Origin of the sequence: Paralimibaculum aggregatum (assembly GCF_030270585.1) — a bacterium.
Lineage (GTDB): Bacteria > Pseudomonadota > Alphaproteobacteria > Rhodobacterales > Rhodobacteraceae > Thermohalobaculum > Thermohalobaculum aggregatum.
Window position 1 is genome coordinate 1 of the sequence record NZ_BSYI01000009.1, and the last position, 114,953, is coordinate 114,953.

The 114,953-nt window shown below is 71.9% G+C and carries 87 protein-coding genes; 55 read left to right on the forward strand and 32 right to left on the reverse strand.

The annotated features are described in order from the left end of the window. The first annotated feature begins 115 nt into the window (after positions 1-115). The gene (locus QSJ97_RS07125; protein WP_285670994.1) at positions 116-2,506 is read left to right on the forward strand and encodes a trimethylamine N-oxide demethylase; all 2,391 of its coding nucleotides are present in this window, start codon (positions 116-118) and stop codon (positions 2,504-2,506) included. A 61-nt stretch (positions 2,507-2,567) separates the two neighbouring features. On the opposite strand, the gene QSJ97_RS07130 is transcribed toward QSJ97_RS07125, so the two are convergent. Continuing rightward, complete coding sequence (locus QSJ97_RS07130) at positions 2,568-3,986, reverse strand: bifunctional enoyl-CoA hydratase/phosphate acetyltransferase (protein ID WP_285670995.1); 1,419 nt, start codon at positions 3,984-3,986, stop codon at positions 2,568-2,570. 349 nt (positions 3,987-4,335) lie between these two features. On the opposite strand from QSJ97_RS07130, the gene QSJ97_RS07135 reads away from it, so the two are divergent. From QSJ97_RS07135 to QSJ97_RS07155, 5 genes are all read left to right on the forward strand, one after another. Beyond that, positions 4,336-5,799: an NAD(P)/FAD-dependent oxidoreductase gene (locus QSJ97_RS07135; RefSeq protein ID WP_285670996.1), complete on the forward strand. Its 1,464-nt coding sequence runs from the start codon at positions 4,336-4,338 to the stop codon at positions 5,797-5,799. Beyond that, positions 5,799-7,205 (forward strand): hypothetical protein, encoded by a 1,407-nt coding sequence (locus QSJ97_RS07140; RefSeq protein ID WP_285670997.1) that lies wholly within the window; start codon positions 5,799-5,801, stop codon positions 7,203-7,205. Before QSJ97_RS07135 ends, QSJ97_RS07140 begins: the two co-directional genes overlap by 1 nt. 160 nt (positions 7,206-7,365) lie before the next feature. Then, on the forward strand, positions 7,366-9,000 hold the full coding sequence (locus QSJ97_RS07145; RefSeq protein ID WP_285670998.1) for a hypothetical protein: 1,635 nt from the start codon (positions 7,366-7,368) through the stop codon (positions 8,998-9,000). Positions 9,001-9,047: 47 nt separating this feature from the next. Further along, positions 9,048-12,773 (forward strand): hypothetical protein, encoded by a 3,726-nt coding sequence (locus QSJ97_RS07150; RefSeq protein ID WP_285670999.1) that lies wholly within the window; start codon positions 9,048-9,050, stop codon positions 12,771-12,773. Between the two features lie 24 nt (positions 12,774-12,797). Continuing rightward, entirely contained in the window at positions 12,798-15,902 is a 3,105-nt protein-coding gene (locus QSJ97_RS07155) for a hypothetical protein (RefSeq protein ID WP_285671000.1), read from the forward strand. A 48-nt stretch (positions 15,903-15,950) separates the two neighbouring features. Here the strand turns inward: QSJ97_RS07155 and QSJ97_RS07160 are convergent, their stop codons facing one another. Together QSJ97_RS07160 and QSJ97_RS07165 are read right to left on the reverse strand one after the other, a co-directional pair. After that, the gene (locus tag QSJ97_RS07160) at positions 15,951-19,070 is read right to left on the reverse strand and encodes an efflux RND transporter permease subunit (protein ID WP_285671001.1); all 3,120 of its coding nucleotides are present in this window, start codon (positions 19,068-19,070) and stop codon (positions 15,951-15,953) included. Between the two features lie 3 nt (positions 19,071-19,073). After that, positions 19,074-20,165 (reverse strand): efflux RND transporter periplasmic adaptor subunit, encoded by a 1,092-nt coding sequence (locus tag QSJ97_RS07165; RefSeq protein WP_285671002.1) that lies wholly within the window; start codon positions 20,163-20,165, stop codon positions 19,074-19,076. A 342-nt stretch (positions 20,166-20,507) separates the two neighbouring features. Here QSJ97_RS07165 and QSJ97_RS07170 point away from each other — a divergent pair, with 342 nt between their 5' ends. From QSJ97_RS07170 to QSJ97_RS07190, 5 genes are all read left to right on the forward strand, one after another. Beyond that, a complete protein-coding gene (locus tag QSJ97_RS07170) occupies positions 20,508-21,656 on the forward strand; it encodes an ABC transporter ATP-binding protein (protein WP_285671003.1) in 1,149 nt (382 codons plus the stop codon). A gap of 137 nt (positions 21,657-21,793) precedes the next feature. Next, the gene (gene tatA, locus QSJ97_RS07175) at positions 21,794-22,042 is read left to right on the forward strand and encodes a twin-arginine translocase TatA/TatE family subunit (RefSeq protein WP_285671004.1); all 249 of its coding nucleotides are present in this window, start codon (positions 21,794-21,796) and stop codon (positions 22,040-22,042) included. 22 nt (positions 22,043-22,064) lie between these two features. Then, positions 22,065-22,565, forward strand: coding sequence for a Sec-independent protein translocase protein TatB (gene tatB, locus QSJ97_RS07180; protein WP_285671005.1), 501 nt, complete (start codon positions 22,065-22,067; stop codon positions 22,563-22,565). Continuing rightward, positions 22,558-23,373 (forward strand): twin-arginine translocase subunit TatC, encoded by an 816-nt coding sequence (gene tatC, locus QSJ97_RS07185; RefSeq protein WP_285671006.1) that lies wholly within the window; start codon positions 22,558-22,560, stop codon positions 23,371-23,373. Before tatB ends, tatC begins: the two co-directional genes overlap by 8 nt. Before the next feature lie 41 nt (positions 23,374-23,414). Further along, positions 23,415-24,281, forward strand: a complete 867-nt coding sequence (locus QSJ97_RS07190; protein ID WP_285671127.1) for an ATP-binding protein — start codon at positions 23,415-23,417, stop codon at positions 24,279-24,281. 1,977 nt (positions 24,282-26,258) lie between these two features. Here the strand turns inward: QSJ97_RS07190 and QSJ97_RS07195 are convergent. The 8 genes from QSJ97_RS07195 to QSJ97_RS07230 form a co-directional block, all read right to left on the reverse strand. Then, entirely contained in the window at positions 26,259-27,497 is a 1,239-nt protein-coding gene (locus QSJ97_RS07195) for a LysM peptidoglycan-binding domain-containing M23 family metallopeptidase (protein WP_285671007.1), read from the reverse strand. A 74-nt stretch (positions 27,498-27,571) separates the two neighbouring features. Next, entirely contained in the window at positions 27,572-28,228 is a 657-nt protein-coding gene (locus QSJ97_RS07200; RefSeq protein WP_285671008.1) for a protein-L-isoaspartate(D-aspartate) O-methyltransferase, read from the reverse strand. A 134-nt stretch (positions 28,229-28,362) separates the two neighbouring features. Next, positions 28,363-29,319 carry an IS481 family transposase gene (locus tag QSJ97_RS07205; RefSeq protein ID WP_285671010.1) on the reverse strand — a complete coding sequence of 319 codons (957 nt, stop codon included), beginning with the start codon at positions 29,317-29,319 and terminating at the stop codon, positions 28,363-28,365. Between the two features lie 181 nt (positions 29,320-29,500). Continuing rightward, positions 29,501-29,827, reverse strand: a complete 327-nt coding sequence (locus QSJ97_RS07210; protein WP_285671011.1) for a transposase — start codon at positions 29,825-29,827, stop codon at positions 29,501-29,503. 398 nt (positions 29,828-30,225) lie between these two features. Beyond that, entirely contained in the window at positions 30,226-30,999 is a 774-nt protein-coding gene (gene surE, locus QSJ97_RS07215; RefSeq protein WP_285671012.1) for a 5'/3'-nucleotidase SurE, read from the reverse strand. Between the two features lie 430 nt (positions 31,000-31,429). Next, the gene (locus tag QSJ97_RS07220; protein WP_285671013.1) at positions 31,430-31,963 is read right to left on the reverse strand and encodes a GNAT family N-acetyltransferase; all 534 of its coding nucleotides are present in this window, start codon (positions 31,961-31,963) and stop codon (positions 31,430-31,432) included. Positions 31,964-35,092: 3,129 nt separating this feature from the next. Beyond that, on the reverse strand, positions 35,093-36,385 hold the full coding sequence (serS, locus tag QSJ97_RS07225; protein ID WP_285671014.1) for a serine--tRNA ligase: 1,293 nt from the start codon (positions 36,383-36,385) through the stop codon (positions 35,093-35,095). A gap of 34 nt (positions 36,386-36,419) precedes the next feature. After that, positions 36,420-38,153 carry a pentapeptide repeat-containing protein gene (locus tag QSJ97_RS07230; RefSeq protein ID WP_285671015.1) on the reverse strand — a complete coding sequence of 578 codons (1,734 nt, stop codon included), beginning with the start codon at positions 38,151-38,153 and terminating at the stop codon, positions 36,420-36,422. Between the two features lie 592 nt (positions 38,154-38,745). Between QSJ97_RS07230 and yajC the strand changes: the two genes are divergently transcribed. The 6 genes from yajC to rarD all read left to right on the forward strand — a co-directional run bounded on the left by yajC (position 38,746) and on the right by rarD (position 45,006). Beyond that, complete coding sequence (gene yajC, locus QSJ97_RS07235) at positions 38,746-39,075, forward strand: preprotein translocase subunit YajC (RefSeq protein ID WP_285671016.1); 330 nt, start codon at positions 38,746-38,748, stop codon at positions 39,073-39,075. Positions 39,076-39,183: 108 nt separating this feature from the next. Continuing rightward, positions 39,184-41,832 carry a protein translocase subunit SecD gene (secD, locus tag QSJ97_RS07240; protein WP_285671017.1) on the forward strand — a complete coding sequence of 883 codons (2,649 nt, stop codon included), beginning with the start codon at positions 39,184-39,186 and terminating at the stop codon, positions 41,830-41,832. Positions 41,833-42,129: 297 nt separating this feature from the next. Further along, the gene (locus tag QSJ97_RS07245) at positions 42,130-42,495 is read left to right on the forward strand and encodes an Mth938-like domain-containing protein (protein WP_285671019.1); all 366 of its coding nucleotides are present in this window, start codon (positions 42,130-42,132) and stop codon (positions 42,493-42,495) included. Between the two features lie 198 nt (positions 42,496-42,693). Then, on the forward strand, positions 42,694-43,110 hold the full coding sequence (locus QSJ97_RS07250) for a hypothetical protein (RefSeq protein WP_285671020.1): 417 nt from the start codon (positions 42,694-42,696) through the stop codon (positions 43,108-43,110). A gap of 150 nt (positions 43,111-43,260) precedes the next feature. Beyond that, positions 43,261-43,869, forward strand: coding sequence for a superoxide dismutase (locus tag QSJ97_RS07255; protein ID WP_285671021.1), 609 nt, complete (start codon positions 43,261-43,263; stop codon positions 43,867-43,869). Positions 43,870-44,022: 153 nt separating this feature from the next. Next, positions 44,023-45,006 carry an EamA family transporter RarD gene (gene rarD, locus QSJ97_RS07260; protein WP_285671022.1) on the forward strand — a complete coding sequence of 328 codons (984 nt, stop codon included), beginning with the start codon at positions 44,023-44,025 and terminating at the stop codon, positions 45,004-45,006. Positions 45,007-45,013: 7 nt separating this feature from the next. On the opposite strand, the gene QSJ97_RS07265 is transcribed toward rarD, so the two are convergent. Then, on the reverse strand, positions 45,014-45,577 hold the full coding sequence (locus QSJ97_RS07265; RefSeq protein WP_285671023.1) for an LOG family protein: 564 nt from the start codon (positions 45,575-45,577) through the stop codon (positions 45,014-45,016). Positions 45,578-45,789: 212 nt separating this feature from the next. On the opposite strand from QSJ97_RS07265, the gene QSJ97_RS07270 reads away from it, so the two are divergent. Together QSJ97_RS07270 and QSJ97_RS07275 are read left to right on the forward strand one after the other, a co-directional pair. Further along, a complete protein-coding gene (locus QSJ97_RS07270; protein WP_285671024.1) occupies positions 45,790-47,628 on the forward strand; it encodes an ABCB family ABC transporter ATP-binding protein/permease in 1,839 nt (612 codons plus the stop codon). A gap of 1,493 nt (positions 47,629-49,121) precedes the next feature. Continuing rightward, positions 49,122-49,790, forward strand: coding sequence for a CmcI family methyltransferase (locus tag QSJ97_RS07275; protein WP_285671026.1), 669 nt, complete (start codon positions 49,122-49,124; stop codon positions 49,788-49,790). A 429-nt stretch (positions 49,791-50,219) separates the two neighbouring features. Here the strand turns inward: QSJ97_RS07275 and QSJ97_RS07280 are convergent, their stop codons facing one another. Continuing rightward, a complete protein-coding gene (locus QSJ97_RS07280; protein ID WP_285671028.1) occupies positions 50,220-53,567 on the reverse strand; it encodes an efflux RND transporter permease subunit in 3,348 nt (1,115 codons plus the stop codon). Next, complete coding sequence (locus tag QSJ97_RS07285) at positions 53,564-54,676, reverse strand: efflux RND transporter periplasmic adaptor subunit (RefSeq protein ID WP_285671029.1); 1,113 nt, start codon at positions 54,674-54,676, stop codon at positions 53,564-53,566. The genes QSJ97_RS07280 and QSJ97_RS07285 overlap by 4 nt, the downstream gene beginning before the upstream one ends. A gap of 278 nt (positions 54,677-54,954) precedes the next feature. On the opposite strand from QSJ97_RS07285, the gene panB reads away from it, so the two are divergent. Continuing rightward, positions 54,955-55,812 carry a 3-methyl-2-oxobutanoate hydroxymethyltransferase gene (gene panB, locus QSJ97_RS07290; RefSeq protein WP_434220896.1) on the forward strand — a complete coding sequence of 286 codons (858 nt, stop codon included), beginning with the start codon at positions 54,955-54,957 and terminating at the stop codon, positions 55,810-55,812. A 13-nt stretch (positions 55,813-55,825) separates the two neighbouring features. Continuing rightward, the gene (locus QSJ97_RS07295; protein WP_285671129.1) at positions 55,826-56,785 is read left to right on the forward strand and encodes a DUF2332 domain-containing protein; all 960 of its coding nucleotides are present in this window, start codon (positions 55,826-55,828) and stop codon (positions 56,783-56,785) included. A gap of 492 nt (positions 56,786-57,277) precedes the next feature. On the opposite strand, the gene dddP is transcribed toward QSJ97_RS07295, so the two are convergent. Further along, on the reverse strand, positions 57,278-58,630 hold the full coding sequence (dddP, locus tag QSJ97_RS07300) for a dimethylsulfonioproprionate lyase DddP (RefSeq protein ID WP_285671030.1): 1,353 nt from the start codon (positions 58,628-58,630) through the stop codon (positions 57,278-57,280). Between the two features lie 154 nt (positions 58,631-58,784). Here dddP and QSJ97_RS07305 point away from each other — a divergent pair, with 154 nt between their 5' ends. From QSJ97_RS07305 to QSJ97_RS07330, 6 genes are all read left to right on the forward strand, one after another. Continuing rightward, positions 58,785-60,002 (forward strand): class I SAM-dependent methyltransferase, encoded by a 1,218-nt coding sequence (locus QSJ97_RS07305; RefSeq protein WP_285671031.1) that lies wholly within the window; start codon positions 58,785-58,787, stop codon positions 60,000-60,002. Then, positions 59,999-60,820, forward strand: coding sequence for a heme-dependent oxidative N-demethylase family protein (locus tag QSJ97_RS07310; RefSeq protein ID WP_285671032.1), 822 nt, complete (start codon positions 59,999-60,001; stop codon positions 60,818-60,820). The genes QSJ97_RS07305 and QSJ97_RS07310 overlap by 4 nt, the downstream gene beginning before the upstream one ends. Before the next feature lies 1 nt (position 60,821). Beyond that, entirely contained in the window at positions 60,822-61,295 is a 474-nt protein-coding gene (locus tag QSJ97_RS07315) for a GFA family protein (protein WP_285671033.1), read from the forward strand. Positions 61,296-61,412: 117 nt separating this feature from the next. Beyond that, a complete protein-coding gene (locus QSJ97_RS07320) occupies positions 61,413-62,603 on the forward strand; it encodes an acetyl-CoA C-acyltransferase (protein ID WP_285671034.1) in 1,191 nt (396 codons plus the stop codon). Between the two features lie 102 nt (positions 62,604-62,705). After that, complete coding sequence (locus QSJ97_RS07325) at positions 62,706-63,299, forward strand: YceI family protein (protein ID WP_285671036.1); 594 nt, start codon at positions 62,706-62,708, stop codon at positions 63,297-63,299. Positions 63,300-63,425: 126 nt separating this feature from the next. Further along, positions 63,426-63,821, forward strand: a complete 396-nt coding sequence (locus QSJ97_RS07330) for a rhodanese-like domain-containing protein (RefSeq protein WP_285671037.1) — start codon at positions 63,426-63,428, stop codon at positions 63,819-63,821. Between the two features lie 60 nt (positions 63,822-63,881). Here QSJ97_RS07330 and QSJ97_RS07335 read toward each other — a convergent pair whose 3' ends face one another. Next, complete coding sequence (locus tag QSJ97_RS07335; RefSeq protein WP_285671039.1) at positions 63,882-64,115, reverse strand: hypothetical protein; 234 nt, start codon at positions 64,113-64,115, stop codon at positions 63,882-63,884. A gap of 95 nt (positions 64,116-64,210) precedes the next feature. On the opposite strand from QSJ97_RS07335, the gene QSJ97_RS07340 reads away from it, so the two are divergent. Together QSJ97_RS07340 and QSJ97_RS07345 are read left to right on the forward strand one after the other, a co-directional pair. After that, complete coding sequence (locus tag QSJ97_RS07340; protein WP_285671040.1) at positions 64,211-65,341, forward strand: acyl-CoA dehydrogenase family protein; 1,131 nt, start codon at positions 64,211-64,213, stop codon at positions 65,339-65,341. Further along, positions 65,338-65,835 carry a cell wall hydrolase gene (locus QSJ97_RS07345; RefSeq protein WP_285671042.1) on the forward strand — a complete coding sequence of 166 codons (498 nt, stop codon included), beginning with the start codon at positions 65,338-65,340 and terminating at the stop codon, positions 65,833-65,835. The genes QSJ97_RS07340 and QSJ97_RS07345 overlap by 4 nt, the downstream gene beginning before the upstream one ends. Positions 65,836-65,871: 36 nt before the next feature. Here QSJ97_RS07345 and QSJ97_RS07350 read toward each other — a convergent pair whose 3' ends face one another. From QSJ97_RS07350 to QSJ97_RS07375, 6 genes are all read right to left on the reverse strand, one after another. Beyond that, positions 65,872-66,120, reverse strand: coding sequence for a DUF1127 domain-containing protein (locus QSJ97_RS07350; protein ID WP_285671043.1), 249 nt, complete (start codon positions 66,118-66,120; stop codon positions 65,872-65,874). Positions 66,121-67,529: 1,409 nt separating this feature from the next. Continuing rightward, entirely contained in the window at positions 67,530-68,138 is a 609-nt protein-coding gene (locus tag QSJ97_RS07355; RefSeq protein WP_285671044.1) for a DUF922 domain-containing protein, read from the reverse strand. A 95-nt stretch (positions 68,139-68,233) separates the two neighbouring features. Beyond that, on the reverse strand, positions 68,234-68,662 hold the full coding sequence (locus tag QSJ97_RS07360) for a nuclear transport factor 2 family protein (RefSeq protein ID WP_285671045.1): 429 nt from the start codon (positions 68,660-68,662) through the stop codon (positions 68,234-68,236). Between the two features lie 79 nt (positions 68,663-68,741). Then, entirely contained in the window at positions 68,742-69,344 is a 603-nt protein-coding gene (locus QSJ97_RS07365; RefSeq protein ID WP_285671046.1) for a DUF922 domain-containing protein, read from the reverse strand. Between the two features lie 104 nt (positions 69,345-69,448). Next, the gene (locus QSJ97_RS07370; protein ID WP_285671047.1) at positions 69,449-70,156 is read right to left on the reverse strand and encodes a hypothetical protein; all 708 of its coding nucleotides are present in this window, start codon (positions 70,154-70,156) and stop codon (positions 69,449-69,451) included. Positions 70,157-70,226: 70 nt separating this feature from the next. Further along, the gene (locus tag QSJ97_RS07375) at positions 70,227-71,006 is read right to left on the reverse strand and encodes a hypothetical protein (protein WP_285671048.1); all 780 of its coding nucleotides are present in this window, start codon (positions 71,004-71,006) and stop codon (positions 70,227-70,229) included. Positions 71,007-71,165: 159 nt separating this feature from the next. Here QSJ97_RS07375 and QSJ97_RS07380 point away from each other — a divergent pair, with 159 nt between their 5' ends. From QSJ97_RS07380 to hpnH, 5 genes are all read left to right on the forward strand, one after another. Beyond that, a complete protein-coding gene (locus tag QSJ97_RS07380; protein ID WP_285671049.1) occupies positions 71,166-72,716 on the forward strand; it encodes a trimethylamine methyltransferase family protein in 1,551 nt (516 codons plus the stop codon). An 88-nt stretch (positions 72,717-72,804) separates the two neighbouring features. Beyond that, positions 72,805-73,857, forward strand: a complete 1,053-nt coding sequence (locus tag QSJ97_RS07385; protein ID WP_285671050.1) for an AI-2E family transporter — start codon at positions 72,805-72,807, stop codon at positions 73,855-73,857. A gap of 81 nt (positions 73,858-73,938) precedes the next feature. Next, a complete protein-coding gene (locus QSJ97_RS07390) occupies positions 73,939-74,895 on the forward strand; it encodes an NAD(P)-dependent oxidoreductase (protein ID WP_285671051.1) in 957 nt (318 codons plus the stop codon). A 254-nt stretch (positions 74,896-75,149) separates the two neighbouring features. Continuing rightward, entirely contained in the window at positions 75,150-75,935 is a 786-nt protein-coding gene (locus QSJ97_RS07395; protein ID WP_285671052.1) for an alpha/beta fold hydrolase, read from the forward strand. A 246-nt stretch (positions 75,936-76,181) separates the two neighbouring features. Further along, on the forward strand, positions 76,182-77,315 hold the full coding sequence (gene hpnH / locus QSJ97_RS07400) for an adenosyl-hopene transferase HpnH (protein WP_285671053.1): 1,134 nt from the start codon (positions 76,182-76,184) through the stop codon (positions 77,313-77,315). Positions 77,316-77,958: 643 nt separating this feature from the next. Here hpnH and QSJ97_RS07405 read toward each other — a convergent pair. Then, positions 77,959-78,201, reverse strand: coding sequence for a hypothetical protein (locus QSJ97_RS07405; RefSeq protein ID WP_285671055.1), 243 nt, complete (start codon positions 78,199-78,201; stop codon positions 77,959-77,961). Positions 78,202-78,487: 286 nt separating this feature from the next. On the opposite strand from QSJ97_RS07405, the gene QSJ97_RS07410 reads away from it, so the two are divergent. Further along, positions 78,488-78,955 (forward strand): MaoC family dehydratase, encoded by a 468-nt coding sequence (locus QSJ97_RS07410; protein WP_285671057.1) that lies wholly within the window; start codon positions 78,488-78,490, stop codon positions 78,953-78,955. Positions 78,956-78,961: 6 nt separating this feature from the next. On the opposite strand, the gene QSJ97_RS07415 is transcribed toward QSJ97_RS07410, so the two are convergent. Next, a complete protein-coding gene (locus tag QSJ97_RS07415; protein ID WP_285671058.1) occupies positions 78,962-79,624 on the reverse strand; it encodes a DUF4214 domain-containing protein in 663 nt (220 codons plus the stop codon). Between the two features lie 103 nt (positions 79,625-79,727). On the opposite strand from QSJ97_RS07415, the gene QSJ97_RS07420 reads away from it, so the two are divergent. The 4 genes from QSJ97_RS07420 to QSJ97_RS07435 all read left to right on the forward strand — a co-directional run bounded on the left by QSJ97_RS07420 (position 79,728) and on the right by QSJ97_RS07435 (position 83,261). Beyond that, on the forward strand, positions 79,728-81,617 hold the full coding sequence (locus QSJ97_RS07420; protein WP_285671060.1) for an ABC-F family ATP-binding cassette domain-containing protein: 1,890 nt from the start codon (positions 79,728-79,730) through the stop codon (positions 81,615-81,617). Between the two features lie 154 nt (positions 81,618-81,771). Beyond that, positions 81,772-81,981 (forward strand): hypothetical protein, encoded by a 210-nt coding sequence (locus QSJ97_RS07425; protein WP_285671062.1) that lies wholly within the window; start codon positions 81,772-81,774, stop codon positions 81,979-81,981. Positions 81,982-82,003: 22 nt separating this feature from the next. Beyond that, positions 82,004-82,660, forward strand: coding sequence for a MarC family protein (locus tag QSJ97_RS07430; protein ID WP_285671064.1), 657 nt, complete (start codon positions 82,004-82,006; stop codon positions 82,658-82,660). A 13-nt stretch (positions 82,661-82,673) separates the two neighbouring features. Then, positions 82,674-83,261: a retropepsin-like aspartic protease family protein gene (locus tag QSJ97_RS07435; RefSeq protein WP_285671065.1), complete on the forward strand. Its 588-nt coding sequence runs from the start codon at positions 82,674-82,676 to the stop codon at positions 83,259-83,261. Between the two features lie 66 nt (positions 83,262-83,327). Here QSJ97_RS07435 and QSJ97_RS07440 read toward each other — a convergent pair whose 3' ends face one another. The 4 genes from QSJ97_RS07440 to QSJ97_RS07455 all read right to left on the reverse strand — a co-directional run bounded on the left by QSJ97_RS07440 (position 83,328) and on the right by QSJ97_RS07455 (position 88,102). Further along, positions 83,328-84,134 carry a DUF2182 domain-containing protein gene (locus QSJ97_RS07440; protein ID WP_285671066.1) on the reverse strand — a complete coding sequence of 269 codons (807 nt, stop codon included), beginning with the start codon at positions 84,132-84,134 and terminating at the stop codon, positions 83,328-83,330. A gap of 4 nt (positions 84,135-84,138) precedes the next feature. Continuing rightward, positions 84,139-84,777, reverse strand: coding sequence for a DUF1326 domain-containing protein (locus QSJ97_RS07445; protein ID WP_285671067.1), 639 nt, complete (start codon positions 84,775-84,777; stop codon positions 84,139-84,141). Between the two features lie 1,180 nt (positions 84,778-85,957). Further along, positions 85,958-86,443 carry a DNA polymerase III subunit chi gene (locus QSJ97_RS07450; RefSeq protein WP_285671068.1) on the reverse strand — a complete coding sequence of 162 codons (486 nt, stop codon included), beginning with the start codon at positions 86,441-86,443 and terminating at the stop codon, positions 85,958-85,960. 168 nt (positions 86,444-86,611) lie between these two features. Next, positions 86,612-88,102 (reverse strand): leucyl aminopeptidase, encoded by a 1,491-nt coding sequence (locus QSJ97_RS07455; RefSeq protein ID WP_285671070.1) that lies wholly within the window; start codon positions 88,100-88,102, stop codon positions 86,612-86,614. Between the two features lie 221 nt (positions 88,103-88,323). On the opposite strand from QSJ97_RS07455, the gene lptF reads away from it, so the two are divergent. Genes lptF through rsmA form a run of 6 tightly spaced genes read left to right on the forward strand, consistent with a single transcriptional unit; the run spans position 88,324 to position 95,660 of the window. Beyond that, complete coding sequence (gene lptF / locus QSJ97_RS07460) at positions 88,324-89,496, forward strand: LPS export ABC transporter permease LptF (protein WP_285671072.1); 1,173 nt, start codon at positions 88,324-88,326, stop codon at positions 89,494-89,496. After that, positions 89,493-90,617, forward strand: coding sequence for an LPS export ABC transporter permease LptG (lptG, locus tag QSJ97_RS07465; RefSeq protein ID WP_285671074.1), 1,125 nt, complete (start codon positions 89,493-89,495; stop codon positions 90,615-90,617). Before lptF ends, lptG begins: the two co-directional genes overlap by 4 nt. A 49-nt stretch (positions 90,618-90,666) precedes the next feature. Beyond that, positions 90,667-92,844, forward strand: a complete 2,178-nt coding sequence (locus QSJ97_RS07470) for an LPS-assembly protein LptD (RefSeq protein WP_285671076.1) — start codon at positions 90,667-90,669, stop codon at positions 92,842-92,844. Positions 92,845-92,858: 14 nt separating this feature from the next. After that, positions 92,859-93,788, forward strand: coding sequence for a peptidylprolyl isomerase (locus QSJ97_RS07475; protein WP_285671077.1), 930 nt, complete (start codon positions 92,859-92,861; stop codon positions 93,786-93,788). Beyond that, positions 93,785-94,783, forward strand: coding sequence for a 4-hydroxythreonine-4-phosphate dehydrogenase PdxA (gene pdxA, locus QSJ97_RS07480; protein ID WP_285671078.1), 999 nt, complete (start codon positions 93,785-93,787; stop codon positions 94,781-94,783). Before QSJ97_RS07475 ends, pdxA begins: the two co-directional genes overlap by 4 nt. A 7-nt stretch (positions 94,784-94,790) precedes the next feature. Continuing rightward, complete coding sequence (rsmA, locus tag QSJ97_RS07485; protein WP_285671079.1) at positions 94,791-95,660, forward strand: 16S rRNA (adenine(1518)-N(6)/adenine(1519)-N(6))-dimethyltransferase RsmA; 870 nt, start codon at positions 94,791-94,793, stop codon at positions 95,658-95,660. Between the two features lie 46 nt (positions 95,661-95,706). Here the strand turns inward: rsmA and QSJ97_RS07490 are convergent, their stop codons facing one another. The 3 genes from QSJ97_RS07490 to prfA form a co-directional block, all read right to left on the reverse strand. Continuing rightward, entirely contained in the window at positions 95,707-96,384 is a 678-nt protein-coding gene (locus tag QSJ97_RS07490) for a DUF4167 domain-containing protein (RefSeq protein WP_285671080.1), read from the reverse strand. A gap of 190 nt (positions 96,385-96,574) precedes the next feature. Continuing rightward, positions 96,575-97,474 carry a peptide chain release factor N(5)-glutamine methyltransferase gene (gene prmC / locus QSJ97_RS07495; RefSeq protein ID WP_285671081.1) on the reverse strand — a complete coding sequence of 300 codons (900 nt, stop codon included), beginning with the start codon at positions 97,472-97,474 and terminating at the stop codon, positions 96,575-96,577. A 331-nt stretch (positions 97,475-97,805) separates the two neighbouring features. Continuing rightward, entirely contained in the window at positions 97,806-98,858 is a 1,053-nt protein-coding gene (gene prfA, locus QSJ97_RS07500; RefSeq protein WP_285671082.1) for a peptide chain release factor 1, read from the reverse strand. A gap of 257 nt (positions 98,859-99,115) precedes the next feature. Here prfA and QSJ97_RS07505 point away from each other — a divergent pair, with 257 nt between their 5' ends. Next, positions 99,116-100,321, forward strand: coding sequence for an efflux RND transporter periplasmic adaptor subunit (locus QSJ97_RS07505; RefSeq protein WP_285671083.1), 1,206 nt, complete (start codon positions 99,116-99,118; stop codon positions 100,319-100,321). A 5-nt stretch (positions 100,322-100,326) separates the two neighbouring features. Then, positions 100,327-103,566: an efflux RND transporter permease subunit gene (locus QSJ97_RS07510; protein WP_285671085.1), complete on the forward strand. Its 3,240-nt coding sequence runs from the start codon at positions 100,327-100,329 to the stop codon at positions 103,564-103,566. A 67-nt stretch (positions 103,567-103,633) separates the two neighbouring features. Here QSJ97_RS07510 and QSJ97_RS07515 read toward each other — a convergent pair whose 3' ends face one another. After that, positions 103,634-105,034, reverse strand: coding sequence for a mechanosensitive ion channel family protein (locus tag QSJ97_RS07515; RefSeq protein WP_285671086.1), 1,401 nt, complete (start codon positions 105,032-105,034; stop codon positions 103,634-103,636). A gap of 259 nt (positions 105,035-105,293) precedes the next feature. Here QSJ97_RS07515 and QSJ97_RS07520 point away from each other — a divergent pair, with 259 nt between their 5' ends. The 8 genes from QSJ97_RS07520 (at position 105,294) to QSJ97_RS07555 (ending at position 114,950) form a co-directional block, all read left to right on the forward strand. Next, positions 105,294-105,884: a helix-turn-helix domain-containing protein gene (locus tag QSJ97_RS07520; RefSeq protein WP_285671087.1), complete on the forward strand. Its 591-nt coding sequence runs from the start codon at positions 105,294-105,296 to the stop codon at positions 105,882-105,884. Positions 105,885-105,906: 22 nt separating this feature from the next. Next, on the forward strand, positions 105,907-108,357 hold the full coding sequence (locus QSJ97_RS07525; RefSeq protein ID WP_285671088.1) for a GcvT family protein: 2,451 nt from the start codon (positions 105,907-105,909) through the stop codon (positions 108,355-108,357). After that, positions 108,354-108,989 (forward strand): LysE family translocator, encoded by a 636-nt coding sequence (locus tag QSJ97_RS07530; RefSeq protein WP_285671090.1) that lies wholly within the window; start codon positions 108,354-108,356, stop codon positions 108,987-108,989. Before QSJ97_RS07525 ends, QSJ97_RS07530 begins: the two co-directional genes overlap by 4 nt. Continuing rightward, the gene (locus QSJ97_RS07535; protein ID WP_285671091.1) at positions 108,986-109,894 is read left to right on the forward strand and encodes a homocysteine S-methyltransferase family protein; all 909 of its coding nucleotides are present in this window, start codon (positions 108,986-108,988) and stop codon (positions 109,892-109,894) included. The genes QSJ97_RS07530 and QSJ97_RS07535 overlap by 4 nt, the downstream gene beginning before the upstream one ends. Before the next feature lie 29 nt (positions 109,895-109,923). Beyond that, positions 109,924-110,988, forward strand: coding sequence for a zinc-binding dehydrogenase (locus QSJ97_RS07540; RefSeq protein ID WP_434220898.1), 1,065 nt, complete (start codon positions 109,924-109,926; stop codon positions 110,986-110,988). Continuing rightward, positions 110,985-113,450, forward strand: coding sequence for a GcvT family protein (locus tag QSJ97_RS07545; RefSeq protein WP_285671092.1), 2,466 nt, complete (start codon positions 110,985-110,987; stop codon positions 113,448-113,450). The genes QSJ97_RS07540 and QSJ97_RS07545 overlap by 4 nt, the downstream gene beginning before the upstream one ends. A gap of 112 nt (positions 113,451-113,562) precedes the next feature. Further along, a complete protein-coding gene (gene gpt / locus QSJ97_RS07550; protein WP_285671093.1) occupies positions 113,563-114,069 on the forward strand; it encodes a xanthine phosphoribosyltransferase in 507 nt (168 codons plus the stop codon). Then, positions 114,066-114,950 carry an isocitrate lyase/phosphoenolpyruvate mutase family protein gene (locus tag QSJ97_RS07555; protein ID WP_285671094.1) on the forward strand — a complete coding sequence of 295 codons (885 nt, stop codon included), beginning with the start codon at positions 114,066-114,068 and terminating at the stop codon, positions 114,948-114,950. Before gpt ends, QSJ97_RS07555 begins: the two co-directional genes overlap by 4 nt. Positions 114,951-114,953: the final 3 nt, after the last annotated feature.

Below are 114,953 nucleotides of genomic sequence, written 5' to 3' on the forward strand. Positions count from 1 at the left end.
CTGGCCGAGAAGTGAGGCCATCGGCGGGGCGGCCATCGGCTGCCCCGCCTCCGCCCGGGCGGCGCACCGCCCGGGCAGGGCCCGCAGCGGCGGATCCGCGCCAAGGGAGGGCAAGATGACCGAGACTGCAATTCATGAGGTTCGCCCCGTCTTCGAGACGCCCTACGAGCGGCGCGGGGTGATCTCGCCGGGCCTGCCGATCCTGCCGCACGGGGTCGAGCGCCACCCGGTGCCCGGCGGCGGCAGCCGCGCGGTGCAGATCGACGCGGGCGACGAGATCACGGTGATGGACCGCGAGGGCCTGCAGCCGGTGGAACTGGTGTTCTTCGCGCCGGACGGGCGCTCCGATGCCGGGCTGATCGGCGCCCGCGGCGGCCATGCGCCGGAGGGGCTGCGCGCCGCGCTCACCGGCGATCCCTCGGGCCGGCGGGTCGCCCGCGCGCTGGACGCGGCGGGCTTCGACATCGGCCGGGCGGACGCGGTGCGGGTCTTTGCCGAGGGCTCGCGGGCCGGCGACATGGCAAGCTTCCATGCCGCCGCCGACGGGCTGCTGATCGTCTGCGCGCCCGGCGAGCCGATGTCGCCCGAGGCGCAGGACACGCCGACCGAGGTGGTGCTCTACATCCGCCGCGCCAGTCCCGGCCCGGGCAAGGGCGGGCGCGCCGCGCCGGCGCCGCTGGCCGACCCGCTGCAGGATTTCAACATCCAGCCCGGCGAGGCGCGCGGCTACGAGGTGCGCAAGGGCCAGTACATCCAGGTGCTCGACGTGCAGGGGCGCGAGTGCTCGGATTTCCAGGCGTTCTCGCTCCGCGCCCTCGACCGCGGCATCGAGCGCGAGATCGACCCCACCGCGACGCGCTCGCTGATGGGCTCGCTCTACCCCGCGCCGGGGATCTACGCGAAATACTACAACGTCGATTTCGAGCCGCTGGTCGAGATCGTGCAGGACACCTGCGGCCGGCACGACACCTTCGGGCTGGCCTGCACCGCGCGCTATTACGAGGATCTCGGCTATCCCGGCCATGTGAACTGCTCGGACAACATCAATGCCGACCTCGCCCGCTGGCGGGTGCGGCCGCGCGGCGGCTGGCCGGCGATCAACTTCTTCTTCAACACCATGCTCGACGACGCCAACGCCATCGGCATGGACGAGCCGTGGTCGCGGCCGGGGGACTATGTGCTGCTGCGCGCGCTGACCGACCTGGTCTGCGTCTCCAGCGCCTGCCCCTGCGATGTCGACCCCGCCAATGGCTGGAACCCGACCGACATCCAGGTCCGCACCTATGCCGCGGACGAGGATTTCCGTCGCTCGATCGGATGGCGCCCAACCCCGGAGGCCGATGTGCAAGAGACCAAACAGACGGGCTTCCACGAATGCTTCGCCCGGCACACCCGCGATTTCGTGGAGTACAACGGCTACTGGCTGGCCAACCAGATGCACGGCCACGGCGCCATCGCGGAATACTGGGCCTGCCGCGAGAAGGCCGCGATCATGGACCTCTCGCCGCTGCGCAAATACGAGGTGACCGGGCCGGATGCCGAGCAGCTTCTGGATCTCTGCGTCACCCGCAACATGGCCAGGCTCTCGACCGGGCAGGTGGTCTATACCGCGATGTGCTACGAGCATGGCGGGATGATCGACGACGGCACGGTGTTCCGCCTCGGCGACACCAATTTCCGCTGGATCGGCGGCTGCGACAGCTCCGGCCTCTGGCTGCGCGAGCAGGCCGAGAAGCGCGGGCTCAACGCCTGGGTGCGCAGCTCCACCGACCAGCTCTGCAACGTCGCCGTGCAGGGGCCGAGATCGCGCGACATCCTGGCCGGCGTGTTCTGGACCCCGCCGACCCAGCCGAGCATCGAGGAGCTGGGCTGGTTCCGCTTCGCGATCGGCCGGCTCGGGGATTTCCACGGGCCCGCGGTGGTGATCTCGCGCACCGGCTATTCCGGCGAGCTCGGCTACGAGGTGTTCTGCCACCCGAAGGACGCGGCGGCGGTGTTCGACGCGATCTGGGCCGCCGGCGAGCCGGTGGGGATGGTGCCGCTCGGCCTCGCGGCGCTCGACATGCTGCGCATCGAGGCCGGGCTGATCTTCGCGGGCTACGAGTTCTCCGACCAGACCGACCCGTTCGAGGCGGGCATCGGCTTCACCGTGCCGCTGAAGTCGAAACAGGTGGACTTCATCGGCCGCAAGGCGCTGGAGGAGCGCAAGGCGCATCCGCAGAAGGCGCTGGTCGGGCTCGATCTCGAGGGCGGGGTGGTGCCCTCGAACGGCGACTGCATCCGCCTCGGCCGCGCCCAGGTCGGCGAGGTCACCTCGGCGATGCGCTCGCCGGTGCTCGGCAGGGTGATCGCGCTGGCGCGGGTCGATGTGGCCCATGCCGCCGAGGGCACCGAGCTCGAGGTCGGCCAGCTCGACGGGCAGCAGAAGCGGCTGAAGGCGCGGGTCAGCCGGTTCCCGCATTTCGATCCGACCAAGGAGCGGGTGAAGGGCAACTACCCCGCCTGAGCGGGCAGCGGGCGGCCCGGGCGTCGGCGGGGGCGCCGGCGCGGCGGCCGGGGGCGGGCGCTCACTCCGCCGCCCGGGTCTCCGGCTCCGGCGCCGGCAGCTCGCCCGAGAGCCGCGCCTGGTGCAGCGCCGCCACCGCGCAGGAGGCCAGCCGCGCCTCGTCGCCATCCGAGCGCGAGGTCAGGATGATCGGCACCTGCGCCCCCATCACCACGCCGGCGCCCTCGGCATGGGCGATGAAGGTCAGCTCCTTGGCCAGCATGTTGCCGCTGTCGAGATTGGGCACCACCAGCACCTCGGCCCGGCCCGCCACCAGCGACTTGATCCCCTTGGTGCGCGCGGCGTCGAGGTCGATGGCGTTGTCCATGGCCAGCGGGCCGTCGACCAGCCCGCCGCGGATCTGGCCGCGCTCGGCCATCTTCGAGAGGATCGCGGCGTCGATCGAGGAGGGGATCTTCAGGTTCACCGTCTCCACCGCCGAGAGGATGCCGACCTTGGGCTCGTCGATGCCGATCGACAGCGCGAGGTCGATGGCGTTCTGCACGATGTCGACCTTGGTCTCGAGATCGGGGGCGATGTTGATCGCCGCGTCGCTGATCAGGAGCGGGCTGGGCAGCCCCGGCACGTCCATCACGAAGACATGGGTGAGGCGGCGCCCGGTGCGCAGCCCGCCATCGCGCCTGAGCACCGCCGCGAGCAGCTCGTCGGTGTGCAGATGGCCCTTCATCAGCGCCCGCGCGCGGCCCTCATGCACCAGCGCCACCGCCAGCGCGGCGGCCTCGGCATGGGTTCGCGCCGCGATCAGCTCGTGCCCGGAGATGTCCTTGCCGAGCGCCTCGGCCGCCGCGCGGATGCGCGCCGGATCGCCGATCAGCAGCGGCGCGATCAGCGTCTCCTCGGCGGCGAGCAGCGCGCCGCCGAGGCTGTTCGGCTCCTCCGGCGCGACCACCGCGGTGGGGATCGGGGCGAGCGGGCCGGCGCGGCGGACCATCCGGTCGAAATGCACGTGGCGCTGCACCAGCAGGCCCGGCAGATCGACATCGTCGAAGCGCAGCTTGCGCTCGGGGGCGAAGACGCGGGCCTCGCCGTCGAGGATCAGCCTTCCGTCGGAGACCCGCTCGACCCGGGTGTCGAGGCGCACCAGCCGGCCCGCCTCCTTGCCGGTGACGCGCACGCTGACGCGCAGCTCGTCGCCGGCATGGGCGCGGTCGCGGAAGTTGAAGCTCTGGCTGTGATAGAGCGTGCCGGGGCCGGGCAGGATGTTGCCGAGCACCGCCGAGATCAGCGAGCCGACCCAGAGGCTCGGCGCCACCGCCTCCGGCTGGCCATCGCCGTCGCCGTCGAGCTCGGGCAGGTGCAGCGGGCTGTGGTTTCCCGAGGCATGGGCGAAGACGTAGAGGTCGTCGGCGGTGCAGAGCCGGGTCAGCTCGGCATGGTCGCCGACGGCAAGCTCGTCATGGGTCTTGTTCTCTCGGATCATCGGGCTCGTTCCTGCCAGTGCCGCCGCGCTCTCGAACCGACAGACTAGGCGATGCTGCATCTGCGAAAAAGTGAAGATTGCACGAAATTTCCGGAACCGCCGCCGCCGCCCGGATTGGGACGAACTGTGTTGAATTGGCACTTCTCTGCAGGGTCCATACGTGCAACGAAAGCCGGCATGGGAGACCGGACAAGGACCAGGCGCAACAACCGCGATGCCGAGGGCGCATCGGGCGGTATTCCGTGCCCTTCGACATGCCGGTGCAGTGCGAAAGATTACGTGACGGCTTCCGAAGCATCGCCCCATCTAGTATGCAGACCGAGTGTGTGTGTGTTTCCCGGGGGCCGAGATGAACTGTGAGCGAGGGATCGAGCCCGAGGGACGACGCCTCGTGGTGATCGGCGGGGGGCCGGCCGGCCTGACTGCGGCCTACGAGGCGCAGCGCCTCTGCCCGGACCTGCATCCGGTGGTGCTGGAGGCGGGCGATCTGCTCGGCGGCATCGCCCGCACCGAGAACCACCACGGCAACCGCTTCGACATCGGCGGCCACCGCTTCTTCACCAAGGTGCCCGAGGTCGAGGCGATGTGGCGCGAGGTGCTGGGCGACGACTTCATCACCGTGCCGCGGCTCAGCCGGATCTACTATCGCGGGCGCTATTTCAACTATCCGCTGCGGATGTTCAACGCGCTCTACAACATCGGTGCCTACGAGGCGGCGCGCATCGTGCTGAGCTATCTGCGCTGGCAGGCGATGCCGGCGCCGCGCGAGGACAGCTTCGAGGACTGGGTGATCAACCGCTTCGGCCAGCGCCTCTACATGCATTTCTTCAAGAGCTACACCGAGAAGGTCTGGGGCATCCCGCCCTCCGAGATCCAGGCCGACTGGGCGGCGCAGCGGATCAAGAACCTCTCGCTCGGCAAGGCGGTGTGGAACGCGCTCACCGGGGCCAACTCGACCACCAGCCTGATCGAGGAGTTCCAGTATCCCCGGCTCGGGCCGGGCATGCTGTGGGAGCGGGTCGGCGAGCGCGTCACCGCGGCCGGCGGCGAGATCCGCATGCGGAGCCGGGTCGAGCGGGTGCTGCGCGAGGGCCGCCGGATCACCGCGGTGGAGCTGACCGGCCCGGACGGCACGCGCGAGCGGCTGGCGGGCGGCGAGTTCGTCAACAGCATGGCGCTCGGCGAGCTGATCGGCTGCATCGAGCCGGCGCCGCCGCCGGAGGTGCTGGCCGCCGCGGGCCGGCTGAAATACCGCGACTTCCTGATCGTCACGCTGCTGCTCGACCATGCCGACCCGTTTCCGGACAACTGGCTCTACATCCACGAGCCGGGGGTCGATGTCGGCCGCATCCAGAACTTCCGCGCCTGGTCGCCGGAGATGCTGGCCGATCCCGAGACCGCCTCGATCGGCATGGAGTATTTCTGCCATGCCGGCGATGCGCTCTGGACGATGTCCGACGAAGCGCTGCAGGCCAAGGCGGCGGCGGAGCTCGAGCGGCTCGGCCTGGCCGAGGCGGAGACGGTGATCGACGCCTATGTGATCCGCCAGCCGAGGGCCTATCCGGTCTATGACAGCGCCTATCGCACCGCGCTCGAGACCATCGCCGACTGGCTCGGCACGCTGGAGAACTTCCAGACCGTCGGGCGCAACGGGCTGCATCGCTACAACAACCAGGACCACTCGATGCTGACCGCGATGCTGGCGGCGCGCAACCTGGCCGGCGAGCGGCACGATCTCTGGAAGGTCAATGTCGAGCGCTCCTATCTCGAGGAGTTCGAGAAGCCGAAATCCGCCGTCCCGGAGGCTGCCTGATGGCCAAGGCCGCGGGCCATCCATGGCCGGGCGCGCAGGTCGTGACGGTTCCGGGCGGGCTGGCCTGCCTGGCCGGCGCGGCGGTGCTGAGCTGGCCGATGCTGTTCCTCGGCGCGCCGCTGTTCTTCCTCGATTCGCTGCCCTATGCGGTCGAGGGGCAGGCGGTGGTGCAGGGCCTGCTCGGGCTGCTCCCGGGCGGCGACGGGGCGGCGGCGGGCTCGGTCGGCGAGCTGGCCGGGCAGGCCAACAGCCTGCGCTCGGTCTATTACGCCGCCTTCGTGCATCTGGCGGCGCAGACGCCGCTCGGCTTCGCCGGGCCGGCGCTGCTGCAGGGCGCGATGGTGCTGTTCCTGGCCGGGCCGCTGGTCGGCCCCGAGGCCGCGGCGCCGGCGGCCGACCGGCTGCTCGCCGGCGCGCTGGTGGTGGCGCTGACGCCGCTGGCCTGGTTCGCCTCCTACCTGATGCCGGACGTGCTGGCCGCCGCGGTGGTGCTGCATGCCTGCCTGCTGGTGCGCGGGGTCGATGCGCTCTCGCCCCGGCAATGCGCCGCGGTGGGGCTGGTGGCCGGCTTCGCCATCGTCAGCCATCACGGATACATCCCGCTGTCGGGCGCGGTGGTGGCGCTGGCGCTGGCCTTGCGGCTGGCGGCGCGGCGGCCGCTGCTCCGGGCGGCGGCGCTCGGGCTGGCGCCGCTGATGCTGGCGGTGGGGGCCAACATGGCGCTCGGCGCGCTGGTGCTCGACGGGCCGAGCGTCGCGCCCCGGCGGCTGCCGATCCTGCTCGCCCGCTCGATCGCCGACGGGCCGGCGCGCTGGCATCTCGAGGCGCACTGCGCCGACGAGAACTATGCCGTCTGCGGCTATTTCGAGACGATCCCGGACACCGTGCACGACACGCTCTGGGCCGAGGGAGGGCTGCGCGACGGGCCGACCGAGCTGCTGGCCCTGGTCCGCGCCGAGGAGCCGGTGATCCTCTGGCGGGCCTTCCTGGAATATCCGGCGCAGCAGGTCTGGTCGCTGGCCGGCAACACGCTGGTCCAGCTCGTCAGCATCGGCACCGGGGAGATCCTTGCCGGCCGCGCGGTGTTCGACGCCGCGGGCCGGCCGCAGCTCGAGATCGACCGCGCGCGCGGCCGCGGGCTGCTCGCCGCCTATGACGTCGTGCTGCCGCTCTCGGTGCTGGCCGGGCTCGGCATGATCGGCCGGATGGCGCTGCGCGACGGGCTGCGCGCCGGGCCGCACGAGCGCGCGCTGCTCGCGGTGGTGACGGTGGGCCTGCTGGCCAATGGCGCGATCTTCGGCGGGCTCTCGGCGCCGGTGGATCGCTACCAGACGCGGCTGGCCTGGCTCCTGCCGGCGCTGGCGGCGCTGTTCTGGCTCGCCCGCCGGAGGCGGGAGGGCGCATGAGTTCGGAGCGGGGCGAGGGTGGGCCGCGTCGCTTGACTGAGGGTCAATATGGCTCACACTGGGTCCATCATTTCAATTCGGCAACAAGCCTGGTCATGCATCTCGGCGTTGACCTCTCGGGCTGTTCGCCGTGGGCAGCTTGGTGCGAAGCGAGGCGACGATGAAAAGCAACTCGACACTCCAGCTCAGCAAGGCATGGTGGAAGAAGGAAGCCCCCGACGGGCTCGACAAGGCGGGCACCGCCTTCGAGAACGCCATCGACAAGTACACCAAGGCGAACGGGGGCCTGCGCAACCCCGACCAGAGGTCGATCGCCGCGATGCAGGACGCGATCGCCGGGCTTGAGGATGCGGGCAAGAAGGTTGTCGTCAAGGCCAAGGAGCTCGAGAAGAAGGCCAAGGGCAAGAAGGAGGTCCTGAAGGATCTCGGCAACACCATCACGGTGATGGAGAAGGTGCTGGCGCGCGAGCTCGACAGCATCCGCAGCGATCTCGAGGACATGGAGGACGAGCTCGAGGAGGATGGCGGCGGCGGCCATTTCGCCGATGGCGACGCCCATGCCGCGTTCCTCAAGAAGTTCGCCAACAAGCTCAAGCGCAACACCTACAGCTTCGCCCTGGTGCTGCAGAACAACGAACCCGCCGACATGCGGATGAACTTCCACAAGAAGAAGGGCGGGCGCTCGCTGGCCGGGCAGATCCGCAAGGTGGTGCCGGTGAAGAAGTTCACCTTCGGCATCGCCGGCACCGAGGCGCTGACCACCGCGCTCGGCATGGAGCCGATGGGCGCGCGCACGCTGGTGCTGCAGGTCGACGGCAAGATGATCCCGAGCCTCGCCAAGCGCACCAAGCTGATGCTGAAGAAGCTCGGCATCTCCGCCTTCGGCCGCGTCGTGGTGGTGAAGGACGGCGCGGTGCTGGAGAACGCCGACGAGGAGGACGAGGACGAATCGCTCGAGGATATCGATCTCACCGAGGAGGCCGAGCTCGACGAGCTGATGGCGGAGGAGCCGGAGACCACCGGCACCACCTCGGAAGAGACCGGCACGACCGAGACCCCGACCGAGCCGACCGAGCCGACCGAGCCGACGGAAACCCCCGAGCCGGAGGAGCCGGCGATCGACCCGGCGGCGCTGGTGGCGCGGCTCAAGGGCGTGATGAACACCGTCGGCAAGCTCGCCGACACGCCGCCGCAGGGCACGCTCAAGGTCAAGCTCGGCGAGGCGGCGAAGAAGGTCCGCGGGCTGATCGAGGGGCGCCGGCTCGACGACGCGGCGAAGCTGCTGACCGCCATCGAGAAGCAGCTCGGCGGGCTCGGGCTGGCCGCGGCGAGCGCCGCCGAAACCAGCCCCGAGAGGCCCAGGGAGATCCCGGTCGACACGGTCGCGCTCAACAAGGCCCGCGTGCTCTGGAGCAAGACCCGCGAGAAGCTCAACGCCGAGATGGACAAGCTGACCGCCAGCATCATCGACGAATGCTCGGTCGACGAGGAGCTCGACCCGATCGCCGAGGAGGCGAAGGATCTGCGCGCCTATCTCAAGGATTTCGACGACCGGCTCGAGAAGGTGCTGGAGCAGATGACCGTGACCGGCGACGGCGCCACCCGCGAGAAGCTGAAGGAGCAGGCCTCGAACATCATCGACGGCTACACCACGCTGCTGAGCGAGAGCTTCTTCCAGGACGTCGACAGCAACAACGGCTTCGAGAAGATCTCCCTGACCGCGTCCGCCACCGCGGCGCTGCAGGCGATCCAGGAAACGCTGAAGAAGGCTGCCGAGCCTGCAGTCGTCTCGTGAGCCTCAAGGGCCGTCAGGCCGCCCAGATATCGACACGGAGATAGGTCATGCCGTTTGATGATCTCACCAAGACCCAGCGCGACTTCATCGTCAAGTATTTCAAGACCGGCAAGCGCTACAAGAAAAACAAGAAGGCGCAGTTCAACGAGGACCTCAAGTATGCCACCTTCGAGGTCTACAACCGCATCAACATGTTCAAGCTGCGGATCGACAAGATCAAGGAGGATCACCCGCATCTGAGCGTGCAGGTGCTGTACGAGAAGCTGGCGACGATCTCCTCCTTCGCGGATGCCACGCTGGAGAACAACAAGCGGAACATGAAGGAGAACATGGAGGTGCCCGACTTCTCGCGGGTGCAGTCCATGCTCAACGAGTTCTCGCGCGAGATCTCCGACTACCTGACCCGGATGCGCGAGCTCGAGGGCACGCTCAAGGGCGACAAGCTGTCGGCGGCGGACGAGGCGCTCAAGCGCTGCGACGAGTATCACGAGGCGGCCTACGAGACCTTCCGCGAGGCCCGGCGCGAGATGGAGACCGCGGCGCAGGAGGACATCACCGCGCTGGAGACCGAGATCGCGAAGTTCGACCAGCTCGAGGACGTGATCCGCAAGGCGATCATGACCGCGATCGGCACCGAGGGCGAGGACCCGAGCGTCGATCTCGAGACCTTCGAGGAACTGGTCTACGGCAAGCCGGACCTCTTCGTGGAGCGCGGCGACGTGTTCGTCGCCGAGGTGATCCGGCTGATGCAGAAGCGCATCGGCAACTATACGCGCGAGATGACCAGCAACGAGCGCTACAAGAACCTCCCGGTGGTCAAGCGCGAGGCCGAGCGCGGGCGTCAGGTGACCGCCGAGATCGACAAGCTCGGCAAGGCGGTGACCGCGCAGCAGACCAAGATCGACGAGCTGCGCAACGAGTTCAAGGAGGCCAGCCCCGGCGATAAGGAGAAGATCCGCCAGCAGATCCTCGCCAAGGAGGCGCATCTCGACGACCTGAAATCGCGCCTCGCGCAGTGCGAGCGCTACCAGGAGACCGGAGCCGAGCGCGCCAAGCGGATCATCGAGACCGAGCGGCGGCTCGACACCCAGAGCACGCTGGCGGACAAGATCGCCGAGCTGCTCGAGGACGAGTTCCCGGCCAAGATCGAGGAGTTCGACAACCGGCTCGAGGACGAATCCCTGAGCATCGTGGTGCTCGACAACGACCGCGACGTGCTCGCCCGCAATGCCGAGCTGCTGCGCCAGGTCGAGACCTCGCTGGCGCGGGAGATCATCTCGGAGCGCGTCTTCCCCGAGGAGACCAAGCTCACCGAGATCTCCTCGGACCAGGCGGCGCTGCTGACCAAGATGCTCGCCAATGCGCGCAAGCTGGTCGAGGAGGGCCGGCTCGACTATGCCTCGGTGGTGCATTTCGAGGTCTCGCGGCTCTGGCAGTTCTTCGTGATGCAGCGGCGCATGGGTCTGCCGGCAGCGCCGCCGCCGCCGCCCAAGCTCGACGAGGTGTATCGCCGCGAGCTCGAGGTGCAGGAGGCGCGGGCGCGCAATTTCTGGGCGCAGGGCGCGCCGGAGGCGAGCGTCCTGATCGGCGGCTGCGGCGATATCCGCGAGTCGATCGAGCAGATCGTCAGCACCCATGACTCGGTGAACCCGGCGACGGAGCGGGATTATGCGGATGTGAAATCGGCGCTCTCCGACCTGAAGGAGGCGCTCGACGACATCACCATCCCGGAGCGGGAGAAGTCCGACGAGGCCAAGCTGGCGGTCGCGGTCTCGGCCAAGGTGACCAACAAGCTCGTCGAGATGTTCAACTGCAAGGAGATCGAGGTCACCGAGGAGGATCTCGAGGCCGGCAAGTTCTTCGAGAAGAACTGGCGCGGCAAGCGCGTCGAGGTCTCGTCCGACCGGGTGATGAAGGTTCCCGACGGCACCGACGAGGAGGGCAACCCGAAGTTCAAGTACCAGCTCATCGACATCAAGTCGGGCCTCGTCGGCGGCGAGGAGGTGCTGCGGCGCGACGAGAAGCACGTGCCGCGCGACATGATGGTGTTCCTCAAGCAGCGGGCGGAATCGCTGGCGATGATGGCCGAGACCTCCGCCGAGGGCTGCGAGGACGCGATGAAGAAATACGCCGAGGAGACCGAGAAGCTCCTCGACGAGATCGCCGAGAAGGGGCCGGACTGCTACAAGCGCATCGACGAGATCGTGAAGTGGTGCGACAATGCGATGACGAGCAACCCGATCTCGAAATATCTCACCAACGACTATGGGGAGAAGAAGACCGACTACGACAACTTCAAGAAGGAATATCCGAAGAAGCTGCCGACCGAGGCGAAGGCGGATGCGGAGAAGCAGCTGCGCGCCATCGTCAAGCTGCAGAAGGATGCCGAGGCGCTGCGGCAGACCTACAAGACGGTGCATGCCACGGCGATGCGGATCCACTGGGAGCTGAGCGCGGTGTTCGACGAGCTGAGCGGCGAGAGCAACTCGCTGGGCTCGGGCATGGAGGCGCTGATCGACGGCGGCATCGACCGGCTGCTGGTCAAGCTCAAGACCGAGTACCAGGACAGCACCGACCCGGAGATCATCCGGCGGATCAGCGAGGTCGAGCAGCTGATCAAGAAGTCGAAGGGCGAGTTCAAGACCCACAAGATCCCGAAGAACCACATCGACGGCACCTGGCGCAAGGAACTGCTCGCCGCCTTCCGCAAGCTCGACAGCAAGACCCAGCCGGGGATCGAGGCGGCCGAGACCGAGCTCGAGAAGCTGAAGCAGGCGATGGCCAAGTTCGAGACCAGCCTCGACACCGCCGGCAGCGCCACCGGCGAGGACCTGCTCAAGCTCGTCGAGTCCTTCGGCAGCCGGATCAGCGACGTCTCGACCTCCTCGATCGAGCAGGCCGAGGCCAAGAAGAAGATGAACAAGATGCGGTCGCAGCTCAAGTCCGACATCAAGAAGCTCAAGGCCGAGGTCCGCAAGAAGAGCGAGAAGGGCTGGATCTTCAAGTCCACCGAGAACGACATCCTGATCCAGATCAAGAACCGGACGGATGCGGCGGAGAGCAAGCGCAAGCAGACCGTGACCAATGCCGAGGAGCGCGAGGGCTACGAGGAGGCGATCACGGAGCTGGAGGCGCTCGAGCAGGAGGTTGCCGAGATCGCCCGGATGTTGGGCAGCACCGACAAGATCAAGGCGGCCAAGATGTACAGCGCCGTCGGCATCGGCGACCTGACCACGGTGAGCGACAAGCTGCCCACCCTCAACGCCTTCCTCGAGAAGCTAGAGGAGAAGGCGAAGGGGCTGAAGGCGGCGGAGATCGAGGCCCGGCTCGAGGCCTCGCTGAAGGCGATCGACGAGAAGCTGGAGAAGGCGCTCGAGGAGGCGGCGGAGGAATCCGAGAAGCCGGGCATCCGCACCGCGCACGAGAAGCAGAAGACCGATCTGCGGAACGCGGTCAACGATGTCGACAGCTCCCTGCAGCAGATCTCCAACATGTTCGACGCCTCCAACCTGACCTCGGTCGCCCGCAAGATCGACCAGGCGATCAAGGACAAGGACAGCGAGACGGGCACCAAGGCGACCCGCATCACCCTGCGCGAGGAGGCGCTGGCCGAGCTCCGCTGGGTGCGGACGCTGACCGACGAGCACCCCGTCGTGAAGCTCTATGCCACCAACCCCTTCGACCAGGGCGTCGCGCTGAACTATCTGGCGAGCGCCTTCCACCAGGTCGAGGTCGCCATCCTGGGCTGCGTGAGCCCGAAAGAGTCCAAGTGACGCCGCTGATCCGGGAGCAGAAACATGGCTGAACTGACCGAATTCGAGATCGACTGGATCGAGAAGGCTGCCAAGAAGAAGATCACCGTGGTGTCGATGGACAAGGCCGAGCGCAAGCTCGAGCAGAAGCTGTCGGTGCTCAACGAGCTGATCGACACCCGGCTCGAGGATGCCCGCGGGCAGATCGACGCGGCGCAGCAATTCTCCGTCGAGCAGCGCTCGAGCAGCGATTTCCTCAACGCGCTCTGGGCCAAGATGGGCAAGAAGGGCGGCAAGATCACCGAGATCAAGTGGCGCGCCGAGGATTCCGATCTCGGCTTTGCGGGCTACGAGACCACCGAGGACATCGAGGTCGACACGGTGAACGACCTGGTGCGGATCAACGAGGTGCCGGAGGAGACGCTGGACGCGCTGGCCGACAGCTTCGCCAAGATCCTCGAGATCTCGAAGCAGATGGCGCGGGAGATCGACGAGGACGGCGAGCGGCTGTTCACCGACGACGAGATCCGCCGCGAGCTCTGGACGCCGCTGGTGCGCGACGGGCTGATCCCCGAGAACATGGTGCCGGACAAGTTCTCCGACCATGCCATCGCCTTCAAGGGCGCGGCGGAGATCTACCAGTCGAAGATCAACGAGTTCTCCAAGAAGTCGACCGGCAAGGAGGGGCTGCTGCGCGGCCTCGAGATCGCCGCCGACACGGCCTCGCTGCTCGGCACCATCGGCTCCAGCGCGGTGACGATCCACCAGGCCGGCGACATGGCGCAGATCAACCAGGAGCTGAACGAGCAGTCCTCCACCGATACCTCGGGCATGACGCCGGAGCAGGTCAAGGAGCACGACAAGGTCACCGCCAATCTCAAGGCCGAGCAGTCGCGGATGCAGAACATCCAGAAGGCTGCCGATATCGGCGCGGCCAGCCTCACCGGCGTGCTCGAGATCGCCAAGGAAGGCGTCAAGGCGACCGAGGACAAGGAGAAGCAGGGCCGCTGGAACGCCCTGGTCGACAAGTCGCTCTCGGTGCTCGGCTCGATCGCCGCCTCGGCGGTGGACCCGATCACCCGGGCGCATGTCGGCCATGACAGCGTCGGCGACGGTTCGGCGAAATCGGCGCTGGCCACCTCCGCGGCGATCAAGGCGGGCATCACCGGCGGCATCGCCGCGGTCCGGCTCGGCCCGGCGCTGATCGCGGTCGCGATCGAGAAGGACGAGCAGAAGCGGATCAAGCTGATCGAGGACTGCGTCAACCGATTTGCCGATGCGGTGGGCCAGGCGATCAAGGCGGTCGCCACCGACTATGCCACCACCGACAAGGGCAAGCAGGGCAATCTCGAGATCGTCGCGAGCGTCGCCACCGCCAGCATCAAGGCGCTGGGCAAGGGCCCGGCGATCATGAAGGCGCTGGACGAGGGCAACTACAAGAAGGCGGCGATCCTGCTGGGCGGCGGCGTGCTCGAGGGCACGATGATGGGCGTCGCCGGCGCGATCTCCGACGCCTCGAAGCGCAACGTGACCAAGGAGGAGTACTACTCCGCGAGCTTCGAGGAGAAGCTCACCATGGAGATCGAGGGCAGCGAGACCACGGAGCTCAAGCGCGACCAGCTCACCGCGGCGCTGACCGAGACCAGCCAGTCCAAGATCGACACCATGGCCCAGAGCCTCGCCGATGCGGTCGACTCGCTCAGCACCAAGCCCGACAACGAGGCCGCGGCGGAGTTCCAGGAGAAGCTCGCCAAGCAGCTCGCCGAGAAGACCCAGAAGGATGCCGAGGAGGCGATCGAGAAGGAGTTCGGCGATCCCGAGGCCGTCAAGGCGATGTTCGACGAGTTCGAGACCACGATGGTCGGCTACGAGGATCTCTACAAGGACGCGGTGCCGGATACCGAGCTCGCCGGCAAGCCGCCGGACGAGGTCGAGCGCTCGCTCGCCGCGGTCGACCGCGCCATCGCCAAGACCGCGGAGCTGCGCGCCAAGGCCGAGCTGATCAACGGGCTCTCGGGCAGCGCGGCGGGCATCGTCGCCGCCTTCGTGCCCGGCGGCGGCGCGGTGGTGGCGGCGCAGAAGGTGCTCTACGACATCTACTGCCTCAGCCAGGCGGTGCAGGCGCACAACAAGTGGTGCGAGAGCATGGAGCTCGCCTTCCGCGCCAGCAGCGCCTATGGCCCGGCGATCGAGAAGACCATGAAGAACGCCCGCATCACGCTGGCCTACAACAGCGTGAAGATGGTGCTCGACGCCTTCAAGTGCGGCTCCGAGATCGGCCGCTGCTTCGATCCGACCGGGGCGGCCACGGTGGCCTCGGCGGTGGCCTCGATTTCCGCCGCCTTCCACGACTACTGCCACAAGATGCACAAGCAGGCCGAGATCACCTTCGGCTGGAAGGCCTACAAGAAGGCGCGGGAGAACCCGGGCAACCGCAAGGCGGCGCGCAAGGCGCTGCGGATGAACTCCACCCTGGCCAAGTGCTGCATCGCCTATGGCGCGGTGATGGAGGGCGACGCCGCGGCCAAGGACGCGATCAAGCGCTGCGGCATCTCGCCGGCGATGCTGGCCAGCGACACCGATGTCTGCAAGCGGCTCGTCTCCTTCCTCGAGAACGAGCTCAGCGACGACCCGGTGGTGATGCATGTCGAGAAGCAGGCGAAGAACTGGGCGCCGGGCAAGCCGATGCTGACCCCGATCTCCTGGTTCGAGATCAAGGCGGCGGCGCTGACGACGGCGGTGCCGGCGCTCAGCCCGGTCGCGGCCAAGACCCCGGCGATCGACCGGCTGCTGGCCGATCTCGACAAGCTCTGGGAGGGCAAGAAGTCCTACACGATCTGGAAGAACGACTGGAAGGACGCGCTCTACAAGACCAAGGTCAAGGAGGTGATGGACACGCTCGAGGAAGGCGCGAAGCCGACCCGCGAGCAGGTGCGCGGGTGCAAGCTCGCCGCCGAGCAGGAGACCGAGCGGGAGGCCGCGCGCAAGGCCGGGCGGACGATCGAGCTGCTGAACCAGATCAGCCAGCAGTTCGAGGCCTATCGCCCGGTGCAGGTCAGCGGCCTGCCGCATGAGGACATGGTGGACATCGCCAAGACCTATGTCGCGCTCTGCCGGCTCAACACCAACGCCGCCACGGTCGACGCCTGAGGCCCGGCCCGGCCCCGGCGGCGAGCCGGGGCCGGCAGCCGGCGGGGCTCACTCCGCCGGCTGCGACATCCCCCCTGAGATACCGGCCGGCGGCCGCGAACTGGCCGCCAGCAGCTCCCGGTCGAGCTCGGCCCCGGCCGCCGCGCGCGGGCGCGACAGGGGCGCGATCAGGGCATAGCAGGCCGGCGCCAGGAACAGCGTGAACAGCGCCGCCAGCCCGAGCCCGCCGAACACCACCCAGCCGATCGCGGCGCGCGCCTCGGCGCCGGCGCCGCTGCCGATGATCAGCGGCAGCCCGGCCAGCACCGTGGAGGCCAGCGTCATCACGATCGGGCGCAGCCGCGCCCGCGCCGCCTCCGCCGCCGCCCGGCGCACGTCGAGCCCGCGGTCGCGCAGCTGGTCGGCGAACTCGACCAGCAGGATGCCGTTCTTGGCGACGATGCCGATCAGCATCAGCGCGCCGATCTGGCTGTAGATGTTGACCGAGGTGCCGGTGAGCCAGAGCGCGTAGATCGCGGCGCAGACCGCGAAGGGCACGGTGAGGATCACCACGAGGGCGCTGGTGATGCTCTCGAACTGCGCCACCAGCACGAGGAACACCACGGCGATGGCGATGATGTAGGTGGCGGCGACCTCGGCCGAGGTCTCCTCCAGCGTCGCCGCCTCGCCGAGCAGCAGCAGCGAGACATCGTCGGGCAGCGCCTCGCGGGCCAGCGCGCGCACCGCCTCGACCGCGCCGGAGAGCGCGAGGTCCGGCGCCACCGCGGCGTCGATCTCGATGGCGCGGCGCTGGGCATGGCGGTCGAGCTCGGCGGCCACCCCCTCCTCGGAGAAGGTGATGAGCTGGGTCAGCGGCACCAGCCTGCCGGCCTCGGAGCGGACATAGAGGTTGAGCAGGTCCGAGGGGTCGCGCACCGCCCCGGCCGCCGATTGCAGCACGATCGGCACCGCCTGGTCCTCGACCGTGAGCTCGGCGATCTCGTCCTCGTCGATCAGCGCGCGCAGGGTCGCCGAGAGCTCGGTCATCGGCACGTTGAGATCGGCGGCGCGGCGCCGGTCTATGGCGATCGAGAGCTGCGGCTGCGTCGCCTGATACTGCACGCGGATCTCCGAGAGGCCCGGGATCTGCGCCATCCGCGCGGCGAAATCGTCGGTCACCTCGGCGATCCGGGGATAGCTCGGGCCAAGCAGGGCGATCTCCAGCCCGCCATCGTTGGAGCTGAGCCCGAGGCTGTTGCCGCCGATCACCCGCGCCTGGGCGCCGGCGAGGTCGCGCAGCATCGGCCGCAGCTCGGCCTCGATCGCCTGCTGCGAGAGGCTCCGCTCCTCCCAGGGCACCAGCCGCGCGCCGACCTCGCCGCGGTTGAGATCGTAGCGCCCGGTGATCGAGTAGAGCCCTTCGGCGATGCCGGCCTCGACCCAGGGGCGGAACAGCTCCTCCACCGCCACCACCTGCCGATCAGTATAGTCGAGCCCGGTGCCGTCCGGCCCCTGCAGCCGCACGGTGACCCGGCCGCGGTCCTCCGAGGGCACCAGCTCCTCGCCGAGCTCGCCATAGACCGAGCCCGCCGCCGCCGCCAGCAGCCCCGCCGCCACCAGCGTGACCAGCGGCATCGCCAGCGCCGGGCGCAGCGCGAAGGCATAGAGCGCGCCGAGCCCGCGGGCGATCCGCCCCGGCCCGCGGCCGGCCAGGTCGGGGATCCGCGCCGCCATCATCGGGCACAGCGTCAGCGCCACGAAGGAGGACAGCGCCACCGTCACCGCCAGCACATAGCCGAACTCGGTGAACAGCCGCCCCGCGGTGCTCGGCAGGAACGAGATCGGGATGAACACCGCGACCAGCGTGACCGTGGTGGCGATCACCGCGAAGAACACCTCGCGCGTGCCGATCACCGCCGCCGCCTTCGGCCCCAGCCCCTCGCTGCGCCGGCGCTGGATGTTCTCCAGCACCACGATGGTGTCGTCGACCACGAGGCCGGTGGCCAGCACCAGCGCCAGCAGGGTGATCAGGTTGACCGAGAAGCCGAGCAGCCAGATCGCCGCCAGCGAGCCGGTGAGCGCCACCGGGATCGCCACCGCCGGGATCATCGTCGCCGAGAAGCGGCCGAGGAAGGCCCAGATCACCGCCACGACGATGGCCAGCGCCAGCGCCAGCGAGACCAGCACCTCGGACACCGCGCTGCGGATGAACACCGCCTCGTCGGAGACCGTCTGGAAGCGCAGGTCCGGGAACCGCGTGCGCAGGGTCTCGATCTTGCGCGCCACCGCGGCGGAGATCTCCACGGTGTTGGACTTGGCCTGCCGCACGATGCCGAGATTGAGCACCAGCCGCCCGTCGAGCCGCGAGACGCTCTCTGCGGTGGCCGGCGCGAAATAGACATCGGCGACATCGCCGAGGCGCACCGGGTCGCGCACGATCAGCCGCTCGATGGCGTCGGGCTCGGTGACGGTGGCATCCGCCCGCACCAGCACCTCGAGCTGGTCGGCCGCGAAGCTGCCGACCGGGACGTCGAACTGCGCCGCCTCGAGCACCTCGGCGACATCGCCGATCGAGAGCCCGAAGGCCGAGAGCCGCTCGGGCCGCACCGCCACCCGCAGCACCCGCTCGCGGTCGCCGAAGACGGAGACCTCGGAGACCCCGTCCACCGCGATCAGCTCGGGGATCACCTCGTCCTCGACCTGCCGGGTCAGCGCGTCGATGGCGGCGCGCGCGCTCCAGACCGCGATCGAGATGATCGGCCGGGCGTCCTGCTCCGACTTGACGACGAAGAGATCCTCGACGCCGTCCGGCAGGCGCGGCACCACGCGGCTCACCGCCTCGCGCACGTCGTTGGCCGCGGTAGCGAGGTCCTGGTCCGGGCGGAACTCGACGCGCAGCCGGAAATTGCCCTCCTCGGAGGAGGACTGCACCGAGACCACGCCGTTGACCCGCGCCACCGCGGCCTCGACCTCGGAGGTCACCTCGGAATCCACCGTGGTCGGCGAGGCGCCGGAATAGTTGGCCCTGACCGAGACGATCGGCCGGTCGACATTGGGCAGCTCGCGCACCTCGACGCCGAACAGCGCGGCGACGCCGGCGACGATGATCAGGATGTTCATCACCGCCGCGAGGAAGGGCCGGCGGACGCTCAGCCCCGGCAGCCCGGTGCCGCCTTCACGTGCATCCATGGCTCAGCTCCCCGCGCCGGCGGCATCGGGCCCGATCACCCGCACCGTCTTGCCGGGGGCGAGGCGCTGGGTGCCCTCGATCACCACCCGGTCGCCCTCGGCCAGCGCGCCCTCGACCAGCACCTCGCCGGCGCGGCGGCGCACGAGGTCGATCTCGACCCGCTCCACCCGGTCGCCGGAGACCCGCCAGACATGCAGCGAGCCGCTGGAGAACTGCACCGCCAGCTCCGGCACCAGCGGATAGGTCTCGCCGGGCAGCGACATCCCGATCGAGAACGAGGCGCCGGGGCGCAGCAGGTCGGCCTCGTTGGGGATCGCGACGCGCAGCGTGGTGGTGCGGGTGGTCACGTCGACCCGGCTGTCGATGGCCACCACATGGCCTTCGAAGGCGCGCTTCGGATGGGCCGGGGTGCGCGCGGTTACCGGCATGCCGGCGCTGACCCGGGCCTGCAGCGCCTCGGGCAGCGGGAACTCGACCAGCACGGTGCTGCGGTCGTCGAAGCTGGCGATCGCGATGTCGGTGGTGATGCGGTCGCCGACCTCGACCTCGGGCAGGCCGGAGACGCCGTCGAAGGGCGCGCGCAGCAGCCGGTCGGAGAGCGCCTCCTCGGCGCGGGCCAGCTCGATCTCGGCGACCTCGGCGGCGGTCGCAACCTCGTCGAGCCGGGCATCGGCGGCGGCGCCGCTGCTCTGCAGCCGGGTATAGCGCTGGCGCACCCGCTTCGCCTCGGCCAGCCGGGCCTCGGCCAGCGCCCTGGCGAGCCGCTCCTCGCTGTCGTCGAGGCGCAGCAGCACGTCGCCCGCGGCAAAGCGGCGGCCGGGCTCCAGCGCCATCTCGATGATCTTGCCCGCGGCCTCGGCCTTCAGCGTCACCGAGCGCTCGGCGCGGCCGGAGCCGACCACCTCGACCTCGAGATCATCGCGCGCGAGGCGCACCGGCGCGACGATCACCGGCACCCCCTCGGGGGCGCGGCGCGCCGCGGCCGGCGGCTCCGCGGCAGCCAGATCGAGGCGGGTCAGCACCATGTCGCGCTCGACCCAGAGCCAGATCGCCCCGATGACGAGCAGCCCGGAAATCAATAACTGCCTCAGCATGGCTCGAAGACCCCTCCACGCGGACGCGCCGCACCCGGCGGCGATTGAGTGTCAAGCTAGCATCCCGCTGGCCGAGGTCATAACACACGTTGCGGCGAGGCGTCTCCGTCGGGTTGCGGCGCAGTATTTTTGCACGGGGCCGTGAATTTCCGCGGCTGCCCCCGCGGGGTGCCCGGGAAGGCGCCCGGAATGTCGCTCGGAAAGGCGCCCGGGCGGGGCCGCGGCGGCCGGGCGATGGTGCCGCTAGGTGCCTTGATCCAGGTCAGGGAACCTGTCCGGCTTGTCACGCACCCTCCGAATTGCTAGCTCAGGGGTAACTTAGAGATAAGCTCAGGTAAGCGCATGTCCGCCGCCCAGGCCGCCGCCAACGACACAGCCCCCCGCCTCGCGCTCGAGGCGGTGTCGCGGGCGTTCGACGGCACCGCCGCCGTGCGCGAAGTCAGCCTCACCGTCGAGGCGGGGGAGGTGGTCTGCCTGCTCGGCCCCTCGGGCTGCGGCAAGTCGACCTCGCTGCGCATCGCCGCCGGGGTCGAGCGCCAGGATGCCGGCCGCGTGCTGATCGACGGCCAACCGGTCTCCGACGACCGCGGCCACGCTCCGCCCGAGGGCCGGAGCGTCGGGCTGATGTTCCAGGACTATGCGCTGTTCCCGCATCTCACGGTGGCCGAGAACGTCGCCTTCGGCCTGCGCGGGCGCCGGGCGCGCGACCGCCAGGCGGTGGTGGCGGACTATCTCCTGCGCGTCGGGCTGAAGGGCTATGGCGAGAAATACCCGCACCAGCTCTCCGGCGGCGAGCAGCAGCGGGTGGCGTTGGCCCGCGCGCTGGCGCCGCGGCCGCGGGTGATGCTGATGGACGAGCCGTTCTCCGGGCTCGACACGCGGCTGCGCGACGAGGTGCGCGAGGAGACGCTCTCGATCCTCAAGCGCGAGGGCACCGCGGTGCTGATGGTCACGCACGAGCCCGACGAGGCGATGCGCATGGCCGACCGCATCGCGCTGATGCGCGAGGGCCGGATCGTGCAGGTCGGCGCGCCCTACCACGTCTACAACTACCCGGTGGACCGCAAGGCGGCGGCCTTCTTCTCTGATCTCAACATCATCCACGGCGTGGTCCGGGACCGCCAGACCGACACGCCCTTCGGCCTCTTCCTCACCCCGAAGATGCGCGACCAGGCGGATGTCGAGATCATCGCGCGGCCGCAGCACATCAAGATCGTCGAGGATGCGGGGGAGGGCGGCACCCGGCCGCTGGTGACGCCCGCCGACGGGATGCCGGCGCATGGCCGCGTGCTGCGCGCCCGCTTCACCGGGGCGCAGTCGCTGATCGAGGTCACCATGGACCATGACGGCTCGGTGCTGAAGGTCACCGTGCCCTATGCCTGGCTGCCGGAGCCGGGCACCCCGGTCTGGCTCTCGCTGCGGCGCGACCGCTGCTTCCTGTTTCCCTGCGTCAACCAGCGCGTGGTCGAGACGCCCTGGGCGGCCGAGTAGCGCAGGCGCGAAAGGTCGCGGGCGCCGGGCCGAAAGATTGCCCCGAATTGGCGCCCGCGGGGGCTTTCGCGCGGCCCTGGCATTCAATATGTGTAGGGAAATTGCGCGGAACCCTCGCGCGCTCGAAGGAGACACCCATGGGCCTCAGCATCTGGCAAATTCTCATCGTCGTCCTGCTTCTCGTCCTGCTCTTCGGCAGCGGCAAGATCTCGGCGCTGATGGGCGACGTGGCGAAGGGCATCAAATCCTTCAAGAAGGGCATGGCGGAGGACCCGGACGACGACGGCAAGGCCACCAAGAAGGTCGAGCGCGGCGCCGACGACACCATCGACGTGACGCCGAAGGCCGGCGAGGCGCAGTCCGACGCCAAGCGCGACAGCGCCTGAGCGCGCGGTCGGGGGCCGTCGCATGCTCGATATCGGCTGGCAGGAACTCTTGGTGATCGGCGCGCTGGCGCTCCTGGTCGTTGGGCCGAAGGAGCTGCCGGGGCTGCTGCGCTCGGTCGGGCGCTATGCCGGCAAGGCGCGCTCGATGGCCCGCGAGTTCCAGCGCTCCATGGAGGATGCCGCCCGCGAGGCGGATCTCGAGGAGTTCAACAAGCTCAAGAATATGAAGAGCGAGGTCGAGGGCATGGCGAAGCTCGACTTCAAGGAGCAAGCAAAGCGCAGCCAGTCGTTCATGACCGGCGGCGCCGGCAAGCCGGCGGAGCAGCCGGCGGAGGGCGCCGCGCCGAAACCGGCCGCGGTCGCGGGCGAGGGCGCCGCCGCGCCGGCCCCTGCGGCCCCGGCAGCGGCCCCGGCCCCGGCCCCGGCAGCAGCCCCGGCCCCGGCCCCGGCAGCAGCCCCGTCTGCGCCCGCTCCCTCCGCATCGGCCGCGGCCGATCCCGCCAAGTCTGGCACACATGACTGACAAGCATATCGAGGACAGCTCGGCGCCGCTGATCGAGCATCTGATCGAGCTCCGGCAGCGGCTGATGTGGTCGCTGATCGGGCTCGGCGTGGGCTTCGTGGTGTGCTGGATCTTCGCCGAGGAGATCTACACCATCCTCACCCTGCCGCTGGTCAACGCGCTCGAGGCGCGCGGGCAGGAGCCGCAGCTGATCTTCACCGCGCTGCACGAGGCCTTCTTCACCTATCTCAAGCTGGCGATGTTCGGCGGCTTCTGCCTCGCCTTCCCGATCATCGCCAACCAGCTCTGGAAATTCGTCGCGCCCGGGCTCTACAGCAACGAGCAGCAGGCCTTCCTGCCGTTCCTGATCGCGACGCCGGCGCTGTTCATCCTCGGCGGCAGCTTCGTCTATTTCGCGATCATGCCGCTGGCGATCGACTTCTTCCTGAACTTCCAGGTGCCCGGCGGCGGCGAGGACGGGGCGACCCGGATCGAGTTCCTCGGCAAGGTCAACGAGTATCTCTCGCTGGCGATGACCTTCATCCTCGCCTTCGGCATCTGCTTCCAGCTGCCGGTGCTGCTGACGCTGATGGGCCGGGTCGGGATCGTCTCCTCGGCGGGGCTGGCCAAGGGCCGGAAATACGCCGTGGTGGGCATCGCCGCGGTCGCCGCGGTGCTGACCCCGCCCGACGTGATCTCGCAGCTCGGGCTCGGCGCGGCGGTCTATCTGCTCTACGAGATCTCGATCCACCTCGTCGGCCTGGCCGAGCGGAAGCGCGCCGCCCGCGAGGCCGAGGAAGAGGAAGAGGACGCGGAGGAGCAGCCGTGAGCGCCGACGGAACCGATCACGCCGCCCGCAGCGCCGGGGCGATGGACGACGCCGATGCCCGGCAGGCGCTGGCGCTCGAGCGCATCGCCGCGGCGCTGGAGCGGATGAGCCCGCCGCCGGCCTCGGCGCCGGATTTCGGCGCGGCGCAGGCCTTCCTCTGGTCCACCGAGCCGGACCGGCTGATCCCGGTGCCCAAGGTCAACCGGGTCGAGATCGGGCTGCTGGTCGGCGTCGACCGGGCGCGCGACACGCTGCTCGACAACACCCGCCGCTTCGCCGAGGGGCTGCCGGCCAACAACGTGCTGCTCTGGGGCGCGCGCGGCATGGGCAAGTCGTCGCTGGTCAAGGCCGCCCATGCCGAGGCCAACCGCGACGGGCGCCTCGTGCTGATCGAGATCCACCGCGAGGACATCCCCACCATCCACCGCCTGCTCGACCTGCTGCGCGGCGAGGACCGGCGCTTCCTGGTGTTCTGCGACGATCTCTCCTTCGACCGCGAGGACCAGCACTACAAGTCGCTGAAGGCAGTGCTCGACGGCGGCGTCGCCGGGCGGCCGGAGAACGTGCTGTTCTACGCCACCTCGAACCGGCGTCACCTGATGCCGCGGGACATGATCGAGAACGAGCGCTCGACCGCGATCAACCCCTCCGAGGCGACCGAGGAGAAGGTGTCGCTGTCCGACCGCTTCGGCCTCTGGCTCGGCTTCCACCCCTGCGACCAGGCCGAGTATCTCGCGATGATCCGGGGCTATGCCGCGGCCTATGGCATCGCGATCGACGAGGAGACGCTGCGCGCCGAGGCGGTGGAGTGGCGTCAGACCCGCGGCGCGATGTCCGGCCGCGTCGCCTGGCAGTTCGTGCAGGACCTCGCCGGACGCCGCGGCGTGCATCTCGCCCCGCGGGGCTGAGCACGCGGGGCCGGGGGCAAGGCCTCCCGCAGGCCCCACCCACCCGGCCATCGCCGCACCCGGCTGCCCGGTTCCGCGGCCCCCCAGCCTGCGGGAGGCCTTGCCCCCGACCCTGGCGTCTGCCTGTCCGGCGGCTGTCGCGTTGGCTGGCCGGAGCCGGGGGGGGGCCGCTGGGATGACCGGGTGTCCCGCTCGCCGGGGGCGCGGCCTTGGCCCGGACGCCCGGCGCAGGAGGGGCGGCCATGCCGCGCGGCGGCCGGCCCTTTTGGCGGGCGGGCGGGCCGTTGCTGCACGCGCCGCCGCGCTGGCAGAAGCCGCCGGGCCCGGCGTCCCGACAGTGACGCTGGCCGGACCGCGGCAGCGCTTCGGCAGGAAGGCCGGTCGCGTGGGCCGCCTCCCGGCGAAGCTCGTCGCGGCGGCGGGCTCGGATGCGGCGCGCCGCAATCCCGGTCTCCATATGTGCCCCGGTCTGCCGCCGTCGCGGGCCGGCCCCCGGGCATCGCCCTCGCCGCGGTCGGCCGTTCCGGCGGGCAGGCGGGCGGGGCGCTGCTGCACGCGCCGCCGCGCTGGCCGAGGTCGCCGGGCTTGGCGTCTTGGCGGAGGGCTGGCGGGGCGGCGGCCGCGCATCGGCAGGAAGGCCGGTCGCGTGGGCCGCCTCCCGGCGATGCTGGTCGCGGCGGCGGGCTCGGGTGCGGCGCGCCGCGATCCCGACCACCATTGGCGCCTCGGTCTGCCGCCGTCGCGGGCCGGCCGCCGGACATAGCCCTCGCCGCGGTCGGCCGTTCCGGCAGGCGGGCGGGGCGTTGCTGCACGCGCCGCCGTGCTGGCAGAGGTTGCCCGGCTTGGCGTCTTGGCGGAGGGCTGGCGGGGCCGCGGCCGTACATCGGCAGGAGGGTTGGTCGAGGAACCCGCCTCCGGGCGATGCTCGTCGCGGCGGCGGGCTCGGATGCGGTGCGCCGCGATCCCGATCACCATTGGCGCCCCGGTCTGCCGCCATCGCGGGCCGGCCCCCGGTCATAGCCCTTGCCGCGGTTGGCCGTTTTGGCAGGCAGGCGGCCGGCGCGTTGCCGCACGCGCTGCCGTGTTGGCAGAGGTTGCCAGGCTTGGCGTCCCGGCGGGGGGCTGGCCGGACCGCGGCCGCGCATCGGCAGGAAGGCTGATCGCGTGGGCCGCCTCCCGGCGATGCTGGTTGTAGGGCTGCGCTCTGATGCGGCGCGCCGCGATCCCGATCACCATAGGCGCCTCGGTTTGCCGCCATCGTGGACCGCCCCCCGGGCACTGCCCTCGCCGCGGTCGGCCGTTCCGGCGGGCAGGCGGCCGGGGCATTGCTGCACGCGCCGCCGTGCTGGCAGAGGTTGCCCGGCTTGGCGTCTTGGCGGGGGGCTGGCGGGGCGGCGGCCGCACATCGGCAGGAGGGTTGGTCGAGGAACCCGCCTCCGGGCGATGCTTGTCGCGGCGGCGGGCTCGGATGCGGTGCGCCGCGATCCCGGTCTCCATATGCGCCCCTGTCTGCCGCCATCGCGGGCCGGCCCCCGGGCATCGCCCTCGCCGCGGTCGGCGCCGGGGCGATGCGCGGCTTGGCGCGGGAGAGGGGGCCCACCAAGCGCGGCGCCGGGGCGATCCGTGGCTCGGCGAGGGAGAGGGTGACGCATCGGGAGCGGCGACGGGGCGACACCCGGGCGCGTCCCGGTGCCGGCAGCGACGCGCGGGGCGGGACGCGCGCCGGCCGGGTCTTTCCGCGGCGCAGCCGCGCGGGCCTGCCGGAGGCCGAAGGGGGGCGGGGCGGCGCGGCCGGGCACGACGGTGGCAGGGGTGGGTGGGGTCTCCGGCAGGCCCGCACCCTTTCTCCCCGATGCGCCGCGCCGGGTGTGTCACGCCCGGTGCATTGCCCAGGACGGATCATCCGATGCGCCGCGCCGGGTGCGCCGCGCCCGGTGCTTCACCCCGGGCGGATCGTCCGGAAGGCGCCGCACGCCGTCACATGTAGTCGAGCGGGTTCACGGCGTTGGCGCCGCGCCGGACCTCGAAATGCATGCGCGGCGGCACCCCCCGGTCGGGCTGGGCGACCACGCCGATCTGCTGGCCACGGCTCACCTGGTCGCCCTTGCGCAGCGGCACGTCGGTGATGCGGCCATAGGAGGTGAGCAGCCCGTCCGGGTGGCGGATCAGCACGATGGTCCCGAGCCCGCCGAGCGCCTGGCTGACCAGCAGCACCTCGCCGGCCTCCGCCGCCACCACGGCGGCGCCGGCCGGGGCGTCGAAATCCACGCCCTCGTTGCGGATGTTGCCCGAGCCCTCGCGGAAGCCGAGCGCCACCGGGCCCTGCACCGGGCGCTGCAGCGCCGCCGGCCCGGCGGGCGCGGCGGCCGGGGCGGGTTCCGGCGCCGGGGCGGGGGCGGGCGCGGCGGCCTCCGGCTCCGGCGCGCGGGCGATCACGGTCTCCGACGGCCGGGTCGACTGGTACTGGCTGAGCTGCGGGCTCGCGAGATCCTCGACCGGGGTCGGGTTCGCCGGCAGCGGCGCATCGGCGCTCGGCGGCGCGGCGATCTCCTCGCGATTGCCCGGCGGCGTGGTCTCCGGCGCCCCGCCGGAGCGCTCGATGGCCTGCAGCGCGAGCTCCGGGCTCCAGCCGCTCTCGCTCGGCAGCGGGCTGGCCTGCGGCGCCGCGGTGGCGGCCAGCGGGTCGCCGGGCACGGCGCCGGGGGCGGCGGCCAGCGCCTCTGCCGCCGGATCGCCCGCCGCCGCCACCGCGGCCGTTGCCGCCGCCGGCGCGCCGGTCAGCGGCTGCGTCTCGATCAGCGGCTGCGTCTCGATCAGCGGCTCCGGCGCTGAGACCGGCGCCGCCGGCGCATAGGGGTCGGCCGCCGGCACCGGCACCGCCACGGGCGCCGCGGAATAGCCCCCCGGGCGCGGCGGCAGCACCAGCTCGTCGCCGGCGCTCAGCCGCTGCGTCGGCGCGAGCCCGTTATAGGCACCGAGCTCGGCCGCCGAGAGCCCGAGCCGGCCGGCGAGATCCGCCACCGTCTCGCCGGCGCGGGCCTCCGCCGCCTGGTAGCCGTCATAGCGCACGATGCCGCTGGCATCCGCCGCCGGCCGCCCCGAGGGGTCGCTACCGCGGATCTCCAGCGCCGCACGGTCCGCCGCCTGGCGGTCGGGACAGGCGGCCAGCAGCAGCACGAGCCCCGCCGCGCCGCCGCTTCTCAGCCAATTTCGCATTCTGCTCATCTGCCTTGCCTCGCCTTGGGCCTTGCCTTGGCCGGTTCCGCCGGCCGGACGGGGGCGGCGGCTCATCATTCGGCGTCCTCGGCCATGCCCTCGATCAGGGGGACGAACAGCACCTCCCCGAGCTCGTGATAGGTCAGGCCGGCCTCGCTCTTCTCGATCTTGATCAGCTGCTGCACCTCGTCGGACTGCCCGACCGGCAACACCATTATGCCACCGATGCGCAGCTGTTCCAACAACAGGCGGGGGGTGTCGTCGGCCGCGGCGGTGACGAGGATGCGGTCGAAGGGCGCCTGCTCGGGCCATCCCAGCGTGCCGTCGCCGGCGCGGATCGTGACATTGGCATGGCCCTGGCGCTCCAGCCGCTCGCGCGCCAGCAGCGCCAGCGGGCGGTGCCGCTCGATCGCGTAGACCCGCCGCGCCAGCCGCGCCAGCACCGCCGCCTGGTAGCCCGAGCCGGCGCCGACCTCGAGCACCTTGCAGCGCGGCGTCACCTGCAGCGACTGCGTCATCAGCCCGACGATGGTGGGCTGCGAGATGGTCTGGCCGCAGCGGATCGGCAGCGGCGTGTTGGCATAGGCACGCTCGCGGAAGGCCGGTTCGACATAGACCTCGCGCGGCGTCTTCTCGATCGCGTCGAGCACGCGCTTGTCGGTCACTCCCGCCTGACGCAGCGAGAAGATCAGCTGCATCAGCTCCTCGGCCCGCGCCTCGCCGCCGCCCATGTTCCGCTCCCCCGTTCGGCGCGCGAAGGCACGCCGTCCGCCCGACACTATCCCATCGGCGGCGCCCCTGTCAGCACCGGCCGGCGGCAGGGAGGAATGTTCGCACGGGGTTTGTGTGATCTGCGTACATGGTTTCAGTCTGGGCGGTTCGGACGTGTCGAGCAGTCGTCGCGCGGCAGGATGAGTTCGCGGTCCGGGTCGTAGGCATCGGCGATTTCCTCGCCGAGCGGTGCCTGATGGATGCGGTCGCACAGGCGGTCGATTGGAACGCCGCCGCCGAGGCTGTCGTGCGGACGTTCCCAGTTGTGGAAGTGCTGCCATTCCGCGAGCTTCACCCCGAGGTCCGGGTCGTCGAGATCGACGGCTGGCCGGAACTCCTCGAGTGCCGTCCGTTGCACCCTCCCGACCTTGCCGTTGAGATGCGGTGAGCGCGGCCGGATCGGACGGAACTTGATCGACCACTTCCGGAGCCTGTCCTGGACCTTGCAGGCGAAGAACTCCTGCCCGCGGTCGGTCTGGATGCGCCGGATCGACACCGGCATCTCCTCGACGACCTGGTCGAGAAAAGCGGGGGTCGACGTGGCGGACTTGTTCGGGAAGAGGCCAGCCACCTGATATCGCGGGCAATCGTCTGTCGCGGTGTACTGGTACAGGCGCGGTTCGATCTTGCAGACGTCCATCTGCACGCGGTCGCCCGGGATCGGCCGTGCATACCGCTTCCATCGCTTTCGGACGAGGCGCCGGCGCTTCAGCCTGTTCAGGCCGTGTCGGCAAAGCACCTTGTGGATCGTGTCGACCGCGAGCCGGACGCCGTAAAGCCGCTGAAGCTCGATCCGCAGCCGTCTGATCCCGAGCTTGCGCCCCTTGCGCAGCTTGATGATGCGCTGCTCCAGGGGCGCAAGCACCCGCCGTCCGGGAGAACTCAAAGGGCGCCGGCTTCGGTCGACGAGCCCGGCCACCCCCTCCACCTGGCAACGACGCCACCACTTTCGCAGTGTTGGCCGGGAAACACCGCAGCGTCGGCAGGTGAGCCCCGCATTCCCCGTCCGCTCGCAGGTCTGCACCCGGATCAACCGCGCTGCCGGTGTCATCGCATCCTCCCATCAAGGCCGAAAGCAATGATCCTAGCGACAAGCCTCGGAGATGGACGATGAAACCATGTCCACAAACTTCGCAGGCGCGTAACGCCACTACATCGCCTGACAGATCGAGGGGAAAGGCAGACGCAGTATCATCATGCTCTCGTGCTTTGAATCGAAATGGCTTCACGGCCTATCCTCCCCGCCCCGGTACGGAAAATATAACATCGCCTTCTCGAGCCGCGGCCTGCCGATGCGCGCGAATGATGGAACTGTCGATGAACTGCATGCTGTCGGGGGATGTTTCCGCATGGGTGTCAAACGCCTGCGCCCAGATCCCGGCCCTGGCCCAGCGGTCAAAGCGGTTGCGGACCGTCGTGCAGAGGCCATGGCGCTCGGGCAGATCGCGCCACGGCGAACCGGTCCCGAGCACCCAGAATATCCCATTCGGCACCCGCCGGTCGTCCACCCGCGGCACACCGCGCGGCCTGTCGGGGAGAAGCGGCCGGATCAGCCCCATTCGATATCCGCAAGATCAAACGCGCCATGGATGCCTCCGCGATCTTGGTGGCAATGGCTCATGACATACCCGGTTCGCGAATCCCCCTTTGTGGGTACGGAACCTGGGTGGTGCGCCGGGTTCTCCCGGCGTGGCGCATCGGCGGTGGGGCAATTCGACGCTCTGCCGGCTGCCGCGGGGACCGGCGGCGGGGAGGAACCGGCATCGGGGAGGAATCGGCTCCGGCAGGAACCGACGGGGGGAGGGCCGCCGGCGCGCGTCCGGCAGTACCGCGGCTGCGGCGCGGGCAGGCTCCGGGCGCCGGCGCCGGGGACCGGTCCGGCCCGTCATGCGGCCTCGCCCGGCTCCGGGCGCGGGAGCCCTGGCGCATTGCGGCGCGCCGGGGATCGCCGCGCCGGTCAGCCGAGCGCGGCGCGCGCCTCTTCCATGAGATCCGCCGCGGTGAGCTGCGGCATCAGCGGGGTGATCGTCACCCAGCCCTCGATCAGCTTGCGCGCGTCGGTCCCGGCCTCGGCGGTGTCGTTCGCGGTCATGTGGCGGTAGAAGTTGAACTCCCGCCCGTTCGGCGCGGTGTAAGGCAGCACGTCGAAGGTCGAGCCGGCGCGCACCCCCTGGGGGCAGACCGCGAAGCCCTTGACGGCCTCCGGCGCTGCGGCCGGGAAGTTGACGTTGTAGAACACGCCGCGCCGGCTCGGCATCGCCAGCACCTTGCGCACCGCCGCCGCGCCGAGCGCCGTCGAGGCCGCCCAGATGTCGGTGGGGGCGCCCGGCCGGCTCGAGTAGAACTGGCTGAGCGCGATCGCCCGCGGGCCGGCCAGCGCCGCCTCCATGGCGCCGCCCACGGTGCCGGAATAGATCACGTCCTCGGCGACGTTGTGGCCCCGGTTGACGCCGGAGAGCACGAGGTCCGGCGGCGCCTCGGCCATCAGCTTGCGGATGCCGACCAGCGCGCAGTCGGCCGGGAAGCCGTCCACCGAGAATCGCCGCTCGCCGTGCCGCGTGACCCGCACCGGGTGAACATAGGAGATCGCGTGGCTGACGCCGGAGCGCTCGTTGTCGGGCGCCACGACCCAGATTTCCGCCCCGGGGCCGCCGATCTCGGCGGCGATGGCCTCGGCCACCGCCAGCCCCGGCGCCGTGATCCCGTCGTCATTGGTGATGAGTATGCGCATGGCTCCCCCGCTCGCGTTGCACCGGGGGTTGTAGGGGGGCAGGGCGGCGCGGTCCAGCCTCCCGGCCGGGGCCCGGCACGGCGGGCAGCAGGAGAGCCCGGCCATGCGCCGCGTCGGGCCGCGCGCCCCGGCCGCCGTCCCGCCCGCGGCGCGCTGCCACCGGGTGCGCCGGTGGCAACCGGCCCCGGCTGCCACCGGCGAGACGGATGCCCGGCGCCGCGGGCATGACGCCGCCGCGGGCGGGACGGCGGGCGCGGCGCCCCCGCCCGGCGGCGCGGGCCCATCCGGGGCGGTGCCGGCCGGGCCGGGGGCGTGGCCTTCTCCGTGCTCCCGCCGTCCTGCCTCTCCCGTCCGCCCTCCCGGCGGGTCTGGCCGGGCGCGGGGCCATGCGTCCGGACGGCGCCCGCAGCGACCGCAGCCGCCCCGCGTCTCAGCCCGGGCCCAGGTCCTTCTCGGCGAGCAGCAGCGCCATGTCGTCGGGGAAGGCGCGGAGCGCGAAGCCGAGGCGCCGGGCCAGCGCCAGCATGCCCTCGTTGCGCCGGCCGATCAGGCCCCAGGCGCGGGTAATGCCGCGGGCCGGCCCCTCCGCCAGCACCGCCTCGAGCGCCAGCCGGCCGAGCCCGCGGCCCTGGGCATCGCCGCGGATGCTGACCGCGAACTCGCCGTCGTCGCGCCCCGGGGCGCCGACCAGCCGCGCGCCGCCGAGCAGGTCGCTGTCGTCGTCCTCCGCGGCGAGCACCAGGCAGATCTCGTGCGCCGGGTCGCGCAGCGTGGCGAAGCGCTGCGCCGCGGTGTCGGAGAGGTGCTCGATGGCGCCCAGCATGCGCTGGCGCTTCTGCTCGGCGCTCCAGCTCTCGAAGCCCTGCCGGACCCCCTGCCAGTCCGCCGGCCGGATCGGTCGCAGCCGCAGCCGCGTGCCGTCGCGCGCGGTGACGATCCGCGGTTCCGGAGGCTCACTTGCCATCGCCGTCACCCGCGCCCGCCGCCGGCTCGGGCCGCAGCCGGGCGGACGCACCCGCCCGCCGCCGCGCCATGCGCCGGCAGCGCCGGCATCGGTCCCCGACGCAGCGCGGCCCGGCGCAGCGCGGACAGCGGCGCCTGCATCTCAGCGGTCTCTTCGGCTTCGGCCGCACCATCGACGATGCCCCCCCGACCCGACCCGAGCAGGCCGGTCGCTGGCGCGGCGCTGCCGGGGGCAAGCCGTCCGTGCCCGCCGGATGGGCCCGTCGGCAGCGCCTGCGGTCGGCCAGGGACCGTGGCAGGCGCCGGCCTTGCGACGGTCCGCACCGCGCCGGCTCCGGTGCCAGTGTGGCCAGCGGAACCTCGGCTCGCCTTGATCGAGAGGATAGCCGGCGCGGTGCTGCCGGGTGCAATCCGCCCGAGCCCATCGGGCGCGTCCGCCGGCAGTGCCCGCCGCTGGCCAGGGGCCGGGGCAATCGCCCGCCTTGCGACGGTCCGCACCGCGCCGGCTCTGGTGCCGGTACGGCCGGCGGCACCCCGGCTCGCCTCGAGCGGCCCGATAGCCGGCGCGGTGCAGGCGGGCGCGATACCTCCGAGCCCATTGGACGGCTCCGTCGGCAGCGCCTGCCGCCCGCCCGGGATCGGGGAAAGTGCCTTCATTGCGACGGTCTGTACCGCGCCGGCCTCGGCGCCAGAGCGGCCAGTGGTGCCTCGGCTCGCCTCGAGCGGGAGGATTGCCGGCGCAGGGCTGCCGAGCGCAAGCCGCTTGGGCTCGTCGAACGGGGCCATTGGCAGTGCCAGCCGCTGGCCCGGGCGCGGGTCGGGCGCCTCACATGTGACGGCAGCGCCGGTTACCGGACCGGCCCGATCGAAGCGCATCGCTCGGGCGGGGTCGAGGTCCGGCCCGTCGCTGCCCCTGGCTCGATCCCGGTCGTTCGGCGCGAAGAGCCGGGCTTCCGCAGCGCTGCCTCGGTTTCCCGTGCGCGTAGCCCGTGCGGCGTGGCCGGCCCCGGCCCGATCCCCGTCCCCCGGCGTGAAGGGCCGGGCCTCCGCCGCCCTGTTCCCGGTGCCGGTGCGCATTGCCCGTGCGATGGGGTCGCCCCCGGTCCCGTCCGGGTCCCTCGGTGCGATGGGACGGGCTTCTGCCGCGTTGTTCCCGGCGCCGGTGCGGGTTGCCCGTGCGGTTTGGCCGGCTCCGGTTCGATCCCGGCCCCTTGGCGCGAAGGGGTGGGATTCAGACGCGCCGTTCCCGGCGCCATTGCTCGCTATCCGTGCGCTATGGCCGGCCCTGGTGCGGTCCCGGTCCCCCGGCACGAAGCGGCGGGCCTGTGCCTCGGTGTCCCCGGTGCCGGTGTGCGTTGCCCGTGTGATGTGGCCGGTCGTGCCCGGTCCTGCGCCCCGTGCTGGCGGTGATGCGGGATCGTCGATGGCAAGGTGCGCGGCTGGCTGGCTGGTCTCGGTGCTGCCACTGTCCGGGACCGGCGTGGTGCGGGGGCAGGCCGGGGCGTCCGGAATCGGCATGGCGCCCGGGCGGTGGAGGCAGGTTGGGCTGTCCGGGATCGGCGTGGCGCCGGGGCGGAGCAGGCCGGCCGGGACGTCCGGGATAGGTCCGGTGCCGGGGCGATGGGGGCAGGTTGGGCCGTCCGGGACCGGCATGGTGCCAAGGCGGTGGGGGACGGCCGGGGCGGTGCAGATCGGTCGGCGCCGGGCGGAGGCATGGTCGAGACGGGGGATGTGCCTGCCGCGAGGGGCCGCGCGCTCGATGCCGCCGTGCAGTGGTGCGGCGCTGCCGGGGTGGGCGAGGCTGGCGCCGGTGCCTGGATGGGTCAGCGTTGTTGCCGGACCGGGCGGGGCCGTGGATGCCGGGCCGGGCATGGTCGCGAGCGGCGGGCCGGGCGTGGCCGGGACGCAGGCTGGCGGCTGCATGGAATGGTCCCCTCGGGCAAATGCGCGGAGGGAGGATATGTCATCCGGCGAGGGCGGACAACGCCGCGGCATTTGAAGCGTGGCTCCGTCGGCCCGGATCGCAGACGCAGGCGCTGGAGCGGTTTGCGCATCGGGTTGGGGCGATCCGTCCGATGGGCGGCCGGAGGCCCTCGGCGGCGCGATCGGGCTGGATGCCGGACGGCAGCGCGGGCGGAGGGGGAGCCCTGCGCCGGCGGCTTCGATCGGCGCCCTTGTTTGCCGGCCCTCGTCGCCGGGGACCTGTGGATGCGGACAAGGCTGCCGGCACGCTGCCCGGGCATGAGTGCGGGCGCCATGCAGGCCAGGAGGGCCGCGCGGCCGATCGGGACGCTGGGCACGACCGGCGCGCGCGTCCTGCGCCTTGTGGGTGCGGCGGTGAAGGTCGCGGTCTTCCGGGGGCCATGGGGGATGCCCGTCTGCAGGCGTTCGCCGCGTTGGCGGCGTTCGTGGCTGCGGGCCATGTCGGTCTGCGCCCGGGGCTCGCCGGGAACGACCGGGCGGGCAGGATCCATGTCGATCTGGCCCTCGGACCGGTCCCGGCGCTTCTTCGGGGCATCGGGGCGGTCCTGTGCGCATGCATGCGCGGCTCGCTTCTCCGCGTGATGCGGTGGCGGCGGGGGACGCGCCGCAGCATGCCGCTGCGGAAGACAGGGCCGCGCCCGGCGGGCGCCGCGCGCCATGCCTGGGAGGTGAGGTCGGGGCCCCTTTCGGGCAGCGTGCGGACCGGGTCATCCGGCGCTCTAATGCGTCCCCAGTGGCGGTCGCCGCCGGGAGCACCGGGCCGGGGGGGGCTCCCCGCGCGCCGGCCGGCGCCCGGCAATGGGGCACCGACACCGCAGCGTTCGGCCGCCTGGCGGTGCCTGGCGCCGGCCCCTGCTGCGGCCGGGACGCGGCTTCGGGGACACGGTTGCGGGGATCGGCGGAGCGGCCTTGTGGCATGCTCGCCGGCTTCGTCCGCTGCGGCGGCCGGGACACGGTCGCGGGGATCGGCGGAACAGCCTCGCGACATGCCCGCCGGCCTCGGCCTCTGCGGCGGCCGGGTCACGGTTGCGGGGATCGGCGGAGCGGCCCTGTGACATGCCCGCCGGCCTCGGCTGCCGGCAGGCATGGTGGATCGGGGCCGGGCCGGCCCGGGAACCCCGGTCCGGCTCGCGCGGCCCGGCGTGCGCTAGGCCAGCGCGCCGTCGGGCAGGATCCGCCGCGCGCCGCCCATATAGGGCGCCAGCACCTCCGGCAGCTGCACCGAGCCGTCGGCCTGCTGGCCGTTCTCGACCACCGCGATCAGGGCGCGGCCGACGGCCAGCCCGGAGCCGTTCAGCGTGTGCAGGAACTCCGGGCGCTTCTCGCCCTCGCGGCGAAAGCGGGCATTCATCCGCCGCGCCTGGAAATCGCCGCAGGTCGAGCAGGAACTGATCTCGCGATAGGTGCCCTGGCCCGGCAGCCAGACCTCGACGTCATGCGTGCGCCGGGCGCCGAAGCCAAGATCGCCGGTGCACAGCACCACGGTGCGGTAGGGCAGGCCGAGCCGCTCGAGGATGTCCTCGGCGCAGCGCGTCATGCGTTCATGCTCGGCATCGCTGTCCTCCGGCGCGGTGATCGAGACCATCTCGACCTTCTCGAACTGGTGCTGGCGCAGGATCCCGGTGACGTCCTTGCCCGCCGAGCCGGCCTCGGAGCGGAAGCACTGGGTCCAGGCGGTGTAGCGCCGCGGCAGGCTGGCGGCCTCGACGATCTCGCCGGCGACGAGGTTGGTCAGCGTCACCTCGGCGGTCGGGATCAGCCAGTGCCCGCCCTCGGTGCGGTAGAGGTCCTCGGCGAATTTCGGCAGCTGCCCGGTGCCCACCAGCGCGTCGCCGCGCACCAGCACCGGGGTCCAGACCTCGGTCAGCCCGTTCTCGTTGATATGGGTGTCGAGCATGAACTGCGCCAGCGCCCGGTGCAGCCGCACGAGGCTGCCGCTCAGCATCATGAAGCGGCTGCCCGAGAGCTTCGCGGCGCGGCCGAGATCGAGCCCGGCGGCGACGGCGGGGATCTCGAAATGTTCCTTCGCCGCGAAGTCCATCTCGCGCGGCGTGCCCCAGCGGCGGAGCTCGACATTGCCGGTCTCGTCGGCGCCGTCCGGCACGCTCTCGAGCGGCAGGTTGGGCAGGCCCATCAGGAGGTCGGTCAGCGCCTCGTCGGCGGCCTTGGCCTCGGCCTCGAGCCGGGCGGTCTCGTCCTTCATCTCGGCGACGCGGGCGCGCAGGGCCTCGAATTCCTCCTGGTTGCCGGTCTTCCTGACGAGGCCGATCTCCTTGCTGGCGGCGTTGCGCTCGGCCAGCATCGCCTCGGCCGCGGTGATCCTGGCGCGCCGGGTCTCGTCCAGCGCCAGGATCTCCGACGAGACGCCGGAGAGCCCGCGCCGCGCGAGCATCGCGTCGAAGCCGGTGGGGTTCTCACGGATCAGTCGGATATCGTGCACGGCCGTGTCTCCTCTTCTGGTTCAGCCGCGCGCGTTATGACTCATCGCGCCAATCGACGCCAGTGGGCGCGCCGGCCTTGAGCCATGCTTGGTAGTCCATGATGAAGAATACCGCGTGTCCCACACTGTCCGCGCTACCCTCGTCCGCACGGTGCCAATGGGCCAGGTCATTCGCTGAAATATCCAAATCTTCGGGTAGGAGCGTCTTGCCAGATCCCGAAAGCACGCCAAAGGCGGGTCCAATCGTTTCTGCGGTGAGATGCAGTGCTTCTCGGAGATCTGTAGATCTGAGCGTGCTCCGTGCGAGTGTGCACCCGCCTAGGCTAGCACGTAGCATTCCTGCCCCATCGAGGGCTGCCCCGTCGAGCTCTGCATTTGTGAGGGTAGCACTTACCAGTTTCGCCTGAAAGAGCGTGGCTCCCACAAGATTTGCTTTCCTCAGGTCGGCTCCCTGAAGATGTGCTCCGATTAGATAGACCCTTTGAAGTATTGCATTCAGGAGGATTGCCATCTCGAGCCGTGCGCCCGACAGCGTTGCACCCGTAAACTGTCCCAACTCTAGGTTTGCTCCTTCGAGCTTTGCCCCGGTTAGCGTTGCATTTTCAATAGATGCCTGAACAAGAGACGAACGTGCAAGGTGCGCCCGCACTAGGTCCGCCCCATTGAGAGTTGCGCTATCAAGATTCGCACCTTCAAGTCGGGAATTTTCCAAGAGCGCATTGGCAAGATTTGCGTGGCGCAAGTCGGCGCGTTGCAGGCAGGTTTCGCGCAGGTCGAGCGTGAAAGGGCGATCGCCCTTGGCTTCCTCGGCGATGCGCTCCTCGCTGCGCCGGCCGATCACGGTGAGCGCCGCCCGGATGTCGATACGAGGCCCCACTAGCCCCTCGACCCAATTGGCGAGCTCCGAGTCGGGATCGAAAGATCCTTCGCCAAACCTTGCCCTGAACACCTCGGCGCGGCGCTTTCTGGCGTCCGCGCTGTCGTCGTCCGGCAGGCCCTCGTCCCAGTCGGGCAGGGGGGCGGGGGCCATCGAGGCCGGGGCGTTCTGCCGGATATAGGCGCAGAGGATCTCCATGATCTGGATGTGGTCGCGGGCGCTGTCCTCGGCGATCCGCTCCAGCGCATAGATCGCCCCGAGCCGCACCTCGAGATTCGGCTCGGTGGTCTCGTAGGTCTCGGGCAGCGGGTGCTCGGCCCATAGCCCGTTCTCCCGCCTGGTCGCCCCGGGCGGAAGCTCGAAGGGCTGGAAGCGGATCTCCTCGGCAATGCGTTTTCGCGTTCCTTCCCTGTCCCCCGGCAGGCGGTACTTCACCTCCCGGATCTCGACGCGCTTCGGCGTCTTCACCGTCTTCTCGGCGCCGAGCTGCTCCACCGCCTTGGTGATCCGGTCGGTGATGTGGCCCTGCTCGGCGGTGCGGGCCTGGCGCTCGTTGATCCATGCCTTGATCAGGATGAAGGGGGCGGCGAGCACCGCGCCGAGGCCGGTGATGGTCAGCCCGACGCCGTAGAAATGCGCGCGCTTGTCCGTGGCGTCGGCGGGGATGCCGGCGGCGAGCTGGGCAACCAGATTGTCCGCAACGAGGACGAGGATCAGCAGCCAGAAGGGCAGCAGGACGGCGGCGAGGAGGAGAATCGGCCAGAGATAGTTCTCCGGCAGCCAGCGGCACAGCGCGAGGCACCGCGATTTCAGCCGGCGTGCCGGGCCGAGCCAGACTCCGGCCATGGCCTTGCCGAGCTTCGGCGGCGGGCTCTCGGGGGTCTCGGGCATGGGGCAATCCCTCCGGGCAATGGGGGATCATGGCCCGGGCGGGCGGCGGCGAAAAGGCCGTCCGGCAGCGGGGAAACGGGGCAGAAGGTCCGGCCCGCGGCGGGCGGGGCCGGACTACAGTTCGCGAAAAACGGACAGTGTCAGCCGATCAGGACCGCGGCCATCAGCATTGCGTAAAGGGTCATGGCTACCGTGGGGGCGATGTAGTGGATGGCTTGCATCAGTGTCTCTCCCAGGATCGGCGCGGGACTGAAGCCCGCATCCGGATTGACGACCGGGAGGTTATATTATTGTGGGAATCGCGACAGTGCCGCAATTTCCTCTCCGATCTTTCTTCGGATAGCACAGGCCGCCGGCCTTGACAATCCGCTAGCGCGGCATCCCCGCGCACCCCCTTGGCAGCCGCGCGGATCGCCCCGTCCGGAGCCGGCGCCGCGCCGCCTTGCCACGGCGCCGGGCGCCCGTATATAGGGGCGGAGCGTGGCCGGAGCCCGGCCGCGACGCCTGTCACCGGACGCGTGGCGGCCAGCGGGGCCGGCGCCGCCCGGCGGCGCGCAGACCGGACACGACACGAAAACGAAAGGGACCGTCCATGTTCGCCACACCCGCCTATGCCCAGGATATCGGAGGAGCCGGCGCCATGGGGGGGCTGGCCGGGATCATCCCGTTCATCCTGATGTTCGTCATCTTCTACTTCCTGCTCATCCGCCCGCAGCAGAAGCGGATGAAGGAGCACAAGAAGATGGTCGAGAACCTGCGGCGCGGCGACCAGGTGGTGACCGCCGGCGGCATGATCGCCAAGGTCACCAAGGTGATGGATGACGACGAGGTCGAGGTGCAGATCGCCGAGGGCGTGAAGATCCGCATCGTCAAGTCGACGGTCTCGGCGGTGCTCTCGAAGACCGAGCCGGCGAACGACTGACGACCCGACGACCGCCGGGGCCCGCAGCCGCGCCGAGCGCCGCCGCCGGGCCCCGCCCGCGGCCCCGAGGGCCGCGACCCCCGGCGCGACCCAGCGAGGAGAAGCGCGATGCTGCAGTTCCCCATTTGGAAGACACTCCTCGTCATCGGAGCCTGCCTCGCGGGCCTGATCTTCTCGGCGCCGAACCTGTTCTACGAGACCGCCGACGAGGCCGGCCGCGCGCGCGCGCAGATCGAGAAGATCGAGCGTGCCGGCGGCACCCCGGACGCGGCGCTGCTGGCCGCCGCCGAGGCCTGGCCCTCCTGGCTGCCGCCGGGGGTGGTGCGGCTCGGGCTCGATCTGCGCGGCGGCGCGCATCTGCTGGTCGAGGTGCAGATCGCGGAGGTCGTCGGCGAGCGGCTCGAGGGGCTGCGCTCCGAGGTCCGCGAGGCGCTGCGCGAGGCCGGCGTGCGCCGCTTCACCGGGCTCGCCGCGACGCCGGAGGAGGTCCGCGTCACGATCTCCCAGGCCGAGCAGGTGGAGACCGCGGGCGCGGCGCTGCGCGGGCTGGCGCAGCCGGTCGGCGGCGGCATCGCCGGCGGCTTCGGCATGGGCGGCATCGCCGGCGGCTCGGATCTCGAGGTCACGCTGAGCGATGACGGCGCCACCTATCACCTGCGGCTCACCGAGGCCGCGGTCGAGGCGATCACCGACCGCACCATGGCGCAGTCGCTCGAGATCATGCGCCGCCGCATCGACGAGAGCGGCACCCGCGAGCCGACGATCCAGCGCCAGGGCGCCGACCGCATCCTGATCCAGGTGCCGGGCATCGGCTCGGCCGGCGAGATCCTCGACCTGATCGGGCGCACCGCCAAGCTGACCTTCCACGATGTCGAGGGCTTCGGCGAGGAGAGCTACAGCCCCGGCCCCGGCCAGATCGTGGTCGAGGACGCCGAGGGCGGCGCGCCCTATCTGCTGAAGCGCCGCTCCGAGCTGACCGGCGAGAACCTCACCGATGCCAGCCTCGGCTTCCACCCGGAGACCGGGCTGCCGGTGGTCAACTTCCGCTTCGACACCCGCGGCGCGCGGATCTTCGGCGACTACACCGCCGCCAATGTCGGCCAGCTCTTCGCCATCGTGCTCGACAACCAGGTGATCTCGGCGCCGCGCATCCAGTCGCCGATCCTCGGCGGCTCGGGCTTCATCGAGGGCAACTTCAACGTCGACAGCGCCACCAGCTTGTCGATCCTGCTGCGCTCCGGCGCGCTGCCGGCCTCGATCAAGGTGCTCGAGCAGCGCACCGTGGGGCCGGATCTCGGCGCCGACTCGATCTCCGCCGGCTCCGCCGCCACGGTGCTCGCCTTCATCGCGGTGCTGGTCTTCATGATGGCCGCCTATGGCCGCTTTGGCACCTTCGCCGCGGTGGCGCTGGTGCTCAACATGGCGATGCTGATCGGGCTGCTCTCGATCATCGGCGCGACGCTGACGCTGCCCGGCATCGCCGGCATCGTGCTGACCATCGGCATGGCGGTGGATGCCAACGTGCTGATCTTCGAGCGCATACGCGAGGAGCTGCGCTCCGCCAAGGGGCCGTCGCGGGCGATCGACCGGGGTTATTCCGAGGCGCTCTCGGCGATCATCGACGCCAACATCACCACGCTGATCGCCGCGGTGATCCTGTTCGCCATCGGCTCCGGCCCGGTCAAGGGCTTCGCGGTAACGCTCGGGCTCGGCATCGTCACCTCGGTGTTCACCGCGACCATGGTGACCCGGCTGATGGTGGTGCGCTGGCTCGACTGGGCGCGGCCGAGCGCGCTGCGCGTGGTGCTGCTCAAGCTGGTGCCGGAGGAGACCCGGATCGGCTTCATGGGCATGCGCAAGGGGCCGCTGGTCGGCTCCGCCGCGGCCTGCATCGGCGCCATCGCGCTGGCGGCGGTGATGGGGATGAACTTCGGCATCGACTTCCGCGGCGGAACGATGATCGAGATCCGCACCGCGCAGCCGGCCGACCTGGCCCAGATCCGCGAGACGGTGAGCGGCATGGAGCTCGGCGACGTGGCGGTGCAGAGCTTCGGCTCGGAGCGCGACGTGCTGGTGCGCATCGAGGAGCAGGCCGGCGACGGCGACGACCGCATGGCGGTGGCGCAGGAGGTCGAGCAGGTGCTGGTCGAGGCGCTGCCGGGCACCGAGGTGCGCCGGGTCGAGGTGGTCGGGCCGAAGGTCTCGGGCGAGCTGCTGCAGGCCGGCGGGCTGGCGATCCTGCTCGCGGTGCTGGCGGTGCTGGTCTATATCTGGCTGCGCTTCGAATGGCAGTTCGGCCTCGGCGCGGTGGTGGCGCTGCTGCACGACGTGGTGCTGACCGTCGGGGTCTTCGCGGTCACCCAGATCGAGTTCAACCTGGCGATCATCGCGGCGATCCTGACCATCGTCGGCTATTCGCTCAACGACACCGTGGTGGTGTTCGACCGGGTCCGCGAGAACCTGCGCAAGTACAAGAAGATGCCGCTGATCGAGCTGCTCGACCTGTCGATCAACGAGACCCTGGCGCGCACCGTGATGACCTCGGTGACGACGCTGATCGCGCTGGTGGCGATGTTCCTGCTCGGCCCGCCGGTGATCCAGGGCTTCACCTTCGCGATGATCTGGGGCGTGGTGATCGGCACCTATTCCTCGGTCTTCATCGCGGCGGCGACGCTGCTCTGGTTCGGCGTCAACCGCGACTGGTCGACGGCGGAGGAGAACAAGGCCGGGATCCGGCTCGACGGCGCCCAGGTGTGAGCGCGGCCTGAGCGCGGCCTCAGCGCTCCGGGGCCGGCGGGCCGGGCTGCGGGCCGGCTGCGGCCGGGATGCGCCTCGGATGCGCCCCGGGTGCGCCCCGGGGGGCCGCTGGCTCTCCGGCCCCGCACCCCGCGCTGGCGCGCGGGTGCCGGGCCTCGAGCGGTGGCCCGCCGCCACCCCCGCCGCCGCCACGCGCTGACGCGCGCGCCGGCGGCGCGGCTGGCGGCGGGGCTTGCTGCCGGGGACCGGGCAGGCGGCGATCGGACCGGCCGGGATCCGGCGAACGGGGAGCGGATGATGCGGATGCACGAGATGGGCTTCGGCGCGCAGCGGCCGATCGACAGCTACGGCCCCGGCGGCTTCCGGATCGGCGGCGACTGGATCGCCGGCTCGGTGCTGGTCTCCGCCGATGGCATCGCGCCGGCCGAAGGCGAGATCACCGAGCCGGCGATCGCCCCGGTGCTGGCGATGGCGGCGGAGATCGACGTGCTGCTGATCGGCCAGGGGCCGGAGATCGCGCCGCTGCCCGGCCCGGTACGCCGGGCGCTGGAGGCGGCCGGCATCGGCGTCGAGATCATGTCGACCCCCGCCGCCTGCCGCGCCTACAACGTGCTGCTGGCCGAGGAGCGCCGGGTCGCCGCGCTGCTGATCGCCCTCTCCTGACCAACCCCGACAGGCGGTGCAGTGCCGCGCGGGCCGGCGTGCCGTGGGTGGGCCGCGATGCCGTCCCGGCCGCCGCGACGGTGCAGGGGCGGGGCACGCCGGCCCGCGCGGCCGGGCCTCCGTGCATGGGCGCTTGACTGCGCCGGCGCCGATGTCATCATTCTGTCACATATCCCCGGCTGGCAGGGAGTGCCGCCCATGGCAGAGACCTATATCCGCGTGCCCCGCGTCAGGCCGGTGCCCGCCGCGCCCGAGCCGCTGCCGGCCGGGCCGGTGGCGCTGCCGCCGGCCTGCGAGGCGCTGCTCGCCGCCCGCCATGCCGTGCGGCTGGCCCGCGCCGAGGCGCGCTCGCTGAGCCCGCCCTATCTGGCCGGCGTGCGCGCGCAGCTGGCGGCCGAGCGCGCCGTCGAGCTCAACCTCGCCCGCGGCCGCGCCGCGACCCGGCGCGAGATCCGCCGCGCCACCGATCCCGCCCGCTTCCGCCCCGGCCGCGCGCGCTTCCCGGCGCTCGAATGCATCGCCTGCGCGCCGCTCAGGATGCTCGGCGTCGCGGTGGCCGGGCTGGCGGCGCCCTTCGCGCTCTATTTCGCCCTGGTCGCGCTGATCCTGCTCTGAGCGCCGGCGCCGCGGCCATCGGCGCGCCAACAATCCGCCGCGGCGGCGCGCATTTCCCTTTCGCCCCGGCCCCCGTGGCATATATGAGGCGGGAGGGTGCGGCGCCGCCAGGCGAACCGCGCCTCTTGGCCCAATGACGAGGAGGGACACATGGCCTTCACGCTTCCCGATCTGCCTTATGCCCATGACGCGCTCGCCGCCACCGGCATGAGCCGCGAGACGCTGGAATACCACCACGATCTTCACCACAAAGCCTATGTCGACAAGGGCAACGAGCTGATCGCCGGCACCCCCTGGGAGGGCGCCGACAACGCCAAGCTTCCCGAGGTGATCGCCGCCACCTATGGCAAGGACGAGTACCAGGGCCTGTTCAACCAGGTCTCGCAGCACTGGAATCACATCCAGTTCTGGGAGATGATGTCGGCCGATATCGGCAAGATGCCGTCGGAGCTGGAGAGCCGCATCACCGCCGATTTCGGCTCGGTGGAGGACTTCAAGAAGGCCTTCGTCGCCGCCGGTGCCGGGCAGTTCGGCTCGGGCTGGTCCTGGCTGGTGGTCGATGGCGGCAAGCTCAAGGTCACCAAGACCCCGAACGGCGTGAACCCGCTCTGCTTCGGCCAGACCGCGCTGCTCGGCTGCGATGTCTGGGAGCATTCCTACTACATCGACTACCGCAACCGGCGCCCGGCCTATATCGAGAACTTCCTCGACAACCTGGTGAACTGGGAGAACGTCGCGAGCCGCCTCCCGGCGGCCTGAGCCGACGCGCTGCGACCGCCGGCCGGGGCCGCCCCGGCCGGCATGCAGGGTGCGGCACGCGTGCCCCCTGCAAACCGGCTTCCCGCCCGGCCCGCTACCGCCGCCGCCGCGGATGCGCTATCCGGCTGCTCTCATCACCGGAGGGACCGACGGATGACCGGCTCTGCCGCGGGCATCGCCGCGGGTCTGGCGGCGGCCACGATCTGGGGCCTGAACCCGCTCTATTTCGATCTCCTGCGCCACGTGCAGCCGCTGGAGCTGCTGTCCCACCGGGTGCTCTGGGGCGCCGTGGTGGTCGGGCTCTGGTGCCTTGCCACCGGCCGCGGCCCGCGCATCGCCGAGGCGCTGCGCACGCGCCTCGCCGGGCTGGCGCTGACCGCGAGCCTGATCACCGTCAACTGGCTGGTTTTCCTGACCGCGATCCAGGCCAACCGCGCGGTCGAGGCCGGGCTCGGCTACTACCTGATGCCCCTCTGCGGCGTCGCGCTCGGCGTGCTGGTGCTGGGCGAGCGGCTGAGCCTCCGGCAATGGATCGCGGTGGGGCTGGCGGCGCTGGCGGTGGCGCTGCTGCTGGCCGGGGCCGGCCCGGCGCCGGTGATCCCGCTGGTGCTGGCGGTGAGCTTTGCGATCTACGGGCTGGTCCGCAAGCGCCTCGGGGTCGGCGCGATCTCCGGCTTTGCGGTGGAGGCGCTGTTGCTGAGCCCGCTGGCGATCGGCTGGCTGCTGGTCGTGCATGCCGGGCTCGGGCCGGAGAGCGCGGCGCAGCCCGGCGCGGCGTTCGGGCGCGACCTGCGCTCGACGCTGCTGCTGCTCGCCGCCGGGCCGGTCACCGGGCTGCCGCTGGTGCTCTTCGCCGAGGCGGCGCGGCGGCTGCCCTATGCCACCGCGGCGCTGGTGCAGTACCTCAACCCGACGCTGCAGGTGTTCTGCGCGGTGGTGCTGCTGGGCGAGACCGTGGGCCCCGGCTTCGTGGCGGCGCTCGGGCTGGTCTGGGCCGGGCTCGCGCTCTACACCAGCGAGCTGCTGCGCCGGAAGCCGGAGGCGAAGCCTCCGGCCGGGCCTGGCACCGGGTCGCAAACCGGGCAGGGGGCCGGGCCAGAGACGGGGCGGGGCGCCGCCCCCGGCCCGGCGGGATAGCGCCGGCTCAGGCCGGCGCGCCGGCCCGGGTGAGCAGCGCGATGGCCTCCTCCGGGCTCGCCGCCACGCGGTAGAAGCCGCGGAAGGTCTCGCCCATGAAGCCCTGGTCCTCGATATGCTCGAGCATCGCCAGCAGCGGGTCCCAGTAGCCCTCGTGGTTGACGATCACCACCGGCTTGGCGTGCAGGCCGAGCTGGCGCCAGGTCAGCACCTCGATCAGCTCGTCGAGGGTGCCGGGCCCGCCGGGCAGTGCCACCACCGCGTCGGAGTTCATGAACATCAGCTTCTTGCGCTCGTGCATGGTCTCGGTGACCACCAGATTGGCGATCGGCCCGGTGGCGATCTCCATGTCGACGATGTGCTTGGGGATGATCCCGGTGACATGCGCGCCGGCCTCCACCGCGGCGCGCGCCGCCTCGCCCATCAGCCCGACATCGCCGCCGCCATAGACGAGGCGCAGCCCCGCCTCGGCGACGCCGCGGCCGAACCGCCGGGCGATCTCGGCATAGCCCGGCTCGCGCCCGAAGCGGGAGCCGCAATAGAGGCAGACGGATCGGATCGGGCGGGTCATGGGCAGGCTCCGGACAGGCAGGGAGGCAGGCGACGGGCGGCGGGCGGGTAGGCGGTAGGCGGGGGAGGCGCTGGCGGCGCCCCGGCCGTCCGTCATCCCAAGGAACGGGGAAAAGCGCAAGGGCCGCGGTTTGACCAGGCGGAGCGCGCCCGTATATGCCAGATGTGATCCGACCGGACCGATGCCGCAGCGGCGGCCAGACGGGAGCCCCCATGAGCCCGAGATCGAGACGACGCACCCCCGGCGCCGGCGGCGGCGAGGCCCCGCCGGACCTGCGCATCCTCGCCCGCGCGCTGCCGGATCTCTGGCCCGAGGGGCGGCGCGACCTGCGCCTGCGGGTGGTGGTGGCGGTGCTGCTGCTGGTGGCGGCCAAGGCGGCGACGATCCTGATGCCCTTCGTCTACAAGGCGGCGGTGGACGCGCTGGCCCCCGGCCAGGGCCAGGCGGTGGCGGCGCCGATCCTGCTGGTGGCGGCCTATGGCGTGGCGCGGCTCGCCGGCACGGTGCTGCAGCAGCTGCGCGACGCGGTCTTCGCCCGGGTCAGCCAGCACGCGCTGCGGCGGCTGGCGCTGCGCACCTTCGGGCATATCCACCGGCTCTCGCTCGGCTATCACCTGTCGCGGCGCACCGGGGCGCTGTCGCGCATCGTCGATCGCGGGGTGAAGGCGATCGACTTCCTGCTGCGCTTCGTGCTGTTCAGCATCGTGCCGCTGATGGTCGAGCTGCTGATCGTCGTTGCGATCTTCTGGCTGCATTTCGGCGCCGCCTATGCCGCGGTGCTGGCGGCGACGGTGGTGGTCTACACGATCTTCACCTTCCGCACGACCGAATGGCGCGTGAAGATCCGCATGGAGATGAACCGGGAGGACCAGGACGCGCACCAGAAGGCGGTGGACAGCCTGCTGAACTACGAGACGGTGAAGTATTTCGACGCCAGCACCCGCGAGGCCGAGCGCTATGACCGGGCGCTCAAAGGCTACCAGGAGGCGGCGATCAAGACCACGACCTCGCTGGCGCTGCTGAATTCCGGCCAGGCGGTGATCATCGCGCTCGGCATGGTGGCGGTGATGGGGATGACCGCGCAGGCGGTGGCGGCGGGCACCATGACGGTGGGCGATTTCGTCATGGTCAACGCCTTCATGATCCAGATCACCGTGCCGCTCAACTTCCTCGGCACGGTCTATCGCGAGATCCGCCAGAGCCTCGTCGACATGCGCGAGATGTTCGAACTGACCGACACCGCGCCGGAGGTGCAGGACGCCCCCGGCGCGCCGGCGTTCCGGCCCGGCGAGGGGCGCGTGACGTTCCGCGGCGTGCGCTTCGGCTACGGGCCCGACCGGGAGGTGCTGCGCGGGCTCGATTTCGACGTGCCGGGCGGCGGCAAGCTGGCCATCGTCGGGCCCTCGGGGGCGGGCAAGTCCACCGTGGCGCGGCTGCTGTTCCGGTTCTACGACGTCACCGGCGGGGCGGTGGAGATCGACGGGCAGGACGTGCGCGGCGTGACCCAGGAGAGCCTGCGCCGCGGCCTCGGCGTGGTGCCGCAGGACACCGTGCTGTTCAACGACACGATCGGCTACAACATCGCCTATGGCCGCGCCGGGGCGAGCCGCGAGGAGGTCGAGGCGGCGGCCCGCGCGGCGCGCATCGACGGCTTCATCGAGGGCCTGCCGCAGGGCTACGACACGCTGGTCGGCGAGCGCGGCCTGAAGCTCTCGGGCGGCGAGAAGCAGCGCGTGGCGATCGCCCGGACGATCCTGAAGAACCCGCCGGTGCTGGTGCTCGACGAGGCGACCTCGGCGCTCGACACCGGCACCGAGCGGGCGATCCAGGCCGAGCTGCGCCGGCTCGGCGAGGGCCGCACGGTGATCATGATCGCGCACCGGCTCTCGACGGTGGTGGAGGCCGACGAGATCGTCGTGCTCGAGGCCGGCCGGGTGGTCGAGCGCGGCACCCATGGCGACCTGCTGGCCCGCGGCGGCGTCTATGCCCGGATGTGGGCCGCGCAGGAGGCCGATGCCGGCCAGCCCGAGGCCGGCGCCGCAGCGGAATGACCACACCGGAGCGCCGGCGCCCTGTCCGCACCGGCGCGCCGCCGGGCCCACCGGGCGGCAGCACTGATGGAGCGGCCAGGCGGAAGCCCTGGCAAGGCGGCCGGACGGAAGCACCGGCAAAGCGAGCGGACGGCAGCGTCGGCGGGGCGGCCGGTCGGCAACATCGGCAGAGCGGCCGGACGGCAACGTCGGCGGCGTGATTCCGCGGAAGCACTGGCGGATGGCCAGCCGACAGCATTGAGAGAGCGGCCGCACGGCAACGCCAGCGGACCGACCGGGCGGGAACACCGGCAGAACGGCCGGACAGCAAGGTCGGCGGTGTGATCCCGCGGAAGCACCGGCGGATGACCAGGCGGCAGCACTAACGGAGCGTCCGGGCGGGAACACCGGCCGATCGCTTGGGCGGGCGTGCCGGCGGGCCGACCGGGCGGCTGCGCCGGCGGAGCGGCCGGGCAGCAACGCCCGCGGTGTGATCCCGCGGAAGCACTGGCGGATGACCAGGCGGCAGCACTGAGAGAGCGTCCGGGCGGGAACGCCGCCAAGGCCGCCGGGTGACAGCGCGGCTGGAGCGGCCAGGCAGAAGCGCCGGCAGCGCGGCCATGCGGGCACGGTGGCGGAGCCGCCGGGCGGGGACACCGGCAGGGCGGCCGGGCAGCAAGGCCGGCGGCGTGACCCGGGCGGCCGCGCGGGTGTCAGCCGACTGGCCGGGTGGCAGTGCCGGCGCGCCGACCGGGCAGCAATACTGGCGGAGCGGCCGGGCGGGAACATCGGCGTGGTGAACCCACGGAAGCACTGGCGGGTGGCAGGCAGGGAGCACTGACGGAGCGGCCGCGCGGGAACGCCGGCGGAGCAGTCGGGGCGGCGTGCTGGCGGGGTGACGCGGGCGGGAGCGCCAGCGGGCCGACCGGGTGATTGCACCGGCGGGGCGGCCGGGCAGGAACGCCGCCGAGGCCGTCGGGCGAGAGCGCCGCTGGAGCGGCCGGGCGCGGGCGCCAGCGGGTCGACCGGGCGGGAGCACTGACGGAGCGGCCGGGTGGGAACACCGGTGGGATGACCGGGCTGGAGCGTCGGCGGAAGGGGCCGGGCGGGAACGCCGGTGGAGTTGCCGGGTGGGAACGCAGCCGGGTCGATCGGGCGGCTGCGCCGGTGGGGCGGCCGGGCGGCAGTGCCGGCAGGGTGACCGTGTGGCAGCGACCGTTTCGTAGCGACCGGGGGGCGGTCGGGCGGGCGGGGCCGCTGGGCGATCACCGAACGACCACCAAACGACCGGGGCGGAGCGCCGGCGCCCGCGCGCGGCGGCGGCCCCGCCCGCCCCGGCGGGTGCTGCGCCGGGCGGCACTGTTCCGCTCCCCCACCGGCCTCCGCCGCGCTCGGGCGCTTCCGGCCGCCGGGCGCGCGCTGCCCTGCCGGGCTTGCCCGCGGCGGCGGCGGCGCCCATGGTGTCCTTCCCGCGGATCGGCGGGATGGGGCAGGCAGGGAGGCATGCGGCGGCCATGAACCTATGGGACATCTTTCTCGGCAGCCGGGATCTCCGGGTCTACAAGTGGAAGCACTATTTCCCCGCCTACGAGCGGCATTTCGCCCGCTTCCGCAACCGCCCGGTGGTGATGCTGGAGATCGGCGTCGCCGGCGGCGGCTCGCTGCAGATGTGGAAGCGCTATCTCGGCCCGCAGGCGGTGATCGTCGGCATCGACATCAAGGAGGCCTGCCGCTCGGCCGAGGAGGACCAGATCGCCGTGCGCATCGGCAGCCAGGCCGATCCGGCGTTCCTCGCCGGGGTGCTGGAGGAGTTCGGCCCGCCGGACATCGTGCTCGACGACGGCAGCCACCGCATGGAGCATGTGCGCGCCAGCTTCGAGACGCTCTACCCGGCGATGGCGCGCGACGGGGTCTACATGGTCGAGGACATGATGACCGCCTATGACCCGGCCTATGGCGGCGGCCAGGGCACCGCGGCGAGCTTCGTCGAGCACGCCAAGGCGGTGGTCGACCGGATGAACGGCGCGCATTGGGGGCAGGGCGACGACTTCCACGCCCGGCACACGGTCTCGGTGCATTTCTACGACGGCATCGTCGCCTTCGAGCGCGGCTTCTATGCCGGCGAGCGCAGCGCGGTGAAGATGGGCCACCGCTCGGCCAAGGACCGCTGGCGGCTGCTCTGAGCTTCAGCCGCGGCGCGCGGCGAAGGCCCCGCCCGCCCGGGTTGTCGGGGCGCCGCCGGTCCGGGTTGCCGGAGCGCTGCCGGGTCGGACTGCCGGGGCGCCGCCGGGCCGGGCTGACGGGGCGCCAGCGGTCCGGGCTGACGGGGCGCCGCCGGGTTGGGCTGACGTGGCGCCGCCGGTCCGGGTTGCCGGGGCGCCGCCGGGCCGGGTTGCGGGCGCGCCGCTGGGCTGGGCTATATGGGCGCCACCGGGCCGGGTGGCTGGAGCGCCGCCGGGCCGGGGGCAGGCTGCCGCACCGGCCGGTGCCGTGCGCCGCGGGTGCCGCCTGCGCCGGCGCGGCCCATGGCCGGGGGGCTTTCCCGGCGGTGCGGCCGGGCGCTGCCGGTGCATGGGTGGGCGGGGCCATGGGCCGCGCCGGCGGCGCCGCCTTCACTCGGCGGCGCGGATCGCCGGACCGCCGCGCAGCTCCTCGGGGGTCGGCGGGCGGCGGCGCATGGGCGGCTCGGCGCCGGCCCAGAGGATCTCCGGCACCGGGCGGCCGCGCAGGCCGCGGGCCAGCCGCCGGTCGGCCCAGAAGCGCCGCGCGCGGCCGAGGCCGAGGCCGATGCGCAGGGTCTCGAGCGCCAGCCGCCCGCCGCGATAGGCCCCCAGCGTCACCCATTCGCGCAGCGCCAGCGCCGCCGGCGTGACCACCAGCGTCAGCACCGTGGCGGTGCCGAGGCCGAACACCACCGCGGTGGCGAGGCTGACCCACCAGAGCGCCGTCGGCGCGCCCCAGACCACCTCGGCCCCGGCGAAATCGAGGCTCACCGCGAACATCATCGGCGCCAGCCCGGCCATGGTGGTGATCGTGGTCAGCAGCACCGGGCGGATGCGGTCCTCCGCGGTCGCGACGATCGCCTCGAGCCGGTTCATGCGCTGCGCATAGGCCTGGAAGGTGTCGATCAGCACGATGTTGTTGTTCACCACGATCCCGGCCAGCGCGACGATGCCGGTGCCGGTCATGATGATCGAGAACTTCTGCCCCATCACCAGCATCCCGACCAGCACGCCGGCCACCGACATCACCACCGCCGAGAGCACCAGCACGCTGTTGTAGACCGAGTTGAACTGCGCCAGCAGGATCACGAACATCAGCCCGAGCGCGCCGATGAAGGCGACGGCGAGGAAGGCCTGGCTCTCCTGCTGCTCCTCGCGGTCGCCGACGAAGGCGGCGCGCACGCCGGCGGGCAGCGGGTTCGCCTCGGCCATCCAGGCCTCGAGCCGGCCCAGCATCTCGACCTCGGAGACGCCCTCCCCGACATCGGCGCGCACCATCAGGAAGCGCTGCCCGTCGCGCCGGTTGATCTCGCCGAGCTCGGGCACCGGCTGGCGGGTGATGAAGTTGGCCATCGGCACCAGGCCGCGCACGGTGGAGACCTTGAGGGTGTCGAGCGTCGAGAGGTTGCGGTGCTCGGGGGCGAAGCGGGCGCGGATGTCGATCTCCTCGTCGACATCGTCGAGGCGCATGGTGTCGAGCAGCGCGCCGCGGGTGACGAGCTGCACGAAGGGGCCGATCGAGGCGATGTCGGCGCCGTAGCGCCCGGCCGCGGTGCGGTCCACGGTGATCTGCCACTCGATGCCGGGCAGCGGGCGGGTGTCGTCGATCTGGGTCAGCCCCGGCATCGTCTCGAGCCGGTCGCGCAGGGTGCCGGCGGCGGCGAGGAGCTGCCCGAAATCGCTGCCCGAGAGCTGGATCTGGATCGGCTTGCCCTGCTTCGGCCCCTCGTCGAGGCGGCGCAGCTCGGCGATCGCGCCGGGGATGTCGGCAATCGCGGCGCGGATATCGGCGAGGATCTCGGCGCCGGGGCGGCGGGTGTCCCACTCCGCCAGCTCCACCTGCACCTGGCCGACCGCGTCCGAGGGCCCGTCGCCGGCCGCCCCGGTGGTCAGCCCGCCGGCGCCGGCGAAGGCGAAGACCGAGGCGACGCCGTCGACCGCCATGATCCGCGTCTCGACTTCGCGCACCAGCCGGTCGGTCTCGGCGAGGCTGAGATTGCCGCGCGCCCGGACATAGACCAGCGAGCGCTCTGGCTCGACCTCGACGAAGAACTCCACCCCGGCCTGGTGCTCGGCATAATAGCCCACCACGCCGACGATCGCGGCGCCGGCCAGCGCCAGCGCGGCGACCGGGCCGACCGGATTGGTCACCACCAGCGCCACCGCCCGGCCGAAGGCGGTGCGGCCCTGGCGGGCGGTGCGGTGGTCGTCGCCGATGCGCGCCGCCGGGTCGGTACGGATCACCCCGAACAGCCGCGCGACGCGCCCGGCGATGCCGCCGAGCACCGGCAGGTAGATCAGCGCCACGATCAGCGAGGCCGAGAGCACGAAGATCAGCGTGATCGGCAGCTGCCCCATGAACTCGCCCGGCATCCCCGGCCAGAGCAGCATCGGCAGGAAGGCGCAGAGCGTGGTGGCGGTGGAGGAGACGATCGGCCAGGCCATGCGCCTTGCCGCCGCCGCATAGGCGCGCATCGGCCCCTCGCCGGCCTGGATCCGCTTGTCGGCATGCTCGACCACCACGATGGCGCCGTCGACCAGCATCCCCACCGCGAGGATCAGGCCGAACATCGTCATGTTGTTGACCGACATCCCGAGCGCCGCCATCAGCCCGAAGGAGAGCAGGAACGAGCCCGGGATCGCGAGGCCCACCAGCAGCGCCGAGCGCGGCCCGAGGGTGGCCAGCACCACGATCATCACCAGCAGCACCGCGGTGATCACCGCGCCCTCGAGCTGCGAGACCATGTCGCGCACCTCGCGGCTCTGGTCCATCGAGAGCGTCACCGTCACCGCATCGCGCAGCGGCTCGGGCCAGCGCGCGGTCTCGGCCGCGACGATCGCGCGCACGGCATCGGCGGTGGCGATGATGTTCTCGCCGATGCGCTTGGAGACCTGCAGCGCGATGGTCTTCTCGCCGTTGTAGCGCGCGGTGCCGGAGGGGTCCTCGAAGGTGCGGCGGATCTCGGCGAGATCGGCGAGGCGCACCACCCGGTCGCCGCTCACCTTGATCGGCAGCGCATAGACATCCTCGGGCCGCTCGAAGGCGCCGGGCACGCTGACCGAGAACGAGGCGGTGCCGCTCTTCACGCTGTCCGCCGGCACCAGCTGGTTGTTGCGCGCCACCGCCTCCAGCAGCTCCTGCGCGGTGAGGTCGTAGCTCTCCAGCCGCAGCGGGTCGACGATGACCTCGATCATCTCCTCGCGATGGCCGGTGAGCTCGGCCTCCAGCACCGCCGGGTTGGCCTCGATGGCGCGCTGCAGGTCCTTGGCCAGCCGCAGCAGCGTGCGCTCCGGCACGTCGCCGGCCAGCGCCACCACGAGGATCGGCAGCTGGCTGAGATTGACCTCGGTGATGGTCGGCTCCTCGGCCTCCGCGGGGAACTCCGCCTCGGCCTCGTCGACCAGTGCCCGCACATCGGCCAGCGTCGCCGCCTTGTCCCAGCCGAACTCGAACTCGAGCAGCACCGAGGCATGGCCGAGCGCGGCGATTCCGGTCAGCTCCTTCAGCCCCTCGAGGCCGCGCAGCTCGGTCTCCAGCGGGCGCAGGATCAGCCGTTCGGCATCCGCCGCCGAGACCCCGGGCAGCAGCACCGAGACATAGAGCACCGGCACGTCGATATCCGGCGCGCCCTCCTTCGGCAGGGTGGTGTAGCTGTAGAACCCGGCGGCGATGGAGATCGCCACGAAGGCCAGGATCATCCGCGCCCGGGCGGCGCACCAGCCGATGATGGCGCTCATCCGAGCTCGTCCCAGGTGATCTCGCTGGGCCGGATCGGCCGCCCGTCGCGCACGAATTCCTGGCCCACCGCGATCACCCGGGCGGTCTCCGGCAGGCCGCGCACCCAGAGCCCGTCGGGCTCGTCGCGCAGGATCGAGACCGGCACGAAGCGGGCATGATGGCCGGTCGCGGTCTCCTCGGCGAGGCGCAGGCCGAGCCGGCCGTCATCGTCCAGCGTCAGCGCCGATTGCGGCACCTTGTGGGCGCGCTCCGGGGCGAGGTCGATGCGCAGCTCCGCGGTCATGCCGGCGCGCAGGCGCCCGTCGGCATTGTCGAGCGTGATCTCCACCTCGTAGGTCCGGGTGTCCTCGTCGGCGCTGCGCGAGATGTAGGTGACGCTGCCCTCGGCCTGCGCGCCGTTCACCAGCCGCACCGAGGCCGGGCCGCCGGGGGTGATGCGGTCGACCACCTGCTCGGAGACGTAGCCGGTGGCGCGCAGCCGCGTGAGATCGGTCAGCGTGGCGCAGACATCGCCGAGCCCGAGCCGCGCGCCGAGCTCGGCGGTGTCGGTCTCGAGGATGCCGTCGAAGGGGGCGCGGATCTCGAGCCGGGCGATGTCGAGGCGGATCAGGTCGACCGCCGCCTGCGCCGCCTCCAGTTCGGCCTGCCGGGCGATGCGCGTGGTCTCGGCGGTGAAGCCCTTGGCCGAGAGGCTCTCGGCGGCGGCGGCATCGGCGCGCGCCTTCTCGCGCCGCGCCAGCGCCTCGGCGAGCTGCGCCTGGCGCGAGCCCGGGTCGATCCGGCAGAGCACCTCGCCGGCGGCGATGCGGGCGCCGCGGCGCCGCGGCTCGGAGACCACCAGTCCGTCGGTCTCGGCGGCGATGCTGACCCGGCGGATCGCCGAGGTGCGGCCCGGCACCAGCAGCCGGTCGGCGGTCTCTTCAGCCGTCACGGTGAGCACCAGCACCGCCACGGGGGCGACCTCGGGTGCGGCCTCGGCGGCGGCGGCAGGGGTCGGCGCAGGCGCCTCGCCGTCCACGACCGGCGCGGGCGCCTCGCCGCGCGGGGCGAAATACACCGCTAGCCCGATCACGACGGCGAGAGAGAGAAGTAGCGAGGTCCAGCGCATGGCGTCCTTGCGGCTCGGATGCGCCGCGGCGCGGCGGTCTCGGAACGTTTCGTGATGGCGGTATTATGGGGCCGCGGGCGGCGGATTAACAGGGGGCAGGCGGAAAATCCCCGGCCCGCGGCGCCGCTTGCGGTGACGTGTCGCCGCCCCGCGCTTCGGGCTGGGAGCGGCGCGCCGGCCCGGCTATGCTGCGCCGCGTTCAGCCAGGCCCGCCACAGGGCCCCACCACCGGGATCCATCACGGGGACCAGCCCCAGGGACCGACCGAGGAGACGCCCATGTCCACCCGCTCGACCATCTCCAAGAAGGCCGCGATCGCCGAGCCCGATGCCAGCGCCCGCAAGCGCATGACCGTGCCCGGCTTCACCGCCCGCAAGGGCGGCGCGCCGCTGATCTGCCTCACCTCCTACACCGCGCATGTGGCGAAGATCTGCGACGAGGTCTGCGACCTGCTGCTGGTCGGCGACAGCCTCGGCATGGTGATCCACGGCATGCCCAACACCCTCGGCGTCACGCTCGAGCACATGATCATGCACGGCCAGGCGGTGATGCGCGGCGCCGACAAGGCGCTGGTGGTGGTCGACATGCCCTTCGGCAGCTTCGAGGAGAGCCCGGAGATCGCCTTCCGCAACGCCGCCCGGGTGATCAAGGAGACCGGCGCCCATGCGATCAAGCTCGAGGGCGGCACCGAGATGGCGCCGACCATCCGCCACCTGACCCGCCGCGGCATCCCGGTGATGGCGCATATCGGGCTGATGCCGCAGGCGATGAACACCGCCGGCGGCTTCAAGGCGGTGCGCTCGCCCGAGCAGTTCGACGCGGTGGCGGCCGACGGCCAGGCGGTCGCCGAGGCCGGCGCCTTCTCGGTGGTGGTCGAGGGCGTCGCGCCGGCGCTCGCCAAGCGGCTCACCGAGGAGCTGCCGATCCCCACCATCGGCATTGGCGCCAGCGCCGACTGCGACGGGCAGATCCTCGTCTTCGAGGACATGGTGGGCCTGCTGCCGCGGGTGCCGACCTTCGTGAAGCGTTACGGCACCATGGAGGAGATGATGCGCGCCGCGGTGGCGCAATATGCCGAGGAGGTCGCCGAGCGCCGCTTCCCGGCCGAGGAGCACACCTACAAGGTCAAGGACTGAGCCCGTGCACGGCATGGAGGCCGGCACCGCCGAGCGCTACCGCGCCTTCGCCGGGAGCGAGCTGCGCGGGATCTCGCCGGTCTATGAGCGGCTCTGCCTCTGGGTGGCGGCGAGCCCGGCGCTGATCGGCTTCCTCGAGACGCTGCCGCGGCCGAAGCGCCAGCCCAACCTGTTCCTCGCGGCGCTGCGCCAGGTCGCCGGGCTGCCGGAGAGCGCGGCGGCGCTGGAGGCGGCGGTGGCGCGCCGCGGCGATGAAATCGGGGCGCTGATGCTGGCCCGGCGCACCCAGACCAACGAGCCCGGCCGTTGCGCGGTGCTGCTGCCGGTGCTGGCGGCGCTGCCCGGGCCGCTGGCGCTGATCGAGGTCGGCGCCTCGGCCGGGCTCTGCCTGCTGCCCGAGCGCTACGGCTACCGGTATGGCGGGCACCGGCTCGGCGCCGGCCCGCCGGTCTTTCCCTGCGACGCCTCGCCGGAGACGCCGCTGCCCCGCGCGCTGCCCGAGATCGCCTGGCGCGCCGGGCTCGACCTCGCGCCGGTCGACCCGCGCGACCCGGAGGCCGCGGCCTGGCTCGAGGCGCTGGTCTGGCCCGAAGAGACCGGCCGGCGCGACCGGCTGCGCGCCGCGCTCGATCTGGCCCGGGCGGCGCCGCCGCGGGTGGTGGCCGGAGACCTCACCGGAGACCTCGCGGCGCTGGCGGCGGAGGCGCGGGCGGCGGCACCGGCGGCGCGGCTCGTGGTCTTCCACACCGCGGTGCTCGCCTATGTCGAGGACCAGGCGGCGCGCGACGCCTTCGCGGCGCATGTCGCGGCGCTCGGCGCGGTCTGGATCGCCAACGAATCGCCCCGGGTCTATCCCGAGATTGCCGCCCGGGCGCCGCCGGCCCCGGGCCCCGGCTGGTTCCTGCTCTCGGTCGACGGGCGCCCGCGCGCCTGGACCCGCCCGCACGGCCAGGCGATCCGCTGGATCGGCTGAGCCGCCAAGCGGTCCGCAGCCACCCCTAGATCTCGTGGCGCCGGCCCCCCGCCGCCGCAGCATCGGCCGCAGCGTTTCCCCGGCGCCACACCTGCGCCCGGGGCCGCGCGCGACGCTTGTGCCGCCGCGCCGCTGTGCTACACTGTGGACATAACAAAAAACTGAACCGAGGCAGCAAGATGAGCAATATTCTTAAGGCAGCGCTTTCGGTGCTGGCGACCGCCCTTCTGGTCGCGACCGGCGCCGAGACCTGATCCCCCGCCCAGAAGCGGGGCAACCGGATGTCCGCAAACCCGCCGCGGCGCCCCTCGGGGCGCCGCGTGCCGTTCTGCCCCCGGCACAGCCGAGAACCCGCGCCACCCGCTCCGCGCAACCCCCCGCTACCCGCACAGGCCCCGCCGCAGGAGCGCCCCGGGCGGCCCGCAGGGCCGGCCGCGCGCCGCCGACGGGCCCGTGAGGGCCCCGAGGCGGCGCGCCCTCCGGAGCGCCGCCTCAGCCGAGCAGCCGCGCGTCGAAGGGATAGCGCGTCAGGTTCTCGTAGCCGGTCTCGGTGATCAGCACCTGGTCCTCGAGCTTGATCGCGAAGTCGCCCGGCGTCGACTGCACCAGCGCCTCGACGCAGAGCATCATCCCCGGCTCCAGCGCATAGTCGAAGGCGCCCTCCTGGAAATCCTGCGGATACTTGATCGAGGGCCACTCGTCGCAGAGCCCGACGCCGTGCATCTTCACGCCGTAGCGCCCGGGCACGAACTCCTCCGGCAGCGCATGCCCGCCGAACACGATGTCGCGGAACGGGACGCCCGGCTTCAGCATCTCCATGTTGGTCATGATGTGCTCATGGGCGATGCGGAACTGCCGGCGCATCTCCGGCGTCGGGTCGTCCTCGCCCACCCACCAGGTCCGGGAGATGTCGGCGCACATGCCGTAGCAGCCGATCAGGTCGGTGTCGAAGGCGACGATCTCGTTCGGCCGGATCACCCGCGGCCCGCATTCCTGGAACCAGGGGCTGGTGCGCGGGCCCGAGGCCAGCAGCCGGGTCTCGATCCATTCGCCGCCGCGGCGGATGTTCTCCGAATGCAGCACCGCCCAGACCTCGTCCTCGCTGAGCCCGGGGCGGCAGGCCGCCTCCATCGCCGCCACCGAGGCCTCGCAGGCATGCATCGCGCAGCGCATCGCCCTGATCTCGTCCGGCCCCTTGATCGCGCGGGTCTTCTCCGAGAGCTCCTCGCCCTCCATCACCGCGAAGCCGGCGGCCTCGAGCGCCTGGAAGCCGGCGACCTGGATCTTGTCGACCCCGAGCCGCCGGTTGCCCGGCGCATGCGCCTGCATCAGCGCCGCGACCTCGCCGGCAAAGCCCCGCGCCACGTCGTGGCCGCGGTCGCCGGTGGCGAAATAGAACATCGAGGCGCCGCCGCGCACCTCCTTCACCGCCGGGTTGAAGTCGGAGAGGAAGGCGAAGGCGGCGCCCTTGTACTCCCAGAGCACCATGTGCCCGTCGGCGCAGACCAGCAGCGCGCGGAACGGGTTGTGCGCGTTCCAGAGCTGCATGTTGGTCGAATCGGTGGCGTAGCGGATGTTGAGCGGGTCGAAGAACAGCACGCCGCCCCAGTCGCGCTCGGCCAGCGCCGCGGTCAGCCGGGCATGGCGGTGCGCGCGCATCGCCGGCAGGTCCGGCAGCTCGAGCCCGGCCGCGGCCCATTCGTCATAGGCGAGCCGGGTCGGGCCGATCTCGGCGCGGTCCGGATCGTCCGGCGTGTTGTCGCCCTTGCGCCCGGGCGGGAGCGCCGGGCGGCGTGCGGGGTCGATCTTCCGGGTCTCCGGGGAAAACGGCGATTGCTCGTTCATCTGGCTGGCCTCCATTCCGCCCGTGCAGGCTCGGCCGGGGCGGGCGGCGGCGTCTATCCGGATAGCGGCACCGGATGTCGCATCCGGGCCGGTGCGGGCGGCGCGGCGCGGCCGGGGCCTTGACGGCGGCCGGCGCGCGCCCGAATACGGCAGCATGGACGCGGTGCGCGAGCAGTACGAGGCCTTCCCCTATCCGGCGCGCGACCCGGCCGAGGAGGCGCGCCGGCTGATCGAGGGCTCGCCCTCGCATCCGCTGGAGATCGACCACTACCTCTTTGCCGGCCGGCGCGACTGGACGCAGCCCTTCCGCGCGCTGGTGGCCGGCGCCGGCACCGGCGACGGGCTGGTGATGCTGGCGCAGAAGCTGGCCGATATCGGCTGTCCGGCGGAGATCACCTATCTCGACATGTCGGTCGCCGCGCGGCAGGTGGCCGAGGCGCGGATGGCGGCGCGCGGGCTGGCGGCGCGCTTCGTGACCGGGGATCTCTGCGAGGCGCCGGCGCTCGGGCGGTTCGACTACATCGACTGCTGCGGCGTGCTGCACCACCTGCCGGAGCCGGATGCCGGCTTCGCGGCGCTGGCCGCGGCGCTGGCCGAGGGCGGCGGCCTCGGGCTCATGGTCTATGCGCCGCATGGGCGGACCGGGGTCTATCCGCTGCAGGCGGCCTTCGGGGCGCTGTTCTCGGGGGATGCGCCGGAGACCCGGCTGCGCCTCGGCCGGGCGGCGGTGGCGGCGCTGCCGGAGGGCAACTGGCTGGCGCGCAACCCGCATCTGGGCGACCACAGGAGCTCCGATGCCGGGTTCTACGACCTGCTGCTGCACGGGCGCGACCGGCCCTACACGGTGACCGAGCTCGATGCGGCGCTGGCCCGGGCCGGCCTCGCGCGGGTGAGCTTCACCGAGCCGGCGCTCTACGACCCGGCGCGCTATCTGCCGGAGAGCCCGGAGATCGCCGAGCGGCTGGCGCGGCTGTCGGAGCCCGAGCGGGCGCAGATCGCCGAGCACCTGGCGGGGCACATCAAGACCCACACGCTCTATGCCGCGCCGGCTGCGGGCGCGGGGGAGCGGCTGGCGCGGCCGGCCTCCGCCGCCGCGGTGCCGCATCTGCGCGGCGCGGCGCCGCGGGCGCTGGCGGCGCAGGTGGCGAAATCCGGCGGCTTCCGGCTGACGCTGAACGGCACCGGCTTCGCCGTGACGATCCCGGCAGCGGCGGCGCCGCTGATCGCGGCGGCCGACGGGCGGGCCTCGCTCGGCGAGATCGCCGCGCGGCTGGGGCTCGACTGGCTTGCCTTCTCGGCGCGCTGGGGCGCGGTGCATCGCGGGCTGACCGGGTTCAACCTGCTGCACTATTCGCGGGGGGCGCGGGGATGAGCGCGGCGCCGCCCTGGGTGCTGGACCACGCGCCCTATACCCCCTTCATGGAGCCGCGCACGGCGCGCCCGCCCGGGCTGATGCCGCTGGAGGGCCTGCCGCTGGCGGTGCGCGATGCCGATTTCGCGGCGCAGATGGCGGAGCGCGAGCGGCTGCTGGCCGAGCGCCCGGACGAGGTGCTGGCCTGCCTGCCCGGCGCCGAGGCCGCGGCGGAGGAGCTGGCCGCGCTGTTCGCCGGCACGGCCTCGGGCCGGGCGGCGCTCGCCGCGCTGGGGCGCAGCACGGCGGAGGACTGGTGCCTCCTGATGCCGGATGCCGCCGCCGCGGAGTATCGGCTGGTGGCGGCGGTGCTCTGCTTCCCCTCGCGCTGGTCGCTGGCGGAGAAGATCGGTCGCCCGCTCACCGCGATCCATGTGCCGGTGCCGGATTACGACGGCGTGATGGCGCGCCGGGTCAACCGGGTCTTCGAGGCGCTCAGGCCGGGGCGCGGGCTCTGGCGGGTCAACTGGCTGGTGCACGACACCGCCGCGCTGCACCTGCCGAAGGGCACGGCGGAGAAGGTCGCCGAGCGCCCGGAGCTCTCCGGCCCGCTCTATCTGCGCACCGAGCGCCAGACGCTGACCCGGCTGCCGCAGACCGGCGCGGTGGCCTTCGGGATCAAGACCTCGGTCTGCCCGCTCGAGGCGCTGCGCCCGGCCGAGGCGGCGGCGCTGGCGCGCGAGCTGGCGGCGCTGGAGCCGGCCACCATCGCCTATCGCGCCGGGGCCGATCTGCAGGCGGCGGCGCTGGCGCGCCTGTCCGCGCTGGTGGGAGCCTGAGATGCGTCTTGCCGGAAGCTGCCATTGCCGCGCCGTCGTGTTCCGCCTCGAGGTGCCGGCGCCGGTGCCCTTCCAGCGCTGCTACTGCACGATCTGCCGCAAGACCGCGGGCAGCGGCGGCTTCGCGATCAATATCGGCGGGCTGGCGGAGACGCTGGAGATCGAGGGCGACGGCGCGGCGCATCTCGGCACCTATCGCGCGCGGCTGGCGGATGGCACCGAAAGCGCGGCGGAGCGGCGCTTCTGCACGCGCTGCGGCTGCCATCTCTGGCTCTGGCACCCGCGCTGGCCGGCGCTGATCCACCCCCATGCCGGCGCGATCGACACCGAGCTGCCCGAGCCGCCGGAGCGGGTGCACATGATGCTGGGCAGCCGGGCCGGCTGGGCGGCGCCGGAGCCCGGCCCGGGCGACCGCTGCTTCGACGCCTATCCGGAGGAGAGCCTTGCGGACTGGCATGCGCGGCACGATCTCTGAGCCGGCGGCCCGGCGACGGTTCCGGACAGGGGCCCGGACAGGGCGCTGGACAAGGCGGTGGCACCGCGCGAGAGTGCCGGAAATTGAACAAGCGTTCACACAAGACGGGAGGACGAGATGGCCGACAGCACCGATCCGATCGTGATCCTCGGGGCGGCGCGCACCCCGATGGGCGGCTTCCAGGGCGAGCTCGCCGGCGCCGCGGCGCCGGAGCTCGGCGCCACCGCCATCGCCGGCGCGCTCGAACGGGCCGGCGTGCAGGCGGCCGAGGTCGACGAGCTGCTGATGGGCTGCGTGCTACCCGCGGGGCAGGGCCAGGCGCCGGCGCGCCAGGCCGGCTTCGGCGCCGGGCTGCCCAAGGCGGTGCCGGCGACCACGCTCAACAAGATGTGCGGCTCCGGCATGAAGGCGGTGATGATCGCGCATGACCAGCTCCGCGCCGGCAATGGCCGGGTGGTGGTGGCCGGCGGCATGGAGAGCATGACCAACGCGCCCTATCTGGTGCCGAAGATGCGCGCCGGCGCACGCATCGGCCATGCCGAGATGAAGGACCACATGTTCCTCGACGGGCTCGAGGATGCCTACGAGACCGGGCGGCTGATGGGCTCCTTCGCCGAGGACTGCGCCGAGCGCTACCAGTTCACCCGCGAGGCGCAGGACGAATACGCGCTGCGCTCGCTCGGCGCGGCGCTGGCGGCGCAGACCGAGGGCGGCTTCGGCGACGAGATCGCCGCGGTGACGCTGGAGACCCGCAAGGGCCCGGTGGTGGTCGCCTCCGACGAGCAGCCGCGCAAGGCCCGGCCCGACAAGATCCCCGGGCTGAAGCCGGCCTTCAGGAAGGACGGCACGATCACCCCGGCCAATGCCTCCTCGATCTCCGACGGGGCGGCGGCGCTGGTGCTGGCGCGGGCCTCGGATGCCGAGGCCGCGGGCTGGGCGCCGCGGGCGCGCATCCTCGGCCATGCCAGCCATGCGCAGGAGCCCGGCTGGTTCACCACCGCGCCGGTGCCGGCGATGCGGACGCTGCTGGAGCGCATCGGCTGGACGGTGGACGATGTCGATCTCTGGGAGATCAACGAGGCCTTCGCGGTGGTGCCGATGGCGGCCGAGGCGGAGCTCGGCATCCCCCGCGAGAAGCTCAACATCCGCGGCGGCGCCTGCGCGCTCGGCCATCCGATCGGGGCCTCCGGCGCGCGCATCCTGGTGACGCTGCTGCACGCGCTCGAGGCGACCGGCGGGCGGCGCGGCATGGCGAGCCTGTGCATCGGCGGCGGCGAGGGCACCGCGGTCGCCATCGAGCGGCTCTGAACCGCGCGGGCGGGGCAGGGCGCGCTTTGCCCGGGGCGCGGCGGCGGCTAAGGTTCTGCCGCCGGCCACCGCGGGGCGCCGGCCGCAACAGGGAGAACTCGCATGACCGTTTCGCTGATCCGCAGGGCCGCGCTGGCGGCGGTGCTGGCGCTGGGCGCGCCGGCGGCGCAGGCCGGGATGCAGGACTGGCAGCTCGACCCCAAGCACACCACGCTCGGCTTCCTGGTGGAGCATATCGGCTATGCCAGGGTGTTCGGCCTGTTCCGCGAGGTAGAGGGCAGCTTCCGCTACGACCCGGAGACGCAGGCGCTGGCCGATGTCCGCGTGGTGGTGCCGGCCGGCTCGGTCTGGACCAATGACGAGCGCCGCGACGGGCATGTGCGGAACAAGGACTTCCTCGATGCCGAGGCGCATCCCGAGATCGTCTTCACCGCCGCGGGCGGCACGGTGACCGGCGAGAACAGCGGCCGGGTCGAGGGCGAGCTCTCGCTGCGCGGCCAGAGCCATCCGCTGGCGCTCGAGGTGACGCTGAACAAGATCGGCCCTTATCCCTTCGGCCATGGCAAGCCGACCATCGGCGTCTCGGCCCGCGGCACGGTGGTGCGGAGCGCCTATGGCATGACCTATGCGCTCGGCGGCATCGTCGGCGACGAGGTCGAGCTGCTGATCGAGTTCGAGGCGGTGCTCGCCGAGTGAGGCCGGGCGGGGGATCGGCCCCGCGCCGGAGCGGGGGCGGCCCACCCGCCCACCCCCGCCCCCGATCCGCCGCGGGGCCGATCCCCCGCTGCAATGACCCGGATGACGGCGAGGAGGAGCAGAGCGATGAAATCGGTGCGCGAGATGGTGGCCGAGGCGAATGCCGTGGTGGCGCATGCGCCGGCGGCGGAGCTGCTGGATCTGAACGGGGCGGAGGGGGTGACCTTCGTCGACCTGCGCGATGTGCGCGAGCTGGAGCGCGAGGGCATGATCCCCGGCGCCTTCCACTGCCCGCGGGGGATGCTGGAATTCTGGATCGACCCGGAATCGCCCTATGCCAAGCCGCAGTTCCAGGCCGGCGGGCGGTTCGTCTTCTACTGCGCGAGCGGCTGGCGCTCGGCGCTCTCGGCGAAGGCGGCGCAGGAGATGGGGCTCGAGGGGGTCTCGCACATCACCGACGGCTTCAAGGGCTGGAAGGAGGCCGGCGGACCGGTGGCCGAGCGGGCGAAGAAGGACGCCTGACGGCGCGGGCGGCGGCGCGGCCCGGCGGATGCCGCCGGGCCCCTCTGCAGGGGGATGCCCTCAGTGGCAGTGAACCTTCCCGGCCTTCCGGTCCATGTGGCAGCATTGCCCCGGCGGCGAGCTCTTCCGGCAGCCGCCACCATGCGCGATGTCATCGCTGGCGAGGCGGATGCCGACCGGCTGCGGGACGATGGCGTCGCTCGGGCTCGAGGCGAGGAGGCAGAGAAAAATGAACTCTTTCATATTTGTACTCCAACCGGCCAATGTCGGGATGCCGCCGCGGAGCTTGGTCATGGCCGCTGCGCCTTCCGGCTCCGGTGACCCGGCGGATCAGGGAGCCTGGCCCCGCTTCTAGCTCGTGGAACGAGTGACATCCAAGGGAGAGACAGATGCTGACCGACGAGCAGATCATGATCCGCGACATGGCGCGGGATTTCGCGCGGTCGCGCCTGGCGCCGACCGCGGGGGCGCGCGAGGCGGCCGGCGCGATCGAGCCGGAGATCGTCGCGGAGCTCACCGAGCTCGGCTTTCTCGGCATGACGATCTCGCCCGACTGGGGCGGCGCCGGGGCGGACTACACCTCCTATGCCCTCGCGCTCACCGAGATCGCCGCCGGCGACGGCGCGGTCTCGACCCTTGTCTCGGTGCACAATGCGCCGGTCTGCGCGGTGCTCGACCGGTTCGGCTCGGAGGCGCAGAAGGCGCGCTGGCTGCGCCCGCTGACCGAGGGCGGCAAGGTCGGCTCCTTCGCGCTGACCGAACCGCAGGCGGGCTCCGACGCGGCCAATCTGAAGACCCGCGCCGTCCGCAGCAACGAGGGCTACCGGGTCACCGGCGCGAAGCAGTTCATCTCCTCGGCGCGGATCGGCTGGGCCACTGTGCTGTTCGCCGTGACCGACCCGGAGAAGGGCAAGAAGGGCATCTCCTGCTTCGTGGTAGAGAACGCCGCCGAGGGCTTCGAGATCGTCCGCGTCGAGAGCAAGCTCGGGCAGAAGGCCTCGGACAGCTGCGCCCTCGCCTTCACCGAGATGTTCGTGCCCTTCGAGGACCGCATCGGCGAGGAGGGGCAGGGCTATGCCATCGCGCTCTCCAGCCTCGAGGCCGGGCGCATCGGCATCGCCGCGCAGGCGGTGGGGCTGGCGCAGGGCGCCTATGAGCGGGCGCTCGCCTATGCCCAGGAGCGCACCGCCTTCGGCGGGCCGATCTTCGACCTGCAGGCGGTGCAGTTCCGGCTGGCCGAGATGGCCACCGATCTCGAGGCGGCGCGGCAGCTGGTGCTGAACGCGGCGGCGATGAAGGACCGCGGCGAGCCCTGCCTCAAGGAGGCCTGCATGGCCAAGCTCTTCGCGGCGCAGGCGGCGGAGCGGGTGACCTCGGAGGCGATCCAGGTGCTCGGCGGCTATGGCTATCTCGCCGATTACGAGGTGGAGCGGATTTATCGCGACCAGAAGGTCTGCCAGATCTACGAGGGCACCAACGACATCCAGAAGCTGATCATCGCCAGGCAGATCCGGGGATGAGGGGGCTGCGCCTGCGCCGGCTCGGCGGCGTGCTCGCGGCCCTCGCCGCGCTGGCCGGGCCGGCGGCCGCCGAGGACGAGCTCGACGGCACGCGGCCGCTCGACACGCCGCTGGTCTGCCTCGCCCGGGCGGTCTATTTCGAGGCCCGCGGGCGCTCGCTGCTGGAGATGACGGCGGTGGCCCATGTGGTGCTCAACCGCCGCGCCGACGAGCCCTGGCCGGACAGCATCTGCGCGGTGATCCGCGATGGCGGCGAGGCGCCGCCCTGCCAGTTCTCCTGGTGGTGCGACGGGCGGCCCGACACCGCGCGCGACCGGGCCGAGTATGACCGCGCGGTGGCGGTGGCGCGCCGGGTGCTGGCGGGGCGCACCGAGGACCCGACGGACGGCGCCAACATGTTCCACAATCTCAGCGCCAGGCCGGCCTGGGCGCGGGTCGCCGAGCCGCGCGGGCGGATCGGGGCGCATTACTTCTATCACCTGCCGGATGGCTGAGCCCCGCGGGCCGGTCCGCCCGGCGGGTCTCGTCTTTCAGGCGGCGCCGTTGCAGCGGCGCACGGCGAGCCCGACCGGCCGGCGCGGCGCGGCCTGCTGCAGCGCGATGGCGTCGTGCCCGAGCCGGCCGCGGACATAGTCCTCGATCTGGCCGCGGGCGATGCCGAGATCGGCCAGCATCCGGTCGTCGAGATGCTTGAGTTCGGCGATGTCGCGCTGCATGAGGCGCTCGCGGCGCCAGCCGGCGAGCAGCGCGCGGACGGGTTCGGTAATCCAGTCCAGCATTGCGGTCTTCCTTGTTCCTGTCGCTGTCGTCCCTGTCACGGAGCTGTCACATAGGCGGCGGCGCCGGCGGCGCAATGCGGCGGGGCGCGGGAAACGCCGCCTGCAAGGCAGCTATTGCACCAGCGAATGGCAGGAGGCGGCTCGGCCCGGGGGATGGCCGCGCCCAGCGCCGCGCCTTCGCGCCGGCGATGCCCGGTGCGCGTGGCGCCCGGACGCGCGGCGCGACCTGTACGGCCACTGTGGCGTGATCGTCTGGCGGGCCTCGGGGCATGGGGACGCCGGCGGCGCAATGCGGCGGGGCGCGGGAAACGCCACCTGCAAGGCAGCTATTGCACCAGCGAATGGCAGGGGCGGCGCGGCCCGGGGGATGGCCGCGCCCAGCGCCGCGCCTTCGCGCCGGCGATGCCTGGCGCGCGTGGCGCCCGGACGCGCGGCGCGACCTGTCCACCCGCTGCGGCGTGATCGTCTGGCGGGCCTCGGGGCATGGGGACGCCGGCGGCGCAATGCGGCGGGGCGCGGGAAACGCCGCCTGCAAGGCAGCTATTGCACCAGCGAATGGCAGGGGCGGCGCGGCCCGGAGGATGGCCGCGTCCAGCGCCGCGCCTTCGCGCCGACGATGCCCGGTGCACGTGGCGCCCGGACGCGCGGCGGGATCAGTCGGCCCGCTGCGGCGTGATCGTCTAGGCGGGGGCGAGGGGCAAGGGGCAAGGGGGCGCCGCCCCCGGTCTTCAAACGGCCGCAGGGCGGCGGCGGACCACCGTTTCGTGGTGCTCCCCGCGGGCCGCAAGGGGAGCCGTCACGCCGTGTCGGGCTCGACGGCTCCACCGAGGTGCCAACCGGGGTGAACGCGCGGCGCAGCCGTGCAGGCCCGCGGGTCGGTTCCTTGGGGGGCCATGGCCGGATCGCCAGCGAAGTTGTGCCGAGGGAGGGCATTCGGCGTCTTGCCCTGTGTCTGGGCGGAGCGATCTTCCAGCGGGCGGCGTGCCTGACGCTGCGGGCCTGGCGGGGTGCCTCGGCTTGCGCGTCTTCGGTTTGCGGGAGACGGACCTTATCTATCGCGCGGCGGGGGAGAGCCCATTGCCGCCGGACTGGGGCGGGGTTCTCCCGGCGGTGCCGGTGAGGCGCATGACCTTCGCCTCGGCGGCGGCGGGAACCGAGCCATCTGGCCGGCGATGGAGGCCGGTGCGTGTTCCCGCCCGGTTCGGCTCGGACCTCGAACGTTGGCTGGGCCGGCCGCCCCGCACCCGTGCCTTGCCCGGGCTTCGGCCGCCTTCGGCGTGGCGGCGACGTGCGATCACGGCGTCTCGGCGCGGCGCTGCAAGGTGGCAGCCCGCTGCCGTGCAGCCCCTCGCGGCAGGGCCGGCGGGCAAGGCGGGGCGGCGGGCAACGGGCAGCGGGACCGGGGCGCCTCAGGGGATCTTCGTGTTCAGCTTCGCGCCGCTGCGCTGGCCGTGCCTGGTGCGCTTGTCGAACTGGTGGTGCATCTGGCGGATCCGCTTGTCGAGCTTGCCGCCGGCATAGTTGAGCCTGATCGCCAGCTCGAGATCGGCGCGGGCGGCCTTCTCCGCCGCGGCCTCGGTTTTTGCAAGGGCCGAGCCCTCGAGCCTGCCGATCTCGTCGAGCACGGTGTGCATGAAGCCGCGATAGACGGCGATGTGCTTCAGCTCGTGAGCCTTCAGCTTGCGGAAGAAGCGGTCCCACTCCTTGCGTGCCGCGGGGGAGAGCTTGTTGCTGCCGAGCTTCGGCAGCAGGATCACCGCCCGGGCGACGAACTTCATGTCCTTCACCTTGACCGAGCAGGTCACCTCGCCGTTCGGGGCGCGGTGCAGGTCGGAGCGGCCATGGGTCCATTTCGGCACGATGCCCTGGCCGGTATAGGTCATCGCCACCATGCGCTTGCCCTCGTTGGGATCGACCGGGCCCTTGCGCTTCATGAAGGCCTCGATCGCCTTCAGCGTGTCGCCGGCGACCGTGTAGTAGCGGAGCTTCGGCGCGGTGTAGGAAATCGTGATCGGCATCGGCGCTCCCCCTCGCGGCTATGCCGGGGTCCATGACCGGGGCAGGGAGCATTCTGCTATGGAATCGGGCCGGACAGGGTGCCGCCCGACCCGGTCTATCGACCCGCCGCGGGATAGGCGGAGCCCTCCTCCCGGGAACTTGCTGCCACCGAGGCGTGCCGATGGATCCACTTCCAGCCCGCCTCCAACCTTGCAAGCGAGACCGTCCAGCGGAGCGGTACCCGCACAGCCTCGCCGTCGACGGTCAGGTGGATGGCGAGCGCGATCGCGACCGTTCCGGTGTCGCCATGAATGGCGACGTCGCGCCACCCCCATTCGAAGCGGGATGCCGACGCCTCCCGGAAGTTCCGCTCGAAAATCGCGGCGACAGCCGCCCTGCCGGCGCAGAGCTCGTCGCCCCCGGTGCCGATCAGCGAAATGGCGTCGCCCTCTGCGAAGATCGCCATCAGTCGATCGCGATCCTTCGCGCAATAGGCGTCGGCGTATTCGTCGAGCGTGGCGAGGATGTTCAGTTGATCGCCCATGAAGGTTTCTTTCAAGATCATCCAAGGAACGACTGTAGCATATCCCGGACGGGATCAGGCCTGCCTGTCTCCGGCGGCGTCAGGTGATGGAAGTGTCGAGGCTGGTGCCGTGGCTGGTGGCGTGGTCGAACTTCTTGTGGATCTTGTTGAGCCGCGCCTCGATCTTCTTGCCGCCGGCGCCGTAGGTCTTGACGAAATGGTCCTCCATGTTGGCCCGGGCCAGCGCCACCGCCTCCTTCTCGTCCTTGCCGATGGCGGAGCTCTCCATCGCCTGGAACTCCTTCACCACCTTCTTCATCTCCGCCAGGCCCTTCTCGACATGCTTGAGCTCGTGCGGCTTCAGCTTGGTGACGAAGCGGGTCCACTCCTTCTTGGCCTTGGCGCTCAGCTTGTTGGCGCCGAGCTTGGGGAAGGTGATCACCGACCAGTACTGGACGTCCCAGTCCTTCACCTTGATCTTGCAGGTGGTCTGCCCGTCGAAGATCTTGTAGCTGTCGACGATCTGGTGGTTCCAGCTCGGCGAGGTCGAGAAGCTGGTCTCGGAGAGCGCGGCCACCTTCTTGTTGTCGTTGGGGTCCTTCGGGCCCTTCTTGAGGATGTCCTGCCAGATGTCCTTCAGGGTGTCGCCCTTGACCGTGTAGTATTTCAGCTTGGGCGCGGTGACCTGCAGCTTGACCGCCATGGGTTCCTCCGTTTCCCGCCAGTATGAAATGCCCCTGCGGAAAGGGGAAGGCCCGGGCTGCGGCCGGGCGCGGCGGAGCCGGCAGGGGGCCCCAGCGGGGGGCCTCAGCGGTTGCCGGCGAGCGCGGCCTCGGCGATGTCGAGCTGCGCGCTGATCGCGGCGCGGTCCTCCGGGCAGCCGCCGGTCTCCATCACCTGCACCCAGAGCGGGCCGACGAAGCGCGTGCCATACTGGAACAGAACCCCGTCCTCGCGCTTCAGGCAGGCATAGACCGCATCCGGCGCCGGCGTCACGCTGACCACCTCGAGCGTGCCCTCGAGCACCGGCATCTCGCGCATCTCGGCGATCCGCTCGGCGGCCTGCTCATAGGCCGCGATCGCGGCCGCCCCGGTGGTCGGCTCGAGCGGGCGCCGGGCATCGCCGAAATTGACGTAGTTGGCCGCCAGCGGGTCGTCGCCGGGCCGGCCGAGGAAGAAGCCGGCATTGATCTCGTTGAGGATGACGAACTGCGGCAGCAGCTCCCAGCCCTCGGGGGTGGCGACCGCGACCTCGCGCCCGCCGGGCATGTCGAACACCGCGCCGCCCGCCTCGACCCGCACGGTGACGCCGGCGCGGGTCTCGCCGGGGGGCAGCAGCTCGAGATCGCCGACCAGCGCCTGGCGCCGCGCCGCCGGGGTGAGCCCGCCGCTGCCGGTGCGCTCGCCGCCGCGATGGCCGCTGAAGTCGAGCAGGTCGGTCTGCGTCACCACATAGATCAGCAGGCCGCCGGCGATGACGGCACCGATGATGGAGATCAGGAAGGCGGACCGCATGGCTTTCTCCGGGCTGTTTCGCGCCCCCCGCTTAGCATGGCCGGGCGGCGCCGTCAGGGGGGCAGAAGGCTCAGCGCCAGAGCTTCGGGCGGACCCCGGCGAGCGCCGCGTCGAGCCGCGAATGATCGGCCGGGCCGGGGTCGGCGCAGCCCTCGCGAAGGATGGCGATCGCCAGCAGGCCCTTCTCGATGCGCATGGCGCCGAGCGCCTCGCGGCCGCTCTCCGGGTCCGCGAAGCAGAGCACCACGCCGCGCCCGTCATGGCGCAGCACCTGGGCGCGGGCCGCGCCGTCGCCGTCGCCGCCGCCGAGGCTGCCGCGGCTCTCCACCTGGCTGGCCAGCGCCTCGTAGACCGCGAGCTTTCGGCGCAGGTCGATGCCGCGCAGCTTGGGCTCGTCGGCCAGCGCCAGAACGGTGGCGCTGCCATCGGCATGTTCGGCGATCACGCCGGCCGCGCCGTCGCCCATCAGGAAGATGCCCGGCGCGAGCCGGCCGCCCTCGGGCGCCGCGACGGTGATCTCCTGGCCGTCTCCGAGCCCGATCATCGCGCGGCGGCTGCCCGCCTCCAGCGCCGCGATGCCCTCGGCCGCCTCGCCGGCATCGAGGCGCCGGGCGCCCGGGAGATAGCCGAGCAGCCTCGCCGCCGCGGCGGAGGCGGCGCCCGGCCCGGCAGGCGCCCCGGCGCCGGTCCCGCTGTGCCAGCCCGTGCCCAGCCCCTCGGCGAAACCCTCCCCGAACAGCTCGCCGAGCCCGAGCCGCGCCAGCCCGCGCCCCGGCCCCGCGCTGTCGAGCACGACGCTCCAGATCGCCGCGGCCAGCACGCCGAGGCCGAGGATCAGCAGGATTCGCATCGGGCACCCCTCCGGTGAAACGCCGTGCCCGCGCCATAGCAGATCGCCCGCCCGCGGACCACGGGCGGCGCAAAGCCGACATCAGAATGCCGCATTCCGACAAGCATGGCCGCGGCGCAGGGGGTCAGGCTCGCGGGGACTCCCAACAAGGATGCGCCGATGACCGAGCCACTCAGACGCAAACGCGGCGGCCGTGGCGGCAATACCCGCCGCAGCGACACCCGCGCCATCCAGCAGCTCCCCTGGGAGATGCTCGAGCTGATCGACCGCCCCACCGAGCCGCTCTCGGAGGAGGGCGTGCGCGCGATTGACGGCGCCGCCATGCGCATCCTCTCCGAGATCGGCATCGACTTCCTGCACGAGGGCGCGCGGGCGCATCTGAAGGCCGCCGGCGCGGAGGTCGAGCCCGGCGGGGTGCGGGTGCGCTTCGACCCGGCGATGGTGCGCGAGTTCACCGCCCGGGCGCCGTCGCGCTTCACCATCACGCCGCGCAACCCCGAGCGCACCGTGACCATCGGCGGGCGCATCCAGGTCAATGGCAACGTCGCCAGCCCGCCGAACTATTCCGATCTCGAGGGCGGCCGCCGGCCCGGCACCCGCGCGGCCTTCCGCGACCTGCTGCGGCTCAGCCAGTATTTCAACTGCATCCACCTGATGAGCGGCTATCCGGTGGAGCCGGTGGACCTGCACGCCTCGGTGCGGCACCTCGACTGCCTCTATGACAAGCTGACGCTGACCGACAAGGTCTGCCACGCCTATTCGCTGGGGGTGGAGCGGGTCGAGGACGCCATGGAGATGGTGCGCATCGCCGGCGGGCTCACCGAGGAGGAGTTTGCCGCGACGCCGCGGATGTTCACCAACATCAACTCCTCCTCGCCGCTCAAGCACGACTGGCCGATGCTCGACGGCGCGATGCGCATGGCGGCGCGCGGGCAGATGGTCTCGGTCACCCCGTTCACGCTGGCCGGCGCGATGGCCCCGGTGACGCTGGCCGGCGCCATCGCGCAGCAGACCGCGGAGGCGCTGGCCGCCATCGTGCTGCTGCAGGCGATCCGCCCCGGCACCCCGGTGGTGATGGGCAGCTTCACCTCGAATGTCGACATGAAGTCCGGCGCGCCGGCCTTCGGCACCCCCGAATACATGCGCGCGACGCAGATGTCCGGGCAGATGGCGCGGTTCTACGGGCTGCCGCTGCGCGCCTCCAATGCCTGCGCCGCCAACTGCCCGGATGCGCAGGCTGCCTGGGAGAGCGCCTTCTCGCTCTGGGCGGTGCAGTCGGCCCATGCCAATCTCGTCTATCACGCCGCCGGATGGCTCGAGGGCGGGCTGGTCGCCTCGCTCGAGAAGTTCGTGATGGATTGCGAGACCCTGCAGCAGATGGCGGCCTACAACCGCCCGATCGGCGTGACCGAGGAGGATCTCGCGGTGGAGGCCATCGCCGAGGTCGGCCCGCAGGGGCATTTCTTCGGCGTCGCGCATACCCAGGCGCGCTACGAGACGGCGTTCTATGCGCCCTTCCTGTCCGACTGGCGCAATTTCGAGACCTGGGCCGAGAGCGGCGCGGTGCGCACGCCGGAGCGGGCCAACGCGATCGCGCGCAAGATCCTCGCCGAGTTCGAACCGCCGGCTCTGGCCGAGGATCGGCGCGAGGCGCTTGCCGATTTCGTCGCCCGGCGCAAGGCCGAGGGCGGCGCGCCGACCGATTTCTGAGCCGGCGGCGCCCCGAAATGGAGGGGTTCTGGGCGGCGCGCATCCGCGATAGGCTCGCGCCGCCCCTGCAAGCCTCGGAGAGCGGAACATGTCGGACATGATACGGGCCGCCCAGCGGCCCTTCTTCGCGCTCGCCTTCATCGCGCTCGCGATCACCTGCCTGACCTTCTCGCGCGATTATGCGGTGCCGGTGGCGGTGGCGGTGCTGATCTGGTTCCTGATCAACGCGCTGGCCGGGGCGATCCGCGGGCTGCCGGGGGTTCGCGGGCGGCTGCCGCTCGGCGCGGCGCAGACGATCTCGCTCTGCCTGCTGTTCGGGGCGCTGGCGCTCTCGGGGCGGGTGGTGGCGGCCAATCTCGCCGAGCTCGGCGCCGGGGTCAGCGGCGACGAGGAGGTCGCCTTCGCCAAGCTCGAGGCGCTGCTGGCGCGGATCGGCATCGCGGTCGACATCAAGGCGGAGGAGGTCTTCGAGCTGGTCGGCTTCGACCGGCTGATCGGCTGGACGGTGGAGACCGTGCGCACGCTGCTGAGCGATGCCAGCCTCGTCTTCCTCTACGTCATGTTCCTGCTGATCGACCAGCGCTTCTTCGATGCCAAGCTGCGCGCGCTGCTGCCCGACCGGGAACGCCGCGAGCATCTGATCGAGACGCTCGACCACATCGCCAACGAGACCCGGCTCTATATCTGGCTGATGTCGATGATCTCGCTCGGCGTGGCGCTGGCGACCTATGCCGCCTGCACGGCGGTGGGGCTGAAGGGGGCGGGGTTCTGGGCCTTCGCCGCCTTCGTGCTCAACTTCATCCCGACCATCGGCTCGATCACCGCGGTGGTGCTGCCTTGCCTCTACGGGCTGCTCTCGCTGCCCGACCCGGCGGCGATCGCGGTGCTGGTCACGCTGCTGGCGGCGACGCAGTTCGTCGCCGGCGAGGTGGTGCTGCCGCGGCTGATGGGCGACCGGCTCAACCTCTCGAGCGTGGTGATCCTGCTCACCCTGGTGATCTGGGGCGCGATGTGGGGGCCGGCGGGGATGTTCCTGGCGATCCCGATCACGGTGATCCTGGCGCTGGTCTGCGCGCGCTTCCCGGTGACGCGGCCGATCGCCGTGCTGCTCTCGCGCGACGGGCAGGTGCCCGATGTGTGAGCCCGGTTTGTGCCCCTTGCGCCGGGCGCGGGCGCGGGCAAGATCGGGCGCCTGAATCAGCGGCAGCAAGAGGGGCAGGCCATGCGGATCGGATTCATCGGGCTGGGCAATGTCGGCGGCAAGCTCGCCGGCAGCCTGTTGCGCAACGGCCATGCGCTCACCGTGCGCGACCTCTCGCGCGAGGCGGCGGCGCCGTTCCTCGCGCAGGGGGCGGGCTGGGCCGAGAGCCCCGCGGAACTCGCCGCGGCCTCGGACATCGTGATCACCTGCCTGCCCTCGCCGGCGGCCTCGGCGGCGGTGATGGAGGCGGAGGACGGCATCCTCTCCGCGATCGGCCCCGGCAAGATCTGGGCCGAGATGTCGACCACCGACGCCGAGGAGGTGCGCCGGCTCGGCGCGCTGGTCGCGGCGCGCGGGGCCGCGGCGGTGGACTGCCCGGTCTCCGGCGGCTGCCACCGCGCCGCCACCGGCAACATCTCGATCTTCGCCGGCTGCGAGCGCGAGACCTTCGAGCGGCTGCTGCCGGTGCTCACGGTGCTCGGGCGGCGGGTGCTGCATACCGGGCCGATCGGCTCGGCCTCGGTGCTGAAGGTGGTGACGAACTATCTCGCCACCGCCAATCTCGTCTCGCTGGCCGAGGCGCTGACGGTCTCGAAGGCCGCCGGCATGGACCTCGCCACCGCCTATGAGGCGATCCGGATCTCCTCGGGCAATTCCTTCGTGCACGAGACCGAGAGCCAGGTGATCCTGAACGGCTCGCGCGACATCCAGTTCACCATGGACCTGGTGGCCAAGGATATCGGGCTCTTCCAGGCGGTGGCCGACCGCGCCGGGGTGCCGCTGGAGATCAATCCGAAGCTGATCGAGATCTTTGCCGACGGCATCGCGCGCTATGGCGAGCGGGCGTTCTCGCCCTCGATCATCCGCCGGCTCGAGGATGCCACCGGGCTCGACATCCGCGCCGCCGGCTTCCCTGCGGACATCGTCGACGACGAGCCCGAGGAGCCCGGGGCGGAGGTGCACCCGAAGGCCGGCTGAGGGCACGGGCGGCGGGCAGGGCCGGCAAGGCCCGCAGGCCCGACGCGCCGAGCGCGCCGCCGGCTTCGGCTCGTCCCGGCGACTCGCACCGCACCGTCGCGGCGGCTGGCCGCGCATCGCCGCCCGGCCCTCGGCGGCGGCGGGGCTGCCGCACCGGCCCGGCGGCTGCACCGGGGGAGCGCCGGCCGCTCCGGGGGCTTGCCTTCCGCGGCGGCGCGGCTTAGGCCGGGCTGAAACCGCAGGGGGAGGGGGCCATGGCGCTCGAACTGGCCACGCTGGTGCATGATGCCGAGGGCGCGGAGACCGCGCCGCCGCTCCTGATCGCCCACGGCCTCTTCGGCTCGGCGCGCAACTTCAACAGCCTCGGCAAGCGGATGGCGAGCAACCGGCGCGTCGTCGCGGTGGACATGCGCAACCACGGCCGCAGCCCCTGGTCCGACGAGATGGACTATCCCGCCATGGCCGGCGATCTCGCCGCCGCCATCGAGCGCCATTGCGGCGGGCGCGCGGCGGTGCTGGGCCACTCCATGGGCGGCAAGGCGGCGATGATGCTGGCGCTGACCCGGCCCGAGCTGGTCGACCGGCTGGTGGTGGCCGACATCGCCCCGGTGACCTATCCGCACAGCCATGGCGGCTATGTCGCGGCGATGCAGGCGCTTGACCTCTCGGCGATCGCGCGGCGCGCCGATGCCGACCCGCTGCTGGCGCCGGCGGTGCCGGAGCCGGGGCTGCGCGGCTTCCTGCTGCAGAACCTCGTGGTCGAGGAGGGCAGGGCGCGCTGGCGCATCAATCTCGCGGTGCTGGACGCGCGGATGGACGCGCTCACCGGTTTCCCCGACACGCAGGCCAGCTATGCCGGCCCGGCGCTGTTCCTCTATGGCACCGCCTCGGACTATGTGACCCCCGGGAGCCACGCGGCGATCCGCGCGCGCTTCCCGCGGGCCGAGCTGCAGGGCATGGAGGGCGCCGCGCACTGGCTCCATGCCGAGCGGCCGGAGGCGTTCCGCGCGGCCGTCACCGGCTGGCTCGACACCGCCTGAGGCATGCGGGGCGGGGCGGATTGCCGCTCCGCCGCGGCCAAATCGAGACAATTGCGCCGAATTGTGATTGATATTCACCGGTCGGGCGTTTTCCCGAGCGTTTTTCCCTGTTAACCGGGGCTTGCGCAGTTGCGAAAAGCGGCCCATCTGCCCGCAGACGCACCGGCCGTCCGGGTCGGGCGGGCCGCGAGCGGTGACGGAGACGAGGCGCGGCCCCTGGCGGCCGGCAGACAAAGGGACAGACCCGTGGGTGTACCTCTCAGGCAGCAGGCGGCGGTGGCGGCCTATATTCTCCGGCAGAAACTGAAGGGGAACAAGCGCTACCCGCTGGTCCTGATGCTCGAGCCGTTGTTCAAGTGCAACCTCGCCTGTCCGGGATGCGGCAAGATCGACTATCCCGAGCTGATCCTGCGGCGCCGACTCAGCCCCGAGGAATGCTGGCAGGCGGCCGAGGAATGCGGCGCCCCGATGGTCGCGATCCCCGGCGGCGAGCCGCTGATCCACAAGGAGATCGGCGAGATCGTCAAGGGCCTCGTGGAGCGGAAGAAATACGTCTCGCTCTGCACCAACGCGCTGCTCCTGGAGAAGAAGCTGCATCTCTTCGAGCCCTCGCCCTATCTGTTCTTCTCGGTGCATCTCGACGGGCTGAAGGAGCACCACGACAAGGCGGTGGACCAGAAGGGCGTGTTCGAGCGCGCGGTGAAGGCGATCAAGGCGGCGCAGGACAAGGGCTTCGCGGTCAATGTCAACGCGACGATCTTCGAGGGCTACCCGGCGGACGAGCTGGCCGACTATCTCGACTACTGCACCGGGCTCGGGGTCAACATCTCGATCTCGCCGGGCTTCGCCTACGAGCGCGCGCCGGACCAGGCGCATTTCCTGAACCGCCGGCGCACCAAGGAGTTCTTCCGCGAGGTCTGGCGCATCGGCGAGAGCCGCGGCACGGCGAAGCGCTGGTCACTGAGCCACAGCCCGATCTTCCTCGACTTCCTGCTCGGCAACCAGGAGATGCTCTGCACCCCCTGGGGCATGCCGACGCGCAACGTCTTCGGCTGGCAGAAGCCCTGCTACCTGCTGGGCGAGGGCTATGCGAAGAGCTATGCCGAGCTGATGGAGACCACCGAGTGGGAGAAGTACGGCACCGGCAACTACGAGAAATGCGGCGACTGCATGGCGCATTGCGGCTATGAGCCGACGGCGGCCAACATCGCCTTCTCGAACCCGCTGAAGATGCTGAAGCTGGCGATGCGCGGGCTGCGCACCTCCGGCGAAATGGCCCCGGAGATCGACCTCTCGAAGGCGCGCGCCGGCGAGGAGCATCACGAGCGCATCGTCGCCGAGGAGATGGCGAAGCTCAACCGCAAGATCGCCGCCGAATAGGGCGGGCGCAGACGCGGGGGCCCCGGCCGGGCCCGCCGCCTCCCCCACCCCTGAGATGTCGCGGCGGCTTCGCGCGCATCGCGGCCCACCCACGGGAGGCGGCGGAGTGCAGGCCCGGCGGCAGCGGAAGGTGCCCGCCGGGGCGCGGGCGGCGGCCGCAGGATCGGGCTTCGGGACGGCATCCGGTCTGGCTGGTGCCGGGGTCGCCTGCCGATCGAGGGCCGGGGGCCGGCAATCCGACCAGGGCGAACCGGCAGCGTCACCCATTCACCTTTCGCAAACATCATCGCTGCGCCGGAGCCGAGGCGGTGCGTCGTCCCCGACAACCCGCTCCGGCCGCGCCTGCATGGCTGCACCCGGTGCACCTTCGCGCGGCAAGCGGGCGGCAAGCGGGCGGCAGGTGGCCGGGGTGAAGCGGCGTTTGCCGAGGCGCTCAGGGCGCCGAGGCGTTTCAGGCGCTGGGGGGCACCGCGAGCGGGCAGCTCGCGACGATGCGCGGCGCGGCGCCTCCGGCACCGGCCGGTTGGCATGGATATCGGCGGAATGGCGCTTGCCGCCCTCCTGCAGCCGGCACTGCGCGCCGGCCTGCCGGGCCTGGGGTTGATCGCGCGGTTCGGGGCGATGGCATCCGCTGCGCCGGAAGTCAGGGCAGCGCATCGGGGCGCTCGATCAGGCCTGCCTGGAAGGTGGCCTCCGGGCAGTATGCTGCCGATGGCCGCGCGGTGCCGCGCCAGCGTCTTGCGTGCGGCGGTGGGCCGCCGGAATCATGGCGGCGGTGTTCAGGCGCCGGTGCGGTTTGGCATGTTGCGCGCAGGCAGATGTCGCGACCGTTGGCGTGGCCGGGATCGGGGATGCTCGCGTCTTCCTGCGCCTCCGGCAGCGGCATGGCGGGCCGGTGCCTCCGGGTGGATGCGTGCCGGCCGGGCCTTGATCCCGCCTTCGATCCGGGCCGGGGTTGCGGCGGCGGCGCGCAGGCGGTCGCAGCGGTTCTGCACCCCGATGGGGTGCTCCCGCCGCCATCGCGTGGCTTGCGGAGAGGGTTGGGCACCCGGCGCCGCCGCCGCGGCGCTTCCGCCGGCGATGCCGGCGCGCTATGTCTCTGCCGAGGCAGGCCGGACGGGAGGATGACCGATGGACCACCCCGCGGATCGCAGCGCATCGGGGGCCGTGGCATGAGCGGGCCGGCGGCGCCGCTCTATCTCGACGACCTGGCCTCGGGCCAGCGTTTCGAGACCGGCGAGCGGGCGCTCACCGAGGCGGAGATCATCGCCTTCGCCCGGCAATGGGACCCGCAGTATTTCCACACCGATCCGGAGGCGGCGCGGGCCTCGCCCTATGACGGGCTGATCGCGAGCGGCTTCCATACGCTTCTGACCGCCTTCGTGCTGAGCCTCGAGACGGATGTCTGGCGGGCCGCCTCGATGGGCTCGCCGGGGATGGCGGAGATCGCCTGGCTGCGGCCGGTGCGGCCCGGCGACCGGCTGCGCTGCGTCTTCGAGGTGCTCTCGGTCACGCCCTCGCGCTCGCGGCCCGACCGGGGACGCGCCGAGATCGCCTATCAGGTGCTGAACCAGGCGGGCGAGCGGGTGATGCGCTATCGCGCCACGCATATCCTGCGGCGGCGCCCGGAGGAGGGGTAGGGCGGGTCAGACGAAGTCCCAGACGCCGTCCCCGACCTCGGTGAGGGTGCCGCCGAAATCGGTCTGGCCGAGGTTTTCCGCGCTGCCGGCGAAGGCCAGCAGCACCGCCGGGCGGTCGACCGTGCCGCCGGCCAGCGCCGCCTCCCAGAAGCCGATGCCATCGGTGTCGCTGTCGCGGTCGAGGATGTTGCCGTAGAGCGTCTCGAGGAAGGCGCGGTCGTCCTGCGCCGCCGGGTCGCCGAACTTCGCGGCATATTCGGCGGAGGCGAGGAAGAAGCCGGCGATCTCGGCCAGCCCGAAGCCGGCCTCGCGGATGTCCACCCAGTGATTGAGCCCGGCGGCATCGACATCGCCGTTGCGGTCGAGCGCGGCCTCGTAGAGATAGGCGATGTCGAGCACGCCCTCGGCGTCGAGGCCGGCATCCTCCGGCGTGTCGTCCGCCGGGGTGTCATCGGGGGCGCCGCCGGTGCCGTCGCCATCGGGGCCGTCACCGCCGCCATCGTCGCCGCCGCCATCGGGGAAGCCGTCGAAATCCGTGTCGAGATCGTCGTCCGGGCTCCCGTCATCGGTGAGCCCGCCGCCGATATCGCCGACGATGTCGCCAAGCCCGGCGCCAATGCCGAAGCCCGCGAGCCTGAAATCGAAGCTGTCTGCCGGACCGCTGCCCATGCCGCATCCCCCGAACCCCGAGCGCTCAACCTACAGTTTATCTGCCCTTGCGGCAAGCGCGGCGCCGCTGGACGCGGCCCGCGCAACTTGCTAGCGGAGCGCCATGCTCACGATCCGCGATCTCACCTTTGCCATTGCCGGCCGGCCGCTCTTCGAGGGCGCCTCGGCGCAGATCCCGGCCGGCGCCCGCGTCGGCATCGTCGGGCGCAACGGCACCGGCAAGACCACGCTGTTCCGCCTGATCCGGGGCGAGCTCTCGCCCGATGGCGGGGAGATCTCGCTGCCGCCGCGCGCCCGCATCGGCGGTGTCGCGCAGGAGGTGCCGGCGGGCCCCGAGCCGCTGATCGAGATCGTGCTTGCCGCCGACGAGGAGCGCGCCCGGCTGCTGGCCGAGGCGGAGCGGGCGACCGACCCGGCGCGGATCGCCGAGATCCACGCCCGCCTCGCCGATATCCAGGCGCATTCGGCAGAGGCGCGCGCTTCCACGATCCTTGCCGGCCTCGGCTTTCCGGCGCCCGACCAGGCCCGCGCCGCGGCGGAATTCTCGGGCGGCTGGCGGATGCGCGTGGCGCTGGCGGCGGTGCTGTTCTCGGCGCCGGACCTGCTGCTGCTCGACGAGCCGACCAACTATCTCGATCTCGAGGGCGCGGTCTGGCTCGAGAGCTATCTGGCGCGCTACCCGCACACCATGCTGGTGATCTCGCACGACCGGGGGCTGCTGAACCGCGCGGTCAACACCACGCTGCATCTCGAGAACCGGCGGCTGACGCTCTACGGCGGCGGCTACGACACCTTCGACCGGGTGCGCCGCGAGAAGCTGATGCTGCAGGCCGCCGCGGCCAAGAAGCAGCAGGCGGTGCGCGCGCATCTGCAGAGCTTCGTCGACCGCTTCCGCTACAAGGCGTCCAAGGCCAAGCAGGCGCAGGCCCGCGTCAAGATGCTGGAGAAGATGGAGCCGATTGCCGCGGTGATCGAATCGAGCGTCGCGCCGATCCACCTGCCCGAGCCCGAGGAGCTGCCGCCGCCGCTGCTCGCCTTCGAGCGGGCCAGCGTCGGCTATGACGGGCGCGCGGTGCTGTCGCGGCTCGACCTGCGCATCGACCAGGACGACCGGATCGCGCTGCTCGGCGCCAATGGCGAGGGCAAGTCGACCCTGGCCAAGCTGATCTCCGACCGGCTCGCGGTGATGGAGGGCACGCGGCGCGCCTCCTCCAAGCTGCGCATCGGCTATTTCGCGCAGCACCAGACCGAGGAGCTCGACACCGCCGAGACCCCGCTCGAGATCCTGCGCCGGGCGCGCCCGCAGCTCGAGCCGCAGAAGCTGCGCGCCATGCTGGCGGCGGGCGGCACCGGGGCGGAGATCGTCGAGACCCGCGTCGGCGAGCTCTCCGGCGGGCAGAAGGCGCGGCTGATGCTCACCATGGCGGCGCTCGATGCGCCGCACATGCTGATTCTCGACGAGCCGACCAACCATCTCGACATCGAGAGCCGCGAGGCGCTGGTGTCGGCGCTCAACGGCTTCTCCGGCGCGGTGATCCTGATCTCCCACGATGCCCATCTGGTGGAGGCGGTGGCCGACCGGCTCTGGCTGGTGAAGGGCGGGCGCGTGGCGCCCTATGACGGCGACATGGACGATTACCGCCGGCTGCTGCTCGCCACCGAGAGGGGCGGGGAGGGCACGCAGGCGCCGCCGCACGGCTCGGCGAAACGGGCCGGGCGGCGCAGCGCGGCCGAGATCCGCAAGGCGCTGGCGCCCCTGCGGGCGGAGGTTGCGGCCTGCGAGGCGCGGCTGGAGAAGATCGCCGAGATGCTGGAACGCATGGATGCCAAGCTGGCCGATCCCGCGCTCTACCAGGGCCCGGCCGACCGCATCGAGGCGCTGCAGATCAAGCGCGGCGAGATCCTCGAGGGGCAGGAGCGGGCCGAGGCGCTCTGGATGGCGGCGCAGGAGAAGCTCGATGCCGCCGAGGCGGAGGCCAGGGCCGGCGCCTGAGCCCGAGAGCCTGAGCCTGAGCGGGCGGGCGGCATGCATCCGCCGCTAACCATCACCGTCAGCCATGGGCACACCATCCCTGAAAGCCGCATGTGAACCGGCGGCTGTCATGGTTGCGGGGCTTGCACGAAACCCGCAACCCAGGGAGCACCTCATGGACCCTCGCAAGATCGCCGCCCTTCTCGGCTTCGTCTTCGGCATCGCCGCGCTGGCGAGCCACATCCTCAGCGGCGTGATCGACGCCGACTACGTCTTCGGCACCGCCAGCGCGGCGGTCTTCGCCACCTATGGCTGGTATCACCTGCGCCGCGCCCGCGAGCGCGAGGAGGCCGCCGCCGAGCGGGTGCGCTCGCGCTTGACCTGAACCGCGGCGCCGGGCAGGGAGGATGGCGATGGAGCATGCCCTCGCCGCCTTTGCCACGCTGTTCGCTGTCCTCGATCCGGTGGGCACGACCTCGCTGTTCATCGCGCTCACCGCGGCGCATGACGGGGCCGGCCGGCTGCGCGTGGCGGCGCTCGGCACCGGCGTTGCCTTCGCGGTGCTGCTGCTCTTCGCGCTGGCCGGGGAGGCGGTGCTGGCCTTCGTCGGGATCTCGCTGCCGGCCTTCCGCATCGCCGGCGGCATCCTGCTGTTCCTGACCGCGCTCGACATGCTGTTCGAGCGCCGCACCGCGCGCCGCGAGCGCAAGGTGGAGGAGGAGCGCGAGAGCCAGGCCGCCGCCGAGGCGCCGGACGATCCCTCGGTGTTCCCGCTCGCCATCCCGCTGATCGCCGGCCCCGGCGCGATCGCCGCGATGATCCTGCTGATGGGCGCGGCGGCCGGCGACATGGAGCGCCAGGGCATCGTGCTCGGCACCATGGCCGGGGTGCTGCTGCTGCAGTTCGGCATGTTCCTGCTCGGCGGGCCGATCGGCCGCGTGCTGGGGCGGACCGGGATGCTGGTGGTGACCCGGCTGATGGGGATGCTGCTGGCGGCGCTGGCGGTGCAGTTCGTGATCGACGGGATCGCCGCGGTGATCCGCGGCATGGGCGCGGGCGCATGAGCGGGACGGGCGCATGAGCGGCTTCAGCGGCGACGAACAGGCGCGCATCCTCTATCTCTCGCTGCTCGGGCTGCTGCTCTGCGGCTACCTGATCCACGCCTATCGCGGGCGCCTCGGCACCGGGCTGCAGCACGCCGCGATCTGGGTGCTGATCTTCCTCGGCGCCATGCTGGCCTATGGCTTCAAGGACAACCTGGCGGTGATGCTGAACCCCGGCGCCGCGCGCGTCGAGGGCGATGCGGTGGTGCTGACCCGCGGACGGGACGGGCATTTCCACGCCACCCTCGAGATCGACGGCACCCCGGTGGCGTTCCTCGTCGATACCGGCGCCAGCGAGATGGTGCTGAGCCGGCAGGATGCCGCCCGCATCGGCCTGGCGCTCGACAGCCTCGCCTTCACCCGGCCCGCGCGCACCGCGAACGGCGTGGTCTACGGCGCCCCGGTGCGCCTCGGCGAGGTGCGCTTTGCCGGCAAGGTGGAGCGCGGCGTGCCGGCGGTGGTCAATGGCGGCGCGCTGGCCACCTCGCTGCTCGGCATGCGCTATCTCGACCGTTTCGCCCGCGTCGAGATCCAGGGCGACACGCTGCGCCTCGAGCGCTGAGCGCGCCGCCGTCCGGGCTATGCGCACCGTTCCCGGGCCGCGATGGCGGATTGCGGCGGCCGGCCCTCAGCCCGCCGCGGAGAGAGCCCAGGCGCCCCAGGCGATCAGCCCGGCGCCGGCCACCCTCGAGACCTGCCTGCCGATCGGGGCGAGCCGTTCCGCCGCGACGAGCGCCGCCAGCCCGACGATCCAGTAGAGGTTCATCACCCCGCCGACGAAGAGCAGCGCCATCAGCACCCAGCAGCAGCCGAGGCAGTAGATGCCGTGCTCCGCCCCCATGCGGGCGGCGCCGGCGATCCCCGGCCGGCGGCGCCGCGCGATGAATTCCGCCGGCGAGCGGCAATGCGTCAGGCAGGCATCCTTGAGCGGCGAGAACTGGTATGCGCCGGCCAGGATCATCACCAGCGCCCCGGGCACCGTGCCGACCAGCGTCATCATCCGCGCCGAGACCAGACCCACCGCCTCGAGCCACCATTGCGCCAGCGCCGCGGCGAGCCCGAACCCGGCCCAGGCGGCGAGATATCCCGCGAGGAACGCCGCCGCGGCCCGCGGCGCCAGCGCCGCCTCGGAGGTCCGGCGCAGCAGCACGGCATAGAGCAGGATCACCGGCGCGACGGCGGGCATCATCATCGCGATCATCATCACCCACCACATGAGGAAGACGAGCAGGGCATGCTCGGCGCCCCAGGCCGCAGGCTGCGTCATGCCCGGCATCTGCGCCGGGCCCGCCATCCGCGTCATCTCGAGCGCCGTCATCTCCATGCCGAGGCCGAGCACCGTGTAGAGCCCGGCCAGCACGAAGAGCACCCCCATCGCGCCGATCAGGACGGCACGGTCGCGGCGCAGCACGCCCTCGACAACGCTCCCGGCCATCGCCTCAGGCCGCTTCCAGCACGCCCCGGCCGGAGAGGTGCAGCTCGGCAAACTGCGCATAGGTGCCGTCGATGCCGGTCAGCTCGATCTCGCCGCGGGTCGAGGCGCGGCCGGAGCCGATCTCGGCCAGCCGATACTCGAACCCGTGCGGCAGGTCGATGCGCACCCGGTGCGGCGCGCCGGTCACGGGGTTGCGGATCGGCTCGGCCGAGAACTCGCAGACATCGCCGAGCGCGGCCTTGCCGGTGCGGGCCGCGATGTCGAACTCGGCGCTGATCGGCAGGCGCTGCGTCGGCAGCCGGTTCGGCGACATCGCGTGGAAGATCCACCACATCGTCGCCATGTCGTCGGTGTCCTGGCCGGTCATGATCTTCTCCAGCGCCGCGGCCTGCTCGTCGGTCGCCGCGCTGTCGATGAAGAGCTGCATGGTGCCGTTGCCCTCGTGCACCGCGCCCGGCCACTTGTAGGTGGCGCCCATGCGCAGGCCGTCGAGCGCCACGGCGCCGTGATGGCCCCGCTCGACGACGTAGACGACCGCCGCCTCGCACCATCCCTTGTCGGGCAGGGCGTTGAACTGGCAGGGGCAGGCATAGACACAATTGCAGGTGGCCATCTCTCGTCCGTGGATTTCCCAGTCTGCCATCTGGACCTCTCAATGATGGAAACCCATCCCGCACCCTGCAATGTTGACCTTACGTAATTATGCCGGCGCGCGCAATCTTCCCGCGCCCGGGCCCTGGAAGCGGCCCCCGCCACCCGGCACGGGGCAGGCGGCAGCGCGCCGGTTCCCGCCATCCCCGGCGATACGGCGCGGCGGTTTTCGCGTCCGCGCGGGCTCGGGCTCGGGCTCGGGCGAGGTTGCGCACCGCCGCCGTGCCGGCGCCATGGCCGCTGAAGGCGGGCTCGCCCGGCTTGCCTGTGGCGTGGCCCCGCGCATGCTCAGGGACGAGCAGGCATCCCCTTGCGAGCCTGGGCAGGGGCGCAGGGTCGCACGGCCACTACCCCCGCGTCAGCGGACGCGATCCGGTGCGCCGGGCCTTTTCGGGCAAGGGGAAGCCTCGGAGCCCGATCCCCTGCGCAGCGGGCCGCCTCGCCCTGGCGCGCTGCGGGGGAGCGGCAAGGCGCTGATCCGGCAGTTCCGCGAGCCGGACCCCGGACAGCACCGGCGCGCACCGTTCACAGCGCGATCCCGCCCATGGTCGTCCAAGAGCCGATGGCGCCAGGGACATACCCTGCGGATCTGCCGGTATCATCCTGCAAAGAGGGGCGGCCAACGCGGCGGAGATCGCGGCGGCACCGGCGCGGCGCAAGACCGGGTGAAGGCGGTGGCCCTACCTGCCTCGCATCGCCCGAAGGGTGGGTCGACCTGGGCGTAGGGCGAGAGCGGTTCGGCCAGCGGCGCCTCGCCTGCGAGCGGATCCAAGAACTTCGGCGTGCACCCACGCGCAGCAGGGCAGGCCGCGCCCACCCTTCGGTGAGCGCGCAGGCCAACCGGTTCCGGATCGCCGCGCCGTTCTTCGACTGGGTCCTCGCGCATCCGCTCGGCGATCTGGCGCGCTCGCGGTGATCGGGCCGACCGGCACGGCGGTGTGGGCCGGCCTGTTCTCCCCCGGTTTCGGCCGGGCCTTGCAGCGCAGGTGCGGCGATCCTCGCGGGACGGCCGTGACGCGCCTTGGCCCCCGGGCCGCGCCCCGAAGCGACGCTGCCCGCATTCCTGATGCTGCTCCTCGCTCGGTGGCTGGACGTCACGTTCTTCGCCGCACCCCGATCGAGGCCCGGTTTGCGGCGGTCTGCATGGCCTGCTTGTTCGCCCTAGCCCGGAGCTATGACCGGCTCGTCCCGCCCGCCTCGGCGCGGCGGACCCAGCCGCCATTGCCGTCCTCGGCCCAGTAGACCGCCTTGAGCCCGGCGGCGACCACCTGGCGCCAGTCGGCGCGGGCACGGTCAACCGCCGCGGGGTCGCGCCCGTCGAACAGGAGCGCGACCGTCTCCAGCCCGCTGGCCACCTCCGCCGCGAAGGCCGCGCCGTCGATCAGGAAGAGCGCTGCGGTGCCGGCGGGCAGCTCCTCGCCGGCCGTGAGCCAGACCGGGTGCACCTCCGGGCCCTCCGGCGCGGCGCCGGCCAGCCCGTGCGGCAGGAAGCTCTCGTCGCGCCAGGTCCAGAGCAGCCGGTCGAGCGCCTCGAGCCGGGGCTGGCTCGCGCCGCGCAGCACCGCCCGCCAGCCGCGCTCGAGGCAGCGCTCCAGCATCACCGGGAGGACCTGCTCCAGCGTGCTCCCGGTGAGGTGATAGAAGCGCACCTCAGCCATGCGCGCCCATCCCCTGCCGGCAGCCGGTGCCGCAGCCGGCCGGCCGGCGTGCCGCGGGCCTGCCGCCGCGCCGCAGGGGCCGGGCAAAGGCGAACCGGCGCCGGCGCCGCGTGCTGCCCGCCGGGCATGCGGGCGCCGGGGCGGGGCCGCGGCGCCGGGGCTGCAGGATCACCCCTCCCATTTCTCCCGCACCAGGCGATCGAGCGCCGCCACGCCCCAGCCGGTGGCGCCCTTCGGCGCGAGATCGGTGCCGGTGTCGGTCAGCGTCACCCCGGCGATGTCGATATGGATCCAGGGGCAGTCGTCCTTCACGAAGCGGTGCAGGAACTCGGCCGCGGTGATCGAGCCGGCGGCGCGGCCGCCGGTGTTCTTGATGTCGGCCTTCTTCGACTTGATCTGCTCGACATATTTCGGCCCGAGCGGCAGGCGCCAGGCGGCATCGCCGGCGGCCTCGGCGGCGGCGGCGAAATCGGCCGAGAAATCCTCGTCGGTGGCATACCAGCCGGCATTGTGGTTGCCGAGCGCGACGATCACCGCGCCGGTCAGCGTCGCGAGATCCACCATTGCCGCCGGCGCCAGCTTCTCCTGCGTGTACCAGAGCGCATCGGCCAGAACCATCCGGCCCTCGGCATCGGTGTTGATCACCTCGATGGTCTCGCCCTTCATCGACTTGACGATATCGCCCGGGCGCTGGGCGCAGCCGTCGGGCATGTTCTCGACGAGGCCGACGACGCCGACCACGTTGGCCTTCGCCTTGCGCAGCGCCAGCGTGCGCATGACACCGGCGACGACGCCGGCGCCGCCCATGTCCATGGTCATCTCTTCCATGCCGCCGGCCGGCTTGATCGAGATGCCGCCGGTATCGAACACCACGCCCTTGCCGACGAGCGCGAGCGGCGCCGCACCCTCCGCGCCGCCCTGCCAGCGCATCACCACGAGCTTGCTCTCGCTCTCCGAGCCCTGGCCGACGGCGAGCAGCGCGCGCATTCCCAGCGCCGCCATCTCCGTCTCGCCGAGGATCTCGACCTCGACGCCGAGCTCCTGCATGCCGGCGAGGCGGGCGGCGAACTCGTCGGTGGTCAGGCGGTTGGCCGGCTCGTTGACGAGATCGCGGGTGAAGAAGATGCCCTCGGCCAGCGCCGCAAAGGGGGCCGAGGCGCGGGCCAGCGCCTCCGGCGCCTCGGCCAGCACGGCGAGGCTGCGCGGGGCGGGGGGCTCGTCCTCGGGATCGGCGCTCTTGTACTCGCGGAAATCGTAGAGCCGCAGCACCGCGGCGCAGAGCGTCTCGGCCAGCACCGCTTCCGGGCCCGCGCCGGCGGTGGCGATGGTGGCAGCCCCCTCGGGCAGCGCCTTGGCGATGGCGCCGCCGGTCTTGCGCGCCGCCGCGCCGCCGGGCTCGGCGCCGAGACAGGCGAGGATCACCGTGTCGGCCTTCAGCCCCGGCAGATAGCGCAGCACCTGCACGGTGCCCGCCTTGGTCTTGAACCGCTTGTCGGCCACCGCGCGGGAGAGCGCGCCGCCGGCGAGCCCGTCCACCGCCGCGGCGCCGGGGCAGAGCGCGCCGCCGCCATCGGCGAAGACGACGAGGGTGCCCTCGAGCGCGGCCCAGTCGGCATCGGACTCGGCGGCAAAGCTCACGGGCGTCGGTGCGGTTATCATGGCGGTCTCTCCCCGGTTGCAAGCGGACACCAGAGAGCTAACGCCTATTGCCGGCCCGCACCAGCGCCTTGCGACGAGAGGGCGCGGCATGCGCGCGCCGGCGGGCGAGGCAGGGGGCCATGCGGAACCGGCCGCATGGCTTCCCGCCGCCGGAGATCTGGTCTAGGAGGGGTCGAGGCGCTATCTGACAGCCCTGACCCGCGGCCACCACCGGAATCCGGATGACCGTCCTCGACCGCTATTTCCTGCGGGTGATCGCAGGCCCGTTCCTGTTCTTCGTCCTGGTCTTCACCGGGGTGATCTGGCTCAGCCAGTCGCTGCGCGTGATCGACACGGTGGTGAACAACGGCCAGTCGGCGCGGGTCTTCCTCGAGTTCACCGCGCTGCTGCTACCCACGGTCTTCGCCATCGTGCTGCCGGTGGCGGGCTTCGCGGCGGTGCTCTATGCGGTCAACCGGCTGTTCTCCGACAGCGAGATCGTGGTGGTCTTCGCCGCCGGGCTCTCCGGCGTCTCGCTGCTCAGGCCGGTGGCGATCTTCGGCACCCTGGTGCTGCTGGCGCTGATGGCGACCACGCTCTACCTGATGCCGACCACCAAACGGATCATGCAGGAGCGCATCACCGAGGTGCGCGGCGACGTCGCGGCGGCCTTCCTGCGCGAGGGCGCCTTCGTCTCGCCGGTCTTCAAGGTGACGATCTATCTCCGCACCATGGGCCGGCCTGGGGAGCTGCTCGGGGTCTTCGTGCATGACGAGCGCGACCCGGACCAGATCGTCACCTACACCGCCGAGCGCGCGGTCCTGGTGAACGACGGCAACAGCCCCAAGATCGTGATGTTCGACGGGCTGGCGCAGAGCAAGGCGGCGCGCCCGGACGCGCCGATCTCGGTGCTGCGCTTCGAGCGGCTGTCCTACGATCTCGGCCAGCTCAACTCCGAGCAGGGGCCGCGGCAGAGGAAGCCGAGCGAGTTCTACCTGCCCGAGCTGCTCGGCGCCGGCGAGGGCGAGACCGGGCCCTATTCGCTGGGCGAGTATCGCGCCGAGGCGCATGAGGCGCTCTCCGGGCCGCTCTATGCGCTGGCGCTGCCCTTTCTCGGCGCGGCGCTGATCGTCAGCCTCGGCTTCCGCCGGCAGGGCTTCGCCGGGCGCATCGTGCTGGCGGCGGTGGCGGCGCTGGGGCTGCGGCTGCTCGGCCTCGCGGCGAAGAGCGCGACCAATGCCGAGGCGGCGCTCTGGCCGCTGATGTATGTGCCGCCGGTGCTCGGCATCGCGGTCGCGGTCTACATGATGTCGGGCCGGGGCATGATGCCGCGGCGCCCGTCCGCCCCCGGCGGCGCGGCGCCGGAAGACGCCGACGACGGCCCGCCCGACACGCGCGGCGGGGCGGCGAGATGACCGCGACCCTCGGCCTCTATGTCGCGCGGCGCTTCTTCGGCATCGCGGTGGCGACCTTCCTCGCGGTGCTCTCGCTCGTCGTGGTGGTGGATCTCGTCGAGCTGCTGGCCAAGAACAGCGCCGGCAACGCGGATTTCCTCGAGCTGGTCTGGATGGCGGTGCTGCACGCGCCGTCGGTCACCATCACCGCCGCGCCCTTCACCGTGCTGCTCGCCGCCATGGTCTGCTTCGCCTGGTTCTCACGCAGCTCCGAGCTGGTGGTGATGCGTGCCGCCGGGGTCTCGGTCTGGGCGCTGATCGGGCCGGCGCTGATCGTGGCGGTGCTGATGGGGGTGGCCTCCTTCGCGATCTACAACCCCGTGGCGGCGGCCTTCGCACAGCGCTTCGACGCGCTCGAGGAGGCGAATTTCGGCCGCAGCTCGTCGCGGCTCTCGGTCACCGGCGGGGGCATCTGGCTGCGCCAGGGCGGTGCCGAGGGACAGACCGTGATCCGCGCCCGCCGGGCCTCGGAAAGCGTCCGCCAGCTGTGGCGCGTCAGCGTGTTCCGCTTCGGCGCGGACGACCGCTTCGAGCAGCGCATCGAGGCGCGCCGGGCGGTGCTCGAGAAGGGGCTCTGGCGGCTAAGCGGGGCGCTCGTCTGGGATGTCGGAGGCTCCGATCTCGGCGATCTCGGCGAGGCCGCGCGCAACACCGAACCCCAGAGCCATGACGAGATGACGCTGCCGACGAACCTGACGCCGGAGCAGATCCAGGAAAGCTTCGCGCCGCCGCGCACCATCTCGTTCTGGGACCTGCCGGGCTTCATCGATGTGCTGGAGCAATCGGGCTTCTCCTCGAGCCGGCACCGGCTGCACTGGCACGCCCTGCTCTCGGCGCCGGTGATCTTCGCCGCGATGGTGCTGGTGGGGGCCTCGTTCTCGATGCGCCATGCCCGTTTCGGCGGGCTCGGGGCGATGGCGCTCGGCTGCGTGCTCACGGGCTTTGCCTATTTCTTCCTCTCCGATGTCGCCGGCGCGCTCGGCGCCTCGGGGGCTGTGCCGGTGCTGCTGGCCGCCTGGGGGCCTCCTGCGGCGGCGGTGCTCTTCTCGCTGGGCTTGCTGCTGCATCTCGAAGACGGCTAGAAAGGCTCTCGATGGCGCCGTCGTGCGCCACCGACCGGGGGGAGGGCCGATGGCTGTCTGGATGCGTGCGCTGCTGGTCGCGACGGCCGCCGTCGCGCCCGCGCTCGTCCTGCCCGGCGGAGGCTCCGGGGCGGGCGGCGCGCTGGCACAGACCATCGATGCCGAGCTCGACCCGGATGCGCCGGTGGCGCTGGTGGCCGACGAGATCGACTACGACACCACCACCCGCGAGCTGGTCGCCAGCGGCAATGTCGAGGTCTATTACGGCGAGCGCACGCTGACCGCCGACCGCCTGATCTACAACGACGCGACCGGCCGGATCCGCGCCGAGGGCAACCTCGTGCTGCGCGACCCCACCGGGGTGACGCTGTTCGCCGAGTTCGCCGATCTCGACGCCGAGCTGAAGGACGGCATCCTGAAGGGCGCGCAGAGCGTGCTCGACCGCTACTCCCGCCTCTCGGCGGTGGAGGCGCGGCGGGTCGACGACCGCTACAACATCCTCTCCCGCGCGGTCTATTCGGCCTGCGAGGTCTGCGCCGACGAGCCGACGCCGCTCTGGCGCATCCGCGCGCGGCAGGTGATCCACGATCAGGAGAACCGGATCATCCACTACGAGGACGCTCGCCTCGAGGTGTTCGGCGTGCCGGTGCTGTGGACCCCCTATTTCAGCCATCCCGACCCGACGGTGGAGCGCGCCAGCGGCTTTCTCACGCCCTCGGTCTCCTCCTCGGCGGAGAACTACGGCTACGGCGTCAAGCTGCCCTATTTCCTGGTGATCGACGAGCAGACCGACCTCACCCTCACCCCCTTCGTCACCACCAATGACGGGATCGTGGGCGAGCTCGAGTTCCGCCGCGCCTTCGAGACCGGGAACCTGTTCTTCAAGGGCTCGGCGGTGCGCTCCGACTTCACCGGCGACCGCGAGCTGCACGGCCATGTCGACAGCGAGGGCCTGTTCCGCGCCTTCGACAGCTTCGACTGGGGCTGGGATGTCAAGTTCGCCTCCGACGATGCCTATCTCGCCTATTTCGACTTCTCCAACGAGGACCGGCTGACCAGCGAGCTCTTCGCCTCGAGCTATTCCCGCGACGGCTTCTTCGACATCAGCACGGCGCGCTTCCAGTCGCTGCGCGACGACGAGCCGGCCGGGCAGATCCCCTTCGTGATCCCGGACATGGCGGCGCGCTACGAGTTCGACGACCCGCTGGCCGGCGGGCGGATCGGCGCCTTCATGAACTCGCAGGGGCTGCTGCGCACCAATGGCGAGGACACCGGCCGGATCTCCTTCGGCCTCGACTGGGAGCGCGAGCTGCTGCTGCCGGTCGGGCTGGCGCTGAAGGGCTTCGCCGAGATCCGCGGCGATGCCTTCTTCATCGGCGACAGCGACGATCCGGACCAGGACCCCACCGCCTTCCGCTTCGCGCCGCTGATCGGCGTCGAGGCGCGCTATCCCTTCGTCTCGGATGCCAGCACCGGCGGCTTCGAGGGCATCACCCAGGTGATCGAGCCGGTGGCGCAGTTCATCCTCGCGCCCTATGGCGGCAACGACGACGACATCCCCAACGAAGACAGCCTGATCACCGAGTTCGACGAGACAGCGCTGTTCGACCGCAGCCATTTCAACGGCTATGACCGTGTCGAGGAGGGGCCGCGCTTCAACCTCGGCCTGCGCTATGCGCTCTACAGCGATTTCGGGCTCGATTTCGACGCCACCGTCGGCCGGGTGCTGCGCTTCGACGAGGAGACCGCCTTCTCCGAGGGCTCCGGGCTCGACGGCATGGCGTCGGACTGGGTGGGCGCCTGGTCGGCAAGCTACGATCCGTATGTTACCGTGAGCCAGCGGATCCGCGTGGCGGATGACGGGCTCGAGGTCACGCGCAACGAGGCGGAGCTCGGCCTGCGCTTCGGCCAGGTGGGTTTCGACCTGCAATACGTGTTTCTCGAGGCCGACCCGGACGAGGGCGCCGACGACGACCGCGAGGAGCTGTTTACCCGGGCCCGCTGGAACGTGACCGACGAGTGGTCGGTCAACGGCTTCCTGCGCCGCGACATCGAGCGGCGGGAATGGGTCAGCCTCGGCGGCGGGGTGCGATTTGCAAACGAGTGCTGTTCGGTGACCGCCTTCGTGCGGCGGAGCTTCACCGACCAGGAAAACGTGTCTGCCGGAACCAGCTTCGGCATCACCGTCGAGCTGTTCACGCTCGGCGGCACCGGTTTTGGCGGCTGAGGAGGATAAGGACGATGTGGCGAGGGCTCTTGGCGGCGGCAGCGATCGCGGCGGTCTGCTTCGGCGGCGCGGCGGCACAGACCCCGTTCCGCCCGGTCGCGACGGTCAACAGCGCGGTGATCACGGCCTATGACGTGGATCAGCGCGCGCGGATCATCTCGACGCTCGGCGCCGGCGGGGCGAACCAGGAGGAGCTGGCGAACCTGGCGCTCGACCAGCTGATCGACGACCGGCTGAAGATCCAGGCGGCCAAGGATGCCGGCCTCGAGCCGACCCGGGAGGTGGTGGAGCTCGGTGTCGCCGAGGTTGCGCAGCAGCTCCGGCTGGAGCCGGAGGCCTTCGTCTCGCGGCTCAAGGCGGCCGGGGTGACCGACCAGGCGATCGAGGATCTGGTGAGCGGCCAGATGCTCTGGCGCGAGGTGGTGCGGGCGCGCTTCCGCGGCCGGATCGAGCTCGGCGAGGCGGAGATCGACGCCGAGATCGCGCTCTCCGCGCAGAGCGGCGCCGAGGCCTTCCGCATCCAGGAGATCGGCCTGCCGTTCCGCGACCAGGGCCGCACCGAGGCGGAGACCCGGGCGCTGGCCGACCGGCTCTGGCGCGAGCTCAACGCGGGCGGGGATTTCGCCGCCGCGGTGGCGCGCTATTCCCGCGCCCCCTCCGCCGATCGCGGCGGCGAGGTCGGCTGGGTCAGCGCGCGCGAGGTTCCGGCGGGGCTGGCTGCGGTGTTCGCCCAGCTGCCCGATGGCGGCGTGACACCGCCGCAGCCGGTGCAGGGCGGGCTCTCGATCCTGCGCGTGACGGCGCGGCGCGGCAGCGGCGGCGGCCCGACCAGCGAGGCGCTGCGCGAGGAGGTCCGCCGCGAGATGATGAACAAGCGGCTCGACCTGCTCTCGCAGGGGCTGATCCAGGAGCTTCGCCGCGACGCGATGATCGAGCTGCGATGAGCCGGCATGCGCCGCTGGCGCTGACCATGGGCGACCCGGCCGGCATCGGCGCGGAGATCGCGCTGGCGGCGCGGGCCTCGGGCAGGGTGGCGCATCCCTTCTTCCTGATCGACGACCCGGCACGGCTTGCGGCGCTGCCCGGCGCCGCGCCGGTGATCACCATCGCAGGCGCAGAGGAGGCGGCGGACGCCTATCCGCTGGGCCTGCCGGTGCTGCCGCTCGCGCTGCCCGCGCCGGTGGTTCCCGGGCAGCCGGAGCCCGCCAACGCGCCGGCCGTGGTCGCCGCGATCGACACCGCGGTGTCGCTGGCCCGCTCGGGCGCCGCGGCGGCTGTGGTGACCAACCCGATCAACAAGAAGGTGCTCTATGACGGCGCGGGCTTCGCCTTCCCCGGCCACACCGAGTATCTCGCCGAGCTCGGCGGCGTGCCGCGTGCGGTGATGATGCTGGCCGGGCCGTCGCTGCGCGTGGTGCCGGTGACGATCCACATCCCGCTCGCCGCGGTGCCGGCGGCGCTGACCGGGGAGCTGATCGTCGAGACCGCGCGGATCGCCGCCGCGGCGCTCGCGCGGGATTTCGGCATCGCGCGGCCGCGGCTGGCGCTGGCCGGGCTCAACCCCCATGCCGGGGAGGGCGGCGCCATGGGCCGCGAGGAGATCGAGACCATCGCCCCCGCGGTTGCGCGGCTGCGCGCCGAGGGCATCGAGGTCGCCGGCCCGCTGCCGGCGGACACGATGTTCCACCCCGCCGCGCGGGCGCGCTACGACGTGGCGCTGACGATGTATCACGACCAGGGCCTGATCCCGATCAAGGCGCTGGATTTCGACGAGGGCGTCAACGTGACCCTCGGCCTGCCGTTCATCCGCACCTCGCCGGATCACGGCACCGCCTACGACATCGCCGGCCGGGGCATCGCCCGGGCGGACAGCCTGATCGCGGCGCTGAACCTTGCCGGCAGCATGGCCGCAGCGCGGGCCGGGCAGGCGGCGGCGTGAGCGGCCCGTGACGCTGGCACCCGACGGTTTGCCGCCGCTGCGCGAGGTGATCGCGCGCCACGGGCTCTCGGCGAAGAAGTCGCTCGGGCAGAACTTCCTGCTCGATCTCAACCTCACCAGCCGCATCGCCCGGGCCTCCGGGCCGCTCGAGGGCGCGCGGGTGGTCGAGATCGGCCCCGGCCCCGGCGGGCTGACCCGGGCGCTGCTTGCCGGCGGCGCCGAGGTGGTGGCGATCGAGCGCGACGCGCGCTGCCTCGAGGCTCTGGCCGAGGTGTCGGCGCACCATCCGGGCCGGCTCCGGGTGATCGAGGGCGATGCGCTGGAGATCGACCCGGCGGCGCTGTTCGGTGCCGGCGGCCCGGCCCCGCGGATCTGCGCCAACCTGCCCTACAATATCGGCACCGAGCTCCTGGTGCGCTGGCTCACGCCGCCGGAATGGCCGCCCTGGTGGGAGAGCCTGACGCTGATGTTCCAGCGCGAGGTGGCGGAACGCATCGTCGCGCCGGCGGGGTCGAAGGCCTATGGCCGGCTCTCGATCCTCGCGCAGTGGCGGGCCGAGGCGCGGCTGATGTTCTCGGTGAACCCGAGCGCCTTCACGCCGCCGCCCAAGGTGACATCGGCGGTGGTGCGGGTGGTGCCGCGGCTGGCTCCGGCCGAGACCGATCCGGCGGTGCTGGAGCGGGTGGTGGCGGCGGCCTTCGGGCAGCGGCGAAAGATGCTGCGCCAGGCGCTGAAGGGGCTGGTTCCGGAGCCGGGTGCGCTGCTGGAGGCCGCCGGCATCGCCGAGACGCGGCGGGCCGAGACGCTCTCGATCCCGGAATTCCTGGCGCTGGCGGAGGCCTACCGGCCGGCGCCGGGCGGCGGCGAGGCGGGCTGAGCCGCCTTCGCCGTGCCGCCGGGCCAGCGCCCGGATCGGGCGCCGGTCAGGCGCCGTCGGGCTGCGGCTCGGCCGGCTCGGAGGTTTCGGCGGCCTGCGCCTTCTTGGGCGGACGCCCGCGGCGCTTGCGCGGAGGCTGGCTGGCCGAGGTCTCTTCCTCGGTGGCGACGAGCAGCGAGCCCTCGCCATCCGAACCCTCCGGGTCGATCGTGGTCAGGCCGCTGACGCCGCTGTCAACCGGTGCCGTCTCGGCCCGCGCCGGCGCTGGCTCGGGCGGCGACGGTTGCGGCTCCTGGGCCTGTGCCGGGGCAGGCGCGGGCTGCTCGCCCTCGCCCGGGGCGTCGCGCCGGCGCCCGCGCTCGGAACGGTCCTGCCGCTCGCCGCGCTCCTCGGCATGGGGCTGCTCGCCGCCGCCGCCGCCCGAGAAGCTGTCCTCGTCGCCGTCGCCGTTCGCATTGTCCCGGCGCTCCGGCTGCCCCGGATTGGCGAGGATCAGGATGCGCTGGTAATGCTCTGCGTGCTGGAGGAAGTTCTCCGCCATGACCCGGTCGCCCGAGGTCTGCGCATCGCGCGCGAGGGAGAGATACTTGTCGATGATCTGCTGCGGCGTGCCGCGCACCTTCCCCTCGGGGCCGGAGCTGTCATAGACGCGGTTGACATTGTTGCCGTTGGTCTTGCGGTTGCCGCGCCCTCGGGTGCGGTTGTTCTTTTGCGTAGGTCTCATGGGCCCCAGACTGCTCTTGAACCGGCTCGGCGAGCTTTCGGATGGTCGCATGCCCCGCACATCCGGTCCGCGCCGGCGGCAGGGCAGTGGACGTATGAAGCTGCTGCCAAGATCCGGAAGCCCTCAAAAGCGGAAAAAACGCCCGCTACCTTCCGGATACACCTCTCATATACCCGCTTTCCCGCCTTGCTCAACCCGAAAGCGTGCTTTTCGGCGTTTTTTTGCCATGGACGGCGATGATCGCGCGCTCGTTGCCGTCGAGATCGCGGCGCAGGCCGGCGACGGCGAGGCCCGTCGCCTCGATGATCCCGGCGACCGCGGCGGCCTGTCCGCGGCCGAGTTCGAGGATGGCCCGGCCGCCGGGCGCCAGGGTTTCGGGCAGGCTGGCGGCGATCCGGCGATAGGCGCCGAGCCCGTCACCCGCGGGGCCGCTGTCGGGGGTCAGCGCGGCGCGCGGCTCGTGGCGGGCGACTTCCGGCGCGAGGCCCGGGATCTCGTGCGCGGCGATATAGGGCGGGTTGGAGACGACGAGATCCCAGGTGCCGGGCGGCAGGCCGTCGACCCAGTCGGCCCGGGCGAACACGGCACGGGCCTCGAGGCCGAGCCGGCGGGCGTTGCGCTGGGCCATGCGGAGCGCCGGGCCGCTCGTGTCGGTGCCGAGGCCGGTGGTTCCGGGGCGCTCGGCGAGCAGGGTGAGCAGCAGGCAGCCGCTGCCCGTGCCGAGATCGAGCAGCCGGGCGAAGCGCGCCTCCAGGGCGGCGGCGACGAGGGTCTCGGTCTCCGGCCGCGGATCGAGCACCTCGGGGCCGGTGCAGAAATCCCGCCCCCAGAAGGCGCGCCGGCCGGTGACATGCGAGAACGGCCGGCGGTCGAGGCGCGCGGCGAGGGCGCGGGCGGCGCGGGCTCGTTCGACCGGGCCGGGCGGGTCGCGCCGGGCGGCGGCGAATGCACGGGGCGAGAGCCCGGAGGCCCAGCGCAGGATCAGCTGCGCCTCGCGCGCCGGGTCGGCGAGACCGGCCGCATCGAGGCGCCGCGAGATCTCGGCGGCGAGCGCCTGGCGGCTTGGCGGGGCAGGGTGCGCGGCGCTCACCGGGCGGCTCCTCCGGGCAGCGAGCCGGGCCTGCCGACCAACGCGCGCCGCCACGGCCGGAGAGCCCCACGGCCAGCGGTTTCCGAAGGCGCCGCGTCGGGCGCTTCGCTGGCGGCACCGATCCGCCCGCGGCGCGGTTCCGAGGGCGGTGCCGGTTGCAGCCGGGTGCCGGTGGCCACCGGCGTACCTGTGGAAGACCGCCGCGGACCTGACGGCAGCCGGAGGCGGGACGCCCGACGCGGCGCTTCGGAGGGGCTGCCGGGCATGCGCGCGACGGCCTGGCGGGCGCGCGCCCTGCGGGTCGGCGGCCAGGGGGCGGCGGAGCCCGGCATCATCCGAGCTCGGCCAGCCTGGCCGCGTGATCGGCCTCGATCAGCGCGTCGATCAGCTCGTCGAGCCCGCCCTCGAGCACCTGCGGCAGGCGGTAGAGCGTGAGGCCGATGCGGTGGTCGGTGACCCTGCCCTGCGGGAAGTTGTAGGTCCGGATGCGCTCGGAACGGTCGCCCGAGCCGACCTGGCCGCGGCGCTCCGCCGCCCGCGCGGCATCGGCCTTCCGGCGCTCCATGTCGTAGAGCCGCGCGCGCAGCACCGCCATGGCCCGCGCCCGGTTCTGGTGCTGGGACTTCTCCGAGGAGGTCACCACGAGCCCGGTCGGCAGATGGGTGATGCGCACGGCCGAATCGGTGGTGTTGACGTGCTGGCCGCCGGCGCCGGAGGCGCGCATGGTGTCGATGCGGATCTCGCCCGCCGGGATCTCGATGTCGATCTCCTCGGCCTCGGGCAGCACCGCGACGGTGGCTGCCGAGGTGTGGATCCGCCCCTGCGTCTCGGTCTCGGGCACGCGCTGCACCCGGTGCACACCGCTCTCGAACTTGAGCCTGGCGAAGACGCCGCTGCCGCGCACCGCCGCCACCAGCTCGCGCAGCCCGCCGAGATCGGAGACGGTCTCCTCCAGCACATCGACGCGCCAGCCGCGGCTCTCGGCATAGCGGCGATACATCGCGAAGAGATCGGCGGCGAAGAGCGCCGCCTCGTCGCCGCCGGTGCCGGGGCGGATCTCGAGGATGGCGGCGCGGTCGTCGGCCTCGTCGCGGGGCAGGAGGGCGAGCTTCAGCGCGTGCTCGGCCGCGGGCAGCCGGGCCTCGAGGGCGGAGATCTCCTCCTCGGCGAGCCCCGCCATCTCCGGATCGGCGAGCATGCGCCGGGCCTCCTCGAGGCCTTCGGTCACGCCCTGCCAGTCGCGGATCGCGTCGACCACCGGCCCGAGCGCGGCATAGTCGCGGCTCGCCGCCGCGATCTCCGAGGGATCGGCGGCCGCGGCCAGCCGCGCCTCGAGATAGGCGTGGCGCTCGAGGATCTCTCTGAGGCGTTCTTCGGGGACCATGCGCCGCGTCCTGCCCCGCGGCCGCGCGAAGGTCAAGCCGGGCGCTGGCCGGGCGCATGCCGTGGCCGGGCCGGCGCCGGGCCGGCACAGGGTCCGGCGCGGTCGCCGAAGCCGGCACTGTGGCCTTGCCCGGACCGGACAAACGGATCATGTTGTCGCGGGCCGGAGACGGCGGCGCCCGGTGCCGGCTCGCGGGCCCTGCCGATGCCGGCTGCGGCAGGCGATCTACCGATCAACCGAACGAGGAGCGGACCGCCATGATCTGGCCAAATCCCGCCAACGGCCGGCGTGCCACCCAGGTTCTGACGGCGCTCGCGCTGGCGTTCGGCCTCGGGCTCGGCCCCGTTGCACCGCTTCCGGCGGCGGCCCAGGCCCAGGGCCCGGCGGCGGTGAAGGCCGAGCGGGTGGAGCGCCGCCCGGTTGCCGACACCACGCCGATCCTTGCCGAGCTCGTCGCCACCACCCGCAGCGAGGTCGCGACCCGCACCGCCGGGATCGTCTCGGAGGTGCTGTTCCGCGTCGGCGACGCGGTGGAGGCCGGCGCGCTCCTGGTGCGGCTCGACCGCGACCTGATCGACATCCGCCTGCGCACCTCGCAGGCCGCGCTCGAGGCGGCACAGGCCGGCGTCGCGGTGTCGGAGGCGCAGATGCGCCTTGCCGTGCAGGCCTTCGAGCGGCAGTCGCAGCTGCGCGGCTCCACCGCCTTCTCGCGCGGGCAGTTCGAGGATCTCGAGGCCAGCGTCGCGCAGGCCCAGAGCGAGCTCACCCGCGCGGCGGCCCAGGTGGCCCGGGCCGAGGCCGAGCTCTCGCGCGCCGAATACGACCGGCGCCATGCCGAGATCCGCGCGCCCTTCGCCGGCATCGTGGTGGCGAAGGCGGCGCAGCCCGGCAGCTACATCGCGCTCGGCGCGCCGGTGGCGACGCTGCTCGACATCGGCGCGCTCGAGATCGAGGCCAACATCCCGGTGAAGCTGATCGGCGCGGTGCGCGAGGGGCTGGCGGTGGAGGCGGTGTTCCAGGACGGGCCGACGACCGAGGCCGTGGTGCGCAGCCTGCTGCCGGTGGAGACCCAGACCACCCGCACCCGGCCGGTGCGCTTCGCGGTGGATCTGACGGCGATCGACCCGGCGCGGCTGGCCTCCGGCCGCTCGGTGCTGCTGAAGGTGCCGGTGAGCGTGCCGCGCGAGGCGGTGACGGTGCCGAAGGATGCGCTGGTGCAGGCCCGCGGCGGCTGGATGGTGTTCGTCGTGGAGGCCGACAAGGCGGTGCCGCGGACGATCACGCTGGGCGAGCCGGTGGGCGCGCGGATGGAGGTGCTCTCGGGCCTCGAGCCCGGCGAGATCGTGGTGGTGCGCGGCAATGAGCGGCTGCGCCCCGGCCAGCCGGTGACGGCGACGCTGGTGCCGCCGGTCGACCGCGCCCCCGAGGCGGCCGCGACCGCCCCCGCTCCCGGCCGGGGCTGAGGCGCATGGACCCGATCCGCATTGCCATCGAGCGCCCGGTCGCGGTGATCGCGGCGGTGATGATGGCGGTGATGTTCGGCGCGCTGGCGCTGGCGCGGATCCCGATCCAGCTCACCCCGGACGTGCGCAAGCCGGTGATCGAGGTCACCACGGTCTGGGCGGGCGCCGCGCCGGCCGAGGTCGAGCGCGAGATCATCAACCCGCAGGAGGACGAGATAAAGGGCCTCTCGGGGCTCGAGACGATCATCTCCACCGCCGATACCGGGCGCGCGCGGATCACGCTGGAATTCGCCATCGGCACCGACATGGACCGCGCCTTCACGCTGGTCGCCAACCGGCTCGACCGGGTCTCGGGCTATCCGGCCGAGGCGGAGGAGCCGACGCTCGACACCTCCGGCTCCGACGACAACCCCATCGCCTGGATGATCGTGCGCCGCGCCGAGGGCGTGACCCGGCCGATGGAGCACTACGGCGATTTCGTCAACGACGTGGTGGCGGAGCGGCTGGAGCGCGTCGATGGCGTCGCGGCGACCAATGTCTATGGCGGGGTCGAGCGCGAGCTGCAGGTGATCATCGACCCCGAGGAGCTCGCGCGCTTCCGCCTGACGATCCCGGAGGTGGTGGAGGTGCTGCGCCGGGAGAGCATCTCGCTCTCGGCCGGGGATCTCGACGAGGGCAAGCGGCGCTATGTGGTGCGCGCGGAGGGCGAGCTCAACACCGTCGCGGCGGTCGAGGAGGTGGTGCTGCGCTCGGGCGCTGCCGGCACCGCCGATGCGCTCGGCCGGGTCTTCATGCGCGACGTCTCCGAGATCCGCTTCGGCCACAAGGAGCCGACGGCGCGGATCCGGCAGAACGGCCAGGCGGCGATCGCGGTCAACGCGGTGCGCGAGCAGGGCGCCAACGTGATCGAGACCATGGAGGGCATCCGCGCCGCCATCACCGAGCTGCGCGACGGGCCGCTGGCCGCCGAGGGGCTGACCCTCACCCAGGTCTATGACGAGACGGTCTATATCGACGGTGCCATCGACCTCGTGATCCAGAACATCTGGGTCGGCGGGCTGCTGGCGGCGGGGGTGCTGCTGCTGTTCCTGCGCTCCGGCTCGGCAACGCTGGTGATCAGCCTCGCCATCCCGGTCTCCATCGTGGCGAGCTTCGTCGCCATGGCGGCGCTCGGGCGCACGCTCAACGTGATCTCGCTGGCCGGCATCGCCTTCGCCGTGGGCATGGTGGTGGATGCCGCCATCGTGGTGCTGGAGAACATCTATCGTCTGCGCCAGCTCGGGGTGCCGTCGGCGCAGGCCGCCTATGAGGGCGCGCGGCAGGTCTGGGGGGCGATCCTCGTCTCGGCGCTGACCACCGTCATGGTGTTCATCCCGATCCTGGTGATGGAGCTCGAGGCGGGGCAGCTCTTCCGCGACCTCGCGGTGGCGATCTCGGTCTCGGTCTGCCTCTCGCTGGTGGTCGCGGTCACCGTGATCCCGGCGCTCTCGGCGCGGCTGCTGGGGCGGGACGAGGCGCAGCTCTCGGTGATGCCGGTGCCGATCGTCGACCATTTCGGGCGGCTCTTCGCCTGGATCGTGCGCGGCTATGCCTGGATCACGGTGAAGGTGCGGCTGATCGGGCTCCTGGTGGTGAGCGCGATCACCGGCGCGGCGCTCTGGGGTGCGGCGGAATACCTGCCCAAGCTGGAATACCTGCCGGAGGGCAACCGCAACCTCGTCTTCGGCGTCACCCTGCCGCCGCCGGGCTACAACCTCGCCACCACCACCGAGATCGCGGAGCGGATCGAGGCGGTGGCGCGCCCGCTCTGGCAGCTCGAGGACGACGGCACCACCGAGCTGCCCGGCATCCGGCACTTCTTCTTCGTCGCGGTGCGCGGCTCCACCTTTCTCGGCGGCTCGGCGCAGGTGCCGGGGCGGGTGGCGGAGCTGATCCCGGTGCTGCGCGCGCCGATCTTCGCCGAGCCCGGCACCTTCGGCTTCATCAACCAGCGCTCGCTCTTCGGCCGCGGCATCGGCGGCGGCCGCGCCATCGAGCTCAACGTGCAGGGCCAGGACCTCGAGGAGATCCTCGGCGTCGCGCAGCGCGCCGCCGGCAAGATCGTCGCCAACTTCCCGCCGATGGAGGACAACCAGTTCCGCCCGATCCCCGGCCTCGAACTCGGCGCGCCGGAGGTGCGGATGGTGCCCGACCGGGTGCATCTGGCCGATGCCGGGATCGACGCGCGCACCCTGGCGCAGACGCTCGACGCCTACAATGACGGGCTGCGCATCGCCGAGATCACCGTCGGCTCGGAACGGATCGACCTGACCCTGCTCGGCACCTCGGCCAACGAGGAGGGCCGGCGCACCCAGGATATCGGCGGCTTCCCGGTGGTCGCGCCCAACGGGCGGATCGTGCCGCTCTCGGCGCTCTCGAGCCTCGAGCTCACCGCCGGGCCGACGCAGATCCGCCACCGCGAGCGGCTGCGCACGGTCACGCTGGAGCTGCGCCCCTCAACGGCGATCCCGCTCGAGACGGCACTCGAGATGATGGCCGAGGACGTGGTGGGCGCGCTGCGGGCGGAGGGGCTGCCGCCCGGCGTGCAGCTCTCGCTCTCCGGCGCGGCGGACCAGCTGACCCAGACCTGGGAGGCGCTGCAGGTCAACCTGCTGCTGGCGCTGGTCATCGTCTTCCTGGTGATGGCGGTGCTGTTCGAGAGCTTCATCCTGCCGCTGGTGATCCTGATCTCGGTGCCGGTGGCCGGCGCCGGGGGCGTGGCGGGGCTGGTGGTGCTCAACCAGTTCCAGGCGCAGTCGCTCGACATGCTGACCCTGCTCGGCTTCGTGATCCTGATCGGCATCGTGGTGAACAACGCGATCCTGCTCGTGCACCAGTCGCTCTACCACCTGCGCGAGGAGGGGATGGGGGTCGACGAGGCGATCCTCGAGGCCACGCGCAACCGCATCCGGCCGATCTTCATGTCGACGCTGACCAGCGTGATGGGGATGCTGCCGCTGGTGGTCTTCCCCGGTGCGGGCTCGGAGCTCTATCGCGGGCTCGGCTCGGTGGTGGTGGGCGGGCTCTCGATGTCGGCGGTGCTGACGCTGCTGCTGGTGCCGCCGCTCCTGCGCCTCACGCTCGGCGTTTCGGAGCGCCACCGCGCGGCGCCGGCGGAGATCGAGGACGATGCCGGTGACGACGGCTATTACGACGATGACCGCGCGCCGGGGGATGGCTATCGCCGGGCGCACCCCGCCGAATAGGCGCCCGCCATGAAAACGGGCGCCGGAGGATGCCCCCGGCGCCCGGTCTCGCCGCACGGCAATGCGATCAGGCGCCGTCGGCTCCGCGGGCCTGGTCGCTCGCCGTGCCCGCACCGCCGCTGACCGTGCTCGGCGGCGCCGCGCGCTCGGCCGGCGCGGTCTTCGGCGCGGCCTGGTGCATGTGCACGTCCTGCTGCGGATAGGGGATGGAGATCCCGGCGGCGTCGAAGTTCTGCTTCACCTGGCGCATCAGGTCCCAGTAGACGGTCCAGTAGTCGCCGCCCTTCACCCAGGGCCGGCAGATGAAGTTGACCGAGCTGTCCGCCAGCTCGTGCACGCGGATCACCGGGGCGGGCTCGGACATCACCAGCGGATGCGCCGCGACGATCTCCTCGAGCACCTTCTGCGCCGCCTCGATGCTGTCGTCATAGCCGATGCCGAACACCAGATCGACGCGCCGGGTCGGGCTGGTGGTGACGTTGGTGATGGTGTTGCCCCAGACATTCGAGTTCGGCACCACGATGATCTGGTTGTCCGGCGTGACCAGCGTGGTCGACATGATCGAGACCGACTTCACCGTGCCGGCAACGCCGCCGACATCGACATAGTCGCCCTCGTCGAAGGGCCGGTTCAGCATGATCATCAGGCCGGAGGCGAGGTTGCCGAGGGTCGATTGCAGCGCGAAGGCGAGGATGAAGGAGGCACCGCCGATCAGCGCGAAGACCGGCGAGATGTCGATGCCGAGCCCGGAGAGCACCACCATCAGCCCGATCGCCATGGTGATCCAGTAGGCCACCATCACGAGGAACGACTGCAGCAGCCTCGAGAGGTTGGGCACCCGGCCGATCCAGCGCCCGACCAGCCTGCGCACGGTGCGGGCGACGATGTAGAGCGCCAGCAGCGAGACGAGGATGATCGAGACGTCGATCACCAGCTGGATGCCGCCGTCCTTGTCGGAGGCCCAGGTCAGCGCCTGGGTCATCAGCGTCTCGGCATCGGCGGTGCGCGTCTCCTCGACGATGATCGCCGAGCGATAGGCGCGGTATTCGGCGATCGCCGCCTCGTCGCCGCCCTTCTTCTCCCAGCTGTCGATCACGGTGGCATACTTGTCGAACAGCGCCTTGCGCCCGGTGGTCAGCTCGGCCAGCGCGGTGCGGGCGGCATCGGCGGCCTCGCCCTCGGCATCGGCGAGCCTGATCTGAGCCTCGATCACCGCCTCGGTCTTGTCGCGCACGATGCCGAGCCATGCCTCGGCGGCGGCGGCCAGCTCGTCCTTGGTGAGCGGGATCAGGCGGAGCGTGAAGATGTCGATGTCCGAGGCGGTGTCGGTGATCTCGGGGGCCAGCGCCGGCCCGTCCTCCGCCGCGTCCTGCGCAATGGCGGCGGGGGCGGCGAGCATCAGCGCGAGCGCCAGCAGGGCGAGAAGGCCCCGGAATGGGCGGAGGCCCAGGGAGAACATCTTTGTCATGGGAATGATCCGATTGGAGGTTGCGCGTGTTGTCGGCCAGAGCTGCGGCCACGGAGCCGTTTCGGTGGCCCGGGGAGCGTTTCGGCGCGACGGTGTCGCCAAAATCCCCCCAGGGACGCTTACAATTCAGCGAGGCTAGCACGGATGTTGCGGCGGGCAAGCGCATTGGTCGCAAATGTCATGCAAGATGTCGGATTCGGCTTTCGCCGTCTGTGAAAATTCTGCGCAGAATTTCACGAACGACGCAGGGAGTCTTGCAGTGCCAGACATCGCCGAGACCGCCGCGGCCGACCGCCCGAGCCATTCCGGCGTCGGCGGCGACGTGCGCGCGGTGCGCCGGGCACGGGGGCTCACGCTCACCGAACTGTCGGGGCGGATCGGCCGCTCGGTCGGCTGGCTGAGCCAGATCGAGCGCGGCATCTCGGAGCCGACGATCGGCGATCTCAGGCGCATCGCGGCAGCGCTCGAGCAGCCGCTGTCGCTGTTCTTCGGCGAGAACCAGGGGCCGGAGCGCGAGCGCGGCCACATCGTGCGCCAGGGCGCGCGGCGGGTGCTCGGATCGGCGGCGCAGGGGCTCACCGAGCAGCTTCTCTCGCCCGACCTCTCCGGCTCCTTCGAGATCGTCCGCTCGGTCTTCGATCCCGGCGCCGAGCTCGCCGAGCCGGCGCGGCGCCCCACCGAGGAGGCCGGCTACCTGATCTCCGGCCGGCTCGATCTCTGGATCGGCGGCGAGGTCTTCGAGCTGCACCCCGGCGACAGCTTCCGCCTTCGCGAGGAGCCGTTCCGCTGGCGCAATCCGGGCCGCGAGCCCGCCGTCGCGATCTGGGTGATCGCGCCCCCCGTTTACTGATGCCCATTCAGAGGTGAGCCTGATGTCCGATATCCCATCCACTGCCCGCGTCGTGATCATCGGTGGAGGGGCCGTGGGCGCCTCCTGCCTCTACCATCTGGCCAAGGCCGGCTGGACCGACTGCGTGCTGCTCGAGAAGAACGAACTGACCTCCGGCAGCACCTGGCATGCCGCCGGCAACGTGCCGACCTTCTCGGCCTCCTGGTCGATCATGAACATGCAGCGCTACTCGGTCGATCTCTATCGCGGGCTGGCCGAGGCGGTGGACTACCCGATGAACTATCACGTCACCGGCTCGATCCGGCTCGCGCATTCCCGGGAGCGGATGCAGGAGTTCGAGCGGGTGAAGGGCATGGGCCGCTACCAGGGCATGGATATCGAGATCTGCTCGAACGACGACCTGAAGGCACGCTATCCGTTCCTCGAGACGCATGACCTCGCCGGCGGGCTCTACGACCCGCATGACGGCGACATCGACCCGGCGCAGCTCACCCAGGCGCTGGCCAAGGGCGCGCGCGATCTCGGCGGCAGGATCATCCGCTTCTGCGCGGTCACCGGCGTGCGGCGCGACAGCGCCGAATGGGTGATCGAGACCGAGAAGGGCGAGATCCGCTGCGAATACGTGGTCAACGCCGCCGGCTACCGCGCGCAGGAGGTCGGCGCCATGTTCGGCCGCACCGTGCCGATGGCGACCATGAGCCACCAGTACATCCTGTTCGAGGAGGTCGAGGAGCTGCGCGCCTGGTCTGAGGCGGAGGGGCGCAAGCTGCCGCTGCTGCGCGACGTCGACTCGAGCTACTATCTCCGCCAGGAGAAGATGGGCTTCAACCTCGGCCCCTATGAGCGCAACTGCCGCGCCCACTGGGTCACGCCGGACGACCCGATGCCGGAGGATTTTTCCTTCCAGCTCTGGCAGGACGATCTGGAGCGCATCGAGTGGTATCTTGAGGACGCGCTCGCCCGCGTGCCGCTGATGGCCAAGGCCGGGCTCAGCCGCGTGATCAACGGCCCGATCCCCTACACCCCGGACGGCAATCCGCTGATCGGCCCGATGCCAGGCGTGCCGAACGCCTTCGAGGCCTGCGTCTTCACCTTCGGCATCTGCCAGGCGGGCGGCGCCGGCAAGGTGCTGGCGGAATGGGTCACCGAGGGCGGCACCGAGTGGGACATGTGGTCCTGCGACCCGCGGCGCTGGGGGCCCTGGGCCGACCACGACCACTGCGTGGCCAAGGCCAAGGAGGTCTACGGTCACGAATACGCCATGCATTTCCCCCGCCATGCCTGGCCGGCGGGGCGCGACAAGCGGCTCTCGCCGATCCATGACGAGCTGAAGGCGCTCGGCGCGCAGTTCGGCGCCTATGGCGGCTGGGAGCGGGCCAACTGGTTCGCGAAGCCGGACGACGACACCTCCGAGGAGGCGACCCAGACCTGGGAGCGCAAGGGGCCCTGGGAGCCGCGCATCTCCGAGGAATGTGCTGCGGTGCGCGATGCGGTGGGGGTGCTCGACCTGCCGGGCTTCGCGCGTTTCCGGCTCGAGGGCGTCGGCGTCGGCGAATGGCTGCGCGGGCAGATCACCGGCGCGCTGCCGCGGCCCGGGCGGATCGGCCTGGTCTACATCGCCGACGAGCGCGGCCGGGTGGTCACCGAGTTCTCGGTGATCCGCGACGACGACGACGAGCTGACCCTGATCACCGCCGCCGCGGCGCAGGAGCATGACCGCGAGCTGCTGCTCTCGCGCATGCCGCCCCATGCCGGTTTCCGGCTGAACGACATCACCGAGACCAGCACGGCGCTGATCGTCGCCGGGCCGAAATCGCGCGGGCTGATCGGGGCGCTGGCGCAGGCGGATCTCACGCAGCCCTGGCTGACGCACCAGATCTCCTACATGGCCGGCCGGCCGGTGCGGCTGGTGCGCGTCTCCTTCACCGGCGAACTCGGCTGGGAGATCCATGCCAAGCCGCATGACCTGCCGGTGATCTGGGAGGCGCTCATGGAGGAGGGCACGCGGCACGGGCTGAAGCCCTTCGGCATGTATGCCCTCGACAGCCTGCGCATCGAGAAGGGCTACCGCGCCTGGAAGGGCGACCTCTCCACCGACTACACGATGTTCGAGGCCGGGCTCGACCGCTTCGTCAAGCTCGACAAGGCGCAGGATTTCCCCGGCAAGGCGGCGCTGATGGCCGAGAAGCAGCGCGGCCCGGCGAAGCGCTTCGTGGCGCTGACGCTCGAGGACTCGCCCTTCGACGCGCCCTACATGTCCACCCTCTGGTCGAATGGCGAGGTGGTCGGCGAGACCACCTCCGGCGCCTGGGGCTACCGGGTCGGTGCCTCAATCGCGCTCGGCGCGGTGCGCAGCGATCTCGCGGCGCCGGGCACCGAGCTGGAGGTGGAGATCTTCGGCACCCGCGTCGGCGCCAGGGTGGCGCCGGGCCAGGCGCTGTGGGACCCGCAGAACGCGAGGCTGCGGGCATGACGCTCGAGACCTATCTCGCCTATCTCGGGGTGATCGCGGTCTTCTTCGGCTCGCCGCCGGGGCCGAGCCACCTGCTGATGATCGCCAACAGCCTCGCGCATGGCGTGCGGCCGAGCCTCGCGACCATGGCCGGCGACCTCTCGGCCAACGCGCTGCAGATGACCGCCGCGGGCTTCGGGCTGGCGGCGCTGGTGGCGAGCTCGGCCGAGGCGCTGACCGTGGTGAAATGGGCGGGCGTCGGCTATCTCGTCTGGATGGGGATCGCGCGCATCCGCCGGGCCGGGCGGGCCGGCCGGCAGACGCCCGCCGGAACCCCGCGCCCCGCGGTGCTGTACCGGCAGGGCTTCCTGACCTCGGCGGCCAACCCCAAGGCGGTGGTCTTCTTCGCCGCGCTGTTCCCGCAGTTCATCGACCCGGCGCTGCCGATCTGGCCGCAGGTGGCGATCCTCGGCGTGACCTATCTCGCGGTCGACGGCGCGATGCTGGTCGGCTGGGGCGTGCTGGCCACGCGCTCGCTCAGGCGGGTGAAGGCGCTGACCGGGCCGATGCTCGACCGGATCTCGGGCGCGCTCTTCATCGGCGCCGCGGTGCTGCTGGCCGGCAAGGACCTCGCGGTGGAGGGCCGGAGATGAGCCGCATCGTCCTCCTCGACGGCGGCATGGGGCAGGAGCTGATCCTGCGCTCGCGCCATCCGGTGCACCCGCTCTGGGGCACCTTCGTGATGCGCGAGGCCCCGGACATCGTGCGCGCCGTGCATGAGGACTATATCGCCGCAGGCGCCCGGATGATCACGGTGAACACCTACACCGCGACCCCGGCGCGGCTGGCGCGCGACGGCTACCCCGAGGCCTTCGGCGAGCTGCAGCAGGCCGCCTGCCGGCTGGCGGAGGAGGCGCGCGAGGCCTCTGCGGTGGACGGCGTGCGCATCGCCGGCTGCCTACCGCCGCTGATCGGCTCCTACCGCGCCGATCTCACGCCGGGCGACACCGAGGCGCTGGACGACTACCGCCGGATCGCCGAGATCCAGGCGGAGCATGTGGATGTCTTCCTCTGCGAGACCATGACCTCGGGCCGCGAGGCGCGGCTGGCGGCGACCGCGGCGGCGGAGACGGGCCGGCCGGTCTGGGTGGCGCTGACGCTGCGCGATGGCGGCGACCCGCATCTGCGCGGCGGCGAGACGATCGCCGAGGCGGCGGCGGCGCTGGCCGATCTGCCGGTGGCGGCGGTGCTGGCCAATTGCTGCCACCCGGAGAGCATCGACGCGGCCACCGATGCGCTCGGCGCGCTCGGTCTGCCCTGGGGCGGCTATGCCAACGGCTTCAAGTCGGTGGCGGCGCTGCGGCCCGGCGGCACCGTGGCGGCGCTCGAGCCGCGCGAGGATCTCGGCCCCGAGGTCTATGCCGGCTTCGCGCTTGGCTGGGCCGCGGCGGGGGCGGCGATCGTCGGCGGCTGCTGCGAGGTGGGCCCCGAGCACATCGCGGCGACGGCGCAGCGGCTGGCGGATGCGGGCTACGAGACCGCCGGAGACCTCGCGTGAGCGCCGTGCCCGAGACCCTGCCCGGCGCGCTGCCGGCGCGCATGTCGGGCGCGCTGCTCACCGGCCATGGCGGCCCGGAGAAGCTGGCATGGTCGGACGCCATCCCGGTGCCGCGGCCCGGGCCGGGGGAGGCGCTGGTGCAGGTCCTCGCCGCCGGGGTCAACAACACCGACATCAACACCCGCATCGGCTGGTATGCCCGCGAGGTGACCGGCGCCACCGCGGAGGGCGGCGGCGCGGCCGAGGCCGGCGGCTGGGCCGGTGCGCTCGCCTTCCCGCGGATCCAGGGCGGCGATCTCTGCGGCCGCGTGGTGGCGCTGGGGCAGGGGGCCGGGGGACCGCCGCCGGGCGCCCGCGTGATCTGCCCGATCAACATGCCGGAGCCGACGCCGGAGCGGCCCTTCGCCTTCCGCGCCCTCGGCTCGGAGCTCGACGGTGCCTTCGCCGAATATTGCGCGGTGCCGGCGCGCCAGCTCCACGATGTGAGCGCGGCGCCGCTCTCGGATGTCGAGCTCGCCGCGATCCCCTGCAATTTCGGCACGGCGGCCGGTCTGCTGCGCCGTGCCGGGGTGCGCACGGGCCACCGCGTGCTGGTCACCGGCGCCTCGGGCGGGGTCGGGCTCGCGGCGGTGCAGCTCGCCCGGCTCGCCGGCGCACGGGTCACCGGGGTGGCGAGCGGCGCCAAGCAGGCGGCGGTGCGCGAGGCCGGCGCCGAGGACGTGCTCGGCCGCGACGACACGCCCCCCGCGCAGGGTTTCGATGCGGTGATCGACGTCGTCGGCGGCGCCGGCTGGGGCGCGCTGATCGAGGCGCTGCGCCCCGGCGGGCACTACGCCGTCTCGGGCGCCATCGCCGGCCCCGTGGTCGAGGCGGACCTGCGCGTGATCTATCTCAACGACATCACCATCCACGGCGCGACCTACCAGCCGGAGGAGGTCTTTGCCGGCCTTGTCGCCGCGGTGGTCGCCGGGCGCATCCGCCCGCGCATTGCCGAAACCTATCCGCTCCGCCGCATCGCCGAGGCGCAGGCCGCGTTCCAGGCCAAGCGCACGGCCGGCAAGATCGTTCTCATACCTGGAGATGACAGAAGATGACGCTTCCCACCAAGGCCCGCGCCGTGATCATCGGCGGCGGCGTCTCCGGCTGCTCGATGGCCTATCACCTCACCGAGCTCGGCTGGGACGAGGTGATCCTGCTCGAGCGGCGGCAGCTCACCTGCGGCACCACCTGGCATGCGGCGGGGCTGATCGGCCAGCTGCGCGCCAGCCTCAACCTGACGCGGCTGGCGAAGTATTCCGCCGATCTCTACCAGCGCCTCGAGGCCGAGACCGGGGTCGCCACCGGGATGCGCCAGAACGGCTCGCTCTCGGTGTCGCTGACCGAGGAGCGCGCCGAGGAGTTCCGCCGCCAGGCATCGCTGGCGCGGGTCTTCGGCGTCGCGGTCGAGGAGATCGGCCCGGCGGAGGCGAAGGCGCTCTATCCGCATCTCGAGACGAAGGGCGTGGTCAATGCCGTGCACCTGCCGGGCGACGGGCAGGCCGACCCGGCCAACATCGCGCTGGCGCTGGCCAAGGGCGCGCGGATGCGCGGGGCGCAGATCGTCGAGGGGGTGAAGGTCACCGCCGTCGGGCATGACCGCGGCCGCGTCACCGGGGTCTCCTGGGAGGGGCTCGACGGCGCCTCCGGCCATATCGCGGCGGATGTGGTGATCAACTGCGCCGGCATGTGGGCGCGCGAGCTGGCGGCGCAGTCGGGCGTCGCGCTGCCGCTGCATGCCTGCGAGCATTTCTACATCGTCTCCGAGGCGATCGAGGGGCTCGGCCGGCTGCCGGTGCTGCGGGTGCCGGACGAATGCGCCTATTACAAGGAGGATGCCGGCAAGCTGATGCTCGGCGCCTTCGAGCCGCGCGGCAAGCCCTGGGGCATGGACGGCATCGCCGAGACCTTCTGCTTCGACCAGCTGCCGGAGGACATCGACCATTTCGCGCCGATCCTCGAGATGGGCTGCGAGCGCGTGCCGCTGCTGGCCGAGACCGGCATCCACACCTTCTTCAACGGGCCGGAGAGCTTCACGCCGGACGACCGCTACTATCTCGGCCCGGCACCGGAGCTCGAGGGCTACTGGGTGGCGGCGGGCTACAACTCCATCGGCATCGTCTCCTCGGGCGGCGCCGGCTATGCGCTCTCGCGCTGGATCGACAAGGGCCACCCGCCCTTCGATCTCTGGGATGTCGACATCCGCCGCGCGCAGAGCTTCCAGACCAACCGGCGCTATCTCAGGGAGCGCGTGCCGGAGAGCCTCGGCCTGCTCTATGCCGACCATTTCCCCTATCGCCAGCCGGAGACCGCAAGGGGCGTGCGCCGCACCCCGCTGCACGAGCACCTGAAGGCCCGCGGCGCGGTCTTCGGCGAGACCGCCGGCTGGGAGCGCGCCAACTGGTTCGCGGCCGAGGGCCAGGAGCGCGCATACCGCTACAGCTGGGGCCGGCAGAACTGGTGGGCGAATGCCGAGGCCGAGCACCGCGCGGTGCGCGAGGCGGCGGCGCTGTTCGACCTCTCCAGCTTCGGCAAGATCCGCGTCGAGGGGCGCGATGCCGAGGAGGTGCTGCAGCGGATCTGCGGCGCCGACATGCGGGTCGCGCCGGGGCGCATCGTCTATACCCAGTTCCTCAACGACCGCGCCGGGATCGAGGCGGATGTCACCGTCACCCGGCTCTCGGAGCGCGTGTTCCTGGTGATCACCCCGGCGGCGACGCTGCGGCGCGACCTCGCCTGGATCCGCCGGCACACGCCGGAGGAGGCACATTGCGTCGCCACCGATATCACCGCGGGCGAGGCGGTGATGGCGATCATGGGGCCGAAGGCGCGCGACGTGCTCGCAGAGGTGATCCCGCAGAGCCTGGCGAACGAGGACTTTCCCTTCGGCACCATGCAGGAGGTGGAGATCGGCCATGGCCGCGGGCGGGCGCACCGGGTCTCCTATGTCGGCGAGCTCGGCTGGGAGCTCTATCTCTCCTCCGACCAGGCGGCGCAGGCCTTCGAGGCGATCGCGGAGGCCGGCCGGCCGCACGGGCTCGCGCTGGCCGGGATGCATGTGCTCGACAGCTGCCGCATCGAGAAGGCGTTCCGCCACTGGGGCCACGACATCACCGACGAGGACCACGTGCTCGAGGCCGGGCTCGGCTTCGCGGTGAAGACCGAGGCCGAGCCCTCGCGCTTCGGCGAGAAGATCGGCCGCGGCGCGGTGCTGGCGAAGCGGCAGGAGGGGCTGAGCCGGCGGATGCTGCAGTTCCGCCTCAACGAGCCGGAACCGCTGCTCTATCACAACGAGCCGATCCTGCGCGACGGCGAGATCGTCGGCCACCTGACCAGCGGCAATTACGGGCACCATCTGGGCGCGGCGATCGGGCTCGGCTATGTGCCCTGCGCGGCGGGGGAGAAGGGGGCGGAGATGCTCGCCTCGGCCTACGAGATCGAGGTGGCAGGGGTGCGGGTGAGCGCGGAGGCGAGCCTCAAGCCCTTCTACGACCCGAGCTCGGCGCGGATGCGGGCATGAGGCAGCGCGCCCGATGCACCCCGGAGCGGGCGGGGGCGCCCACCCGCCCGCCCCGCCCCCGCCCGGCCGGGGTGCATCGGGCGCGGCAGCGCAGGACCGAGAGGGGGAGCGGATGAGCGACAGATTGCATTACGAGGCGGGGTTCCACGTCTCATGGGAGCGGTTTCACCGCGATGCGCGGTCCCTGGCGGCGCGGCTGCACGGGCCGGGCCAGCCGGAGTGGAAGGCGGTGGTGGCGATCACCCGCGGCGGCATGGTGCCGGGCTGCATCATCGCCCGCGAGCTCGGGCTGCGGGTGGTGGAGACGATCTCGGTCGCCTCCTATGCGCACAAGGACCAGGGGGCGCTGCAGCTCCTGAAGGCGCCGGATGCCGCGCTGATGGGCGATGGCAGCGGCATCCTCGTGGTCGACGATCTGGTCGATACCGGCCGCACGCTGGCCTTCATCCGCGAACGCTATCCGAAGGCGCATCTCGCGGTGGTCTATGCCAAGCCGCAGGGGGCGGCGCTGGCCGACACCTATATCGCCGAGGTGGCGCAGGACAGCTGGATCTACCTGCCCTGGGACATGGGGCTGGTCTATGTCGATCCGCTGACCCGCAAGGGCAACTCGGAATGAGCGCTCGCACCGCCCGCACCGCCGCCTTCCGCGCGCTGCACGGCGCGGGCTGCTTCGTGATGGCGAATGCCTGGGACACCGGCAGCGCCCGGCTCTTCGCCGGGGCGGGGATGAAGGCGCTGGCCACCACCTCCTCGGGCTTCGCCGCGCGCGAAGGCCATCGCGACGGAGCCGGGGAGCTGGCGCGCGAGGCCGCCATCGCCCATGCCGCGGAGATCGCGGCGGCGACCGGGCTGCCGGTCTCGGCGGATCTCGAGGACTGCTATGCCGCGACCCCCGAGGGGGTGGCCGAGACCGTTCGGCTGGCGGCAGCGGCCGGGCTCGCCGGGCTTTCGATCGAGGATATCCGGCCCGGCGCGGCCGATCCGGCCTGGCCCTTCGACGAGGCGGTCGCCCGGGTCGCGGCGGCGGCGGCGGCGGCGCGGGAGGCGGATATCGTGCTCACCGCGCGGGCCGACGGGATGCTCCACGGCGCCTATGGCCTCGACGGCGCGCTGGCCCGGCTCCGCGCCTTCGAGGCTGCCGGGGCGGAGGTGCTCTATGCGCCGGGCCTGCCGGACCTCGCGGCGCTGCGCAGCCTCTGCGCCGGGGTCTCGCGCCCGGTGAACCACGTGATCGGGCTCGGCGCCGCGGGTGCCGGGCTGGCCGAGATTGCCGCCGCCGGCGTGCGCCGGGTGAGCCTTGGCGGCTCGCTCGCGCGGGTCGCCTATGGCGCGGCGCTGGAGGCCGCATGCGAGATTGCCGAGGGCCGGTTCGACCGCGCCGAGGCAGGCCCCGGCTGGGGCGAGATCCGTGCCGCCATGGCGGCCGGACGGGACACCGCCGGCGCCCTCGAGAACCCTGCCGCCGATGCGTCGGCGGCAGAGCCCCCGCCAGTGTGACCG

What these genes read in the sequence shown, in the direction of transcription:
- tatB (WP_285671005.1), top strand. Translation starts at nt 22,065, where the DNA reads ATGCTCGATATCGGCTGGCAGGAACTCTTGGTGATCGGCGCGCTGGCG.
- QSJ97_RS07445 (WP_285671067.1), bottom strand. Translation starts at nt 84,777, where the DNA reads ATGGCAGACTGGGAAATCCACGGACGAGAGATGGCCACCTGCAATTGT.
- QSJ97_RS07430 (WP_285671064.1), top strand. Translation starts at nt 82,004, where the DNA reads ATGGCGATGGAGCATGCCCTCGCCGCCTTTGCCACGCTGTTCGCTGTC.
- QSJ97_RS07305 (WP_285671031.1), top strand. Translation starts at nt 58,785, where the DNA reads ATGGACGCGGTGCGCGAGCAGTACGAGGCCTTCCCCTATCCGGCGCGC.
- tatC (WP_285671006.1), top strand. Translation starts at nt 22,558, where the DNA reads ATGACTGACAAGCATATCGAGGACAGCTCGGCGCCGCTGATCGAGCAT.
- QSJ97_RS07310 (WP_285671032.1), top strand. Translation starts at nt 59,999, where the DNA reads ATGAGCGCGGCGCCGCCCTGGGTGCTGGACCACGCGCCCTATACCCCC.
- QSJ97_RS07130 (WP_285670995.1), bottom strand. Translation starts at nt 3,986, where the DNA reads ATGATCCGAGAGAACAAGACCCATGACGAGCTTGCCGTCGGCGACCAT.
- QSJ97_RS07355 (WP_285671044.1), bottom strand. Translation starts at nt 68,138, where the DNA reads ATGCCGATCACGATTTCCTACACCGCGCCGAAGCTCCGCTACTACACG.
- pdxA (WP_285671078.1), top strand. Translation starts at nt 93,785, where the DNA reads ATGAGCCGGCATGCGCCGCTGGCGCTGACCATGGGCGACCCGGCCGGC.
- QSJ97_RS07360 (WP_285671045.1), bottom strand. Translation starts at nt 68,662, where the DNA reads ATGGGCGATCAACTGAACATCCTCGCCACGCTCGACGAATACGCCGAC.
- QSJ97_RS07135 (WP_285670996.1), top strand. Translation starts at nt 4,336, where the DNA reads ATGAACTGTGAGCGAGGGATCGAGCCCGAGGGACGACGCCTCGTGGTG.
- QSJ97_RS07365 (WP_285671046.1), bottom strand. Translation starts at nt 69,344, where the DNA reads ATGGCGGTCAAGCTGCAGGTCACCGCGCCCAAGCTGAAATACTACACG.
- QSJ97_RS07390 (WP_285671051.1), top strand. Translation starts at nt 73,939, where the DNA reads ATGCGGATCGGATTCATCGGGCTGGGCAATGTCGGCGGCAAGCTCGCC.
- QSJ97_RS07505 (WP_285671083.1), top strand. Translation starts at nt 99,116, where the DNA reads ATGATCTGGCCAAATCCCGCCAACGGCCGGCGTGCCACCCAGGTTCTG.
- QSJ97_RS07450 (WP_285671068.1), bottom strand. Translation starts at nt 86,443, where the DNA reads ATGGCTGAGGTGCGCTTCTATCACCTCACCGGGAGCACGCTGGAGCAG.
- QSJ97_RS07535 (WP_285671091.1), top strand. Translation starts at nt 108,986, where the DNA reads ATGAGCCGCATCGTCCTCCTCGACGGCGGCATGGGGCAGGAGCTGATC.
- QSJ97_RS07515 (WP_285671086.1), bottom strand. Translation starts at nt 105,034, where the DNA reads ATGACAAAGATGTTCTCCCTGGGCCTCCGCCCATTCCGGGGCCTTCTC.
- QSJ97_RS07280 (WP_285671028.1), bottom strand. Translation starts at nt 53,567, where the DNA reads ATGAGCGCCATCATCGGCTGGTGCGCCGCCCGGGCGCGGATGATCCTG.
- QSJ97_RS07250 (WP_285671020.1), top strand. Translation starts at nt 42,694, where the DNA reads ATGGCAGAGACCTATATCCGCGTGCCCCGCGTCAGGCCGGTGCCCGCC.
- QSJ97_RS07320 (WP_285671034.1), top strand. Translation starts at nt 61,413, where the DNA reads ATGGCCGACAGCACCGATCCGATCGTGATCCTCGGGGCGGCGCGCACC.
- tatA (WP_285671004.1), top strand. Translation starts at nt 21,794, where the DNA reads ATGGGCCTCAGCATCTGGCAAATTCTCATCGTCGTCCTGCTTCTCGTC.
- QSJ97_RS07435 (WP_285671065.1), top strand. Translation starts at nt 82,674, where the DNA reads ATGAGCGGCTTCAGCGGCGACGAACAGGCGCGCATCCTCTATCTCTCG.
- QSJ97_RS07530 (WP_285671090.1), top strand. Translation starts at nt 108,354, where the DNA reads ATGACGCTCGAGACCTATCTCGCCTATCTCGGGGTGATCGCGGTCTTC.
- QSJ97_RS07375 (WP_285671048.1), bottom strand. Translation starts at nt 71,006, where the DNA reads ATGCGAATCCTGCTGATCCTCGGCCTCGGCGTGCTGGCCGCGGCGATC.
- QSJ97_RS07350 (WP_285671043.1), bottom strand. Translation starts at nt 66,120, where the DNA reads ATGCTGGACTGGATTACCGAACCCGTCCGCGCGCTGCTCGCCGGCTGG.
- lptG (WP_285671074.1), top strand. Translation starts at nt 89,493, where the DNA reads ATGACCGCGACCCTCGGCCTCTATGTCGCGCGGCGCTTCTTCGGCATC.
- QSJ97_RS07555 (WP_285671094.1), top strand. Translation starts at nt 114,066, where the DNA reads ATGAGCGCTCGCACCGCCCGCACCGCCGCCTTCCGCGCGCTGCACGGC.
- QSJ97_RS07195 (WP_285671007.1), bottom strand. Translation starts at nt 27,497, where the DNA reads ATGCGAAATTGGCTGAGAAGCGGCGGCGCGGCGGGGCTCGTGCTGCTG.
- QSJ97_RS07525 (WP_285671088.1), top strand. Translation starts at nt 105,907, where the DNA reads ATGTCCGATATCCCATCCACTGCCCGCGTCGTGATCATCGGTGGAGGG.
- rarD (WP_285671022.1), top strand. Translation starts at nt 44,023, where the DNA reads ATGACCGGCTCTGCCGCGGGCATCGCCGCGGGTCTGGCGGCGGCCACG.
- QSJ97_RS07455 (WP_285671070.1), bottom strand. Translation starts at nt 88,102, where the DNA reads ATGATAACCGCACCGACGCCCGTGAGCTTTGCCGCCGAGTCCGATGCC.
- lptF (WP_285671072.1), top strand. Translation starts at nt 88,324, where the DNA reads ATGACCGTCCTCGACCGCTATTTCCTGCGGGTGATCGCAGGCCCGTTC.
- gpt (WP_285671093.1), top strand. Translation starts at nt 113,563, where the DNA reads ATGAGCGACAGATTGCATTACGAGGCGGGGTTCCACGTCTCATGGGAG.
- QSJ97_RS07150 (WP_285670999.1), top strand. Translation starts at nt 9,048, where the DNA reads ATGCCGTTTGATGATCTCACCAAGACCCAGCGCGACTTCATCGTCAAG.
- QSJ97_RS07155 (WP_285671000.1), top strand. Translation starts at nt 12,798, where the DNA reads ATGGCTGAACTGACCGAATTCGAGATCGACTGGATCGAGAAGGCTGCC.
- dddP (WP_285671030.1), bottom strand. Translation starts at nt 58,630, where the DNA reads ATGAACGAGCAATCGCCGTTTTCCCCGGAGACCCGGAAGATCGACCCC.
- QSJ97_RS07380 (WP_285671049.1), top strand. Translation starts at nt 71,166, where the DNA reads ATGACCGAGCCACTCAGACGCAAACGCGGCGGCCGTGGCGGCAATACC.
- surE (WP_285671012.1), bottom strand. Translation starts at nt 30,999, where the DNA reads ATGCGCATACTCATCACCAATGACGACGGGATCACGGCGCCGGGGCTG.
- QSJ97_RS07475 (WP_285671077.1), top strand. Translation starts at nt 92,859, where the DNA reads ATGTGGCGAGGGCTCTTGGCGGCGGCAGCGATCGCGGCGGTCTGCTTC.
- QSJ97_RS07425 (WP_285671062.1), top strand. Translation starts at nt 81,772, where the DNA reads ATGGACCCTCGCAAGATCGCCGCCCTTCTCGGCTTCGTCTTCGGCATC.
- prfA (WP_285671082.1), bottom strand. Translation starts at nt 98,858, where the DNA reads ATGGTCCCCGAAGAACGCCTCAGAGAGATCCTCGAGCGCCACGCCTAT.
- panB (WP_434220896.1), top strand. Translation starts at nt 54,955, where the DNA reads ATGTCCACCCGCTCGACCATCTCCAAGAAGGCCGCGATCGCCGAGCCC.
- QSJ97_RS07140 (WP_285670997.1), top strand. Translation starts at nt 5,799, where the DNA reads ATGGCCAAGGCCGCGGGCCATCCATGGCCGGGCGCGCAGGTCGTGACG.
- QSJ97_RS07405 (WP_285671055.1), bottom strand. Translation starts at nt 78,201, where the DNA reads ATGCCGCTGCCGGAGGCGCAGGAAGACGCGAGCATCCCCGATCCCGGC.
- QSJ97_RS07230 (WP_285671015.1), bottom strand. Translation starts at nt 38,153, where the DNA reads ATGCCCGAGACCCCCGAGAGCCCGCCGCCGAAGCTCGGCAAGGCCATG.
- QSJ97_RS07275 (WP_285671026.1), top strand. Translation starts at nt 49,122, where the DNA reads ATGAACCTATGGGACATCTTTCTCGGCAGCCGGGATCTCCGGGTCTAC.
- QSJ97_RS07385 (WP_285671050.1), top strand. Translation starts at nt 72,805, where the DNA reads ATGTCGGACATGATACGGGCCGCCCAGCGGCCCTTCTTCGCGCTCGCC.
- QSJ97_RS07510 (WP_285671085.1), top strand. Translation starts at nt 100,327, where the DNA reads ATGGACCCGATCCGCATTGCCATCGAGCGCCCGGTCGCGGTGATCGCG.
- QSJ97_RS07270 (WP_285671024.1), top strand. Translation starts at nt 45,790, where the DNA reads ATGAGCCCGAGATCGAGACGACGCACCCCCGGCGCCGGCGGCGGCGAG.
- QSJ97_RS07370 (WP_285671047.1), bottom strand. Translation starts at nt 70,156, where the DNA reads ATGCGGTCCGCCTTCCTGATCTCCATCATCGGTGCCGTCATCGCCGGC.
- QSJ97_RS07170 (WP_285671003.1), top strand. Translation starts at nt 20,508, where the DNA reads ATGTCCGCCGCCCAGGCCGCCGCCAACGACACAGCCCCCCGCCTCGCG.
- QSJ97_RS07470 (WP_285671076.1), top strand. Translation starts at nt 90,667, where the DNA reads ATGGCTGTCTGGATGCGTGCGCTGCTGGTCGCGACGGCCGCCGTCGCG.
- QSJ97_RS07295 (WP_285671129.1), top strand. Translation starts at nt 55,826, where the DNA reads ATGGAGGCCGGCACCGCCGAGCGCTACCGCGCCTTCGCCGGGAGCGAG.
- QSJ97_RS07245 (WP_285671019.1), top strand. Translation starts at nt 42,130, where the DNA reads ATGCGGATGCACGAGATGGGCTTCGGCGCGCAGCGGCCGATCGACAGC.
- yajC (WP_285671016.1), top strand. Translation starts at nt 38,746, where the DNA reads ATGTTCGCCACACCCGCCTATGCCCAGGATATCGGAGGAGCCGGCGCC.
- QSJ97_RS07340 (WP_285671040.1), top strand. Translation starts at nt 64,211, where the DNA reads ATGCTGACCGACGAGCAGATCATGATCCGCGACATGGCGCGGGATTTC.
- secD (WP_285671017.1), top strand. Translation starts at nt 39,184, where the DNA reads ATGCTGCAGTTCCCCATTTGGAAGACACTCCTCGTCATCGGAGCCTGC.
- QSJ97_RS07255 (WP_285671021.1), top strand. Translation starts at nt 43,261, where the DNA reads ATGGCCTTCACGCTTCCCGATCTGCCTTATGCCCATGACGCGCTCGCC.
- QSJ97_RS07440 (WP_285671066.1), bottom strand. Translation starts at nt 84,134, where the DNA reads ATGGCCGGGAGCGTTGTCGAGGGCGTGCTGCGCCGCGACCGTGCCGTC.
- QSJ97_RS07545 (WP_285671092.1), top strand. Translation starts at nt 110,985, where the DNA reads ATGACGCTTCCCACCAAGGCCCGCGCCGTGATCATCGGCGGCGGCGTC.
- QSJ97_RS07220 (WP_285671013.1), bottom strand. Translation starts at nt 31,963, where the DNA reads ATGGCAAGTGAGCCTCCGGAACCGCGGATCGTCACCGCGCGCGACGGC.
- QSJ97_RS07420 (WP_285671060.1), top strand. Translation starts at nt 79,728, where the DNA reads ATGCTCACGATCCGCGATCTCACCTTTGCCATTGCCGGCCGGCCGCTC.
- QSJ97_RS07415 (WP_285671058.1), bottom strand. Translation starts at nt 79,624, where the DNA reads ATGGGCAGCGGTCCGGCAGACAGCTTCGATTTCAGGCTCGCGGGCTTC.
- QSJ97_RS07210 (WP_285671011.1), bottom strand. Translation starts at nt 29,827, where the DNA reads ATGGGGCTGATCCGGCCGCTTCTCCCCGACAGGCCGCGCGGTGTGCCG.
- QSJ97_RS07160 (WP_285671001.1), bottom strand. Translation starts at nt 19,070, where the DNA reads ATGGATGCACGTGAAGGCGGCACCGGGCTGCCGGGGCTGAGCGTCCGC.
- QSJ97_RS07190 (WP_285671127.1), top strand. Translation starts at nt 23,415, where the DNA reads ATGGACGACGCCGATGCCCGGCAGGCGCTGGCGCTCGAGCGCATCGCC.
- QSJ97_RS07165 (WP_285671002.1), bottom strand. Translation starts at nt 20,165, where the DNA reads ATGCTGAGGCAGTTATTGATTTCCGGGCTGCTCGTCATCGGGGCGATC.
- QSJ97_RS07315 (WP_285671033.1), top strand. Translation starts at nt 60,822, where the DNA reads ATGCGTCTTGCCGGAAGCTGCCATTGCCGCGCCGTCGTGTTCCGCCTC.
- QSJ97_RS07200 (WP_285671008.1), bottom strand. Translation starts at nt 28,228, where the DNA reads ATGGGCGGCGGCGAGGCGCGGGCCGAGGAGCTGATGCAGCTGATCTTC.
- QSJ97_RS07330 (WP_285671037.1), top strand. Translation starts at nt 63,426, where the DNA reads ATGAAATCGGTGCGCGAGATGGTGGCCGAGGCGAATGCCGTGGTGGCG.
- QSJ97_RS07490 (WP_285671080.1), bottom strand. Translation starts at nt 96,384, where the DNA reads ATGAGACCTACGCAAAAGAACAACCGCACCCGAGGGCGCGGCAACCGC.
- QSJ97_RS07395 (WP_285671052.1), top strand. Translation starts at nt 75,150, where the DNA reads ATGGCGCTCGAACTGGCCACGCTGGTGCATGATGCCGAGGGCGCGGAG.
- QSJ97_RS07125 (WP_285670994.1), top strand. Translation starts at nt 116, where the DNA reads ATGACCGAGACTGCAATTCATGAGGTTCGCCCCGTCTTCGAGACGCCC.
- QSJ97_RS07205 (WP_285671010.1), bottom strand. Translation starts at nt 29,319, where the DNA reads ATGACACCGGCAGCGCGGTTGATCCGGGTGCAGACCTGCGAGCGGACG.
- QSJ97_RS07265 (WP_285671023.1), bottom strand. Translation starts at nt 45,577, where the DNA reads ATGACCCGCCCGATCCGATCCGTCTGCCTCTATTGCGGCTCCCGCTTC.
- QSJ97_RS07325 (WP_285671036.1), top strand. Translation starts at nt 62,706, where the DNA reads ATGACCGTTTCGCTGATCCGCAGGGCCGCGCTGGCGGCGGTGCTGGCG.
- QSJ97_RS07410 (WP_285671057.1), top strand. Translation starts at nt 78,488, where the DNA reads ATGAGCGGGCCGGCGGCGCCGCTCTATCTCGACGACCTGGCCTCGGGC.
- QSJ97_RS07285 (WP_285671029.1), bottom strand. Translation starts at nt 54,676, where the DNA reads ATGCGCTGGACCTCGCTACTTCTCTCTCTCGCCGTCGTGATCGGGCTA.
- QSJ97_RS07335 (WP_285671039.1), bottom strand. Translation starts at nt 64,115, where the DNA reads ATGACCAAGCTCCGCGGCGGCATCCCGACATTGGCCGGTTGGAGTACA.
- QSJ97_RS07345 (WP_285671042.1), top strand. Translation starts at nt 65,338, where the DNA reads ATGAGGGGGCTGCGCCTGCGCCGGCTCGGCGGCGTGCTCGCGGCCCTC.
- QSJ97_RS07145 (WP_285670998.1), top strand. Translation starts at nt 7,366, where the DNA reads ATGAAAAGCAACTCGACACTCCAGCTCAGCAAGGCATGGTGGAAGAAG.